Source organism: Nonomuraea sp. NPDC049646 (genome assembly GCF_044465525.1).
GTDB lineage: Bacteria > Actinomycetota > Actinomycetes > Streptosporangiales > Streptosporangiaceae > Nonomuraea.
The window spans coordinates 275,862-385,016 of record NZ_JBITLU010000008.1 but is presented as its reverse complement, the minus strand read 5'-3'; the positions used below and the strand labels follow the sequence as shown (position 1 = coordinate 385,016).

Annotated in this window: 116 protein-coding genes and 2 pseudogenes (2 of these 118 running past the window's edge); 32 read left to right on the top strand and 86 right to left on the bottom strand. The window is 70.6% G+C overall.

What is annotated here, in order from left to right; translation table 11 throughout:
* The 15 genes from ACIBQ8_RS25915 to ACIBQ8_RS25845 form a co-directional block, all read right to left on the bottom strand.
* On the bottom strand, positions 1 to 1,561 hold the start of the coding sequence (locus tag ACIBQ8_RS25915) for a LamG-like jellyroll fold domain-containing protein (RefSeq protein WP_397193167.1). 2,252 nt of this gene lie to the left of the window's left edge; 1,561 of the gene's 3,813 nt are visible here — the first part of the coding sequence; its start codon is at positions 1,559 to 1,561; its stop codon lies beyond the left edge, outside the window.
* Between the two features lie 69 nt (positions 1,562 to 1,630).
* Complete coding sequence (locus ACIBQ8_RS25910; RefSeq protein WP_397193166.1) at positions 1,631 to 2,746, bottom strand: hypothetical protein; 1,116 nt, start codon at positions 2,744 to 2,746, stop codon at positions 1,631 to 1,633.
* Positions 2,743 to 3,513 carry a WecB/TagA/CpsF family glycosyltransferase gene (locus ACIBQ8_RS25905; RefSeq protein WP_397193165.1) on the bottom strand — a complete coding sequence of 257 codons (771 nt, stop codon included), beginning with the start codon at positions 3,511 to 3,513 and terminating at the stop codon, positions 2,743 to 2,745. Before ACIBQ8_RS25905 ends, ACIBQ8_RS25910 begins: the two co-directional genes overlap by 4 nt.
* Before the next feature lie 52 nt (positions 3,514 to 3,565).
* The gene (locus ACIBQ8_RS25900) at positions 3,566 to 4,525 is read right to left on the bottom strand and encodes an endonuclease/exonuclease/phosphatase family protein (protein WP_397172985.1); all 960 of its coding nucleotides are present in this window, start codon (positions 4,523 to 4,525) and stop codon (positions 3,566 to 3,568) included.
* The gene (gene rfbD / locus ACIBQ8_RS25895) at positions 4,510 to 5,361 is read right to left on the bottom strand and encodes a dTDP-4-dehydrorhamnose reductase (protein ID WP_397172984.1); all 852 of its coding nucleotides are present in this window, start codon (positions 5,359 to 5,361) and stop codon (positions 4,510 to 4,512) included. Before rfbD ends, ACIBQ8_RS25900 begins: the two co-directional genes overlap by 16 nt.
* Positions 5,362 to 5,374: 13 nt before the next feature.
* A complete protein-coding gene (rfbB, locus tag ACIBQ8_RS25890) occupies positions 5,375 to 6,304 on the bottom strand; it encodes a dTDP-glucose 4,6-dehydratase (RefSeq protein ID WP_397172982.1) in 930 nt (309 codons plus the stop codon).
* Complete coding sequence (locus ACIBQ8_RS25885; RefSeq protein WP_397154511.1) at positions 6,301 to 7,368, bottom strand: glucose-1-phosphate thymidylyltransferase; 1,068 nt, start codon at positions 7,366 to 7,368, stop codon at positions 6,301 to 6,303. The genes rfbB and ACIBQ8_RS25885 overlap by 4 nt, the downstream gene beginning before the upstream one ends.
* 2 nt (positions 7,369 to 7,370) lie before the next feature.
* Complete coding sequence (locus ACIBQ8_RS25880; RefSeq protein WP_397193164.1) at positions 7,371 to 8,825, bottom strand: sugar transferase; 1,455 nt, start codon at positions 8,823 to 8,825, stop codon at positions 7,371 to 7,373.
* Positions 8,826 to 9,095: 270 nt separating this feature from the next.
* Entirely contained in the window at positions 9,096 to 9,446 is a 351-nt protein-coding gene (locus ACIBQ8_RS25875) for a hypothetical protein (protein ID WP_352364750.1), read from the bottom strand.
* 72 nt (positions 9,447 to 9,518) lie between these two features.
* Entirely contained in the window at positions 9,519 to 10,148 is a 630-nt protein-coding gene (locus tag ACIBQ8_RS25870) for a GntR family transcriptional regulator (RefSeq protein ID WP_397173531.1), read from the bottom strand.
* Entirely contained in the window at positions 10,148 to 11,062 is a 915-nt protein-coding gene (locus ACIBQ8_RS25865; protein WP_397193163.1) for a DMT family transporter, read from the bottom strand. Before ACIBQ8_RS25865 ends, ACIBQ8_RS25870 begins: the two co-directional genes overlap by 1 nt.
* 18 nt (positions 11,063 to 11,080) lie before the next feature.
* Positions 11,081 to 11,458, bottom strand: a complete 378-nt coding sequence (locus ACIBQ8_RS25860) for a hypothetical protein (protein WP_397193162.1) — start codon at positions 11,456 to 11,458, stop codon at positions 11,081 to 11,083.
* A 175-nt stretch (positions 11,459 to 11,633) separates the two neighbouring features.
* Positions 11,634 to 12,128, bottom strand: a complete 495-nt coding sequence (locus ACIBQ8_RS25855; protein ID WP_397172977.1) for a GNAT family N-acetyltransferase — start codon at positions 12,126 to 12,128, stop codon at positions 11,634 to 11,636.
* A gap of 22 nt (positions 12,129 to 12,150) precedes the next feature.
* Positions 12,151 to 12,510, bottom strand: a complete 360-nt coding sequence (locus ACIBQ8_RS25850) for an MmcQ/YjbR family DNA-binding protein (protein WP_397172975.1) — start codon at positions 12,508 to 12,510, stop codon at positions 12,151 to 12,153.
* Positions 12,511 to 12,550: 40 nt separating this feature from the next.
* The gene (locus ACIBQ8_RS25845) at positions 12,551 to 12,970 is read right to left on the bottom strand and encodes a VOC family protein (RefSeq protein ID WP_358290129.1); all 420 of its coding nucleotides are present in this window, start codon (positions 12,968 to 12,970) and stop codon (positions 12,551 to 12,553) included.
* 154 nt (positions 12,971 to 13,124) lie between these two features.
* On the opposite strand from ACIBQ8_RS25845, the gene ACIBQ8_RS25840 reads away from it, so the two are divergent.
* Genes ACIBQ8_RS25840 through ACIBQ8_RS25830 form a run of 3 tightly spaced genes read left to right on the top strand, consistent with a single transcriptional unit; the run spans position 13,125 to position 15,394 of the window.
* Complete coding sequence (locus tag ACIBQ8_RS25840) at positions 13,125 to 13,547, top strand: hypothetical protein (RefSeq protein WP_397193161.1); 423 nt, start codon at positions 13,125 to 13,127, stop codon at positions 13,545 to 13,547.
* A gap of 32 nt (positions 13,548 to 13,579) precedes the next feature.
* Positions 13,580 to 14,410, top strand: coding sequence for a hypothetical protein (locus ACIBQ8_RS25835; protein ID WP_397193160.1), 831 nt, complete (start codon positions 13,580 to 13,582; stop codon positions 14,408 to 14,410).
* Between the two features lie 30 nt (positions 14,411 to 14,440).
* Complete coding sequence (locus ACIBQ8_RS25830) at positions 14,441 to 15,394, top strand: helix-turn-helix domain-containing protein (protein WP_397172969.1); 954 nt, start codon at positions 14,441 to 14,443, stop codon at positions 15,392 to 15,394.
* 35 nt (positions 15,395 to 15,429) lie between these two features.
* Here the strand turns inward: ACIBQ8_RS25830 and ACIBQ8_RS25825 are convergent, their stop codons facing one another.
* From ACIBQ8_RS25825 to ACIBQ8_RS25805, 5 genes are all read right to left on the bottom strand, one after another.
* Entirely contained in the window at positions 15,430 to 19,173 is a 3,744-nt protein-coding gene (locus ACIBQ8_RS25825; RefSeq protein ID WP_397193159.1) for a S8 family serine peptidase, read from the bottom strand.
* Between the two features lie 144 nt (positions 19,174 to 19,317).
* Positions 19,318 to 20,235 carry an RNA polymerase sigma-70 factor gene (locus ACIBQ8_RS25820; RefSeq protein WP_397193158.1) on the bottom strand — a complete coding sequence of 306 codons (918 nt, stop codon included), beginning with the start codon at positions 20,233 to 20,235 and terminating at the stop codon, positions 19,318 to 19,320.
* The gene (locus tag ACIBQ8_RS25815; protein WP_397193157.1) at positions 20,232 to 21,443 is read right to left on the bottom strand and encodes an NAD(P)/FAD-dependent oxidoreductase; all 1,212 of its coding nucleotides are present in this window, start codon (positions 21,441 to 21,443) and stop codon (positions 20,232 to 20,234) included. Before ACIBQ8_RS25815 ends, ACIBQ8_RS25820 begins: the two co-directional genes overlap by 4 nt.
* Before the next feature lie 113 nt (positions 21,444 to 21,556).
* Positions 21,557 to 22,102, bottom strand: coding sequence for a DUF3368 domain-containing protein (locus ACIBQ8_RS25810; RefSeq protein WP_397193156.1), 546 nt, complete (start codon positions 22,100 to 22,102; stop codon positions 21,557 to 21,559).
* Positions 22,099 to 23,196 carry a helix-turn-helix domain-containing protein gene (locus tag ACIBQ8_RS25805; RefSeq protein WP_397193155.1) on the bottom strand — a complete coding sequence of 366 codons (1,098 nt, stop codon included), beginning with the start codon at positions 23,194 to 23,196 and terminating at the stop codon, positions 22,099 to 22,101. The genes ACIBQ8_RS25810 and ACIBQ8_RS25805 overlap by 4 nt, the downstream gene beginning before the upstream one ends.
* Positions 23,197 to 23,355: 159 nt before the next feature.
* Between ACIBQ8_RS25805 and ACIBQ8_RS25800 the strand changes: the two genes are divergently transcribed.
* Positions 23,356 to 23,958 (top strand): hypothetical protein, encoded by a 603-nt coding sequence (locus ACIBQ8_RS25800; protein WP_397193154.1) that lies wholly within the window; start codon positions 23,356 to 23,358, stop codon positions 23,956 to 23,958.
* Positions 23,959 to 23,970: 12 nt separating this feature from the next.
* Here ACIBQ8_RS25800 and ACIBQ8_RS25795 read toward each other — a convergent pair whose 3' ends face one another.
* The 3 genes from ACIBQ8_RS25795 to ACIBQ8_RS25785 are packed head-to-tail and all read right to left on the bottom strand — an operon-like array spanning position 23,971 to position 26,499.
* Complete coding sequence (locus ACIBQ8_RS25795) at positions 23,971 to 25,164, bottom strand: MFS transporter (protein WP_397193153.1); 1,194 nt, start codon at positions 25,162 to 25,164, stop codon at positions 23,971 to 23,973.
* Positions 25,161 to 25,520 carry a thioredoxin family protein gene (locus ACIBQ8_RS25790; protein WP_397193152.1) on the bottom strand — a complete coding sequence of 120 codons (360 nt, stop codon included), beginning with the start codon at positions 25,518 to 25,520 and terminating at the stop codon, positions 25,161 to 25,163. The genes ACIBQ8_RS25795 and ACIBQ8_RS25790 overlap by 4 nt, the downstream gene beginning before the upstream one ends.
* A 25-nt stretch (positions 25,521 to 25,545) precedes the next feature.
* Positions 25,546 to 26,499 carry an NAD(P)/FAD-dependent oxidoreductase gene (locus ACIBQ8_RS25785; protein WP_397193151.1) on the bottom strand — a complete coding sequence of 318 codons (954 nt, stop codon included), beginning with the start codon at positions 26,497 to 26,499 and terminating at the stop codon, positions 25,546 to 25,548.
* 93 nt (positions 26,500 to 26,592) lie between these two features.
* On the opposite strand from ACIBQ8_RS25785, the gene ACIBQ8_RS25780 reads away from it, so the two are divergent.
* Positions 26,593 to 27,186 carry a helix-turn-helix domain-containing protein gene (locus ACIBQ8_RS25780; RefSeq protein ID WP_397172950.1) on the top strand — a complete coding sequence of 198 codons (594 nt, stop codon included), beginning with the start codon at positions 26,593 to 26,595 and terminating at the stop codon, positions 27,184 to 27,186.
* Between the two features lie 10 nt (positions 27,187 to 27,196).
* Here ACIBQ8_RS25780 and ACIBQ8_RS25775 read toward each other — a convergent pair whose 3' ends face one another.
* On the bottom strand, positions 27,197 to 27,586 hold the full coding sequence (locus ACIBQ8_RS25775; RefSeq protein WP_397193150.1) for a PPOX class F420-dependent oxidoreductase: 390 nt from the start codon (positions 27,584 to 27,586) through the stop codon (positions 27,197 to 27,199).
* A 70-nt stretch (positions 27,587 to 27,656) separates the two neighbouring features.
* Here ACIBQ8_RS25775 and ACIBQ8_RS25770 point away from each other — a divergent pair, with 70 nt between their 5' ends.
* Entirely contained in the window at positions 27,657 to 28,079 is a 423-nt protein-coding gene (locus tag ACIBQ8_RS25770) for a MarR family winged helix-turn-helix transcriptional regulator (protein WP_397172946.1), read from the top strand.
* A 27-nt stretch (positions 28,080 to 28,106) separates the two neighbouring features.
* Here the strand turns inward: ACIBQ8_RS25770 and ACIBQ8_RS25765 are convergent, their stop codons facing one another.
* From ACIBQ8_RS25765 to ACIBQ8_RS25750, 4 genes are all read right to left on the bottom strand, one after another.
* Positions 28,107 to 28,313 carry a hypothetical protein gene (locus ACIBQ8_RS25765; protein ID WP_397172945.1) on the bottom strand — a complete coding sequence of 69 codons (207 nt, stop codon included), beginning with the start codon at positions 28,311 to 28,313 and terminating at the stop codon, positions 28,107 to 28,109.
* Between the two features lie 153 nt (positions 28,314 to 28,466).
* Positions 28,467 to 29,108 (bottom strand): GNAT family N-acetyltransferase, encoded by a 642-nt coding sequence (locus ACIBQ8_RS25760; RefSeq protein ID WP_397193149.1) that lies wholly within the window; start codon positions 29,106 to 29,108, stop codon positions 28,467 to 28,469.
* A 192-nt stretch (positions 29,109 to 29,300) separates the two neighbouring features.
* Entirely contained in the window at positions 29,301 to 29,555 is a 255-nt protein-coding gene (locus ACIBQ8_RS25755) for a hypothetical protein (RefSeq protein ID WP_397193148.1), read from the bottom strand.
* Positions 29,556 to 29,893: 338 nt separating this feature from the next.
* Positions 29,894 to 30,091: a hypothetical protein gene (locus ACIBQ8_RS25750; protein ID WP_397172939.1), complete on the bottom strand. Its 198-nt coding sequence runs from the start codon at positions 30,089 to 30,091 to the stop codon at positions 29,894 to 29,896.
* Between the two features lie 167 nt (positions 30,092 to 30,258).
* Between ACIBQ8_RS25750 and ACIBQ8_RS25745 the strand changes: the two genes are divergently transcribed.
* Positions 30,259 to 30,855 (top strand): hypothetical protein, encoded by a 597-nt coding sequence (locus tag ACIBQ8_RS25745; protein WP_397193147.1) that lies wholly within the window; start codon positions 30,259 to 30,261, stop codon positions 30,853 to 30,855.
* Between the two features lie 179 nt (positions 30,856 to 31,034).
* Here the strand turns inward: ACIBQ8_RS25745 and ACIBQ8_RS25740 are convergent, their stop codons facing one another.
* The 3 genes from ACIBQ8_RS25740 to ACIBQ8_RS25730 form a co-directional block, all read right to left on the bottom strand.
* Complete coding sequence (locus tag ACIBQ8_RS25740; RefSeq protein ID WP_397193146.1) at positions 31,035 to 32,123, bottom strand: hypothetical protein; 1,089 nt, start codon at positions 32,121 to 32,123, stop codon at positions 31,035 to 31,037.
* Between the two features lie 315 nt (positions 32,124 to 32,438).
* On the bottom strand, positions 32,439 to 32,948 hold the full coding sequence (locus ACIBQ8_RS25735; protein WP_397193144.1) for a hypothetical protein: 510 nt from the start codon (positions 32,946 to 32,948) through the stop codon (positions 32,439 to 32,441).
* 563 nt (positions 32,949 to 33,511) lie between these two features.
* On the bottom strand, positions 33,512 to 33,988 hold the full coding sequence (locus ACIBQ8_RS25730; RefSeq protein WP_397193143.1) for a hypothetical protein: 477 nt from the start codon (positions 33,986 to 33,988) through the stop codon (positions 33,512 to 33,514).
* Positions 33,989 to 34,112: 124 nt separating this feature from the next.
* On the opposite strand from ACIBQ8_RS25730, the gene ACIBQ8_RS25725 reads away from it, so the two are divergent.
* Complete coding sequence (locus ACIBQ8_RS25725; protein ID WP_397193142.1) at positions 34,113 to 34,436, top strand: hypothetical protein; 324 nt, start codon at positions 34,113 to 34,115, stop codon at positions 34,434 to 34,436.
* Between the two features lie 78 nt (positions 34,437 to 34,514).
* Here the strand turns inward: ACIBQ8_RS25725 and ACIBQ8_RS25720 are convergent, their stop codons facing one another.
* Positions 34,515 to 34,682: a hypothetical protein gene (locus ACIBQ8_RS25720; RefSeq protein WP_397193141.1), complete on the bottom strand. Its 168-nt coding sequence runs from the start codon at positions 34,680 to 34,682 to the stop codon at positions 34,515 to 34,517.
* 1,061 nt (positions 34,683 to 35,743) lie between these two features.
* Between ACIBQ8_RS25720 and ACIBQ8_RS25715 the strand changes: the two are divergent.
* A pseudogene (locus tag ACIBQ8_RS25715) lies at positions 35,744 to 36,781 on the top strand (ATP-binding protein); the annotation flags it as partial.
* A 249-nt stretch (positions 36,782 to 37,030) separates the two neighbouring features.
* Here the strand turns inward: ACIBQ8_RS25715 and msrA are convergent.
* Entirely contained in the window at positions 37,031 to 37,693 is a 663-nt protein-coding gene (gene msrA / locus ACIBQ8_RS25710) for a peptide-methionine (S)-S-oxide reductase MsrA (RefSeq protein WP_352357232.1), read from the bottom strand.
* A gap of 169 nt (positions 37,694 to 37,862) precedes the next feature.
* Between msrA and rarD the strand changes: the two genes are divergently transcribed.
* Positions 37,863 to 38,792: an EamA family transporter RarD gene (rarD, locus tag ACIBQ8_RS25705; protein ID WP_397193140.1), complete on the top strand. Its 930-nt coding sequence runs from the start codon at positions 37,863 to 37,865 to the stop codon at positions 38,790 to 38,792.
* On the opposite strand, the gene ACIBQ8_RS25700 is transcribed toward rarD, so the two are convergent.
* The 19 genes from ACIBQ8_RS25700 to ACIBQ8_RS25610 form a co-directional block, all read right to left on the bottom strand.
* On the bottom strand, positions 38,754 to 39,743 hold the full coding sequence (locus ACIBQ8_RS25700; protein ID WP_397172920.1) for a polyprenyl synthetase family protein: 990 nt from the start codon (positions 39,741 to 39,743) through the stop codon (positions 38,754 to 38,756). The genes rarD and ACIBQ8_RS25700 overlap by 39 nt on opposite strands.
* A gap of 11 nt (positions 39,744 to 39,754) precedes the next feature.
* Positions 39,755 to 41,344 (bottom strand): NADH-quinone oxidoreductase subunit NuoN, encoded by a 1,590-nt coding sequence (nuoN, locus tag ACIBQ8_RS25695; RefSeq protein ID WP_397172918.1) that lies wholly within the window; start codon positions 41,342 to 41,344, stop codon positions 39,755 to 39,757.
* A complete protein-coding gene (locus ACIBQ8_RS25690) occupies positions 41,341 to 42,900 on the bottom strand; it encodes an NADH-quinone oxidoreductase subunit M (protein ID WP_397193139.1) in 1,560 nt (519 codons plus the stop codon). Before ACIBQ8_RS25690 ends, nuoN begins: the two co-directional genes overlap by 4 nt.
* Positions 42,900 to 44,813 (bottom strand): NADH-quinone oxidoreductase subunit L, encoded by a 1,914-nt coding sequence (gene nuoL, locus ACIBQ8_RS25685; protein WP_397193138.1) that lies wholly within the window; start codon positions 44,811 to 44,813, stop codon positions 42,900 to 42,902. The genes ACIBQ8_RS25690 and nuoL overlap by 1 nt, the downstream gene beginning before the upstream one ends.
* Before the next feature lie 10 nt (positions 44,814 to 44,823).
* Positions 44,824 to 45,120 carry an NADH-quinone oxidoreductase subunit NuoK gene (nuoK, locus tag ACIBQ8_RS25680; protein WP_352322504.1) on the bottom strand — a complete coding sequence of 99 codons (297 nt, stop codon included), beginning with the start codon at positions 45,118 to 45,120 and terminating at the stop codon, positions 44,824 to 44,826.
* Positions 45,117 to 45,899: an NADH-quinone oxidoreductase subunit J gene (locus ACIBQ8_RS25675; protein WP_352357243.1), complete on the bottom strand. Its 783-nt coding sequence runs from the start codon at positions 45,897 to 45,899 to the stop codon at positions 45,117 to 45,119. The genes nuoK and ACIBQ8_RS25675 overlap by 4 nt, the downstream gene beginning before the upstream one ends.
* Complete coding sequence (gene nuoI, locus ACIBQ8_RS25670) at positions 45,892 to 46,407, bottom strand: NADH-quinone oxidoreductase subunit NuoI (protein ID WP_352357245.1); 516 nt, start codon at positions 46,405 to 46,407, stop codon at positions 45,892 to 45,894. Before nuoI ends, ACIBQ8_RS25675 begins: the two co-directional genes overlap by 8 nt.
* On the bottom strand, positions 46,394 to 47,698 hold the full coding sequence (nuoH, locus tag ACIBQ8_RS25665; RefSeq protein WP_397172914.1) for an NADH-quinone oxidoreductase subunit NuoH: 1,305 nt from the start codon (positions 47,696 to 47,698) through the stop codon (positions 46,394 to 46,396). The genes nuoI and nuoH overlap by 14 nt, the downstream gene beginning before the upstream one ends.
* Positions 47,695 to 50,082 carry an NADH-quinone oxidoreductase subunit G gene (locus tag ACIBQ8_RS25660; protein ID WP_397193137.1) on the bottom strand — a complete coding sequence of 796 codons (2,388 nt, stop codon included), beginning with the start codon at positions 50,080 to 50,082 and terminating at the stop codon, positions 47,695 to 47,697. The genes nuoH and ACIBQ8_RS25660 overlap by 4 nt, the downstream gene beginning before the upstream one ends.
* Positions 50,079 to 51,371 (bottom strand): NADH-quinone oxidoreductase subunit NuoF, encoded by a 1,293-nt coding sequence (gene nuoF, locus ACIBQ8_RS25655; protein WP_352322509.1) that lies wholly within the window; start codon positions 51,369 to 51,371, stop codon positions 50,079 to 50,081. The genes ACIBQ8_RS25660 and nuoF overlap by 4 nt, the downstream gene beginning before the upstream one ends.
* Positions 51,368 to 52,024 carry an NADH-quinone oxidoreductase subunit NuoE gene (nuoE, locus tag ACIBQ8_RS25650; protein WP_357692398.1) on the bottom strand — a complete coding sequence of 219 codons (657 nt, stop codon included), beginning with the start codon at positions 52,022 to 52,024 and terminating at the stop codon, positions 51,368 to 51,370. The genes nuoF and nuoE overlap by 4 nt, the downstream gene beginning before the upstream one ends.
* On the bottom strand, positions 52,021 to 53,346 hold the full coding sequence (locus tag ACIBQ8_RS25645) for an NADH-quinone oxidoreductase subunit D (RefSeq protein WP_397172909.1): 1,326 nt from the start codon (positions 53,344 to 53,346) through the stop codon (positions 52,021 to 52,023). The genes nuoE and ACIBQ8_RS25645 overlap by 4 nt, the downstream gene beginning before the upstream one ends.
* Complete coding sequence (locus ACIBQ8_RS25640; RefSeq protein WP_397173529.1) at positions 53,343 to 53,948, bottom strand: NADH-quinone oxidoreductase subunit C; 606 nt, start codon at positions 53,946 to 53,948, stop codon at positions 53,343 to 53,345. Before ACIBQ8_RS25640 ends, ACIBQ8_RS25645 begins: the two co-directional genes overlap by 4 nt.
* A gap of 98 nt (positions 53,949 to 54,046) precedes the next feature.
* Positions 54,047 to 54,598, bottom strand: a complete 552-nt coding sequence (locus ACIBQ8_RS25635) for an NADH-quinone oxidoreductase subunit B family protein (RefSeq protein WP_352322512.1) — start codon at positions 54,596 to 54,598, stop codon at positions 54,047 to 54,049.
* Between the two features lie 2 nt (positions 54,599 to 54,600).
* Positions 54,601 to 54,996, bottom strand: a complete 396-nt coding sequence (locus tag ACIBQ8_RS25630) for an NADH-quinone oxidoreductase subunit A (RefSeq protein WP_397172907.1) — start codon at positions 54,994 to 54,996, stop codon at positions 54,601 to 54,603.
* Between the two features lie 64 nt (positions 54,997 to 55,060).
* Positions 55,061 to 56,314, bottom strand: a complete 1,254-nt coding sequence (locus ACIBQ8_RS25625; RefSeq protein WP_352322514.1) for a geranylgeranyl reductase family protein — start codon at positions 56,312 to 56,314, stop codon at positions 55,061 to 55,063.
* A gap of 183 nt (positions 56,315 to 56,497) precedes the next feature.
* Positions 56,498 to 56,704: a DUF397 domain-containing protein gene (locus ACIBQ8_RS25620; protein ID WP_397193136.1), complete on the bottom strand. Its 207-nt coding sequence runs from the start codon at positions 56,702 to 56,704 to the stop codon at positions 56,498 to 56,500.
* A 98-nt stretch (positions 56,705 to 56,802) separates the two neighbouring features.
* Positions 56,803 to 57,072 (bottom strand): hypothetical protein, encoded by a 270-nt coding sequence (locus tag ACIBQ8_RS25615; RefSeq protein WP_397193135.1) that lies wholly within the window; start codon positions 57,070 to 57,072, stop codon positions 56,803 to 56,805.
* Between the two features lie 230 nt (positions 57,073 to 57,302).
* The gene (locus ACIBQ8_RS25610) at positions 57,303 to 58,019 is read right to left on the bottom strand and encodes a demethylmenaquinone methyltransferase (protein WP_397193134.1); all 717 of its coding nucleotides are present in this window, start codon (positions 58,017 to 58,019) and stop codon (positions 57,303 to 57,305) included.
* 150 nt (positions 58,020 to 58,169) lie between these two features.
* On the opposite strand from ACIBQ8_RS25610, the gene ACIBQ8_RS25605 reads away from it, so the two are divergent.
* Positions 58,170 to 59,375, top strand: a complete 1,206-nt coding sequence (locus ACIBQ8_RS25605; protein ID WP_397193133.1) for a hypothetical protein — start codon at positions 58,170 to 58,172, stop codon at positions 59,373 to 59,375.
* Here the strand turns inward: ACIBQ8_RS25605 and ACIBQ8_RS25600 are convergent.
* Positions 59,372 to 59,590, bottom strand: a complete 219-nt coding sequence (locus ACIBQ8_RS25600) for a DUF4229 domain-containing protein (RefSeq protein ID WP_397172899.1) — start codon at positions 59,588 to 59,590, stop codon at positions 59,372 to 59,374. The genes ACIBQ8_RS25605 and ACIBQ8_RS25600 overlap by 4 nt on opposite strands.
* 257 nt (positions 59,591 to 59,847) lie before the next feature.
* On the opposite strand from ACIBQ8_RS25600, the gene ACIBQ8_RS25595 reads away from it, so the two are divergent.
* Positions 59,848 to 60,069: a BldC family transcriptional regulator gene (locus ACIBQ8_RS25595; protein ID WP_026214226.1), complete on the top strand. Its 222-nt coding sequence runs from the start codon at positions 59,848 to 59,850 to the stop codon at positions 60,067 to 60,069.
* Positions 60,070 to 60,276: 207 nt separating this feature from the next.
* On the opposite strand, the gene ACIBQ8_RS25590 is transcribed toward ACIBQ8_RS25595, so the two are convergent.
* Complete coding sequence (locus ACIBQ8_RS25590; protein WP_397172897.1) at positions 60,277 to 60,519, bottom strand: hypothetical protein; 243 nt, start codon at positions 60,517 to 60,519, stop codon at positions 60,277 to 60,279.
* 10 nt (positions 60,520 to 60,529) lie between these two features.
* Positions 60,530 to 61,507 carry a hypothetical protein gene (locus ACIBQ8_RS25585; protein WP_397172895.1) on the bottom strand — a complete coding sequence of 326 codons (978 nt, stop codon included), beginning with the start codon at positions 61,505 to 61,507 and terminating at the stop codon, positions 60,530 to 60,532.
* A 123-nt stretch (positions 61,508 to 61,630) separates the two neighbouring features.
* Between ACIBQ8_RS25585 and ACIBQ8_RS25580 the strand changes: the two genes are divergently transcribed.
* Complete coding sequence (locus tag ACIBQ8_RS25580) at positions 61,631 to 61,918, top strand: PLDc N-terminal domain-containing protein (protein ID WP_352322521.1); 288 nt, start codon at positions 61,631 to 61,633, stop codon at positions 61,916 to 61,918.
* Here ACIBQ8_RS25580 and ccsA read toward each other — a convergent pair.
* From ccsA to ACIBQ8_RS25555, 5 genes are all read right to left on the bottom strand, one after another.
* Entirely contained in the window at positions 61,915 to 62,874 is a 960-nt protein-coding gene (gene ccsA, locus ACIBQ8_RS25575; RefSeq protein WP_397172893.1) for a cytochrome c biogenesis protein CcsA, read from the bottom strand. The two genes, ACIBQ8_RS25580 and ccsA, sit on opposite strands and share 4 nt — an antisense overlap.
* The gene (locus tag ACIBQ8_RS25570; protein WP_397172891.1) at positions 62,864 to 64,426 is read right to left on the bottom strand and encodes a cytochrome c biogenesis protein ResB; all 1,563 of its coding nucleotides are present in this window, start codon (positions 64,424 to 64,426) and stop codon (positions 62,864 to 62,866) included. Before ACIBQ8_RS25570 ends, ccsA begins: the two co-directional genes overlap by 11 nt.
* The gene (locus ACIBQ8_RS25565) at positions 64,426 to 65,148 is read right to left on the bottom strand and encodes a cytochrome c biogenesis CcdA family protein (protein ID WP_397172889.1); all 723 of its coding nucleotides are present in this window, start codon (positions 65,146 to 65,148) and stop codon (positions 64,426 to 64,428) included. The genes ACIBQ8_RS25570 and ACIBQ8_RS25565 overlap by 1 nt, the downstream gene beginning before the upstream one ends.
* A complete protein-coding gene (locus tag ACIBQ8_RS25560) occupies positions 65,141 to 65,704 on the bottom strand; it encodes a TlpA disulfide reductase family protein (RefSeq protein WP_352322525.1) in 564 nt (187 codons plus the stop codon). The genes ACIBQ8_RS25565 and ACIBQ8_RS25560 overlap by 8 nt, the downstream gene beginning before the upstream one ends.
* 71 nt (positions 65,705 to 65,775) lie before the next feature.
* Positions 65,776 to 66,414, bottom strand: a complete 639-nt coding sequence (locus ACIBQ8_RS25555) for a histidine phosphatase family protein (protein WP_397172888.1) — start codon at positions 66,412 to 66,414, stop codon at positions 65,776 to 65,778.
* Between the two features lie 243 nt (positions 66,415 to 66,657).
* Here ACIBQ8_RS25555 and ACIBQ8_RS25550 point away from each other — a divergent pair, with 243 nt between their 5' ends.
* On the top strand, positions 66,658 to 67,518 hold the full coding sequence (locus ACIBQ8_RS25550) for a DMT family transporter (RefSeq protein ID WP_358290276.1): 861 nt from the start codon (positions 66,658 to 66,660) through the stop codon (positions 67,516 to 67,518).
* Between the two features lie 19 nt (positions 67,519 to 67,537).
* Here the strand turns inward: ACIBQ8_RS25550 and ACIBQ8_RS25545 are convergent, their stop codons facing one another.
* Positions 67,538 to 68,458, bottom strand: a complete 921-nt coding sequence (locus ACIBQ8_RS25545; RefSeq protein ID WP_397172886.1) for a LysR family transcriptional regulator — start codon at positions 68,456 to 68,458, stop codon at positions 67,538 to 67,540.
* Between the two features lie 183 nt (positions 68,459 to 68,641).
* Between ACIBQ8_RS25545 and ACIBQ8_RS25540 the strand changes: the two genes are divergently transcribed.
* Positions 68,642 to 69,541: an EamA family transporter gene (locus tag ACIBQ8_RS25540; protein WP_397193132.1), complete on the top strand. Its 900-nt coding sequence runs from the start codon at positions 68,642 to 68,644 to the stop codon at positions 69,539 to 69,541.
* Here ACIBQ8_RS25540 and hemL read toward each other — a convergent pair.
* From hemL to ACIBQ8_RS25505, 7 genes are all read right to left on the bottom strand, one after another.
* The gene (gene hemL / locus ACIBQ8_RS25535; RefSeq protein WP_397172882.1) at positions 69,483 to 70,772 is read right to left on the bottom strand and encodes a glutamate-1-semialdehyde 2,1-aminomutase; all 1,290 of its coding nucleotides are present in this window, start codon (positions 70,770 to 70,772) and stop codon (positions 69,483 to 69,485) included. The genes ACIBQ8_RS25540 and hemL overlap by 59 nt on opposite strands.
* A gap of 48 nt (positions 70,773 to 70,820) precedes the next feature.
* Complete coding sequence (locus ACIBQ8_RS25530) at positions 70,821 to 71,450, bottom strand: bifunctional DNA primase/polymerase (protein ID WP_397172880.1); 630 nt, start codon at positions 71,448 to 71,450, stop codon at positions 70,821 to 70,823.
* Between the two features lie 128 nt (positions 71,451 to 71,578).
* Positions 71,579 to 72,562 carry a porphobilinogen synthase gene (gene hemB / locus ACIBQ8_RS25525; protein WP_397172878.1) on the bottom strand — a complete coding sequence of 328 codons (984 nt, stop codon included), beginning with the start codon at positions 72,560 to 72,562 and terminating at the stop codon, positions 71,579 to 71,581.
* Positions 72,559 to 74,064 (bottom strand): bifunctional uroporphyrinogen-III C-methyltransferase/uroporphyrinogen-III synthase, encoded by a 1,506-nt coding sequence (locus ACIBQ8_RS25520; protein ID WP_358007896.1) that lies wholly within the window; start codon positions 74,062 to 74,064, stop codon positions 72,559 to 72,561. The genes hemB and ACIBQ8_RS25520 overlap by 4 nt, the downstream gene beginning before the upstream one ends.
* A 35-nt stretch (positions 74,065 to 74,099) precedes the next feature.
* Positions 74,100 to 75,005, bottom strand: a complete 906-nt coding sequence (gene hemC / locus ACIBQ8_RS25515; RefSeq protein ID WP_397172876.1) for a hydroxymethylbilane synthase — start codon at positions 75,003 to 75,005, stop codon at positions 74,100 to 74,102.
* On the bottom strand, positions 75,002 to 76,258 hold the full coding sequence (locus ACIBQ8_RS25510; protein ID WP_397193131.1) for a glutamyl-tRNA reductase: 1,257 nt from the start codon (positions 76,256 to 76,258) through the stop codon (positions 75,002 to 75,004). Before ACIBQ8_RS25510 ends, hemC begins: the two co-directional genes overlap by 4 nt.
* A complete protein-coding gene (locus tag ACIBQ8_RS25505) occupies positions 76,255 to 76,932 on the bottom strand; it encodes a redox-sensing transcriptional repressor Rex (protein WP_352357297.1) in 678 nt (225 codons plus the stop codon). Before ACIBQ8_RS25505 ends, ACIBQ8_RS25510 begins: the two co-directional genes overlap by 4 nt.
* A gap of 113 nt (positions 76,933 to 77,045) precedes the next feature.
* Here ACIBQ8_RS25505 and ACIBQ8_RS25500 point away from each other — a divergent pair, with 113 nt between their 5' ends.
* A complete protein-coding gene (locus ACIBQ8_RS25500; RefSeq protein ID WP_397172873.1) occupies positions 77,046 to 77,291 on the top strand; it encodes a glutaredoxin family protein in 246 nt (81 codons plus the stop codon).
* On the opposite strand, the gene ACIBQ8_RS25495 is transcribed toward ACIBQ8_RS25500, so the two are convergent.
* Positions 77,288 to 78,688: a putative quinol monooxygenase gene (locus ACIBQ8_RS25495; RefSeq protein ID WP_397193130.1), complete on the bottom strand. Its 1,401-nt coding sequence runs from the start codon at positions 78,686 to 78,688 to the stop codon at positions 77,288 to 77,290. The two genes, ACIBQ8_RS25500 and ACIBQ8_RS25495, sit on opposite strands and share 4 nt — an antisense overlap.
* A gap of 288 nt (positions 78,689 to 78,976) precedes the next feature.
* Here ACIBQ8_RS25495 and ACIBQ8_RS25490 point away from each other — a divergent pair, with 288 nt between their 5' ends.
* The 3 genes from ACIBQ8_RS25490 to ACIBQ8_RS25480 are packed head-to-tail and all read left to right on the top strand — an operon-like array spanning position 78,977 to position 81,134.
* Positions 78,977 to 79,540, top strand: coding sequence for a sigma-70 family RNA polymerase sigma factor (locus tag ACIBQ8_RS25490; RefSeq protein WP_357966288.1), 564 nt, complete (start codon positions 78,977 to 78,979; stop codon positions 79,538 to 79,540).
* A 60-nt stretch (positions 79,541 to 79,600) separates the two neighbouring features.
* A complete protein-coding gene (locus ACIBQ8_RS25485) occupies positions 79,601 to 80,242 on the top strand; it encodes a DUF5667 domain-containing protein (protein ID WP_397193129.1) in 642 nt (213 codons plus the stop codon).
* Between the two features lie 22 nt (positions 80,243 to 80,264).
* Positions 80,265 to 81,134 carry an HAD family hydrolase gene (locus ACIBQ8_RS25480; RefSeq protein ID WP_397172869.1) on the top strand — a complete coding sequence of 290 codons (870 nt, stop codon included), beginning with the start codon at positions 80,265 to 80,267 and terminating at the stop codon, positions 81,132 to 81,134.
* Positions 81,135 to 81,147: 13 nt separating this feature from the next.
* Here the strand turns inward: ACIBQ8_RS25480 and ACIBQ8_RS25475 are convergent, their stop codons facing one another.
* The 9 genes from ACIBQ8_RS25475 to ACIBQ8_RS25435 form a co-directional block, all read right to left on the bottom strand.
* Positions 81,148 to 82,161: an LCP family protein gene (locus ACIBQ8_RS25475; RefSeq protein WP_397172867.1), complete on the bottom strand. Its 1,014-nt coding sequence runs from the start codon at positions 82,159 to 82,161 to the stop codon at positions 81,148 to 81,150.
* Positions 82,162 to 82,163: 2 nt separating this feature from the next.
* The gene (locus ACIBQ8_RS25470; RefSeq protein WP_397172865.1) at positions 82,164 to 82,745 is read right to left on the bottom strand and encodes an RNA polymerase sigma factor; all 582 of its coding nucleotides are present in this window, start codon (positions 82,743 to 82,745) and stop codon (positions 82,164 to 82,166) included.
* Between the two features lie 58 nt (positions 82,746 to 82,803).
* Positions 82,804 to 83,589 carry an SDR family NAD(P)-dependent oxidoreductase gene (locus ACIBQ8_RS25465; protein ID WP_397193128.1) on the bottom strand — a complete coding sequence of 262 codons (786 nt, stop codon included), beginning with the start codon at positions 83,587 to 83,589 and terminating at the stop codon, positions 82,804 to 82,806.
* Between the two features lie 71 nt (positions 83,590 to 83,660).
* On the bottom strand, positions 83,661 to 84,560 hold the full coding sequence (locus ACIBQ8_RS25460) for a lysophospholipid acyltransferase family protein (RefSeq protein ID WP_397172863.1): 900 nt from the start codon (positions 84,558 to 84,560) through the stop codon (positions 83,661 to 83,663).
* A complete protein-coding gene (locus ACIBQ8_RS25455; protein WP_352325265.1) occupies positions 84,557 to 85,552 on the bottom strand; it encodes an NAD-dependent epimerase/dehydratase family protein in 996 nt (331 codons plus the stop codon). The genes ACIBQ8_RS25460 and ACIBQ8_RS25455 overlap by 4 nt, the downstream gene beginning before the upstream one ends.
* 22 nt (positions 85,553 to 85,574) lie before the next feature.
* Positions 85,575 to 85,673 (bottom strand): 30S ribosomal protein bS22, encoded by a 99-nt coding sequence (locus ACIBQ8_RS25450; RefSeq protein WP_018654693.1) that lies wholly within the window; start codon positions 85,671 to 85,673, stop codon positions 85,575 to 85,577.
* Between the two features lie 175 nt (positions 85,674 to 85,848).
* On the bottom strand, positions 85,849 to 86,052 hold the full coding sequence (locus ACIBQ8_RS25445; RefSeq protein WP_026214222.1) for a helix-turn-helix domain-containing protein: 204 nt from the start codon (positions 86,050 to 86,052) through the stop codon (positions 85,849 to 85,851).
* 312 nt (positions 86,053 to 86,364) lie between these two features.
* The gene (locus ACIBQ8_RS25440; protein ID WP_397172862.1) at positions 86,365 to 87,147 is read right to left on the bottom strand and encodes a phosphatase; all 783 of its coding nucleotides are present in this window, start codon (positions 87,145 to 87,147) and stop codon (positions 86,365 to 86,367) included.
* 52 nt (positions 87,148 to 87,199) lie between these two features.
* A complete protein-coding gene (locus ACIBQ8_RS25435) occupies positions 87,200 to 88,363 on the bottom strand; it encodes an acetoin utilization protein AcuC (RefSeq protein ID WP_397193127.1) in 1,164 nt (387 codons plus the stop codon).
* A gap of 157 nt (positions 88,364 to 88,520) precedes the next feature.
* On the opposite strand from ACIBQ8_RS25435, the gene ACIBQ8_RS25430 reads away from it, so the two are divergent.
* The 4 genes from ACIBQ8_RS25430 to ACIBQ8_RS25415 all read left to right on the top strand — a co-directional run bounded on the left by ACIBQ8_RS25430 (position 88,521) and on the right by ACIBQ8_RS25415 (position 91,986).
* Positions 88,521 to 89,618 (top strand): sensor histidine kinase, encoded by a 1,098-nt coding sequence (locus ACIBQ8_RS25430; RefSeq protein WP_397193126.1) that lies wholly within the window; start codon positions 88,521 to 88,523, stop codon positions 89,616 to 89,618.
* On the top strand, positions 89,615 to 90,274 hold the full coding sequence (locus ACIBQ8_RS25425; RefSeq protein ID WP_397193125.1) for a response regulator: 660 nt from the start codon (positions 89,615 to 89,617) through the stop codon (positions 90,272 to 90,274). Before ACIBQ8_RS25430 ends, ACIBQ8_RS25425 begins: the two co-directional genes overlap by 4 nt.
* Positions 90,275 to 90,355: 81 nt before the next feature.
* Positions 90,356 to 91,246, top strand: a complete 891-nt coding sequence (locus tag ACIBQ8_RS25420; RefSeq protein WP_397172855.1) for an ABC transporter ATP-binding protein — start codon at positions 90,356 to 90,358, stop codon at positions 91,244 to 91,246.
* Positions 91,243 to 91,986, top strand: a complete 744-nt coding sequence (locus ACIBQ8_RS25415; protein ID WP_397193124.1) for an ABC transporter permease — start codon at positions 91,243 to 91,245, stop codon at positions 91,984 to 91,986. The genes ACIBQ8_RS25420 and ACIBQ8_RS25415 overlap by 4 nt, the downstream gene beginning before the upstream one ends.
* Before the next feature lie 70 nt (positions 91,987 to 92,056).
* On the opposite strand, the gene proC is transcribed toward ACIBQ8_RS25415, so the two are convergent.
* Both proC and ACIBQ8_RS25405 read right to left on the bottom strand, forming a co-directional pair.
* Entirely contained in the window at positions 92,057 to 92,851 is a 795-nt protein-coding gene (proC, locus tag ACIBQ8_RS25410; RefSeq protein ID WP_397172852.1) for a pyrroline-5-carboxylate reductase, read from the bottom strand.
* Between the two features lie 39 nt (positions 92,852 to 92,890).
* Positions 92,891 to 93,772, bottom strand: a complete 882-nt coding sequence (locus ACIBQ8_RS25405; protein ID WP_397193122.1) for a proline dehydrogenase family protein — start codon at positions 93,770 to 93,772, stop codon at positions 92,891 to 92,893.
* A gap of 81 nt (positions 93,773 to 93,853) precedes the next feature.
* Here ACIBQ8_RS25405 and ACIBQ8_RS25400 point away from each other — a divergent pair, with 81 nt between their 5' ends.
* The gene (locus ACIBQ8_RS25400; RefSeq protein ID WP_397193121.1) at positions 93,854 to 94,297 is read left to right on the top strand and encodes a hypothetical protein; all 444 of its coding nucleotides are present in this window, start codon (positions 93,854 to 93,856) and stop codon (positions 94,295 to 94,297) included.
* On the opposite strand, the gene ACIBQ8_RS25395 is transcribed toward ACIBQ8_RS25400, so the two are convergent.
* On the bottom strand, positions 94,294 to 95,274 hold the full coding sequence (locus ACIBQ8_RS25395; protein ID WP_397193120.1) for a hypothetical protein: 981 nt from the start codon (positions 95,272 to 95,274) through the stop codon (positions 94,294 to 94,296). The two genes, ACIBQ8_RS25400 and ACIBQ8_RS25395, sit on opposite strands and share 4 nt — an antisense overlap.
* Complete coding sequence (locus tag ACIBQ8_RS25390; protein WP_397193118.1) at positions 95,267 to 95,794, bottom strand: RNA polymerase sigma factor; 528 nt, start codon at positions 95,792 to 95,794, stop codon at positions 95,267 to 95,269. Before ACIBQ8_RS25390 ends, ACIBQ8_RS25395 begins: the two co-directional genes overlap by 8 nt.
* Positions 95,795 to 95,968: 174 nt before the next feature.
* Between ACIBQ8_RS25390 and dnaK the strand changes: the two genes are divergently transcribed.
* From dnaK to ACIBQ8_RS25360, 6 genes and pseudogenes are all read left to right on the top strand, one after another.
* Positions 95,969 to 97,840: a molecular chaperone DnaK gene (dnaK, locus tag ACIBQ8_RS25385; protein ID WP_397172843.1), complete on the top strand. Its 1,872-nt coding sequence runs from the start codon at positions 95,969 to 95,971 to the stop codon at positions 97,838 to 97,840.
* Positions 97,840 to 98,439 (top strand): nucleotide exchange factor GrpE, encoded by a 600-nt coding sequence (gene grpE, locus ACIBQ8_RS25380; RefSeq protein WP_357966251.1) that lies wholly within the window; start codon positions 97,840 to 97,842, stop codon positions 98,437 to 98,439. Before dnaK ends, grpE begins: the two co-directional genes overlap by 1 nt.
* A gap of 20 nt (positions 98,440 to 98,459) precedes the next feature.
* The gene (dnaJ, locus tag ACIBQ8_RS25375) at positions 98,460 to 99,641 is read left to right on the top strand and encodes a molecular chaperone DnaJ (protein WP_397172842.1); all 1,182 of its coding nucleotides are present in this window, start codon (positions 98,460 to 98,462) and stop codon (positions 99,639 to 99,641) included.
* Positions 99,642 to 99,644: 3 nt separating this feature from the next.
* A pseudogene (locus ACIBQ8_RS25370) lies at positions 99,645 to 99,968 on the top strand (heat shock protein transcriptional repressor HspR); the annotation flags it as partial.
* Between the two features lie 30 nt (positions 99,969 to 99,998).
* Complete coding sequence (clpB, locus tag ACIBQ8_RS25365; RefSeq protein ID WP_397172840.1) at positions 99,999 to 102,569, top strand: ATP-dependent chaperone ClpB; 2,571 nt, start codon at positions 99,999 to 100,001, stop codon at positions 102,567 to 102,569.
* Positions 102,570 to 102,787: 218 nt separating this feature from the next.
* Positions 102,788 to 103,441 carry a hypothetical protein gene (locus tag ACIBQ8_RS25360; RefSeq protein WP_397172839.1) on the top strand — a complete coding sequence of 218 codons (654 nt, stop codon included), beginning with the start codon at positions 102,788 to 102,790 and terminating at the stop codon, positions 103,439 to 103,441.
* A gap of 183 nt (positions 103,442 to 103,624) precedes the next feature.
* Here ACIBQ8_RS25360 and ACIBQ8_RS25355 read toward each other — a convergent pair whose 3' ends face one another.
* Positions 103,625 to 104,146 (bottom strand): tetratricopeptide repeat protein, encoded by a 522-nt coding sequence (locus ACIBQ8_RS25355; RefSeq protein WP_397172837.1) that lies wholly within the window; start codon positions 104,144 to 104,146, stop codon positions 103,625 to 103,627.
* 182 nt (positions 104,147 to 104,328) lie between these two features.
* Here ACIBQ8_RS25355 and ACIBQ8_RS25350 point away from each other — a divergent pair, with 182 nt between their 5' ends.
* Positions 104,329 to 104,688, top strand: a complete 360-nt coding sequence (locus ACIBQ8_RS25350) for a hypothetical protein (protein WP_397172835.1) — start codon at positions 104,329 to 104,331, stop codon at positions 104,686 to 104,688.
* Between the two features lie 200 nt (positions 104,689 to 104,888).
* On the opposite strand, the gene ACIBQ8_RS25345 is transcribed toward ACIBQ8_RS25350, so the two are convergent.
* The 3 genes from ACIBQ8_RS25345 to ACIBQ8_RS25335 form a co-directional block, all read right to left on the bottom strand.
* Entirely contained in the window at positions 104,889 to 105,479 is a 591-nt protein-coding gene (locus tag ACIBQ8_RS25345) for a TetR/AcrR family transcriptional regulator (RefSeq protein WP_397173527.1), read from the bottom strand.
* An 832-nt stretch (positions 105,480 to 106,311) separates the two neighbouring features.
* A complete protein-coding gene (locus ACIBQ8_RS25340; protein ID WP_397172831.1) occupies positions 106,312 to 107,385 on the bottom strand; it encodes a CapA family protein in 1,074 nt (357 codons plus the stop codon).
* A gap of 59 nt (positions 107,386 to 107,444) precedes the next feature.
* Entirely contained in the window at positions 107,445 to 108,281 is an 837-nt protein-coding gene (locus ACIBQ8_RS25335; RefSeq protein ID WP_397193117.1) for a helix-turn-helix transcriptional regulator, read from the bottom strand.
* Between the two features lie 109 nt (positions 108,282 to 108,390).
* Between ACIBQ8_RS25335 and ACIBQ8_RS25330 the strand changes: the two genes are divergently transcribed.
* Positions 108,391 to 109,155, top strand: the 5' portion of a protein-coding gene (locus ACIBQ8_RS25330) for an MFS transporter (RefSeq protein WP_397193115.1). It continues 645 nt past the right edge of the window; only the first 765 of its 1,410 coding nucleotides appear in the window; the start codon lies at positions 108,391 to 108,393; the stop codon falls past the right edge of the window.

Here is a 109,155-nt window from a genome sequence, read left to right as displayed (position 1 = left end):
CGCCGTCCAGGTCCCAGCGGAAGGTGAGCGGGTCGCCGTCGGCGTCGGCGGAGCCGGCGGAGGTGAAGTTCACCGTGAGCGGCGCGTTGCCCGAGGTCGCGCTCGCGCCGATGACGGCGGTCGGCGGGGTGTTGTTGTACAGGTACCGGATGATCTGCCCGTTGGTGTAGTCGACCGCGAACAGGTCGCCGCCGGGGCCGGTCTGCACCTCCACGGCGGGCATCCCCGAGTCGAACGTGGTCACCGTCGCCGGGTCGGGCAGGCCGTTCGCGCCCTTGGTCATGACCCAGACGCACGACCTGCTGAAGTCGGAGAAGAACAGAGCTCCGTCGTAGGCGGCCGGGTAGGAGCCGCCCTCGTAGAACGCGACGCCGCTGGAGGACGACCCGCCCGACGGGCACGGGTCGTTCGGCGCGGGCTTGGAGGCGTGGTTCCAGGCGAAGTACGGCTGCGTCACCGCCGCCGGGCCCGCCGCGTACAGGTTCTCGCAGAGGGTCAGGTTCAGGTTGTCGTAGCCGCCCTGCCGGGCCGGGCCCTCGTAGCAGGGCCAGCCGAAGTTGCTGACCGGGCCGGTGGGCGAGGTGATCCGGTTGATCTCCTCGTAGGTGTTCCAGCCGACCTCGCCCGCCCAGATCTCGTTCGTGCCGGGCCGTACGGTGATGCGGAACGGGTTGCGCTGGCCGTAGGCGATGATCCGGGCCGCGTTGGGGTCGCTGCTCCCCGCGTTCGGGTTGCCGGGGGCCGCCGCGCCGGTGTCCGGGTCGACCCGGATGATGCTGCCGTTCAGGCCCGCCGGGTCGCCGCCGGTGCGCAGGTCCTGCGAGCGCAGCGCGCCGCCCTCGGCGGCCGGCGGGGCGAGCGCGGTGCCCACGGGCGAGGGCGGGTCGCCGCAGGGGTTGTCCGGGGTGACGTCGGAGCTGGTCAGGTTGTCCTGGCCGTAGTCGGCGAAGTTGAAGCTGGCGCCGTCGCCGCCGCTGGCGTAGAGCATGCCGTCGGGGCCGAACGCCAGGTCGCCGACGGAGTGGCTGGGGTGCTGCTGGCACCAGCCGGTGATCAGCGGGGTCTCGGCGACCGAGCCGCCCGAGGGCGCCAGCACGGACAGCCGCCCGGTGATCAGGCAGCCGTCCCCGGTCGCGCCGGGCGGGGTCGGGCACGGGTCGGCGCTGACGCCCGCCGCGCCCCAGCGCGGCGCGCTGCCGCCGGGCACCGCGTCGTAGGAGTACAGCACGTAGATGCGCGGGTCGGCCGGGAAGTCCGGGTGCAGGGCCAGGCCGAGGAGCCCGCGGTCCCAGAAGTTGTGCACCTGCGTGCGCAGGTCGGCGTAGATCGCCGGCGTGGTGTCGGCGAGGGAGTCGAAGACCTTGATCAGGCCGCTCTTCTCGGCGACGAACACCCGGCCGTCCGAGGCGAACTCGATGTTGGTCGGATTGGTCAGGCCGCTGAAGACCACCTGTCTTTGAAAGCTGCCCGGCAGTGCCTGCGCGGGCGGCGGCGCGACGATCGCCAGCCCGGTCGTGATCAGCAGGACGGATAAAAGCGCATGGCGAAGCCGCCGTAACACGGGAACCCCCTTGAAACGGAAAAATCCCCCGAGCCCTGGATCGATCTATCGCACCGATTCAGGGCTAAGTCACGCGCTTTGTCCGCATCTGGCCAGCCACGCGTACAGCAGCCACCCCAGCTCGTACGGCCGGCACTCCCGGTCCACGGCGACCGGCGGGTAGACCCGGTCCAGGACGCCCAGCCGCATCTCCTTGTGCACGCCCGTCGCCATCGCCCGCAGCCCGCGCACCAGCTTGCGCGGATCGGCCCTGGCCTCCTTCCGCCAGGTCAGCGCCAGGTCGTCGAGCACGAACGAGGGCCGCCCGATCATCCAGTCGAGCCCCTTGGAGATCTCCGCCACGTACGCCGTGCCGCCCGCGTCGGCCAGGTCCAGCAGCGCCATCGGCCCCATGGACAGCTGGTGGACGCTGTAGACCGGATACCCCTCCACCACCGAGCCGGTACGGGCGTCGTAGTGCCACCACCACTCCCCCTCCGGCCCCTGGGCCCGGCAGATGCCCGCGGCCACCTGCTCGGCGGCCCGCAGCGCCTCGGCGTCCCCGGTGGCGGCGTGCAGCCGGGCCAGCGCCTGCAGCGGGTAGACCTGGTCGGCGAAGCACCCCACGTGGGCGCGGTAGCGCGGCACCAGCGGGCCCCGGCCGAGCGCGTGCGGGTAGAGCCGGTTGCCGGCCAGGCCGCCGAGCAGCCGCTCGCGGGCGCGTTCCGTCCGGCCGTCGCGCACCCCGGCCGCGACCAGGGCGGCCAGCGCCCACGCCGCCTCGACGGTGTGGATCTGCTCGCCCGCGTCCAGCTCGGCCAGGCGGCGCAGGGCCAGGTCGAGGTCGGCGTGCCCGGTCTCGGCCGCCGCCCAGCAGATCAGCGCCGCGTCGCCGGCGCCGGTCACCTCGGGAAGCCGCTTGACCAGGTTCCCCACCAGGTCGAGGACGTCGTCACCGGCCAGCGCCGCCCGCTGCCGGGCCTCCTCCAGGGTGGCCACGCCGAGCGCGACGATCGCGGAGTAGCGGATGCTGCGCCCCTCGGGCACCGCCGTCCACGTGCCGTCGGCCTGTCGGCGGCCCCGGCGGGTGAAGACGAAGCCGCCCTCGCCGTAGCCGGGGGGCAGGCCGCGTACCGACAGGTCCAGCATGCCCCGCACGAAGTCCTGGTGGCCGGAGCTCAGCAGAGCGATCCGGTGATCCGTCACGTCGTCTCCTCGATCCTGCGTCTGACACCGGCCCACTCCCTGACCACCAGGAGCAGGAAACTGCCGTTGGTGCGCACGTAGCGCGGCCCGAGCCGCAGCGGCTCCTGGAGCATGCGGTAGAGCCATTCCAGCCCTAATCGCTGCCAGCGCACCGGCGCCCTGCGGGTGCGTCCGGCCAGCACGTCGAACGAGCCGCCCACGCCGTGGATGATCCGCGCCCCGGTGCGCTCGCCCCACTCGCGGATGAAGATCTCCTTCTTCGGCGAGGTGATGCCCAGGAACAGCAGGTCGGCCCGCGAGGCGGCGATCTCGGCGGCGACCTCGGCCGACTCCTCCGTCGCGAAGTAGCCGTCGCGGGACCCGGCGACGGCCAGGCCCGGGTAGCGGGCGCGCACCTCGTCCAGCACCCCGGCCAGCACCTCGGCGGTCGCGCCGAGGAAGTAGGCCCGGTAGCCGCGCCGGGCGCCCTCGGCCATCAGCTCGGTGAACAGGTCGATGCCCGCCACCCGCTCGGGGATCCGGTGCCCGAGCGCCCGCGCCGCCCAGACCACCGCCTGTCCGTCGGCCAGCACGAGGTCGCTGTCCAGCACCGACTGACGCAGGGCGGCGTCCGCGCGCATGTTGACGACCTTGGCGGCGTTCACCACGCCGATGGTCAGCCTGCCGCCGTCCGCGACGGCCGCCACGCAGCGGGCGATCACCTGGTTCATGGTGAGGGCGTCCAGCACGGTGCCGAACACCGTCCTCCGCTCCGGCAACCTCGTCATCCGTCCCCCTGGGTGTCCATGACATATCGGTCTCAGCTCCGGAAACGTCACATCAAGGAAGGACCAGCTCGGTGAGCGTGGCCCGGTGGTCGGTCCGCGGCACCCGCAGGGTCTGGAAGCTCCGGACCGCGATCCGCCGGTCGGCCAGCACGTGGTCGATGGCCACCTTCGGGAACAGCCGCGGCTGCTCGTAGTAGGGCCAGGTCATGGAGAGACCCTTTCCGGTGACGTCGGCGGCGTCCCGGTAGCCGGTGGCGATCAGGTCGCGCAGCACCGCGTGGTCGAGCGTGGAGTTGAAGTCCCCGGCCAGGATCCGCAGGCGGCCGCCGGCGGGCGGCAGCGCCCGGATGCTCGACGCCCAGCAGGCCGTGCGCCAGCCCTCCGAGGGCGCGCACGCGTGCACGGCGACGATCTCGGCCTCCCGCCCGCCCGGCAGCGTGACGACGGCGGGCAGGTGGCGCGGGCTCTCCTCGAAGGGCGGCGCCGCGATCGGCGAGTCCGCGGCCCGCAACGGGTAGCGCGAGTAGATCGCCGCGCCCGACGAGTCCTCCCCCGGCAGCACGATCCGGTACGGCAGCAGCCGCGTCAGCCCCAGCTCCTCCACCCGCTCCCGCATCAGGCCGGTGAACTCCAGCAGGTGCAGCACGTCGGGCCGCTCGCGCTCGACCGTCTCCACCAGCACCGGCGGCAGCACGGAGGAGTGCAGCAGGTTGACCGCCAGCACCCGCAGCACCGGCCCGGCGGCCGGCGGGTTGCCCTCGGGCACCGCGCGCGGCACGACGGCCACCGCGAACGCGCACGTCACGGCGAGTGCAGCGGCGATCAGCGCCCCGGCGCGCAGGTAGAGCGCGAACGCCAGCGGCACCACCGACAGCGCCGCCGCGTACGGCGTGAACGACACGAGCTGCGACCACAGGAACTTCGGCTCCCACCCCAGCAGCCGCAGCCCCGCCCATCCCGCGAGGCCGCACACCATGAGCCACAGCACCGCGCCGCCTACGCGGCGCCGCACCGGCGCCCGCGCGTCAGCACCGGCCAGGCCGCGCGCAGCGCCTGGCGCCAGTGCCGGATCGGCTCTCCCTTCGTGTGCGCGAGCACGCTGTTGGCCGGACGCCGGGCCGGCCGGGGGAAGCCCGCCGAGCTCACCGGGCGCACCCGTTCGGGGTCCAGGCCGAGCAGCGTGAAGATCTCCTTGGCCAGGCCGCACCATGTCGTCTCCCCGGAGCTGGTGCCGTGGTAGACGCCCGGCGGCAGGTCGGAGCGCGCCAGCCGTACCAGGTAGTCGGCCAGGTCGGCGGTCCACGTCGGCTGGCCGTGCTGGTCGTCGACCACGTCCACGGTGTCGCGCTCGGCCGCCAGCCTGATCATGGTCCGGACGAAGTTGGGGCCGGCCGCGCCGTACAGCCAGGCGCTGCGCACCACGTGGTGCCCGTGCTCCAGCGCCGCCCGCTCGCCGGCGAGCTTGGTCCTGCCGTACGCGTTCACCGGCGCGGTCGGCGCGTCCTCCGGGTACGGGTCCGGCGCGGCGCCGTCGAAGACGTAGTCGGTGGAGACGTGCACGAGCCGCGCCCCGGCCCGCGCGCAGCTCTCGGCCAGCCAGCCCACCGCGTGCCCGTTGATCTCCAGCGCCTCGGTCTCGTGGGTCTCGGCGTCGTCCACGGCGGTCCAGGCGGCGCAGTTGACCACCACGCCCGGCCGGTAGGCGGCGACGAAGTCGCGGACCGCGCGCCGGTCGCACAGGTCGAGCTCGGACCGGCCGAGCGCGAGCACCGGCTCGCCGGTCAGCCCGGCCCGTTCCAGGACGTCGGCGGCCAGCATCCCGCCGCCGCCCGTGACGAGCCACCTCATGGCAGGCGCCCGGTCACGCGGGCCACCAGTCGCGGTGCTCGGCGTACCAGCGGATCGTGTCCTTCAGCCCCTGGTCGAACGGGATCTCCGGGCGGTAGCCGAGCTTGCGCAGCTTGCTGTCGTCCAGGGAGTACCTGCGGTCGTGGCCCTTGCGGTCCTCGACGTGGCGCACCGAGTCCCAGCCGCGGCCGCAGGCTTCGAGCAGGCGGGCGGTCAGCTCCTTGTTCGTCAGCTCGGCGGTGCCGGCGATGTGGTAGATCTCGCCGGGCTCGCCCTTCTCGGCGACCAGGCGGATGCCGGCGCAGTGGTCCTCGGCGTGGATCCAGTCGCGCACGTTCCCGCCGTCGCCGTACAGCGGCACCGGGCGGCCTCGCAGCAGGTTCGTGACGAACAGCGGGATCAGCTTCTCCGGGTACTGCCGGGGGCCGTAGTTGTTGCCGCAGCGGGTGATCGACACGTTCAGGCCGTAGGTGATGGCGTACGAGCGGGCGATCAGGTCGCCGCCCGCCTTGCTGGCCGCGTACGGCGACCGCGGGCGCACCGGCGCGGACTCGTCCCAGGAGCCGATGTCGATCGACCCGTAGACCTCGTCCGTCGAGACCTGGACGACCTTCGGCGTGCCCGCGTCCAGGCACGCCTGCAGCAGCGTCTGGGTGCCGAGCACGTTGGTCCGCATGAACTCGGCGGCGGCGCCCTCGATCGACCGGTCGACGTGCGACTCGGCGGCGAAGTTCACCACCAGGTCGTGGCCGGGGACGACCTCGCGCAGCAGCTCGGCGTCGCAGATGTCGCCGTGGACGAACTCGTGCCGCACCCCTTCGAGGTTGGCCCGGTTCCCCGCGTAGGTGAGCTTGTCGAGGACCGTGACGTACGCGTCGTGCAGCCCCCGGACGAAGTGGGAGCCGATGAATCCCGCGCCGCCCGTCACCAGAATTCTTGTCATGTAGTGATCTGTACCTTGCTGTGATCGCCCAGCACGAGGCGGTGGGCTCTGGGCGTGTTGGGCGCTCGGGTGACCTCGACGTCGTGGCCGATCAGTGACGCCTCGATCCGGCCGACGCCGTCGATGGACGCCCGGGGCAGCAGGATCGAGTATTCGATCTCGCTGCCGGTGACCACGCACGACGCGCCGACCGAGGTGAACGGCCCGACGTAGCTGTCCTGGACGCGCGCCCCCCGGCCGATGATCGCCGGGCCGACCACGCGGGAGCGCTCGACCACCGCGTCCGGCTCGACCACGACCCGGCCGATCAGCTCGCTGGCCTCGTCGACCCGCCCGCGCACGCCGGGCTCGACCGACTCCAGGACCAGCCGGTTGACCTCCAGCATGTCGGTGACGTTGCCGGTGTCCTTCCAGTATCCCGAGATCACCGACGACTCCACGCGCAGCCCGGCCTCGATCAGCCACTGGATGGCGTCGGTGATCTCCAGCTCCCCCCGCCACGACGGCTTGAGCTCGGCGACGGCGGCGTGGATCGCCGGGCTGAACAGGTAGACGCCGACCAGCGCCAGGTCGCTCTTGGGCCGGGCCGGCTTCTCCTCCAGGCCGACCACCCGGCCCTTCGCGTCCAGCTCGGCGACCCCGAACTGGCCGGGATCGCCGACCCTGGTCAGCATGATCTGCGCGGCGGGCCGCTCCCTGGCGAACCTGTCCACCAGGTCGTTGATGCCGCCGACGACGAAGTTGTCGCCCAGGTACATGACGAAGTCGTCGTCGCCCAGGAACTCGCGGGCGATCAGCACGCCGTGGGCCAGCCCGAGCGGCGCCTCCTGGCGGAGGTAGGTGACCTGCAGCCCGAACGCCGAGCCGTCCCCCACGGCCGTCTCGATCTCCGCCTGCGTGTCCCCGACCACCAGGCCGAGCTCCCGGATCCCGGCCGCCGCGATGGCCTCCAGCCCGTAGAACAGGACCGGCTTGTTGGCGACGGGGACCAGCTGCTTGGCCGAGGTGTGCGTGATGGGCCGGAGCCGTGTGCCCGACCCTCCGGCGAGCACGAGTGCCTTCACTGCTAGTAAGCCCCTTCTCCACGGGTGACGACGGACCAGGTCTTCCACAGGATCTGCAGGTCGAGCAGGAGCGACCAGTTCTCCACGTAGCGCAGGTCCAGCCGGACGGATTCCTCCCACGTCAGGTCGGATCGCCCGCTGACCTGCCAGAGGCCGGTCATGCCCGGCTTGACCACCAGACGGCGGCGCACGTCGGCGCCGTAGCTGGCGACCTCCTCCGGCAGCGGCGGCCGGGGGCCGACGAGGGACATCTCACCACGGATGACGTTGAGCAGCTGCGGCAGCTCGTCCAGCGAGTAGCGGCGCAGGAACGCGCCGACCCGGGTGATCCTTGGATCGTTCCTTATCTTGAACAGCACGCCGTCGAACTCGTTCGACGCGAGAAGCTGGTGCTTGAGCCGTTCGGCGTCGACCACCATCGTGCGGAACTTCACCACCCGGAACTCCCGGCCGCCCCTGCCCACCCTGGTCTGGTGGAACAGCGCGGGCCCCTGGCTGGTGAGCCTGATCACCAGGGCGAGCGTCAGCAGCGGCAGCGCGAGCACCAGCAGGGCCGCGCCGGCCACCAGCCGGTCGAAGGCCGCCTTCACGAGCTGCCGGGTGCCGTCGAACTCCGGGTGCTCGACGTGCAGCAGCGGCATCCCGGCCACCGGCCTGATGCTGATGCGCGGGCCGGCGACGTCCATGAGCGCGGGCGCGACGAACAGGTCGGTGCGCGCGGTCTCCAGGCTCCAGGCCAGCCGGCGCAGCGCAGCGCCGTCCAGCTCGGGACAGGCCAGGACGGCCACCGCGTCGGCCCGCGAATGGGCCACGACCTCGGCGACGTCGCCGAAGGAGCCCATCACCGGGATGCCGTCGAGGTCGACGTCGAGCGTGTCGTGCGGCAGGCAGGCTCCCACCACCTGCATGCCGTGGTGCGGCTGGCGGCGGAACTGCACGACGAGGTCGAGGATCGACTCCCGGTGCCCGACCGCGATCACCTGCCGCATGTACTCGCCGATCGCCCGCCTGCGATGAAGCCGCTTGCGCATGCGGTAACGGAAGTAGAGCGTGGCCAGCAGCACCAGCGGCAGCATCGCCATGACGAAGCTGCGCGCGATGGCCGTCTGTGTGGCGTAGGCCAGGATGGCCGTGGTGGCCATCAGCCCGATGCCGCCGGTGAAGACGGCCTTGAACTCCTCGGTGCCCTCGCCGTTGGCGCGTTGCCGGTACGCGCCCGCCATCCTGAGCGCGACCGGCCAGGCGACGAGCAGGCCGAGCCCGAGCACGTACTCGGCGATCGGCACGTACACGCCGGAGGCCAGGCGTATGCCCAGCACGCACGCGCACGCCAGCAGCGCGCACGCCGTGTCCCCGCCTAACAGGAGCCGCAGGTACGCCCGCGTCCAGATGTTGGACTCAAGGCGTGGCGCGGCCTCGAGGAGCACAGCAGTGGACTCCCCAGTCCCCACCCTCATAGCACCACCCTGTGATAACTGCTTTCACCGCGATAACAGGACGTTCCTTGTGCCGCATAGGTTGACAATGACCCATGCGTTATCAAGGGCGGCGGCCCCCACTAAAGAGTAAAGATCGATTCCAACCTGGGGAATAACGGGAAATGTCCACAATCGGACGTCGATCTAGGGGTTTCGGGGGTTGACGGAACGATCCAAAAGTGCAGCGTACGGGCGAGAAAATGTGAGGTTTATGGCGACATTTCGCCAGGTGACCGGGAAACTGAGCCGCTAGTCGTACTCCAGGTCCGGCAATGCGGACGGCGGATCAGGGCTGCGCCACACGACCACAACTCCGTCACGCGCGGAATCGGCCGCCAGGTTCAGCCGGTCGAGATCGAAATCGGGCAAGTAGCGTAGCCGGGCGACAAAGGTGGCATCGGTCGCGGAACGCGGCACCACGCAGCCTTCGCCGTCCCGGTCGAGCAGGATGTAGAGGACGTCTTCCCCGGATTCGGTGGCGACACGGACCTCCACCACGTCCTCCCACGCGAGGGCTTCGACGCTGCCGTCGGCGTAGTGGCGGGTGACGCCCTCTTCGGTGACATATACGTAGGAGTCCGGCATCGGGTTGCCGTGCATGGCCGCGATTCTTGCGAGTTCCGGGGCCGTCCCGCAAGGGTTCGCGCCCAATGACGCATCCGACCCACCCGTTCAGGGCAGTTCGGGATCGCCCCAGTTGTGGCTGAGATGCGCCGCGACGGCCGCCCGCGCCGCCTCCACCGGACCCGCCGCGATGGCGTCCAGCAGCTCGCGGTGCTCGCGGATCAGGACCTCCCGGTCGCGGTAGACCCGGCGCAGGCGCACCATGCCGAGCCTGGTCTCGGCGGCGAGCGTGGCGTAGAGGCGTTCGAGCCGCCGGCTGCCGGCCGCCTCGATCAGCGCCTCGTGCAGGGCCATGTGCTCGGCGACGGTCGCCGACCACGGCGCGTCGGCCGGCAGCGCCTCCCACCTGAGCAGCGCGGCCTCGGCGTCGGGCACCCGGCGGCCGGCCACGGCCTGGGCCATCAGGTCCTCCAGGGGGCGGCGCACGTACATGAGGTCCTGGAGGTCCGAGATCGTCACCTCGGGGACATAGGCGCTGCGGTTGCGCTCCCGCCTGAGCAGCCCCTCGTGCACCAGGCCCGCCAGCGCCTCGCGCACGGTCGGCCTGGCCACGCCGTACGACGCGGCGATCTCCTGCTCGGGCAGCGGCGTGCCCGGCGCGATCTCGCCGGAGAGCACCCGGGTGCGCAGGGCGTCGGCGAGCGCGCCGACCGTGGAGACGGGTTTGAGGGGCAGCATCACGGCTGTGATGCTAGTGCCGTTTCCCTGCCCGGCTCGCTGCCCGGCTCCCTGCCCTGTCCCCTGCCCCTGCCGCGTTCCGGCACGGCCACCGCCACCAGCCCGAGCACCAGCATCACCAGCCCGGCGATCGACAGCGGGGCCAGCCGCTCGCCCAGCACCAGCAGGCCCAGCAGCGCGGCGACGGCCGGCTCGGTCAGCGCCAGCGTCGAGGCCGTGGCGACCGGCGTGGTGCGCAGGCCGCGGCCGTACAGGATGTAGGACAGCGCGGTGGTGCCGAGGCCCAGGTAGAGCACGGCGAGCAGCCCGCGCGGCTCCCCCACCCAGCCGACGCCGTTGATCAGCAGCACCGGCAGCATGACCAGGGCGGCGCCGCCGAACAGCACCCCCATCACGGCGTCCGACTCGGCGCCCTGCTCGATGGCCCTGGCCGCGGAGACCGCGTAGAAGGCGTAGAGCAGGCCGCCGAGCAGCGCGAACAGCACGCCCGACACCATCTGCCCGCCCGCCTGCGCGCCGCCGCCGACGATCAGCGCCGCGCACCCGCAGACCGCCGCCGTGGTCGCCAGCGCCCACCGCCCGCTCGGCCGCCGGCCGTGCAGCGCCCAGGACAGCAGACCCGTGAAGACCGGCCCGCTGCCGATCGCGACCACCGTGCCGATGGCCACGCCCGTGCGCCCGACCGCCGCGAAGAAGCACAGTTGGTACGCCGCCACCGCCAGGGCCGCCGGCACCAGCCCCGGCCGGAACGACCGCCGGATGCCCGCCCGCGCGAGCAGGCCGAGCGCGGCGCCGCCGATGACCAGCCGGGCCGCGGCCAGGGCGACCGAGTCGGCCGAGACCAGCAGCCCTGCGGTGCCCGCGGTGCCCCAGAGCGCGGAGGCGCCCACGACGGCGAGAGGTCCGTTCTTCATGGCTACATTGTCAGACAATTAGACAATTTCGTCCAGCAGGCCGTCCAGCATGCGGTCAGCGGGGGCGGCGACGTCGCCCGCGTAGTCGTCCAGGACGGCGAGCGCGTCGTGCACGTCCGGCAGGCTCCGGCGCGGCAGCTCCAGCAGCGGCTCGCCCTCCGCGGTGATCCCGCCCTCCACGTGGAAGGCGTCCCCGGAGACGGTGAGGGACACCTCGAAACGCACCTCGCGGCCGTCGGGCAGGACGAACTCGGCACCGGTGCGCACTCCCGAGGGCGGGACGAAGCAGGAGAAGGGACGCCCGCGCACGAACGGGTGGCGTAAGCCGGCGAGGATCTCGGCCGCCCTGCTCAGGGCCGCCAGCAGCCCGGCCGCGGCCCGGCTCTCGCTGTCCACCCGAAAAAGGGTAGTTCACCCCGCCACCACGTGACCAGCGCCCCGATCACCCCACCCTCCCGCACCGGGGCCTGCGACCACCGAGCCCTCCCCCGGCGCGACCGCCGATCGCCCCGAGGCCCCCTGCGGCGGGTCAGACCGGGCGGGTCAGGCCGGGCGGGTCAGGCCGGGCGGGTCAGTCGATGGCGAGGCGGGCGTGGCGTTCGACGTCGAGGCGCACGCCCTCGTGACAGAGCTTGCCGCGCTCGATGCCCTCCGCCCGGAACCCCGCCTTGGTCGCCACCCGGCACGACGCCGGGTTGTCCGTGCGGTGCCCCAGCTCCAGCCGGAACAGCCCGCGCTCGCCGAACGCCCACCGGGCCAGCTCCTCGGTGGCCGCCGTCGCGATCCCGAGCCCCCGGTACGCGGGCAGCACCCAGTAGGACACCCACCCGTTGTCGTGGGCGTCGATCCCGGCCACGGCCACGTTGCCGACCACCGCACCCCCCTCGACGGTCACCGCGAACGCGTGCCCGACGCCCGTCCAGGACGTGATCCAGCCCACCGCGTCCTTGAGCGTGACGACGGGGAAGGACGACTGGCGGCGCAGATCGGGCGTACGGAACGCGCTCAGCACGGCCGGGGCGTCGTCCTCGCGCCACTCGCGAAGGCGGATGTCGATGGGGGCCACGCTGCCCGAGACTACCGCCGGCTCACGACGGCGCGATCTGGTGCTCCGCCTCGAACGCGCTGACCAGCGGCCGGGGCGCGGTCAGGCACCACGCCTCGGCCATCAGCTCGAACAGCTCGTCGGCGTCGATCTTGTCGAGGTGCACCACGACCCACCCGAAGCGCCCGGCGGTGAACTGCACCTCGAACACCTCGGGCCGCTCGGCCACCAGCGCGAGCTGCTCGTCGATCGTGGACTTGACCCCGACGGTCTCGGTCTTCTCCCACAGGTAGCCGAAGCCCTTGCCGTGGACCTTGAAACCGACCCACTCGGGGCCGGGATGCTCGGTGACCTCCGGCAGCCCGCGGACCAGATCGAGGAACTCGTCGACGCTCACACCCATGCCGACCTGTCTACCAAACCCGACCGACAACTCCGCCGGCTCAGCGGTAGTAGCGGACCTCGATGACGTTGCGGTCCGGGTCGGGGAAGAAGATGGTCTCGGGGGCGATGCCCTGGGCGCCGAAGGAGTTGGAGCCGGTGCCGGTGACCTCGACCCCGTGGTCCTTCAGCCGCACCTTGAGCGCCTCGAAGTCCTCCCTGCTCACCGACAGGCAGAAGTGGTTGATCTGGTGCCCGGCGCTGCCCGTCACCCCCGTGCCCTCCTCCACGCCCTTCGACACGTCGTGCGCCATCAGGTCGATGATCGTCCCCTCGGCGATCCGTACGCTCGGGAACCCCGCTTCGCCTTCGCGGAATTCCTCCCCCCGGACCCCCGGCAGGCCCACCACCTGCTCGTAGAAACGCAGGGCGGCAAGCTGGTCGGAGACCCAGAGAACGAGATGGTCCAGACGCGCATCCATGTAATAGATCCTCCATTCCCGTCCAATATCCGTTGCGCGCATGCCGCTGTCCAATTGAGGGCCCCCCGGACGGGCGATCGTCCCCTGATCGAAAGGCGGGATTCACGCGGGGTTCCCCTGTTCCGGCGGGGGCCGATCCGTCATCATCTGTCCTGTGACGGCGACCGTGCGGACCGAGCCGATGCCCTGGGTCGTACGGGCCGCCCGGTTCGTCATGACGCTCCAGGTGGCGTTCGGCATGGTGGGGCTGGTCTTCCTGGGCGGCGCGGCGTTGTCTAGCTTCGCGCCCGCCCTGCTCCTCCTGATCGCGTGGGAAGTGGCGTTCCTCTGGTCGGCCGGCTGGCTGATGGGGCGCTTCGGCGGCCGCCGCACGTGGGTGCTCTGGGCGGTCGTCGCCCTGGAACTGCTGGAGGTCCTCGCGTCCGTCGTGATCGACGTGGCCGACTCCGGCCGCCTCGATCTGCTGGGGCTGCTCCCCCAGAACGCCACCGGGCCGCTGCCCGTCGTCGTCCTGCTGCTGCTGCCGCCGTCCTGGCGCTGGTTCTCGCGGCGGAAGCGGACGGATGCCGCCTCTTGACAGGAATGGGCGAAGATCGTCCATGATCGGGCATGAACGCGTTGATCCGGGCGGCCCTCGTGGGGGCCGTCGTGGGCCTGGCACAGGCCGTCATCGCCTTTCACGGCCCTGAGGACGCCGCGGGCAACCTGCTGTTGATGTTGTTCGCGACCCTTCCGGCCGGGATGTTGCTGTCCTGGTACGCCATGCTGCGGAACTGGTGGCTCGTGGCGCTGCTGGGGCAGTTCGCCCTCATCGCGCTGTACGTCGGCCTGACCATGACCGCCCCCGTCTCCGACCTCCTCGCCTTCGGCGCCTGGCGCGTCGGCCTGATCAGCATGGCCGCCGGGGCGTGCGGCTACGCGCTGGGAGGAGGGATGGCTCTGCCCCTGGCCACGCCCGTGCGCCTGTCGGCGGTCGGCGTGGCCGCGTCCGTGTTCCTGGCGGCCTGGTCGAACCACGACGTGACCGTGCTCGCCGCCCAGGCCCAGGCCATGGCCGCCCGGAACGCCACGAACGTCGCGCCTGACCTGCCCGGGTTCCGGCTGACCGAGGTGGAGATCCGCCACCCGGACCTCAGCCTCACGTACAAGCGCGCCGACGCCGCCACCCTCGTGGTCGACGTCCTGCCGGAGACCATGTCCCCGGAGCATGCCTGCGACGACGCAGTGGATCTCCAGGAGGACATGACCTGCGTGGAGGCGGCGCCGGACCTCTGGATCCTGAGGTACGACTACGGCAGCACCGTGTTCACCGCCCGCGGGAACACCCTGGTGCGGCTCGACGGCGGGAACATGCCCGAGAAGCAGTTGCTCGCCGCTGCACGCGCCCTGCGTCCCATCGGCCTCTGGGAGCTGGCCGCGCCCGCGTACGAGCGACCGTGATGCTGCCAGGCAGCCGGAAAGTGATGAGAGATGCTGGATAGGCTCGGGTTCAGCGACGAGGAGGAGGTCGTCTACCTGGAGCTCCTGCGCCGCCGCCGGGTGACGATCCCCGACGTGGGCGAGGCGCTCGACCTACCGGTGACGGCCGTGACGGCGGCCGTGACGCGGCTCGTCGCGCTCGGCCTGGCCAGCCGCGACAACACCGGGTTGTACATGGCCGTGCCCCCCGACGTGGGCCTCGGCACGCTGATCGCCGAGCGCCAGGCCGCGTTGCAGCAGATGCAGGGCAGGCTGGCCGAGCTGGTGGAGGTGTACCGCACGGGCGCGGCCTCGCCCGCGGGCGAGATCGAGGCGCTCACGACGCCGGAACAGCTCGCGACCTGGCTGGGCAACCTGGAACGCGGCGCCCGGCGGGAGGTGCTGGCCTTCTTCCGGCCTCCGTACGTGCTCGACGTCAACCTCGACGACTCCACCAACGCCCTGGCCACCTACCGCTACGTGTACGAACGCGCCGCGCTGGACGACCCCAGGGCCCCGGCCGAGATCGCCAGGTTCCTGAAGGGCGGCTACGAGATCAGGATCGCCGTCGAGCTGCCCAGCAAGATGATCATCGTGGACCGGGAGGTCGTGCTCCTGCCCGTCCTGCCCGACCAGACGAGCGTGGAGCCGGGCTTCCTCCTGGTCAGGGGGCAGTCCCTGGTTCACCTTCTGGTGGAGTTGTTCGAGCGGGTGTGGCAGGCGGCGACCCCGCTGCGGCTCACCGCCACGAGCGTGACCGAAGGGGTCGCGGCCTGGGACGACACCGACGTCACGCTGATGACGTACCTGCTGGCCGGGATGCCGGACAAGACGGTCGCCAGCCGGCTCGGCACCAGCGAGCGCACCGTCCAGCGCCGGATCCGGCGGCTGATGAAGCTGGCCGGGACCGACAGCCGCATGCAGCTCGCCTGGTACGCGGCCCGGTCCGGCATGATCCCGCTGTGAGGGGCGCCCCCGCCGGGGACGCCCCTCGCCTGGAACTACCGGCGCAGCTGGTACGCGCGGGTCACGGTCTGCTCGACGGTGGCGCCGTCGGCGTCGGTGGCCTGCACGCGCAGCGAGACGAATCCGCCTGGCTTGGCGGGGTTCCTGATCGTGCCGGTGAAGGCCCGCTCACCGGCCCCGGCGAGCCGTACCGGCTGCCAGGTGGCGCCGTCGTCGGTGGAGGTCCACAGGGCGGCCCGGGTGATGCGCGGCCCCGCCAGGCCCTTGGGGTAGCGCAGGCCGAGGCCGACGCGGGTGACGGCGTTCGCGCGGGCGCTGTTGGCCTCGTCCACGTCGAGGTCGTAGTCGATCGACAGGACCGGCAGCAGGGCCGGGGCGGCGGCCTGCTCCGAGCGGAACGTCCAGTCGGTGCGCACCTTGGTGGAGGTGGTCCAGAAGGGCAGGTCCCGCTGCACGTCGGTCACCACGCGGTACTGGGCGCGTTCCGGCACCATCGGGAAGGCGACCGCCGCCGACGACACGGAGCCCAGCAGCTCGCCGTCGCGGTAGACCGTCGCCAGCTCCTTGTCGGCGGCGGCGCGGAACAGGTACACCTGGCCGGGCGCGGTGTCGAACAGGCCGCCCGCGAAGACCACGCCGACCGCGCCGTCGCGGACCGCGGACTTGTCCACCGCGGCCGGCAGCGCCGTGCGGACCACCGCCTTGTTCCAGTCGCGCGACACCCGCTGACCGGCCCTGAGCACGGACGGCGCGGTCTGCTGCCACGCCTGACCGCCCTCCCAGACCGTGCCCACCTGCATCGACTCCACGGTCGGCAGGTCGGGCGTGACGTACTCGGTGAGCGGCCGCGGGATGATCATCCGGCTGAAGACCTGGTAGCCCGCGGTCTGCATCGGCGAGTAGAGCAGCCGGGCGTACCCGGCCTCCGTGGCCGGCGCCGAGGCGTGGAACGACGACTGCACCGTGGCCAGCTCGGCCTCGCGCACCTTGTACCGCTGGTCGGCCGGGACGCCGCCATTGCGGTATTTGACCAGCTCGTAGGCGTACGGGCTCGCCGCCGTGCCCGTGAAGCGGACCTGCAGCCCGCCCCGGGCCGCCGCCGCGACCAGCCGGGCGCCCTGCTCGCCCGACAGCGTCATCGCCGGGATCCTGGTCGGCGTCGTGCTCCAGTTTTCCGTGCCCCAGTTGTCGGGCTTGTCGTTGTAGATGATGACCGCGCCCGCGCCCGCGGCGGCGGCGTTGTCGACCTGCTGCTGCGGCGTGAGCCCTGCGCTGCGCTTGACCAGCGCGAGCCGTCCCCGGACCGACCGGCCCGCGTAGTCCTCGGTACGCCCGGTCCCGGCGTCCGTGGCCCGCATGACGTGGGTGCCGTCGATGCGCGCGGACCCGGCCCGGCCCCGGAAGTACGCCGGCTCGATCGGCCCGGCACCGGCGCCGAGGGCCTGCGCCGTCAGCTCCGGCGCGGCGAGCGACCACTGGACACGGGACTCGAAGCCGCTGCTCGTGCCCTGGGACGGGACGGAGTACACCTTCGTCTCGCCGTTCATCCACTGTTCGAGGCCGAGCCTGCCGGGTCCGGCCGAGCTCTGCATCACCAGGCCGACCCGGAGCCTGTTCGTCTGGTTCGGCTTCGGGGTGTCCATGGTGACCGGACCGGCCTTGGCGCCGTCGAACGTGATGGTCCGGCCGGAGTCGATGACCGTGCCCGGCTCGGCGCCGTAGGTGTACTCCCAGATCCGGTTGCCCTCGGCGGCCATGTGGAAGATCTCCGCCATGAACGCGTGCTCGCCCCGGGGCAGCCGGGCCTTGACGGTGCCGTCCGCGCCGACCGGATAGCTGTCCGGAAGAGCCAGCTTGTCCAGGTTGAAGTCGTGCACGACGGCGATGCCGGTGGTCGGCTTGCCGTCCCGGTCGAGCACCTTGAGGGTGACGTCGAAGCGCTCGACGTCCCGGACGAAGCCGACGGCCGTGGTCACGACCGTCTGGCCGTCGGCGGTGGCCGCGGTGACGTGCGCGCCGTGCGCCCCCGCCGGCACCGCCGAGGTGTCCACGGTGACGGCCGCCGACGCGGTGCCGTGCGCCGGCACGGTCACCGTCTGCGCGCCCAGGGCCAGCGCCGCGACCGGCAGGTCCTCGCCCGCGCCCTTGGCGGCGAGCGTCAGGGTGACGGGCTGGTCGCCGTCGTTGACGTACTCGATCTGCTTGGTGGCCGGCCCTCCGGCGTCCCAGTCGGCGAGCCTGAAGTCGAGCACGCCGGAGCCCGAGACGGGCTGGCGCACGGCGCGGCTCACGTCCACGCGGCCGGCGCCCTGGCTGTGCACGGGGGTGCCGGCCGTCGTCCGCGCCGTGCTGACGAGCTGGCTCTTCAGCCTCGCGGCGGTCCAGTCGGGGTGCCGCTGGGCGAGGATCGCGGCGGCGCCCGCCACGTGCGGCGTGGCCATCGACGTGCCGCTCGCCGTGGTGTAGGTGTCGTCCACCGGCGTGCCCATCGAGGTGCCAGCGGCGCGGGCGGCCACGATCTTGAAACCGGGAGCGGTGATCTCCGGCTTGAGCGCCCCGTCGCCGCCGCGGGGACCGCGGCTGGAGAAGTCGGTGACCGCGTCCGCCGAGTCGACCGCGCCGACGGTGAGCGCCGCCTCGGCCACGCCCGGCGAGCCGACCGTGGTCGCCCCCGGTCCGCTGTTGCCCGCGGCGATGGTGAACAGCACGCCCGTCTCGGCGGTCAGCTCGTTGACCGCCACGGCCAAGGGGTCGGTGCCGTCGGCGCCCTCCTGGCCGCCCAGGCTCATCGAGACGACCTTCGCGCCCGAGTGGGCCGCCCAGCTCATCCCGTCGAGGATCCACGACTCCATGCCGACGCCCTCGTCGGCCAGCACCTTGCCCACGATCAGCCGGGCGCCGGGCGCCACGCCCTTGTACCTGCCGCCCGAGCCCGCGCCGCTGCCCGCGATCGTGGAGGCGACGTGCGTGCCGTGCCCGTGGCCGTCCTGCGTCGTCTGGTCGGGGACGAAGCTGCGGCTGTCGGCGATCCGGTCGGCCAGGTCGGGGTGCTTGGCGTCCACGCCGGTGTCCAGGACGGCGACCTTGACCCCGGTCCCGTCGTAACCGGCGGCCCATGCCTCGGGGGCGCCGATCTGCGGCACGCTCTTGTCGAGCAGCGCCTTGACCTTGCCGTCCAGCCAGAGCTTCTCGATGCCGCCGGAGAGCCGGGCCTTGGGCGTCCCCGCCTTGGCGGTGTCGTCGTCCACGGCCTCCCAGAACGCGCCGCCGCGCTTCTTGTCCGCGGCGACGGCCGCTCCCCGGATGCCGGGCAGCGACCGGGTGACCCGGCCGCCGTCGGGCGGAGCGGCCTTCGCCAGGCCCTTGCCGGAGTACCGCACGATGGTCGGGATCGACTCGCTGCGGGCGTCGTCGTAACCCTGGGCGATGAGCTGGGTGACGTTGAACAGCCGCTTGTCCACCTGGCCCGAGGCGACCAGCGGCGCGGCCTCGCGGGGCAGCACGTACACGTCGGAGCCGATCGTGTAGGTGCGCAGGTCGCCGGCCGACCGTTCGCCGGGGGTGACGCTGACCGAGACGGGACGGCCGGCCTGGCTGGCCACGGTGACCTCGTCCCCGGTGATGAGGGTGACCCGCGCGGTGGTGACCGGCGACGCCGGGACGCCGGTGACACCGGCGACGGGGGCCGTCGCGTCACCGTGCGCGCTTCCGGTGCCGGCCGCGACGAGCGTGGCGGCGAGGGCGGCGCTGAGCAGCGCCGCTCTACGACTGAATGGCATGGGGTGGCTCTCCTTCTACCGGTTGGGGGGTTGCGCAACCGGCAGAAGAAAGTTTTGCCAGAAAGGGACGTACACACCATGACTAGGGCATGGCGGACAACCGACATGTCAGGTCGTCGCCACCCGCCGGGTCAGCGACCCTTGTCAAGGCTGGACGTCGTGCGCGGTCCCGGCCGCGACCGCGCCCAGCTTGTCGGGGTTGGCGACGTTGTGGACGGCGGTGATGTGCCCGTCGGCGTCGAAGTCGAAGGTCACGGTGGCGACGACCCGGCCCTGGCCGCTGAACACCACGCCGGGGCCGCCGTTGAGCTCGGCGAGCTCGGCCCGCATGTCGCCCGGCTCGACGCCCTGGTAGGCGACCGTGCCGATCGCGGCGAACCACGCGGCCACCGTCTTCGCGCCCACGACCGGACGCAGCGCCTGGCGCACCTTCCCGCCCCCGTCGGTCCAGAGGGTGACGTCAGGGGACAGCAGTTCCATGAGCGTGTTGATGTCGCCGCCGGTCGCGGCGGCCAGGAAGCGCCGCGTGACGTCCCGCTGCCGCGTCCGGTCCGCCGTGAAGCGCGGCCGCCGGGCCTGGACGTGCTCCCGCGCCCGATGCGCGACCTGGCGCACCGCCGCCTCGGAACGCTCCACCGCCTCGGCGATCTCGACGTGGCTGAACCCGAAGACCTCCTTGAGCACGAACACCGCGCGTTCGAGCGGGCTCAGGGTCTCCAGGACCACCAGCATCGCCGTCGAGACCGAATCGGCGCCCGCGACGTCGTCGGCGGTGTCGCCGCTGGTCAGGATCGGCTCCGGCAACCACGGCCCCACGTACGTCTCGCGCTGGTACTGCGTGGACCGCAGCCGCTGCAGGGCCACGTTCGACACGATCCGCGCCAGGTACGCCTTCGGATCGGCCACCTGCGAACGGTCGTCGGCCGACCACCTGATCCAGGCGTCCTGGACGGCGTCCTCGGCGTCGGCCGCCGAGCCGAGCACCCGGTAGGCCACCGAGAACAGCAGCTTGCGATGCTCGTCGAAGACCTGCTGGTCCTGCTCCGAGTACGCCCGGCTCATCGCCCGGCGCCGATCCGGGTGAACCGGCCGCCACGCGGCCAGAGCGCGCCGGAGACCGGCATCTTCTTCATGCGGAGGTACGTCGGCCAGGGCGCTGCGGTCACCGTCTCCTTATACCGCGCGGCCGTGCGGCCGGTGAGATACACCCTGCGCGGGCTGTCGTCGGGGTGGGTGAACTGCACGACCCCGTCGTTGCGGCCGAGGCTCACGGGGGTGTGGTAGTAGCCGAAGCGGAACGGCCTGAGCCGCCGGCCGTCCAGGGCGCGCAGGATCGACACCGCGGCGTGCACGCCGGTCGGCATGCCGCTCTGGCAGGTGCCGTGCATGACGCCGTAACCCTGGCGGATCGCGGCGGCGTCGCCGAGGGCGTACACGTCCGGGTGCGACACCGAGCGCAGGAAGGCGTCGGTGACGATCCGGCCGCGGTCGTCCACGGTCAGCCCGGCTGACGCCGCCAGCGGCGAGACCCGCGTGCCGCTCGTCCACAGGACGACGTCGGCCGGGACGCTCTCCCCGCCCGCCACCTCGACCGAGTCCGGCAGCACCTTCGTGACCTCGACGCCGCCGCGCACCCGGACGCCCAGCCGGGCCAGCGCCTTCCGCACGTACTCCCTGGGCCCGGCCGCCATGGCCGCGCCTGGCTCCTGCCTGCCGAGCAGCACGACGTCCAGCCCGGGGTGGCGCTCGGCGATCTCGGCGGCCGACTCGACGCCGGTCAGCCCGCTGCCGCAGACGACCACCGTGCCACCCCCCACGCTGCCCAGCCGAGCCAGCCGGACGGCCAGCGCCTCGGCGTCCGGCACGCTGTCCAGCGTGTACGCGTGCTCCTCCACCCCCGGCACCGTCACCGTGTCGGCCACGCTGCCCAGCCCGTACACGAGGGTGTCGTAGTGCAGGACCTGGTCGTCGTCGATCCGCACGCTCCTGGCCTCCACGTCCACGGCCGTCACCCAGCCGCGCACGAACCGGGCCCCGGTGCCCTCCAGCAGGTCCGGGATGCGCATCTCGGCGACCTGCTGCCCGCTCGCCACGACGTGCATCCGCAACCGCTCGGTGAACCGCTCCTGCGCATTGACCAGGGTCACCCGGACGTCCGCCCGATCCTTGGTCCGCGCCGCGAGCTGAACCGCCGCCGCCATCCCCGCATACCCCGCCCCCAGCACCAGGACGTGGTGCGGGGCCTTACCGTTCTCACGCTGCGTGGTCATCGCCGTTCCCTTTCCTCCAGTGCGTCCGACCACGTGATGCAAGTCCCCGCCCGTTCCGTGACACGGCCCCACTGTGATCCGCGCCACAGCCCGACGCCCCGACGGCAGGCCTGTCAGGCCCGGCCGTTACGCCGGATGCAGGACCCGAAGGTCGAGCCGCTGCAGGGCAGGCGCATGCCCGTCGCGATCAGAGCGTCCACGAGGTTCCCCGCGGCGACTTCGTTGAGCTTGCCGTCCTGGGTGGCGCGGGCGAGCAGCCACAAGGTGCCGTGCACGTCCAGGCCGTGCGCCCTCCCCACCGTCACCGCCTCGCGATCGTCCGTGACGGCGATGCCCCGGACCAGCTCCGCAGCGGAGAAGACGCTGGCCTCGCCGAGGTTGCGCTCAGCAGACCCGATGCGCTGCGCCCACTTCATGAAGCACCTGAGCTCCTCCAGCGAGTCGAGCCGCGCCAGGCCCAGCCAGTCGGCGTCCAGCACCGTCCGAAGGAGAGGATGCTCCTCCATCCCCGCGCGGATCTCTTCCCGGACGACATGGGTGGTCAGGCACGCGGTGCCGGCCAGGAGATCGCGCAAGACGTCGAGGCGCTCGGCGCGGGCGAAATGGTTCAGGCACATCGCGTCGAACACCAGGACGGGCTCCGGGCCCGGGTCGCTCACAGCTCGCAATCCGTGTCCTCGCGCACCGGCAGGTCGCCTGCCACGATCTGGCCGCGCATGAGCTCGACCGCACGGGACTCCGTTATGAGCGATCTCTTGAACGCTTCCAGCACGGCATGCGCGAAGCTCGGGGGCACTCGCACCGCTTCCAGGTCGGGCTGGGGCGCCCAGCCGACCGCTTCCATGAGCTCCGCCCGGGTGGGGTTCCTCCTGCGCATCTCTTTGGCGACACCTCTGGTGACGGCTCCCGCCTCCACCGCCTGCCGTACGGTCAAAGACCAGGACGCCCTGAACCGGGCCGCGAGAACCACCAGATCCTCACGCCTCGCCGCCCCGTCCGTACGGGCCGCTGCGCGGAACGCCTCGACCGGAAGCAGAAGTTCGGCTGCGAACGCGTCGATGATCGCTTCCCTGTCGTCACGGGAGGCGTGGACGCCGATGTCGGTCGAGTATTCGTCTCCGACGATCAGATGCCCCAGCTCATGGGCCGCGGTCGCGCGCCGGCGGCCGGGATCGCCGTGCTTGCTGACGACTGCCACGGCCATGTCGCCCTCTACCAGTGACGCGCCTTCGCCCGGCACTTCGACGACCGCGACCAACTGCCCGAGCCGTTCGCACACGCTCATGAGCGAATCGATGGGTTCGGCCCTGTGCCCCAGGCGCTCTCGCACCCAAAGGGCCGCACGGCGGGCACCCGCAATGTCCTGAACCGGCCCCGGGCAGCGCCTTGTTTCGGGAGGACTGAACACTCCCAGGTCCACAAGCTGCCGAATGTCGGCCAGCCACGCGGAGAGCGCCACCTCCAAGCGGTGGGACTGCCGTGACGCGTCGGTCACCGTGTCGTCGGCCAACTCCGCGCGCCGGGACACCACCAGGGGCGCCGGATCGAGGAAATAGCTAAGAGGAACCCGGAGAACCGCCGACAATCTGGCCAGTTCGAGCGCGTCGACCCGGCGGACGCCTCTCTCGATCTTCGCGATCATCGTCCGGTCGAGCTTCAGCTCCGAGGCCAGCTCCTCCTGGGACATGTCGGCGGCCATGCGGCACTCGCGTACGCGCTCGCCGATGTCCAGCCACTCTCCCGGCTCCTTCATAGTGCGATAATCGCACACCTACAGATGAAGGCGCGAGACCGGAAAGTCGAATCCCGGCAATCATCGCTCCAATAAACATTCATCCGCCTATTCGCACTTTCGCCCGTTTGCCTGACCTTTTCGGCGAACGAAGTCGCCTACGGCGGCATCCAACTGTTCATGATCGGCGTGACGCTCTCCCTGCTGCTGGCCCTGTCACCGGCGGCCGTGGCCGAGATTCCGAAGAACTTCCTGTTGACCGAGCGCGAGGCGCGCGTGCCGCTGAGCCCGGACGACGCCGCCGAGCAGGGATACCAGATCAGCGACAAGCTCGCCGCGCCCTTCGAGCTGAACCCGTGCGGGCATCGGCGGGCCGTCGACCGCGGCCGGACGGCCGCCCGCACGATCAGCCACTGGACCACCGGGCCCAGCAAGTCGGCCGAGCAGCTCGTCCTCTACAGGAGCCCGCGGGCCGCCCATGCCGCGCTCGCCGGCCTGCGGGCCGAGGCCGCTCGGTGCGCGCGCAAGGGCGACCCGTCCGCGCCCACGCTCAAGATCCAGTGGCGGACGACCAGGGTCAAGGCGGGGGACGAGGCCGTGGGCATGGGCTACCGGACCCGGCAGGACGGCAACGTGAACCAGACGATCACCGGGGTCGTCGCGCGCAGGGGCAGCGCGCTGATCATCTACCGGACCGACGAGGGCGACTACGACCCCGGCCGGCTCACCAGGAACGCCAGGAAGATGGCCGTCAAGGTCTGCGGCCTGCCCGGCGTCTGCTAGCCCGTCCGGCTGCTAGCCCGTCCTGCGCGACGACAACCGGTCCAGCAGGACGGGGACGACCGTGAGCGCGGCCAGCCCCGCGCCGATCCACGGGACGGCGGTGACCCCCGCCTCCGCGTCCAGCGCCGCGGCGGCCAGCACCGGCACGAGGCTGATGCCCAGTTGGAAGGCCGAGACGGTGGTGGCCCCGGCGAGCGTCGGCGCCCCCGACGCGATGGCGAACACCCGCCCGTAAATGGCCGGGTTCAGCACGAACCCGGCGACGCCCAGCAGCAGCACCAGCGGCACGACGGCCGCGACGTGCCGCCCGAGCACGGCCAGCAGCACCGAGCAGACCGCGATCCCGAGCGCCCCCGCCAGGAGCGCGTGGGTGGGCAGCCGGTCGGCGATGCGGCCCCCGACCGACAATCCGGCGAAGGCCCCCACGCCGAACAGCGTCAGGATGACCGGCACCCAGACCCCGGGCACGCCCGTGACCTCCGTCAGGAACGCCGCCAGGTAGTTGTAGGTGATCATGTAGGCCGCGGTGCTCAGCAGGGTGACGGCGTACACGATCCACAGCTGCGGCCGGCGCATCGTGCGCAGCTCGCCGCGGACGCTCGCCTGCCCGTGCCCGCCCGTGGCGGGCAGCGCCACGAGCGTCAGGACGGCGCCGGCGACGGTGAGGGCGGTCACCGCCCAGAACCCGCCACGCCACCCGGTGAAGTAGCTGATCAACGCCCCGGCCGGCCCGCCCGCGATCATCGCCAGGCTCAGCCCGCTGACGACCACCCCGGACGCGCGGGCGGTGCGGTCCGCCGGGACCAGCCCGATCGCGGTGACCGCCGCCACCGCCCAGAACCCCGCGTACGCCAGACCGGACAGAAAGCGCGTGACCAGCAGCACCGGATAGCTGTCGGTGAGGATGCCGATCGCCACGCAGGCGGCGAAGACCGCCTGGGCGACCACCAGCGTCGTCCGGCGCGGCCAGCGGAGGGTCATGATGGCCAGCGGCGGCCCGCCGATCACGACCCCCGCCGCGAACGCCGAGATCAGCCCGCCGGCGGAGGCCAGCGTGATCCGCAGGTCCGCGGCGACCGCCGGCAGGACGCCGGCGAGCAGGAACTCCGCGCTGCCCATCGAGAACAGGCTGAAGGACAGCAGGTAGACCCCCAGCGGCAGCCTGCCGCGGGCGACCGCCGGCCGCCCGGTGGCCGTGGCGCTCATCGGTCCGCCCCCGCCTCGCGCAGGGCCGAGGTGAGGTATTGGTCCAGTACGTGCCGGGGAGCGGCTCCCGTCCAGGAACCGGCGGGCCGTCCGCCGGCGTACACCACGAAGGCGGGGACGGCGGTGATGCCGTGCCGGGCGGCCAGGCCGGGCTGGTCGTCCAGGTCGGCCCGGACGACGTCCACCTCGCCCGCGCGGTCGGCCGCCAGGCTCTCCACGATCGGGGTGACGAGCCGGCACGGACGGCACCAGGCCGCCCAGAACTGGATCAGGACCGGACGTTCCGCCTCAAGGACGCGTTCGGTGAAGTTCTGCTCGGTGACGCTGCGCACCGAGCCGGGAGCATGCGCGGGCATGACGAGGTCTCCTTGCGTGTGAGGGCTAGCGAGCCGGGACGGAGGTCGCGCGGCGCCGGGCGACGGCGTCCCGCACCTCTTCGTCCACCAGGTCGGCGTTGACGGCGGACGCGGCGGCCGAGCCCATCCCCGCCGCCGTGACGACCTGCGCGCGCGGGTCGACGACGTTGCCCGCCGCCCAGACGCCGGGGACGCTGGTCCGTCCCGTCCGGTCGGTGACGACCCAGCCGGCGTCGTCCTTGGCGCAGCCCAGGGCGGTGAGCACCTGGTCCTGCGGCACCATGCGCGGGAACAGGAACACGGCGGCGCGCGGCAGGACCTGCCCGTCGGCGAGCTCGACGCCGCGCAGCCGTCCGTCCTCGACGACGAGGTGGTCGATCGGGCCTTCGACGACGCGCACGCCGCGGGCCTCCAGGCGGTCGCGGTCCTCCGGCGTCAGGTCGAGAGTGTGGGCCAGCAGGACGACGTCGTCGCTCCACTGGCGCAGGAGCAGGGCCTGGTGGACCGCTCCCGGATGCGTGCCGAGCACCGCCAGCGCCTGGCCGCCGACCTCGTGGCCGTGGCAGTAGGGGCAGTGCAGGACGTCCTTGCCCCACCGCTCGCGCACGCCGGGGATGGCGGGCAGCTCGTCGTACAGGCCGGTGGCGACCAGGAGGCGGCGGGCGCCGAGCACCGGGCCGCCCTCCAGCCGCACCGCGAAGCCCGGTTCGACCTCCTCCACGCGCCCCCGCACGAGCCGCACGCCGTACCGGTCGATCTCGGCCCGGCCGAGCTCCAGCAGGGTCGCGGGCGGCAGGCCGTCGCGGGACAGGAAGCCGTGCATGTGCGCGGCCGGGGCGTTGCGCGGCGCGCCCGCGTCGACCACGACCACCTTGCGGCGCGCGCGCCCGAGGAGCAGGGCCGCGCTCAGTCCGGCCGCCCCCGCCCCGACCACCACCACGTCGTGATCGGTGTCCTTGCTGTTCATCGCCGTAGTCATGGCGATCACCTCCGGCCCCGATGGTGCGATCCGGCACGCGGAGATGACAACTTCTGTTGCCATTTCTGGGAAAGCGGCGGTGGAATGGGCCTCATGGAGCAGCAATCCCGGATCGACGCCACGCTGGCCCAGGTCGGCGCCCGGCTCAGACACCTGCGCACGCAGCGCGGCGTGACCCTGTCGGCCCTGGCCGAGGCCACCGGCATCTCCAAGAGCACGCTCTCGCGGCTGGAGGCGGGGCAGCGCCGGCCCAGCCTGGAGCTGCTGCTGCCGATCGCGGAGGCGCACCAGGTGCCGCTGGACGAGCTGGTCGGCGCGCCGGAGGTCGGCGACCCGCGGGTCCGACTCAAGCCGGTGGTCCGCAACGGCCGGACCGTGCTGCCCCTGACCGCCCAGCCCGGCCCGCTCCAGGCGTGGAAGTCGGTCATCCCCGCCGACCAGAACCAGCCGCAGCCTGTCACGCACGAGGGATATGAATGGATGTACGTGCTCTCGGGACGCGTCCGCCTGATCGTGGGCGACCACGACCTGGTGATGGGGCCCGGCGAGGCCGCCGAGTTCGACACCCACCTGCCCCACTGGTTCGGCCCCGCGGGCGATCATCCGGTGGAGGTGCTCAACCTGTTCGGACGGCAGGGCGAACGCATGCACATGCGCGCCCAGCCGCGCCCCCGGCAGCCGTCCTAGAGGGGTCCGGTCACTGGCTGGTGCAGCGGGTGGGCCGCACCACGATGACCACCCTGCGCTCGGCGTCGCCGACCGGCCGCGCGTAGTCGAGGCCGTACCGCCTGGCCAGCACGTCGAAGAAGTCACCCTGGGGGTCGGGTTCGACCCGCTCGACCGTCCCCCGCACCTCCAGGTAGCGGTACGGCTGCTCGGGATCGTTGACCGAGACGGCCACGTGCGGGCGGGCGCTGGCGTTGCGCCCCTTCTGCCGGTCGCTCGTGGTGGTGAAGCGCAGGAACTCGCCGTCCCAGATGGTCCACACGGGCGTCACCTGCGGGGTGCCGTCGGGCATCAACGTCGCAAGATGGACATACAGGGGACGGGTCAGCAGGTCGAGATGGCTCTCCGGAATCACAGACATGCCCGGAACACTATCAAAGCTTTTATGACCATAAGAGCTTTGAGCCTCTGCCGACTTGTAGGCTCCATGCATGGACATGCCCCCGGAGGAGCGGCTCGGCCTCGACGTCAAGCGCGCCGAGCAGCGACTCATGGCGGCCAAGCACGCCGCGGTCAGGACCGCAGGGCTGACCGTGCCCCAGTACGCCGCCCTGCTCGCCCTCGACGCCAACCCGGGCATCTCCGCCGCCGCCCTGGCCAGGGCGTGCCTGGTCACGCCGCAGGCCATGAACGTCGTACTGAAGAACCTGCTCGAACACGGCCTGATCGAGCGTTCACCCCATCAGTGGCACCGCACCATGCTCGAAACCCACCTCACGGACGCCGGACGCGAAGCCCTGCGGGTGGCGGACGAGGCAGCCGTGATCATCGAACGCCGCATCTCCACCGCGTTCACCCCCGAGGAACGCGCCACCCTCCGCGCCCTCCTCGCCCGTTTCACCGAAGCGATCTGACCAGGCACCCGGCGCCGGGCAAGCTGCTCATCCGGCCGGGGGCGCGTGGCGCTCGTCCGCAGCGGCCCTGCCGAGGACCAGGTCGGCCATCCGCAGCAGCCGGTCCACGTACGCCCTCGCCTCCCGGCCGCGCGCCCGCCGCCGGATCCAGCGCAGGTCGCGGGCGCTCCTGATGAGCCGTTCCCGGAACTGGCCGTCGAGCGCCCTGCCCTCATTGCGGATGTACCAGAACATGACACCCGCGACTCCGTCGTCCGCCAGGACCAGGTCCGCGAACAGATCCCGATCAGCCAGCCCGGGAAACGGAACGTGCCGATGCTCTTCCCAAAGCACCGACACTTCTTCGAACACCTCAGGCGACACTTTGCCCACGCGCCAACGATACGGTCACCACTCCACGCGAAGGCTCACCTGAGACCCCAGCTCGCGGAACCCGAGAGCCCGCGCCACCCGCCGCGACGCCTCCGGACGCGCCCTCCACTGCGGCAGCAACCCCGCACCGAGCGCGTCGGCCACCGCCGCCGACGCCACCGCCCGAGCCAGCCCCCGCCCCCGAAACCCCTCTGCAGTCAGTACGGACAGATGCGCCGCCGTGTCCAGCCACGTCCGATACCCGGCGGCGGCGACCACCTCCCCACCCGCACGAACCACCCAGACCGCCGAACCGACCTCCGCCAGCCCGCTCTCGTCGGCATCCTGCTCACTCACCGCCGCCAGCAGCGCGCCGACCTCCGGGTCCCCCGGCGTCAGCGATTCGACCTCCGCCCCGGCATGGCAGGGGACGAACGCGTCGGCATCGACGTACGCGAGCGTCGCCGGCCCCAGAACCTCGCGAACCACCAGCCCCTCTGAAAGCCGCTCGGACAGCCGCGCCAGATCATCGCCGTCGTCGCTGACAGCGGCGCGCAGGGCCTGACGCAACGGCTCGCCCAACCCGGCGTCAGGCACCGTGACCAGCGCCCCGCCGTCCAGCACGACGATCCCCGTCCATCCGGGCGGACACATCCCCGACCCGGCGGAGACCACCACCGCGACCTCTCCCCGCCCGGGAAACACGACAGGAACCCGAGCCAGGTCCGCCCACAACCGCCCCGCCAAATCTCGCTGCACACTCAATGATCCCAAACAGCGCCACGAGCACCTCCGGACACGAGCCCTCCTGTCGTGACGACGACGCCGTCTCCCCCACAACAGGAGGTCTTCTCGACCGGCACCGGCCCGCTAGTTGCTCTCCGGCCGCTGCCGAACGTCCGGACGGCGCAGGAGACTGCAGCCCTGGCCGTTCATCTGGTGCCGCAGGACGGCGAGCTCGTCGACCAGGGCCTCGTAGTCCTGTTTCAGCTCGGCCTGGAAGGCGGCGAGTTCGGTCATCATCAGAACGATGCTGATCATGGTGAGGTCGTCCGCGGTGCGGGTGCTCCTCTCGAGCGCCTTGACGCGTAGCATCACCTCAAGGATCTGCGCCTCTAGGTTCACGGCTCCTGCCTGTTCCACGCAGGGAAGAAGATGCCGCACCGGTGGCCCGGCACGTGCGCTGACGTCAGCACAGTGACAGGTGGAAGGCAAAGAACCGAGCCGCGGTCCGACGCAAGGTGTAGTTCCTTTCTCCTGCCGCCAGGCGTCTTTCCTCCCGGGGATGCGGTTTCTCACCAGCCCCCCGACCACAAACGCAGCCGAACTACCCGAAAACCCGCAACCGCGCCGAGCCCCGTCGGGCCAGATCACCCTCACGCAGCAGTCGCACACCTGCCGGACTCCACGAACCCCGGCCGGCGAGCCCGGCCCGGCAGCTCGCCGTACGCGGCACGGCACTCTTACAGGTGGAACCAGTGAATCCGCCGACAGGTGGTGCAGACGAAGCAGGTCGCGTCTCGGTTGGCCCAGTCCAGGCCCATGAAGGTCATTCCGGTCGTCTGCAGCTTCCACTGGCGGGACTCGAAGATCTCGCCCTGGCACGTGTCGCACCTGAGGTTCTGCCCGTGCGGGAGCCTTACGGTGGTGGCCTCGTCCATGTTCACGATGCTAGGCGATCACCGATCGACCCCTCCTTCTCGACGACCTGTGGTCGGCCGCTCGTCCCCGCGTCCTGATCCCCACGCGAGCCCGACCGCCTGGGCCGCGGCAGTCGACAGAGGGGTGGCACAGTGGACATCAGTGATCGAGGAGGAGTTGAAGAACCATGGGTGACTACTTCGAGCGGATCGTCGACGTCGAGGTGACCGGCCAAGAGGCTGAGCCGCTCGCAGAGCGCGTGGTCGACTGGATGGTTGCCGAAGGGCTGATCACGCGCGAAAGATCCAGCGACGGCATGTACAGCCTGCAAGTGGACGACGGATACGAGCCCGGCCCCAACTGGCAACGGGCAGTGGCCGATTCCTCGGATCCGTCCTGGATCCCGGGCCCGGTGGCGGTCATCGTCGGACGCGACTCCCACGTCGGCGGCCAGGGAATGAGCGAGGCGGACTCCGCGACCTGCCCGCGCTGTGACACCACCACCGTGATCATCGACTACCCGAACGCCTGGGAGGCGGACCAGGCGGCCTGGCAGCCGTTCAGCGACGGCATCGACACCTGGAAGGAGACCGGCGAAGGAAGTGTCACCTGCTCCTCGTGCGGAGCCTCCGTCCCGGTCACCGAGTGGCAGTTCGGCTCGGGTTTCGACCTCGGAGCGCTCGCACTCGACTTCTGGGGCTGGCCGCCTCTGAGCGTCAGCTTCCACACGGAGCTGAGCAAGCAACTGGGCCACCACATCGAAATACAGACAGGCAAGTTCTGACCCCCCGCCCGTCCCGGCACTGTCGGAGTCGAGAAGTCCGACCTGTTCACCCTGCACGCTTCGCGCTGTACCTGGCCTTCCACGCACCACGAGCAGAAGTGACCGTACGCGCGGAGCAGCGCAGAGAACCCACCACGGGCTACCTGTACTCCACCTTCACGGGGCAACCATGATGATGATCAGTCCAGACCGGACCGGTCGTGCATCTCCTCAAGTTGCGCCTGACGTTGCGAGTCGCCAAGCGTGATCCGGACTTGGACAAGGTGTCCATCGGCGTCATGGTCGGCAGAGACGGGGAAGAACCCGTCTCCCCAACTGGTCATGAAGCACATCGTCCGAGTGCCATCGACCTCGATCGTTCCGGCCTCGTGCTTCGCAGCTCTGACCTGGGCCATGATCTGCCAGTGGTGGGAGTGCGGCCGGAAATCCACCGCGATCATCCGTCCGGCACCAGCCTGTTTCCACTCCTGCAGAGCGATGGCACGGTCGGCTGCCTCTCTGACAGGCAGATCCGCCCATCCGTACACTCCGTCCTCCCCTGGGTGGGTGAGAAGCGAGGCGCCGAAGCCGGCAACGGCCTCCTGTACCGATCGTCCCCAGAACGCGACGTCGGCCATGCCGTCGATCGGCTCCTCATGTCGCCACGATGCCAAGCCATCGGCATCGATGAGGCTGAGCCGTGCCGCGTCCACCCCGACATGGCCCAGGAGTCTGGTCGATGTGGGCTGCGTGGAGCGCATCGTCAGGATGACCGACTCCCATTGCACACCGATGCTCCCGTAATCCCGGGAGGTTGCTGTCACGGCGATTTCCTGATCGGTGGGTACATCGCCGATCGCCACAATGGGAACGCCGTTCATGATGAACTCCGAACCGCCGGCCCGCACCGCGTGTTCGACCCGTTCACGATGCGCCACCCGAGGTTCTTGACGTTCCAGCCAGGCATCGAATTCATGCGCCTGGCAGTGCTGGGCGAAAACGGCAACCAGTTGCTCGACCGCATGTCCGGGGACGTCATAGAGCCACGTACCCCGCTGGCGATCGAAGGAGCGAGCGGCAGTCTCGGCGTCAGGGCCTACCACGGCCAGGTCAGCCGACGCGCGGATACTCTCACGCAACGCGGGATCGTCTATCGCGGAGAGCATGACCTCGTCCACTGCCGGAGGCGCGTCCGCTGACCACAAGTTCAGGTAACCGGTATCGGCGACCACCAGCCGTCCGGACGGGCACGTGATGGACCCCAGCGATGTCGGGGCATCGATCCTCATCGAGGAAGTATGCCCCAACCTTCTCCGAGTTCGATCAACAGCGCTGCATGTCCGCTGTCCACATACACGCCGCCCATGGCGGAGGCAGGCTTCAAGCAGCGCTACATGCGTGGCGGAGGCCACGCATGAAGTGATCGAAGGAGCCGATCTGGAAAGGCTGGCCCGTCTGCGTCAGACACGGTCGTGGCCTACGCGCGGAGCTGGCACATGGGATCGCCCTTCGGCGGTGCACAGGCAACGGAGCACATACCGCCGGCCCCATCGGCAAGCTATTTTGCCCGCGTCGCGGCATCCAGCATCTGCGCAGGATCATGACTAGCCGGGAATCCACCAGCAGTAGAGCAGTTCATCGCTCTCCTTGGCCCTTCGCGCCAGCGCGACGAATTCCTTCACCAGATCAAGCACGTAGTCGCCATCGTGGAAGCTATAGACATCCTCCTTCATCCATCGCCGGGCAATTTCGGGCAGGCGGTCGTCATCGACCTCGGCCAGTGCATCGCGCACGCTCACCGAGAGTTCATCGATCTCCGGCCCCTCGCGATAGGGCGAATCCTCCGGCAGCGCCAGCCATTCGTCTTCGGTCTTCGGCGCCCCTTCGGGCGGCGGGAACAAGGTGACGGTCTCGACCAGATCGTTCGAGTAGGGGACGCCCTTGATGACGGCCACGAGTTCGCCGAGGGACCCGGTGGGATCGATCCACTTGGTTTCCACGACGTCGAACGCCGGAGCGTCGGAGAGGGGTTTGGCCGGTGCCCGTAACTCGCTCGGCCGCCAAGTTGCGGTGGCGCGATTGGGAGCCCGGTAGTAGTCGTGCATGGCGCTCATGTGTGCGCTCCTGTCGATGAGGTCGCGAGTGAAACGACGCTATGGGATTACGGGATACGGCTGGAAGTACGGACAGGTGGTCGATATTGGGTGAGCCGGCGCTGAGAAACTGAGCACCGGATCGTCGAACGCCCCCCGTCATTTGCGACGGCCGGCAATGCAGTGGCGATCGTAGGGCTGCATTTGCGCGGCGGCGTGATCCCCTGGCCGGAGCGCGGTCAGTTGTTCTGCGCCGCCTGATCTACACCTGTCATCAGACTCGGAGACATTCGGCAGGCCCTGGCCGACCTCACGCCGAGCAAGGCGGGCTGATCACCGGCACCCCGCCTCCCGCCCCGGAGAAGACCGTGACGATGAGCAAACGACACCATGCCAGAAGCGGCCACCGCCACGGAGAGGCATTCTGGGCCGAGGTAGCCCGCCAACAAATCGCCACCGCTCACAGGAGCGCACCTCGGCAAGCAGGCGAGAACCGATGGGGCCCTGTGCCTCTGGGCCTAGAAAGATCATGTCTAGGTCCAGGAGCTCGCCTGGAGACGCGTCAAGCGCCCATCCAGGAACTCCTACTCTCGTCGAGCTCCATCGGGCCAGATCACCCGTACGGGCACCTCCCGTCGCCGTGCCTCGGCCACGACGTCAGCAGTGCCGCCGTAGCCTCGGGCCGGCTGCCCGTCCCAGATGGCGAACAACGCCTCGGCGTCGTCCAGCATCCTCGCGCTGGCCGTCATGTGCGACTCCGCGGTGGACTCCACAAAGTCCAGCCGGTGAGTCCGGACCGCCCGGCCCAGCAACTCGTCGTACGCAGCATGGCACTCCCCCGGCAGCCCGTCCCGATACTCCTTGGCCGGGATCACAACCTCCAGCACACCACCGAGATCGAGCACCGCACGAGCGAAAATCTGATCAGCCCCATCCGCCAGACAGGACAACCCGGCGACTCCAGGACCGTACTCAGCAAGCGCCTCACGTACCGCCCCGTCAACCAGAACGGCGGTCTCCTCCGGCAAGCCTCGATGACCGGACACAGCGATGCGAACCATGATCCCCTCACTTTCCCGGACACGCGCGCTCCGCCCGCCTCCTCCCCGAGCCACCCACGACCTTCGGCAAGGCACTGGTGATCGCCCAGAGCCGGAGACGTCTCTCCGGATCTAAGGTGGCACCGTGGCGAAACGGAAGGGCGGCAACCACAATCGCCGTCTCAATGACCGGCTGTGGGACGACACGGGCCAGGAGTGGACGCGGGTCGTCGGGCGTACCTATGGCACCAGCGCCCAACGCGCAGCCGAGTTGTTCGCTGACCGCTCGGTACGCATGGGCTCCTGGCGGATGTCGGGGCCGGTTACGTGGGCGGACTCTCCTGCGGAGCGAGAGCGCCAGCGGCACCGATACAGCCACTCCGGGAGTGAACCCGGTGTGGCCATCGAGGTGACGGAGTGGGCACGGCCGAGCGGTGAGCGCCTGTTGCTCGTCGAGGAGCACTGCTGAGCTTCAGGATTTGGCGGCGTGCCCGTTAGGAACTTGTACAGGTACCGCCGGTGACACTCCGCTTCGGGCGACAAGACCTTAGGGCTGGTGGTCGTTGGAGAGGTTGATCCGGATTTCCGTGTTGCGGTAACCGGCACGCAGGAACGCGGCCGCCACCGGCGCGTTGCCCATGTCGGTGGTGGCGGTGATGCGCGGCGCTCCGTTGGCCGCGCGTATGCGGGTGATCTCGCCGAGTATCTCGTCCACGTATCCGCGCCCGCGGATACGTGGACCACCCCGAGATACCCCACGTTCACGCTGTACGGTGTCGCCGACGGGATCGCCATGCCTGCCACCTCGCCCTCGGGCGTACAGGCGATCCGCCACCACTCCCGCTTGCCCGGCGCACCGAGATAGAAGTCCATCTCTTCGCGCGCAGACGCGTCCACGCCCTTGGCCGCCACGCTCGTACGGGTCTGGAAGTCCAGGCTGCCCTCGGCGATCCTCGCGAACACCGCCAGGAACTCCTCATCGGACGCCTCGACGAAACGCAGCGCCCCGCCCACCGTGGGTACCCCGTCGGCCGGCGTCCACTTGAACTGCAGCCGTTCCACCTCCTGGGTGAGGCCGGCCGCGCGCCGCCGCCCGCCGCCACTCCACAGCCGCCGAGGTGGCCGGATCCGCACGCCAACCGCCGACCACCTTGATCGCATACTGCACGGGCCGTGGGAACACGGCCAGCGCGGCCCTGATCAGTTCGGCGGCGACGGGGGTACGCTCACCCACCGCGGGATCCACATCGAGGCAGTCAAGCGCCACCGGGTGCGCGCTGTCCCTCGGCCCCCGCCACAACGCTCCACGACTCGCTCGCCGACCTCGGCGATCCACGTCCACTCCGGCCGGTACATGTTCTCGGCCAGCTCTGCGAGGTAGCGGTCGGCGGGAATCCAGCCGACGGGCTCGGTCACGCCCCATGCGGTGACACGGTCGAGGTCAGCAGGCATCAAATGCCGCCCACCCGGGCACTCACAACGGGGTCCGCCCTCTGGACGGCTTCCGCGCGTCCTGTGGCGTAAGGCTGAAGTGGACGGCACCCTTGACAGAGCCTCTCCGAGGTCGGGGCGAACATCTCGCAATCTTGTTCGGCGTCCCCTCCCACACTTCCCACCGGAAAACCGGGCCGCTGCTCGGCAGACCCGCCATTAGAGCTGCGGCAGATCCGCCAAGGACCGTACGGCAAATCTGCCATCATCAGCTGTCGGTGCGGGAGTATTCTCCGCACCGTCGACACGGATGAACTCGCGCTCTTCTCGCGTCGCGCGGGGGCCATGGCGATGGCAGCCCTCACCGACACCCGTGTGGTGGTGATCAATGGCGCCCGGCAGGTCGGCAAGAGCACTCTGGCCCAGGCGATCGTGCGTCAGACGGCAGGACCCGGCGAGATCTACCTGGATCAGGCAGCCGTACGCGCGGCGGCGCGACAGGACCCCGATGGGGTCGTGCATCATGACGGACTCCTTCTCATCGATGAGATCCAGCGCGTACCGGATCTCCTTCTCTCCATCAAGCGGGAAGTAGACGCCGATCCACGGCCAGGGCGCTTCTTGCTGACGGGATCCGCCCCGCTTCTGGGCCTCCGGGACTTGCCGGACGCGCTGCCTGGCAGATCCGAGACAATCGAACTCTGGCCGCTCTCCCAGGGGGAGATCGAACGGAGCGACGACAGCTTCGTGGACGAGGCATTCCGGCAAGGTCCTGATCTCAAGGTCGCGGTTACCGGACTGCGTCGTCCCGACTACCTGCATCGCGCGCTACGCGGGGGCTATCCGGAGGCCGTCCACCGCCCGTCCCATCGCAGAAGAGCCCGTTTCTTCGAGTCCTACATCTCCGATCTGATCAACCGAGACGTCAAGCAGATGTCCGATATCGAGCGACCCGCCGATATGCGGCATCTGCTCAACATCCTCGCTGGACGGATGGGCGGCTTGACTGTGATCGACAACATCAGCCGCGATCTCGGGCTGCCTCGAAACACCGTGAAGCGCTATATCGACCTGCTCGACCTGGTGTACGTCATCAGACGGATTCCGGCCTGGTCATCCAACGTGACCACACACGCGATCGCGACACCCAAACTGCTGCTGGTCGACTCTGGACTTGGCGCCCATCTGGCAGGCCTGACCCCGTCCCGCGTGTCCGACATAACGGCACCCGTGGGCCCGCTGATCGAGAACTTCGCCCTCGGCGAGCTGGCCCGCCAGCTCACGTGGTCCGAGGAGCCTGTACAGCTCTATCACTACCGAGATAGAGATGGGGTCGAAGTCGACGGCATACTCGAACGAGCCTCTGGCGAGATAATCGGCATCGAAGTCAAGGCGACCGAAACCGTACGTGCCGATGACTTCAGAGGCTTGCAGCATCTGGCCCGCAAACTGGGCGACCGGCTCATGGCCGGGTACGTCCTGTACGCGGGCCAGGAAACGCTCCCCTTCGGGAACCGCATGCGCGCTCTTCCACTATCCGCATTGTGGACCGCGTCTTCCACGTCCTGATGGACCGGGTTCATGTGTCCCCGAAGGCGGGCCGTCCTGGCGGCACGGCCCGCGTTCGGCAGGTCAGGCTTCGCCGGAGGTCAGACCGACGGGGCAGGCGACGCCCGTTCCACCGATGCCGCAGTACCCGTTGGGGACTTTGTACAGGTATTGCTGGTGATAGTCCTCGGCGTAGTAGAAGGGCTTGGCCTGAGCTATTTCGGTGGTTATGGTGCCGTAGCCGGCCTGGGTGAGGACCTGCTGGTAGGCGGCGCGGGACGTCTCCGCCGCCTTCTCCTGCTCCGGCGAGTGGTAGTAGATCGCCGACCGGTACTGCGTGCCGGTGTCGTTGCCCTGCCGCATGCCCTGGGTCGGGTCGTGGGCCTCCCAGAAGACCTTCAGGAGCTCCTCGTACGACACCTGCGCCGGGTCGAACACCACCCGGACGGCCTCGGTGTGCCCGGTGAGGCCGCTGCAGACCTCCTCGTACGTGGGGTTGGGCGTGTAGCCGCCCTGGTACCCGACGGCGGTCGTCACCACCCCTGGCGTCTGCCAGAACTTGCGCTCGGCCCCCCAGAAGCAGCCCAGCCCGAAGTCGGCCACCTCCAGGCCCGAGGGGTACGGCGGGGCGAGCGGGGCGTCGAGGACCGCGTGCCGCGCGGGCACGGGCATCGCCTCCGAGCGGCCCGGCAGAGCGTCCTCGGGACGGACCATCGATGTCTTGTTGCCGCCGAACAGCCAGCCCATCGTGCCACCTCCATCAGGTGTCTCCACCCTACGCAACGTCGCGGGCGGCGGCGTGACGTGGGTGGCGGGATTGCGCCTACACAACGCCCGAACAGTTAAGGATGCCTAAACATTCCCGTATAGTGACACACATTTGTATTTAAGCTGGTAAGGCCCGAAAATGGGTTACATGCCTGACCTTCGGCGCGGTGTACTGTTCGGGATCGCCGCCTACACCATGTGGGGGCTGTTCCCCCTGTACTGGCCGCTGCTCAAACCGTCCGGAGCCGTGGAGATCCTGGCTCATCGGATGGTCTGGTCCCTGGTCGCCGTCGCCGTCGTGCTGGCCGTGCGCCGGCACTGGAGCTGGTTCAGGGAGCTGGCCCGGCAGCCGCGCAAGCTCATCCTGCTGACGATCGCCGCCTTCGTCATCACCGTCAACTGGGGCACCTACATCTACGCGGTCAACACCGGTCACGTGGTCGAGAGCGCCCTCGGGTACTTCATCAACCCGCTGGTCAGCGTGCTGTTCGGGGTGCTGGTGCTGCGGGAGCGGCTGCGTCCGCTGCAGTGGACGGCGGTCGGGTTCGCGGCACTGGCGGTGGTCGTGCTGACCCTCGACTACGGCAGGCTCCCCTGGATCGCGCTCACGCTCGCCGTCAGCTTCGGCGTGTACGGGTTGGCCAAGAAGCAGGCGAACGTGGCCGCCACCGAGAGCCTGGCCGTCGAGACGCTGGTGCTGCTGCTGCCGGCGCTCGGATACCTGATCTATCTGGAGTTCGCGGGGCAGGCCACGTTCGGGCAGGAGGGCCTCGGGCACGCGCTGCTGCTGGTGGGGGCCGGCATCATCACGGCCGTGCCGCTGATCTTCTTCGGCGCGGCGGCGATCCGGGTGCCGTTGAGCACCGTCGGGGTGCTGCAGTACATCGCGCCGATCCTGCAGTTCGTGGTGGGGGTGACGATCGCCGGCGAGGTCATGCCGCCCAGCCGGTGGATCGGGTTCTCGATCGTGTGGCTGGCCCTGGCCATCTTCACCTACGACAGCCTCCGGGCGGCACGGACGGCCGCCCGGGTCAGGCGGTCAGCCCGAACGCTCGACCACGTAGTCGCAGAGAGCTAGGAACGCCGCCCTGGCCGGGATGTCGGGCAGGGCGGACAGGTCGACGCGGGCCCGGTCGACCCACGCGGTCAGCTCGGCGCGGGCCCGCTCCATTGCCGGGTGGGCCCGCAGCAGGGTGAGCGCCTCCTCCACGTGCTCCTCCGGCACCGGGCCGGACAGCAGCTCGGTCAGCCGCGACTGCTCGCCGCTGGTGAGCGCGTAGAGGACCGGCAGGGTACGGACGCCCTCCCGCAGGTCGGTGCCGGGCGTCTTGCCCGACTGGGCGCCCGAGGAGGCCACGTCGAGCAGGTCGTCGCCGAGCTGCCAGGCCACGCCGACGGCCTCGCAGGCGCGGCTCAGCCGCTCCTCGACGTCGGCGGGGGCGCCGGACAGCAGCGCGCCGAACCGGCCGGAAGCGGCGATGAGCGAGCCCGTCTTGTCGGCCAGGACGCTCAGGTAGTGGCCGACGGGGTCCTCGCCGTCGCGCGGGCCGATCGTCTCGCGGATCTGCCCCTGGACGAGGCGTGAGAACGTCTGGGCCTGGATGCGGATCAGCTCGGGGCCGAGGTCGGCCAGGAGGTCCGAGGCCTGGGCGAACAGGTAGTCGCCGGTGAGGATCGCCACGGTGTTGTCCCACCGGGCGTTGGCCGAGGGCGAACCTCGGCGCACCGGGGCCTCGTCCATGACGTCGTCGTGGTAGAGGGAGCCCAGGTGGGTCAGTTCGATGACCACCGCGCCGGGCACGACACCCGGCGCGGACGGGTCGCCGAACTGGGCCGCGAGCAGCACCATCAGGGTGCGGAACCGCTTGCCGCCCGCCTCGATGAGGTGCTTGGACGCCTCCGTGACGAAGGCGTCCTCGCTCTCCACCGACGAGCGCAGGAGCTTCTCGACCGCGGCCAATCCGGTGGCCACGTCCTGCGCCAACCGTTCGTCCTCAATGGGAAGGTCAACCACGGGCGGCGCAGACATACGAGATCCCCTTATCTAATGAACAGAGCCGAAGCGGCGTCGTTGGCGACACCGAGGAGGGTCTCCGGGTAGAGGCCCACTCCTACGGTAACCAGCAGGGAAACGGCGATGACGGCCACGGTCCCCATACTGGGCACCGCGATCGCCGGGCCGTCGGCCGCGGGCTCGCTGAAGAACATCAGCACGATCACCCGGACGTAGAAGAACGCGGCGATGGCCGAGGCCACCACGCCCACCACGACCAGGCCGGCCATCCAGCCGCCCATCGAGTCGCCGGGCTGCGTGCCGCTGTTCAGCGCGGCCGCGAACACGGCGTACTTGCCGAAGAAGCCGCTGGTCAGCGGGATTCCGGCGAAGGCGAGCAGGAAGAAGGCGAACACCCCGGCGAGCATCGGCGAACGCTTGCCGAGCCCGGCCCAGCGCGACAGGTGTCCCGCCTCGCCGCCCGGGTCGCGCACCAGCGTGACCACCGCGAACGCGCCGACCGTGGTGATGCCGTAGACCGCCAGGTAGAACAGGATCGACTTGAGCGACTGGGCGTTCTGCCCGGCCGAGCCGAACGTCGCCATCACGCCGACGAGCAGGAAGCCCGCGTGCGCGATGGAGGAGTAGGCCAGCATGCGCTTGATGTCGGTCTGCGTGATCGCCAGGATCGAGCCGACGATCATCGTCAGGGCCGCGACGGCCCAGATGACCGGCCGCCAGTTCCAGTCCAGGTTGCCCAGACCGACCCAGAACACCCGCAGCAGGGCGCCGACGGCAGCGACGAGCGTGCCGGAGGCCATGAGAGCGGTGATGGGGGTCGGGGCGCCCTGGTAGACGTCGGGCTTCCACGCCTGGAAGGGCGCGGCGCCGATCTTGAACAGCAGGCCGACGCCGAGCAGCGCGAGCCCGGCCATGAGCAGCGGGTCGAGCAGCGCGCCCTTGGCCAGGGCGGCGTTGATCCCGGGCAGCGAGACGGTGCCCGCGTAGCCGTAGATCATGGCGGTGCCGTACAGGAAGAACGCCGAGGAGAACGCGCCCAGCAGGAAGTACTTCATCGACGCCTCCTGCGAGAGCAGGCGGCGCCGGCGGGCCAGGCCGCACAGCAGGTACAGCGGGAGCGACATGACCTCAAGGGCCACGAACATCGTCAGCAGGTCGTGCGAGGCCGGGAAGAGCAGCATGCCGCCGACCGCGAACAGCACCAGCGGGTAGACCTCGGTCTGCCCGGCGCCGTTGTCGGCCGCCTCGGCCTCCTCCTCGTCCGCGCTGCCCGGCACGGCCGCCGCCGAGGCCACGAAGTGGCCCTCGTCGTTGATCAGCAGCACCGACACGAACGACAGGACGATGATCACGCCCCAGATGAACAGCGCGGGACCGTCCACGGCGACCGCGCCCATGGCGGCGGCCTGGGTGGGCACGCCGCGCATGACCTGGAGGATGACCAGGGCGAACGCGCCGATCAGGCTGAGCAGCGTGAGCGGGACGTGGATGGACTTGCGCAGGTAGCGGGGCGCGAACGCCTCGACGAGCACGCCGATGCAGGCAGCGCCGAAGATGATCAGCAACGGCGCCAGCGTGCCGTACTCGATCGTCGGCGCTTGGATGACGTCGTTCACTGACCTGTCCCCTTCTCAGCGATGGTGGCAGTGGGTACGTGCACGTTGGTCAGCGTCTGCTGCACGGACGGGTTGATCACGTCGAGCAGCGGCTTGGGGAAGAAGCCGAACCCGACGATCAGCGCGACCAGCGGCGCCAGCACCCAGATCTCCCGGGCGTTGAGGTCCTTGAACGCCTTGACCGGCTCGGCGGTCGGGCCGTTCAGCGTCCGCTGGACCATCCACAGGATGTAGACGGCGGCCAGGATGACGGCCACCGCGGAGATGATCGCGGCCACCGTCAGCGCGCCGGAGCCGTGCGCCTCGCTGGAGTACGTGCCGATCATCACCATGAACTCGCTGACGAAGGACGACAGTCCGGGCAGCGAGAGACCGGCCAGACCGGCGACCAGGAAGAAGCCGGCGAGCACCGGGGCGACCTTCTGGACGCCTCCGTAGTCGGCGATGAACGGCGAGCCGCGCCGCGCGATGAGGAACCCGGCGGCGAGGAACAGCGCGCCCGTGGCGAAGCCGTGGTTGACCATGTAGAGGGCCGCGCCGGACTGGGCGACCGACGACATGGCGAAGACGCCGAGCACGATGAAGCCGAAGTGCGAGATCGACGTGTAGGCGATGAGCCGCTTCATGTCGGTCTGGCCGATGGCCACGATCGCGCCGTAGATGATGCTGATGACCGCCAGGACGACGATCGGCATCGTGAACGCCTTGGCCGCGTCGGGGAACAGCTCCAGGCAGAAGCGGAGCATGCCGAACGTGCCGACCTTGTCCAGCACGCCCACGAGCAGCACGGCGGCGCCGGCCGGGGCCTGGGCGGCCGCGTCGGGCAGCCAGGTGTGCACCGGCCAGAGCGGCGCCTTGATGGCGAAGGCGATGAAGAAGCCGCCGAACAGCCACTTCTGCGTCGTCGGGTCCTTGATGGCCCCGACGAGCGGCTCGAACATGAACGTGCCCTTGTTCGCCAGCACGTACAGGCCGATGACCGCGACCAGCATGAGCAGGCCGCCGAAGAGCGAGTACAGCAGGAACTTGACGGCCGCGTACGACCGCTGGGCGCCGCCGTACGACCCGATCATGAAGTACATCGGGATCAGCATGGCTTCGAAGAACACGTAGAAGAGGAAGACGTCGGTCGCCGCGAAGACGCCGATCATCATCGTCTCCAGCACGAGCAGCAGCGAGAAGTACGTCTTGACCGACCGCTTGGGCGTGATCAGCGTGCCGTCGGCGGTCCTGACGCCGTCGGCGTCGTGCCAGGAGGCCAGGACGACGATCGGCACCAGCACGACCGACAGGGCGATCAGCACCAGCGCGACGCCGTCGACGCCGACCCCGAACTTCACGCCGAAGCTCGGGATCCAGTCGTACTCCGCCTTGAACTGGAAGCGCTCGCCACCGGGCTTGAACCCGGCGGCCATGACGCCCGTCAGCACCATCGTCAGCAGCGAGACCGCCAGCGTGACCTGCTTGGCCAGCTTGTCGCCGCCCTTGGGAAGCAGGGCCACCACGATGGCGCCCACAACGGGCACCGCCATGAGTATCGGGAGCCAGGGTGACATCAGATGTTCCCAACGAGGAGCAGGGCGCCGGTCAGCAGGGCGGCACCGATCAGGATGGACAGCGCGTACGTTCGCGCGAAGCCCGTCTGGAGCCTGCGCAGGCGACCCGAGCTCCCGCCGATGCCTGCCGCCAGACCGTTGACCAGCCCGTCGACGCCGCGGTTGTCGAAGAACACCGCGATGCGGGTCAGCCACTGGCCGGGACGCATGAACAGGGACTCGTTGAGGGCGTCGCCGTACAGGTCACGGCGGGCGAACGTGGTGAGGAAGGAGCCGCGCGGCTGCACCGAGGGCACCTCTGCCCGGCCGTACCTCATCCAGGCGAAGACCACGCCGACGGCGACGAGCGCGAGGGTGGCCAGACCGGGCGTGCTGGCGAACTGGAAGCTCGGGGCCTCCGCCTCGCCGCCCACGGCGGGCCGCAGGAAGTCGTACAGCCTGCCGCCCAGCACCAGGTAGGCGCCCAGGCCGAGCGCGCCCAGCGAAAGGATCATCAGCGGCACCGTCATGACGAGCGGCGACTCGTGCGGGTGGGCGTCGTCGGCCCAGCGCTTCTGGCCGAAGAAGGTCATGAAGACCATCCGCGACATGTAGAAGCCGGTGATGCCCGCGCCGAGCACGGCCAGCCAGCCCAGGATCGGCTGGTGGTGGACCGCGGTCTCGATGATGCCGTCCTTGGTGAAGTAGCCGGACAGCAGCGGGAACCCGATGATCGCCAGGTAGCCGATGAAGAACGTGACGAACGTGATCGGCATGAACTTGCGCAGGCCGCCGTACTTCCTCATGTTCACCTCGTCGTTCATGCCGTGCATGACCGATCCGGCGCCGAGGAACATGTCGGCCTTGAAGAAGCCGTGGGTGATCAGGTGGCCGATCGCGAAGGCGTAGCCCGCCGGGCCGAGGCCCGCGCCGAGCATCATGTAGCCGATCTGCGACATCGTCGAGCCGGCCAGGCCCTTCTTGATGTCGTCCTTCGCACAACCGATGATCGCACCGGCGAGCAGCGTGGCCGCGCCGACGATGGCGACGGCGAGCGCCGCGCCCGAGCCCTCGGGGAAGAAGAACGCGCCCGAGCGCACGACGAGGTAGACGCCGGCGGTGACCATGGTCGCCGCGTGGATCAGGGCCGACACGGGCGTCGGACCCTCCATGGCGTCGAGGAGCCAGGACTGCAGCGGGAGCTGCGCCGACTTGCCGCACGCGCCGAGGAGCAGCAGCAGGCCGATGGCGAGCATGGTGCCGTCGGAGGCGGCGCCGGAGCCGATCTTCGCGCCGAGGTCCTTGAAGGCCAGGGTGCCGAACGACGTCCAGATGATGAACATGCCGACCAGCAGGCCGAAGTCACCGACGCGGTTGACGACGAACGCCTTCTTCGCCGCGACCGCCGCCGAGGGCTTGAACTGCCAGAACCCGATCAGCAGGTACGAGGCCAGGCCCACGCCCTCCCAGCCGATGAACAGGCCCACGTAGTTGTCGGCCAGCACCAGCAGGAGCATCGCGGCGACGAACAGGTTCAGGTACGCGAAGAACCTGCGCCGGTGCTCGTCGTGCGACATGTACCCGATGGAGTAGATGTGGATCAGCGATCCGACACCCGTGATGAGCAGCGCGAAGCTGATCGACAGCGGGTCGATGAGCAGACCCATGTCGACCATGCCGGGGATGAACTCGTACAGGTGCACCGCCCGGCGGCGCTCCTCCGCACCGAACCCGATCAGCTCGAAGAACGCGAGCACCGCCACCACGAACGAGGCCAGCGACATGACCACGCCCAGCAGATGGCCCCAGCGGTTGGTGAACTTGTTGAACACCAGCAGGATGAACGCCCCCACGAGCGGAAGAGCGATCATCAGCCAGGCGTTCCCGATCACACCGCCGACGTGAGGGGTGATCTGAGCGATTTCAGATTGCATCAGTCACCTCTTAGTACTTCAGCAGGTTGGCGTCGTCGACGGACGCGGACCTGCGGGTTCGGAAGATCGTCACGATGATGGCCAGGCCGACGACGACCTCGGCCGCGGCCACCACCATCACGAAGAACGCGATGATCTGGCCCTCCAGGTTGCCGTTCTGCCTGGCGAAGGTGACGAACGCGAGGTTGCAGGCGTTGAGCATGAGCTCGACGCACATGAACACCACGATCGCGTTGCGCCTGATCAGCACGCCGAGCGCGCCGATCGCGAACAGCACACCCGACAGGATCAGGTAGTGGGTCGTCACTTGGTCACCTCGTTGGTCGTCTCCTCGGCGTCATCCTCGGCCGTGTGCTTGATGGCCTCGGCGAGCTTCGGGTCCTCGGGGAGGTGGCCGTGCTCGACGTCGTAGCGGGCGATGTAGCGGTTGACCGACGACTCCGCGACCGAGCCGTCGGGCAGCAGCGCCGGCATGTCGATGGCGTTGTTCCTGGCGTAGGTGCCGGGGCCGGGCAGCGGCGAGGGACGCTCGCCGAGGAACCGGGCGCGCGAGAGGTCCTTCTGCGTGGCCTTCTCGGTGAACTTCTCCCGGTGCGCCAGGACCATCGCGCCCAGGGCGGCGGTGATCAGCAGGGCCGAGGTGACCTCGAACGCGAAGACGTACTTGGTGAACAGCAGCAGCGCGATCGAGCGGACGTAGCCGCCCTGCGCCGTGGCCTGCGCGAGGCCCGCCTCACCGGAGAAGATCGCGTTGCCCACCGCCAGGATGATCAGGACGGCGAAGCCGAGGGCCGCCAGGGCGCCCCAGAAGCGCTGACCCCTCAGCGTCTCCACGAAGGAGTCGGAGGAGTCCACGCCCACCAGCATGAGCACGAACAGGAACAGCATCATGATGGCGCCGGTGTAGACGATGATCTGCACCGCGGCGAGGAAGGGCGCGTCCTGGACGGCGTAGAGCACCGCGAGGCAGAGCATCACGGTGCCGAGCATCAGCGCCGAGTAGACGGCCTTCCTGTTGAAGACCATGCCGAGCGCCGCGCCGACCGATACGACGGCGAGAACCCAGAATGTGATGGTCTCACCCATTGGTTCGTCCCAGCCGGTAGTAGTCCTCTTCGGTCTCGCCGAGCCGCATCGGGTGGGGCGGCTGCTCCATGCCCGGCGTCAGGTCCGCGAGGAGCATCTCCTTGGTGTAGATGAGGCTCTCGCGGCTGCTGTCGGCGAGCTCGTACTCGTTGGTCATGGTGAGCGCGCGGGTCGGGCAGGCCTCGATGCACAGGCCGCACAGGATGCACCGCAGATAGTTGATCTGGTAGGTGCGCCCGTAACGCTCACCCGGCGAGAAGCGCTCCTCGTCGGTGTTGTCCGCGCCCTCGACGTAGATCGCGTCCGCCGGGCACGCCCACGCGCACAGCTCGCACCCGACGCACTTCTCCAGCCCGTCCGGCCAGCGGTTGAGCTGGTGACGACCGTGGAAGCGAGGAGCCGTCGGCTTCTTGACCTCCGGGTAGTTGGTCGTGACGGGCTTCTTGAACATCGTGTGGAAGGTGACCCCGAAGCCCTTGACGGGGTTCAGCCAATCAGTTAGTCCCACTGGGAATCTCCTTGTGCTGCACCCCGTGGTAGTGCGGCAGATCGAGCGGCGGCACAGGGAAGCCGCCGGCCGTCGGCTCGTCGGACAGTTGCTCGAACTCGGCCTCCACCTCGGCCTTGCGCGCCTCCTTGCGCCGCTGGTTGACGGTGTCGAACCGCATCCAGATGGCCAGCGCGCCGACCACGATGACCGCGCCGATCACGATGCCGACCGTCTTGTTGCCCTCGTTGACGACCACGTTGCGAGCCGCGGCGACGAGCAGGATCCAGGCCAGGTTCACCGGGATCAGCACCTTCCAGCCCAGGGACATGAGCTGGTCGTAGCGCACGCGCGGCAGCGAGGCACGCACCCACACGATGAAGCTGAAGGTCAGCACGAACTTGATGAAGAACCACAGCACCGGCCACCAGCCCGTGTTGGCGCCGTCCCACATGGAGATCGGCCACGGGGCCCGCCAGCCGCCCAGGAACAGGGTGACCGCGATGCCCGAGGCGGTGAAGGTGTGCAGGTACTCGCCCATCATGATGAGGGCGAACTTCAGGGACGAGGAGTACTCGGTCTGGAAGCCGCCGACCAGCTCGCCCTCGCCCTCGGGGAGGTCGAACGGGATTCGGGCGGCCTCGCCGAACATGCAGATCACGTAGATCACGAACGACGGGATCAGCAGGAAGACGAACCAGCCCTGCTCGCCCTGCGCCTTGACGATCTCGGAGGTGGACAGCGTCCCGGCGAACAGGAAGATCGCCACGAACGACAGACCCATCGCGATCTCGTACGAGACCACCTGCGCCGCCGACCGCAGACCGCCCAGCAGCGCGTACGGCGAGCGCGACGACCAGCCGGCCAGCACCACGCCGTAGACCGAGATGGCGCCCATGGCCAGCATGAACAGCACCGCCACCGGCAGGTCGACGAGCTGCAGCGGCGTCTGGACGCCGAACAGGTTGACCATCGGCGCGAACGGCACGATCGAGAAGGCCAGGAACGCCGGCACGACCATGATCACGGGGGCCAGCAGGTAGAGCACCTTGTCCACGGTCCGCGGGAAGATGTCCTCCTTCAGACCCATCTTGATGCCGTCGGCCACCGACTGGAGCAGACCGAACTTGCCGGCCCGGTTGGGGCCGTAGCGGTGCTGCATCCGCGAGATCAGCTTGCGCTCGTACCAGACGCCGAACAGGATGCCCAGCATCAGGAAGGCGAACAGCATCACGGCCTTGATGATGGTGATCCACAGCGGGTCCTTGCCGAAGTCGGCAAGGGTGGGATCGGCCGCGAGAACGTGGGTCATGATGCGCTCCCGATGGTGACGATGTCGCCGGCCAGCGCGCGCAGGTCGCGCGTGACCGAGCAGCCGCCGGAGTTCGCCGGCACCCAGACCACCCGGTCGGGCAGGTCGGCGACGCGGACCGGCAGCGTGACCGCGTTGGGGCCGGGGCCGCCGACGACGAGCTTGTCGCCGTCGATGACGCCGATCTCGGCCGCCGTGGCCGCCGACACCAGCGCCTCGGTGGCGCGGGCGGTGCCGGCCAGGTACGGCTCGCCGTCCTGGAGCCTGCCCTCGTCGAGCAGCAGGTGCCAGGTCGCCAGCAGCGCCTGGCCGGCCGCCGGGGCGGCCTGGGCGCGGGTGGCGGTGCTCGGCGCGGCGACGCGGGCCCCGCGCCAGGCGCCGAGGCTGGCCAGCTCGCGCCGGACGGCCTTGGCGTCCGGCAGGCCGAGGTGCACGTCCATGCGGTCGGCGAGGTTGCCGATGACGGCCAGGTCGCTCTGGATGCCGGGCACGCGCAGCGGCGCATCGAACGAGCGGCCCCTGCCCTCCCAGTTGACGAACGTGCCGCCCTTCTCCTGCACCGCCGCGACCGGCAGCACCACGTCGGCGCGGTCGGTGACGGCGCTGGCGCGGATCTCCAGGCTGACGATGAACGGCGTGTTCTCCAGCGCCTCCAGCGCGGCGGCCGGGTCGGCCAGGTCGTGCGGGTCGACGCCGGCCACGACCAGCGCGTCGATCTCACCGGCGCGGGCCGCGGCGATGATGCCGTCGGTGTCGCGGCCGGGCACGGCGGGCAGCGAGCCCACGTTCCAGACCCTGGCGACCTCGGTCCTGGCGGCCTCGTCGTCCACGGGACGGCCGATCGGCAGCAGGTTGGGCAGCGCGCCGGCTTCGAGCGCGCCGCGCTCACCGGCCCTGCGCGGCACCCAGGCCAGCCGGACGCCGGAGCCGGCGCCGAGGCGGACGAGCGCCGACAGCGCGCCCGGCACGGTGGCCAGCCGCTCGCCGGCCAGCACGATCGTGCCCTCGGCCAGCGTGCCGACCAGGTCGCCGATCGCGTCGGCCTCGGCGCCCGGGGCGGTGGCGATGAGCGTGCCGCCCATCTTGGCCAGCCCGGCGGAGGCGAACGGCGCGATCGCGGTGACCTTCAGGCCCTTCTTCTGCCACGCCTTGCGCAGGCGCAGGAAGACGATCGGCGACTCCTCCTCGGGCTCGAACCCGACGAGCAGCACGGCCGGAGCCTTCTCAAGGTCGGTGTAGCTGATCTCGATGCCCTTGCCGGCGACCGCGTGCGCCAGGAACTGCGCCTCCTCGGCGGAGTGCGGACGGGCGCGGAAGTCGATGTCGTTGCTGCCGAGCGCGACCCGGGCGAACTTGCTGTAGGCGTAGGCGTCCTCGACCGTGACCCGGCCGCCGACCAGCACGCCGGCCCTGCCGCGGGCGGCGGCCAGCCCCTCGGCGGCGACCGCCAGCGCCTCCGGCCACGAGGCGGGCACGAGCACGCCTTCCTCGTTGCGCACCAGAGGCGTCTTGAGCCGGTCGGGCTGGGTGGCGTAGGAGAAGGCCCAGCGGCCCTTGTCGCAGTTCCACTCCTCGTTCACCTGCGGGTCGTTGCCCGCCAGGCGGCGGGTGACCCGGCCGCGCCGGTGGTCGGTGCGCAGGGAGCAGCCCGACGCGCAGTGCTCGCACGCGCTCGGCGTGGAGACCAGGTCGAACGGCCGCGCCCGGAACCGGTAGGCCGCGCCGGTGAGCGCGCCGACCGGGCAGATCTGCACCGTGTTGCCGGAGAAGTAGGAGTTGAACGGCTTGCCGTCGGCGACCCGGACCTGCTCCTTGGCGCCGCGCTCGAAGAACTCGATGAGCGGGTCGCCGGCGATCTGGTCGGAGAAGCGGATGCAGCGGGCGCACTGGACGCAGCGCTCACGGTCGAGCAGCACCTGCGTGGACAGCGGCAGCGGCTTGGGGAACGTGCGCTTCTGCTCCTGGAAGCGCGACTCGCCCTGGCCGTTCGACATGGCCTGGTTCTGCAGGGGGCACTCGCCGCCCTTGTCGCAGACCGGGCAGTCGAGCGGGTGGTTCATCAGCAGCAGCTCCATGGCCCCGCGCTGCGCCTTCTCGGCGACCGGCGAGGTGAGCTGGGTCTGCACGACCATGCCCTCGGCGACCTCGATCGCGCAGGACGGCTGCGGCTTGGGGAAGCCGCGGCCGTTGCCCGCGTCGGGGATGTCGACGAGGCACTGGCGGCAGTTGGCCGCCGGGTCGAGCAGCGGGTGGTCGCAGAACCGGGGGATCTGGATGCCCAGCAGCTCGGCGGCCCTGATGATCAGGGTGCCCTTGGGGACACTGACCTGGAACCCGTCGATGGTGAGGGTCACCAGGGTGGTTTCTGTTTCTACGACGGTCACTGCTCACCCCAGAGAGTGGACTTCTTCGGGTCGAACGGGCAGCCGCCGATCTCGAAGTGCTTGAGGTACTCCTCGCGGAAGTACTTCACCGAGGAGTGGATCGGGCTGGTCGCGCCGTCGCCGAGGGCGCAGAACGAGCGGCCGAGGATGTTGTCCGCGATGTCGGTGATCGTGGACAGGTCCTCCTCGGTGCCCTGGCCCTTCTCCAGGCGCTTGAGCACCTGCTTGAGCCAGTACGTGCCCTCGCGGCACGGCGTGCACTTGCCGCAGGACTCGTGGGCGTAGAACTCGGTCCAGCGCAGCACCGTGCGGACCACGCAGGTGGTCTCGTCGAAGATCTGCAGCGCGCGGGTGCCGAGCATCGAGCCCTTGGCGCCGACGGCCTCGAAGTCGAGCGGCACGTCGAGGTGCTCGTCGGTGAAGATCGGCGTGGACGAGCCGCCCGGGGTCCAGAACTTGATCTGGTGCCCCTCGCGGATGCCGCCGGCCATGTCGAGCAGCTCGCGCAGCGTGATGCCGAGCGGGGCCTCGTACTGGCCGGGCCTGGTGACGTGGCCGCTGAGGGAGAAGATGCCGAAGCCCTTGGACTTCTCGGTGCCCATCGAGGCGAACCAGTCGGCGCCGTTGCTGATGATCGAGGGAACACTGGCGATCGACTCGACGTTGTTCACGACAGTCGGCGAGGCGTACAGGCCCGCCACGGCCGGGAACGGGGGCTTGAGTCGCGGTTGACCTCTGAAGCCCTCCAGCGAGTCGAGCAGCGCCGTCTCCTCGCCGCAGATGTACGCGCCGGCGCCGCTGTGCACGACGAGCTCCAGGTTGTACCCGGAGCCGAAGATGTCCTCGCCCAGGAAGCCCTTCTCGTACGCCTCGCGCACGGCCGCGTGCAGCCGGCGGATGACGTGCAGCACCTCGCCGCGCACGTAGATGAAGGCGTAGTTGGCCCTGATCGCGAACGCGGTGATGATGACGCCCTCGACCAGCGAGTGCGGGTTGGCCATCATCAGCGGGATGTCCTTGCAGGTGCCCGGCTCCGACTCGTCGGCGTTGACGACGAGGTAGTGGGGCTTGCCGTCGCCCTGCGGGATGAATCCCCACTTCATGCCGGTGGGGAAGCCAGCGCCGCCGCGGCCGCGCAGGCCAGAGTCCTTGACCGCCTGGATGACGGCGTCGGGGTCCATGCCCAGCGCCTTCTTGGCCGCCTTGTAGTCACCGCCGTAGCCGTCGAGGGTGAAGGAGTCGGCCTGGTCCCAGTTGGCGGTCAGGACCGGGGTCAGTGTGGTGCTCATGCCTCGGGGGCCTTCCATCCGTTGGCCTTGGCCACCTTCAGGCCCTCCAGCGAGGGGCCGGCGGCCGACGGGCCGTCGCCCGCCTGGTCGTCGGGCAGGCCCGCGAGCACGCGCGAGGCCTCCTTGAAGGTGCAGAGCTTCTTCGGTCCGCGGGTCGGCCGCACGTCCTTGCCGTCACGCAGGTCGTCGACGAGCTGCTTGGCCGAGGCGGGGGTCTGGTTGTCGAAGAACTCCCAGTTGACCATCATGACCGGGGCGAAGTCGCAGGCCGCGTTGCACTCCAGGCGCTCCAGCGAGATCTTGCCGTCGCCGGTGGTCTCCTCGTGGCCGACGCCGACGTGCTCGGACAGCTCGTCCCAGATCTGGTCGCCGCCCATGACGGCGCACAGCGCGTTGATGCAGACGCCGACGTGGTAGTCGCCGGCCGGCTTGCGCTTGTACATCGTGTAGAAGGTGGCCACGCCGGTGACCTCGGCCTTGCTCAGGCCCAGCATCTCGGCGCAGAACTCCTTGCCGTCGTCGGAGACGTAGCCGTCGGCCGACTGCACGAGGTGGAGCAGCGGCAGCAGGGCGGACCGCGTCTTGGGGTAGCGGCCGATGATCTCCTTGGCGTCCTGTTCGAGACGCTCGCGGACTTCCGGTGAATAAGTCACCGGTCCACACCTCCCATGACGGGGTCGATAGAAGCCACCGCGGCGATCACGTCGGCGACCTGGCCGCCCTCCGCCATGGCGGGGAAGCCCTGCAGGTTGCAGAAGGAAGGCTCGCGGAAGTGCACGCGGTACGGGCGGGTGCCGCCGTCGCTGACGACGTGCGCCCCGAGCTCGCCCTTGGGCGACTCGATGCTCGCGTACGCCTGGCCGGCCGGGACCCGGAAGCCCTCGGTCACCAGCTTGAAGTGGTGGATCAGGGCCTCCATCGAGCTGCCCATGATGTGCGCGATGTGGTCGGGCGAGTTGCCGAAGCCGTCGGGGCCGAGCGCGAGCTGCGCGGGCCAGCCGATCTTCTTGTCCTCGATCATGACCGGGTCGCCCTTGAGCGGGCCGGCGATGCGGTCGAGAGCCTGCTCGATGATCTTGAGCGACTCCTCCATCTCCCGCATGCGCACGAGGTAGCGCGAGTAGACGTCGCAGCCGCGCTCGGTGGCGACCTCGAACTCGTACGTCTCGTAGCCGGAGTAGGGCTGCGACTTGCGCAGGTCCCAGGGCAGCCCGGCGGCGCGCAGGATCGGGCCGGTGATGCCGAGCGCCATGCAGCCGGTCAGGTCGAGGTAGCCCACGTCCCTGGTGCGGCGCACGTAGACGGGGTTCTCGTCGAGGAGCTTGCGGATGTCCTTGATCCGCTTGGGCATCTCCTTGAGGAACTCGCCCACCTTGTCGACCGCGCCCGCGGGCAGGTCGACGCTGACGCCGCCCGGCCTGACGTAGGCGTGGTTCATGCGCAGACCCGTGATGTACTCGAACAGGTCCATGATCATTTCACGGTCGCGGTAGCCGAACAGGAACGGCGTGGTCGCGCCCAGCTCCATGCCGAACGTGCCCATCGCGACCAGGTGCGAGGCGATGCGGTTGAGCTCCATCATCATCACGCGGATGGCCTGCGCCCGCTCGGGCACGCGGTCGGTGATGCCGAGCAGCTTCTCCACGCCCAGGCAGTACGCGGTCTCGTTGAAGATCGGCGAGAGGTAGTCCATGCGGGTCACGAACGTGGTCCCCTGGGTCCACGTCCGGTACTCCATGTTCTTCTCGATGCCGGTGTGCAGGTAGCCGATGACACTGCGCGCCTCGGTGACCGTCTCACCGTCGAGCGTCAGGACCAGGCGGAGCACGCCGTGCGTGGACGGGTGCTGCGGGCCCATGTTGACGACCAGGCGCTCTTCCTCGGTGTCGCGCGCGCCGCCGACGACCTCGTCCCAGTCTCCGCCGGTGACCGAGTAGACCTTGCCCTCTGTCGCCTCGTCATAAGCGGTGCTCATGAGTAAGACCTCCTCTGGTCCGGCGAGGGGATGGTGGCGCCCCGGTACTCGACCGGGATGCCGCCGAGCGGGTAGTCCTTGCGCTGCGGGTGACCGTCCCAGTCATCCGGCATCATGATCCGGGTGAGTGACGGATGGCCGTCGAAGACGATTCCGAAGAAGTCGTACGTCTCCCGCTCATGCCAGTCATGACCAGGGTAAACGCCCACGGTCGATGGAATGTGCGGGTCGGCGTCCGGTGCGCTGACCTCCAGGCGCACGCGCCTGTTGTGGGTGATCGAGCACAGGTGGTAGACGGCGTGCAGCTCCTCGCCCTTCAGGTGCGGGTAGTGCACCCCGGAGACGCCGAGCGACAGCTCGAAACGCAGGGCCGGGTCGTCGCGCAGCTTCTGGCAGACCTCCACCAGGCGCTCGCGGCGGACGTGCAGGGTCAGCTCGCCGCGGTCGACCACGACGCGCTCGATGGCGTCGTCGAGGGCGAGGGCGTCGACCAGCTCGTCGAAGTAGCCGCCGTACGGGCGGGGGGTCGAGAGCTGCGGCGCCCGGCGCACGACGAGACCGCCGTAGCCGGAGGTGTCGCCGGAGTCGTGCGCGCCGAACATGCCGTGCCGGGCGACGGGCGCCTCGGGGACGGCCGGGACCGAGGCGGCCTCGGGGGCCTCCCCGCTCTCCGGGCTCCCGGGAAGGTGGTCGGGCGAGGTCACTTTCCGGCCCCCTGGTCGATCAGCGGCAGCGTGCGCAGCGCCCGCAGTTCGAGGTCCTCGATCTGCTTGGCGCGGTGGGCGCCGAACTTCATGTTCTGGATCTTGTCGTGCAGCTTCACGATCGCGTCGATCAGCATCTCCGGCCGCGGCGGGCAGCCGGGCAGGTAGATGTCGACCGGCACGACGTGGTCGACGCCCTGCACGATGGCGTAGTTGTTGAACATGCCGCCGCTGGAGGCGCACACGCCCATGGCGATGACCCACTTGGGCTCGGCCATCTGGTCGTAGATCTGCCGCAGGACGGGCGCCATCTTCTGCGACACGCGCCCGGCGACGATCATGAGGTCGGCCTGGCGGGGAGACGCCGAAGCGCGCTCCATGCCGAAGCGCGCCAGGTCGTAGTGGGGGCCACCGGTGGCCATCAGCTCGATGGCGCAACATGCGAGGCCGAACGTGGCCGGCCACACCGAGCTCTTCCGCGCCCATCCTGCGGCGGCTTCGACCGTGCTGAGGATGAACCCGCTGGGGAGTTTCTCTTCAAGTCCCATTTTCAGTCCCAGTCCAGACCCTTGCGGCGCCACACGTACGCGTAGGCGACGAGCACGGTGACGATGAACAGCAGCATCTCGACCAGCGCGAACAGTCCGAGGCCGGACGAGATGACGGCGCCGGCGTCGTTCTTCAGCGGCGCGAAGGAGACCGCCCACGGGTAGAGGAAGATGATCTCGATGTCGAACACGATGAAGAGCATCGCGGTGATCATGTATTTGAGCGGGAACCGTCCGCCACCGACCGGCTGGGGCGTCGGCTCGATGCCGCATTCATAGGCGTCAAGCTTGGCGCGGTTCCAGCGCTTGGGACCGGTGAAGGGGGCGATGGCGACCGAGAAGATCGCGAAGCCCCCCGCGAGAACGGCGAGCACCAGGATGGGCACGTAAAGGTCCATCGCTACGCCTCCTCCGGAGTCGCCGCGCGCGCGGGCGCGCAGCTTGATGTGTCTGTCGTGGGAATCATGCTGGTGGGGCGACCTTCGAGAGAGCGTTGATGATCATGTCGGACGCATCGCCTCGCCGGTCGGTGAGATTACCAAGGAGCTTGAGCGCGAAGCGCATCAGCCTCGGGTGAGGCAGGCCGTGCCTGGTCCCGAAGCTCATCACACCCGGCTTCCCAATCGCCTCGACGAACAACCTCCCTAGTGTGAAGTAGCCGCCGTAGGCGTCCTTCATCACCTGGGGGTAGGTCCTCAGGATCCGCTCGCGCTGTGCGGGAGTGGTGTCCTTGAGTGCCTTCGCGATGATCTCGGCGGCGATCTCGCCGGTCTCCATGGCGTAGGCGATGCCCTCGCCGTTGAACGGGTTGATGGACCCGCCGGAGTCACCCACGAGGATAAGACCCCGCGTGTAGTGCGGCTGCCTGTTGAAGGCCATCGGGAGAGCGGCGCCGCGGATGGGGGCCGTCATGTTCTCCTCGGTGAAGCCCCAGTCGGCCGGCATGGCCCTGCACCAGCGCTTCAACAGGTCGCGGTAGTCGATGTTGCCGAACTGGGCGCTGGTGTTGAGCAGCCCGAGCCCGACGTTGGCGGTGCCGTCGCCGACCCCGAACACCCAGCCGTAGCCGGGCAGCAGGGTGTCGCCGTCCCACAGCTCCAGCCAGGTCTCCAGGTAGTCGTCGTCGTGGCGGGGGCTCTCGAAGTAGGTGCGGACGGCCACGCCCATGGGCCGGTCCTCCCGCTTGTGCAGGCCCATGCCGATCGCCAGGCGGGTGCTGTTGCCGTCGGCCGCCACGACCACCCGGCTGCGGTACGTCGCGCCGTCCTTGGTGCGCACGCCGACGATGTGCCCGCTGCGGTCGTCGAGCACCGGCCCGGTCACGGTGACGCCCTCCATGAGGCGCACGCCGTTCTTGACCGCGTTGGCCGCGACGATCTGGTCGAAGTCCTTGCGGGTGCGGACCAGGCCGAAGTCGGGGAAGCGCTCCAGCTGCGGCCAGTCGAGCTCGAAGCGGAGGCCGCCGCCGACGACGCGCAGGCCCTTGTTCCTGATCCAGCCGGGCGCGTCGATGTCGACGCCCATGTTGAGCAACTGCTTGACGGCACGTGGCGTCAGGCCGTCGCCGCAGACCTTCTCGCGGGGGAACCTGGTCTTCTCCAGGAGCAGCACGTCGAGACCGGCCTGAGCGAGGTAAAAGGCGGTTGCGGAACCGGCGGGACCGGCGCCGACGACGATGACGTCGGCGTCAGCCTGTATGGCTGGTGGCACGGTCACTGGACTGTCCTGTCCTACACGCTCGAAGGCCTCGGGGTCTTGCGCCTTCGTTCCTTTGTGAACCCCTTCACAAACTTGTCGGCCCGCAGTCTACTGCTTTTCCTGTACATAGTGGCAGTCGGGGTACGGATCCTGGACACAAGAAGGCCCTCCGTCGTCAACGAAGGGCCGGGCACGGGAACGTCAGACTTCGAACTCGGCGTTGCGCACTCCGCCGACGAACGCCCGCCACTCTCCGGGCGTGCAGGTCAGGACCGGACCCGAGGGGTCTTTCGAGTCACGCGACAGCACCTCGCCGGTCGTGTGTCGGGCGAACTCGACGCACCCGCCGGCGACCGCGCTGAGACTGCTCCTGCGCCATCCGCCCGGCGAGACAGTAAGGCCGCTCATCGGACGGACCACCTCCCGAGTCTCATTGGTCTGGACCAATGACGGTAGCCAACAGAAGATCGGCCGAGCCTGCAAGACACGCCGCGATAACCATGTCGTTACAATTGATCTGCCAACGACGCCATGAATTCGCGCGATTCCTCCTCGTCCATGGCGGCGTCCTCCAGAAGGCCGAAGACCAGCGAAGATCCGAAGGCTCTCCTCGTCCTCGGGGATGTCGGCGGGGTGCGGCTGGGCCGGTCGCCGCGCTCGCCGCCGACCCCGTAGTGCCGCAGCAGCTTGGCGACGTCCTGCTCGGACGGCTGCGGCCTGGCGTGAGCGGCAGTGAGCTTCCGGCGGCGGGGGGTCGGATCGATTTCTCCGATCACCCGGGGCTCCTTCCGAGAAATCGAGAGATATGCCCACAAAGTGCGATGGCAATCCTCCTGGCTTCATCCCGGAAAGATGCCCTGTCGCCATCCCAGCGGGAATTGCACAGGGCTTCCCTCCGACACATCCTCAGAGCAGCCCGCAAAGCCGGAAACGGGCGGAAAGGCGGAAGACGATTCCCGGCACTTTCGCCATGGCGGGCGCGACCGCCTGACCCTCGCCCCGCCGGTCAGGCGGGCTTGAACGCCCGGTGGACGGCGACGATGCCCATCGTCAGGTTGCGCCAGGCCACCCGCTCCCAGCCGGCCTCGCCGATCGTCCGGGCCAGCGTCCGCTGGTCGGGCCAGTCCCTGATGGACTCGGCCAGGTAGTCGTAGGAGTCGTCGTTGGAGCCGAACACCCTGGCCACCTTGGGCAGGAACCTCATCAGGTATTCGCGGTAGACCAGGTCGAACGGCCCGAACGTGACGTGCGAGAACTCCAGGATCACCAGCCGGCCGCCCGGCCTGGTCACGCGGAGCATCTCGCGCAGCGCCTGCGAGGTGTCGTGCACGTTGCGCAGCGCCACCGAGATCGTCACCGCGTCGAAGACGTCGTCGGCGAACGGCAGCCGCATCGCGTCACCGGCCACGAACGGGATGCCGGGCCCGCTCAGCGCGTTGCCGCCGTGCCGCTGCACGCCCGTGCGCAACATGCCGAGGGAGAAGTCGGAGGCCACCGCGCGGGCGCCGAGACCGGTGAAGCTGTCGGTGGAGGTGCCGGTGCCCGCTCCCAGGTCGAGCACGACCTCGCCGGGCCCCGCGTCGACGGCGGCGGCCACTGCCTTGCGCCAGAGCCTGACCTGCCACAGCGAGGCCACGTCGTTGACCAGGTCGTAGCGCCGGGCGGTGCGATCGAACATCGCGGCGACCTCGTCCGGCTGCTTGTCCAACTGAGCGCGCGTCATGCGGACAAGAGTACTCACGCGGCCAGCGGGGCATTCGCCGGGCGTTACGGCCTTTGACCAGCCACCACCGGGCCGCCGGCGAGCCCGGCTCTTGTGGCAATTAACGCAAAGTAGCGGCACCACTACTGAACGTCTGCTAGTTGTTGGTGAATGCTTGCCCGTGTCGCCCTTGCGGCGATCATCGCTTCGGCCCCCGCCGCGCACTCCCGCGTGGTCTCGGCCGACCCGGTCGACAACACCCCCCATGTCCTCGACGGCATCGTCAACGCCATCGCGCTGGTCGGTGGCACCGTCGTCGTCGGCGGCTCGTTCAGCGAGGTCAGCGACGCCGGGCGCACGTACACGCTGCGCCGGGCCAACCTGTTCGCCTACGACCTGGCGAGCGGCCGCATCCTGCGCGACTTCGCGCCGTCCGTCGCCGGGCCGGTCTACGGGCTGGCCGCCGGCGACCACGGCACGGTCTACGTGGGCGGCGCCTTCCCCGGCGTCAACAACGTCGGCGCCCGCGCGCTCGCCCGGATCAACGTCGCCGACGGGCAGCTCGTCGACGGCTTCATGCCCCGGATCGAGGGGGGCATGGTCACCACCCTGGTCAGGAGTGGCTCCAGGCTCTACGTCGGCGGCGACTTCGTCCGGCCGCGCATCGCCCTGGCCGGGCTCGACGCCGCGACCGGCGTGGCCGACCCCGGCTTCGCCGTCACGCCGGGCGAGCCGCTGACGCCCAGGGTGAAGGTCCAGGCCCTCGCCCTGTCGGGCGACCGGCTGGCGGTCGACGGCTCGTTCACCACGCTCGGCGGGCGGTCCCGGCCGCAGCTCGGGCTGATCGACGTCAGCGGGCCCGTGGCCAGGGTCGCCGACTGGCGCACCGAGGTCTACGCGCAGCGCTGCGCGGAGGCGTTCCCCTCCTACGTGCGCGGCCTCGACTTCGCCCCCGACGGCCGCTCCTTCGTGGTGGTCACGACCGGCGGCCCGAGAGGCCGCATGTGCGACACGGCCGCCCGGTTCGAGACGTACGCCGCGGGCCCGGCCGTCAGGCCGACCTGGACCAACGCCACCGGCGGCGACTCGCTCTACGCGGTGGCGGTCACCGGCTCAGCCGTCTATGTCGGGGGTCACCAGCGCTGGCTGGACAACCCGCAGGGCCGCGACTCGGCCGGCCCGGGAGCGGTGCCCCGCGAGGGCATCGGCGCCATTCATCCGCGTACCGGAAAGGCGCTCGCCTGGAATCCCGGCCGCGAGCGGGGCATCGGCGTGAAGGCATTTCTGGCGCACAAGACCGGCCTACTAGTCGGTAGTGACACAACGCGACTCGGACGGGAGTACCATGCCCGGATTGGCATGTTCCCCCTGCCCTAGTCGTCCTGCGGCTCAGGCCGGTCGATCCGGCCGCTGAGGCGTGCGCTGACTGCGTCACGCTGCCCCGACAGCAGCACGTAGCTGGCAATGCCGCTGATCACGAAAGCGGCTGCGAGCAGGAACAGCGGGTTTTGCAGGCCGACGAGGTACAGAACACCCAGGGTCACGACAAACAGGCCGATCCGCGACGCGGTGTAAACGAGAACGGGATGCACAGGTTCGAGGTTACTCGTCCCTGCGTAGCGGTCGCTCTTCGCATCGGACGCGAGCGCTGCTACTGTTCCCAGTAAGGGTGTTTCGTAAAGAAACACCCACGAGAGCCCCAAAGAGGCTCTATCATATAACAATCGGGCAGTCAGCTGATAACAACCCGTGATCTTTGTCGAAAACCACGGATAAATCAGGCTTCGCTCGACACACTGGTTACCTGTCCGCCCGCTGGCAGGAAGCGGGATGCGAGGGGGAGAGATTGGTGGAGAGTAGCAGCGAGCGTCTGCTGACCCCAGGAGAGGTTGCCGCCCTCTTCCGGGTAGACCCAAAGACGGTTACGCGCTGGGCTGCGGCAGGCCGCATCAGCAGTATCCGCACCCCCGGAGGGCACCGGCGCTTCCGCGAGTCGGAAGTGCACGCCCTTCTTCGAGGCGAGGACGTTCTCACGGCCGACAGGCCAGCAGGTGAGTCCCCGCGCGTCTGACGTTCCGTCTAGTCGGTGATCCTGAGATCCGCCAGGATCACCGCTGGCGGGACCTCAATCCGCCTCACGTCGTGAGGCCGTGGTCGAGCGTGCCTGCGGGCCACACTTCCCGACGGCAGGCACGGGGCGGCGCCAACCGCCGACCGCGGCTGGCGCCTGTCCTTCTCGAAGGCGCTCAGGCGTCCTCGTGGCCGGCCCTGAAAGCGCTCAGGCGTCCTCCTGACTGGCTTTGAAGGCCAGGAACTCGCGTTCGAGGTCGTCGTTCTCCTCTTCCCAGCGACTGCGGCGCTCGGCCGCCTCCTCCTCGGTCAGCGACTCGGGCAGCCACTTGTCGTATTCGGGATCGCCGGGCTGCACGTCCACGTACGCGTTGCCGATCAGACGCCCGTCTTCGCTGGTCAGGCTCTGCGGCACGCGCAGGGTCCCGTCAGCGAGCCGGATGACGTACATGGCTGATCACCTAGATTCCGTAGCGCCGGTTGAAGAAGAGCATGACGTCGAGCGCCATCCGCGTGTCGCCGCCGAGCATGTCGACCAGGGCCGGGCGCTGGCGGGCGGCGATGGCGGCGAAGGCGTCGGCGAAGAACTCCTTGCGGCCCAGGCCGTTGCCCTGGCGGTGGAAGGTCGAGGCCAGCTTGGGGAAGGCGTTCTCGTAGAGCCGGACGAACTCCGGCGAGTCCGACACCCATTCGCCGTGGAAGGAGTCCAGGTCGTCGATGGCGTGGCCGACCTCGTGCATCATCACGTCCGGCGTGGGTGAGGGGCGGTCGCCCACCACGATCTTGCGGTCGCCGTACGCGCCGGCGCAGATGTCCCAGGTGGCCCGGCCGGACGGGAGCGGCGCGCCGCGTAAGTAGCCCATGTCGTCGAGGTCGGGGACGCCGCCGGGGCCGACGTAGATGCCTTCCAGGCCGGCGGCCAGCAGCTCCTTCAGCCGCTCGGGCAGCCGGGCCAGGCTCTCGACGGCGCGTACGGCGTCCTTGGAGGGCGGGCCGTGCCGGGCGTCCCACTGGCGGTGGAGGATCTTCTCCAGCTTGCCGCAGTGGCGCAGGCCGTCGCCGATGGAGGGGGCCTCCGGCCTGTTGGGCTGGGCCCTCGGCGGCGTGTCGTCGAGCTCGAAGTCGTACCAGGTGTAGCGGGGGCGTTCGGCGACGGCGGCGGGCAGGCGTGCCCCGCGCTCGCGCAGCGAGAGGCCGTCCCAGGTCACCTCGCGCCGCTGGGGGGCGCCGGGGCGGGCGAACCGCTCCGGCTGCTGCTCCCTGCGCCGCTCGGCGCCCTTGAGCTGCTCTCTCGGGGGCTCCGGGCGGCTCTCCTTCCGCCGGGACCAGAAGGAACGGTCCGCGTCCGGAGGAGCCTCGTCACGCCGCGAGAACAGGTACGACCCGCGGCGCCACCAACGGCCGCGCCGATGTCGGCCCTTGTCGTGAGAAAAGGCCATCGCACCCCTTCACGCCGCGTCCATGGCGAACCGGGTTCCACGGTACGACGCCGATCTTCCCGAGTCATCCGAAACGGGACATCGTCCGACACGATCACGTCGCGGATGGCTTACAGTTCGGGCATGGCAGGTGTTCTGATCGGCCTGGCGTTGCTGGCCTTCTGGCTCTTCTCGCTCTTCGACGTCATCACCGCACCCGAGGAAGAGGTCCGGAACGTACCAAAGGCGCTGTGGGTCCTCATCGTCGTGCTGGTCCCGCTGCTCGGCGGTGTGATCTGGATGCTGCGCGGGCGGCCCAGGGCCGAGCGCGACCCGTGGCCGGTGCCGCCGGGCCCGGGCGCGCCGAAGGGCCCGGACGACGACCCCGACTTCCTGAGAGATCTCGACCGGCGGATGCGCGGCGAGGACTAACCGCTGACGTCGGCGTAGCTGTGCAGGCCGGAGATGAAGATGTTGACGCCGACCAGGTTGAAGATCAGGCACCCGAACGCCAGCAGCTGCACGATCATGGCGGCCCTGCCCCGCCAGCCGGCCGTCACCCTGGCGTGCAGGTAGGCCGCGTACGCCACCCAGGTGATGAACGACCAGACCTCCTTGGGGTCCCAGCCCCAGTAGCGGCCCCAGGCGCGGTCGGCCCACAGCGCGCCGGCGATGACGGCGAACGTCCACAGCGGGAAGGCCAGCACGATCGCGCGGTGGGCCACCCGCTCCAGGTCGTCGCGGCTGGGCAGGCGCGAGAGCCCCTCGCCGCGCACCAGGAACAGCACGCCCGACACGCCGGCCAGCGTGAACAGCCCGCTGGCCAGGATCGCCGCAGTGACGTGGATCGCGATCCAGTACGAGTTCAGCGCCGGCACCACGGGCCCGGCCGCCGTGTAGAGCACCTTGACCGCGAACCCGAGCCCGAGCGTGGCGGCGATCATCACGAACGCGCCCAGGAACCGCACGTTCTGGCGGACCTGGGTGAACAGGAACGCGGTCACGGCGGCGAAGCAGATGGCCACCACGAACTCGTACATGTTGCCCCACGGCCACCGGCCGACCGCCAGGCCGCGGGTGACGATGGCGCCGAGGTTGGCGGCCCAGCCGATCCAGGCCAGCACGAGCGCGACCCGCCCGGCCCTGGCCCCGCCCGCCATGACGGGCTCGGGCTCGGCGACGGGCGCCTCGGCCTCGGGCGCGGCCTCGCCGTCCGAGGGGGCGCCGACCGTGACGGGCTGCCGGGCGGCCCGCTTCACGGCCGCCTTGCCCATGACGGCCCTTCCGAAGGCCAGCTCCATCGCGAAGCCCACCATGGCGATGATGTAGAGCAGGACGGCGCCGACGACGAAGTTGTCGCTCAGCCCGGCCAATTGCTCAGCGGACATGCTGTTCTCCTGCTGATAGAGCCTTGACGATCTCGGCGAACTCCTCGGCGAAGCCCGCCGCGGAGCCCTCGGTACGGGTCAGGCCGCCGACGTCGACCCGCCCTTCCCTGACCCGCACCCAGACGCGCCGGCGGCGGATCATCAACGACAGCGCGATGGCGACCACCGCGACGGCGGCGGCGATCAGCGCCGGCACGCGCCCGGGGTCGTAGGCGGTCTGGAGCGTGATCCACTCCTTGACGCCGGTGAACTCCAGCTTGCCCGCCCCGCCGGGCAGCTCGGTCGACTCCCCCACCGACAGCGGCTTGGTCGCGAACGATCCCCGCACCACGGGGACGACCTTGCCGTCGAGCTCGTCGGGCAGGATCTTGTAGACCGACTGCGGCTTGCCCGACCGCATGCCGAGGTCGCCCACGTACCCGCCGAGGAGCTGCACCTGCGGCTGGAGCTCGCCGGGGAAGGCCGAGGCGTAGTTTCCGTCGGTCAGCGGCACGCTGGTGGGCAGGAACCGCAGCAGGAACCCGAGCTGGGACGGCTGCGCGTCGGGCGCCTTGACGACGCACGACGAGGTCAGCGTGGACTTCTGGTCGATCAGGCAGGCCACGGGCCCTTCGTAGGCGACCTGGCCCTTGCCGTCGGTGACCTTGAAGACGGGCGCGTAGCCATGGCCGATCAGGTACGTCTGCGTCCCGTCGACCTCCAGCGGGTCGTTGACCTTGAGCTCGTAGTCGCGGGCGGGCGCGCCGGGCTCGTCGTGCACCTTCAGGTAGGCGGAGTAGTCGAGCTCCTGGCCCTTCTTGTCGCCCTCGACCTGGTAGGTGGCCTTGAAGTCGGTCAGCTCGAACGAGAACGGCTGGAGCGACTCGGCCGAGACCCGGCTGCCGGGGATGAACCGGTCGTAGGCGGCCACGGTGTTGGCGAAGCCGTCGCCCTCGACGACCAGGACGTTGCCGCGGTAGCCGTACAGGGAGCCGAAGCCGACCGCGAGCAGGATGCCGATGAGCGCGACGTGGAAGAACAGGTTGCCGGTCTCGCGCAGGTAGCCCTTCTCGGCGGCCACCCAGCCGTCGCCGGTGACGACGCGGAAGCGCATCTTGCGCAGCCGCCCCGCGGCCTCCTCCACCGTGAGGTCGCCCTCGAAGGAGTCGGAGTGGGGCAGCCGGGACAGGTTCTTGGGCGCGGCGGGCGGCTTGCGGCGCAGCTCGCGCAGGTAGGTGGCGGTGCGCGGGATGATGCAGCCGACGAGCGAGGTGAACAGCAGCAGGTAGACGGCGGCGAACCAGACCGAGGTGAACACCTCGAAGAGCTGGAACCGGTCGTACCACTCGGCCAGGGTGGGGTTCTGCTGGTAGAGCTGGGCCACCTTGTCGGGTTCGACGCTGCGCTGGGGCACCAGCGAGCCCGGGATCGAGCCGAGCGCCAGCAGGAAGAGCAGGATCAGCGCGGTCTTCATCGAGGTGAGGGTGCGCCAGCCCCACCGGAGCCAGCCGACCGGCCCCATCCCGGCCTGCCGCGGCTCGCGCTCCTCGCGCACCAGCTCGTCGACGCTCATCAGATCACCGGCTCGAACGCGCCGATGAGCCCCTGCATGGCCGCGATCATCGCACCCCACAGTCCGGTGACGAGCAGCAGCCCGACGGCCACCATCATGCCCCCGCCGATCCTGGTGATCAGCCGGGTGTGCCTGCGCACGACCTGGAACGTGCGCAGGGCCTTGCTGTAGGCCAGGGCGGCGGCCACGAACGGCAGCCCGAGGCCCAGGGCGTAGGCCACGGCCAGCAGCGCGCCGCGCGAGGCGCTGCCCTCGTTGAGCCCGAGCGTGAGCACGACGGCCAGCGTGGGGCCGATGCACGGCGTCCAGCCGAGGCCGAACACCACGCCGAGCAGCGGCGCGCCGGCCAGGCCCGCGGCCGGCAGCTTGTGGATGCGCACGTCGCGCATCAGGCCGGGCAGCACGCCGAGGAAGGCCAGCCCGAGCAGGATCGTCAGGACGCCGAGCACCCGCGTGATGACCTCGGCGTTGCCCAGCATGATCGAGCCGAGCCCGCCGAACAGCGCGCCGCTGAGCACGAACACCAGCGCGAACCCGGCCACGAACAGCACCGTGCCGAGCACCAGCCGCCCCCGCTTGGGGTCGGCGCTCATGCCCGTCACGTACGACAGATAGCCCGGCACCAGCGGCAGCACGCACGGCGACAGGAACGACACCACCCCGGCCAGCAGCGCGATCGGCACCGCGAGCAGCAGCGAGCCGGAGGCGACGACGTCACTCATCGCGCACCTTGGTCACCGTGTTCATCAGGTCGGTGTACTTGACCGCCCCGAGCGCCCTGGCCGCGATGCGGCCCTGCTTGTCGATGACCAGCGTGGACGGGATCGCCGCGGGCGGCACGGTGCCCTGGAAGGACAGCGCGACCTTGCCCGGCTGGTCGAAGATGTGGGAGTAGCCGGTCTGCTCGGTGCGCTCGAAGGCGAGGGCGTCGGCCTGGCGGTCCTTGAAGTCGATGCCGAGGAACTGCACGTCGCCCTTGGTCTTGGCGGCGACCTCCTTGAGCACCGGCGCCTCGGCCCGGCACGGGCCGCACCACGAGGCCCAGAAGTTGATCACCACGACCTTGCCCTTGTGGGCGGCCAGCGAGGCCGTGCCGCCGTCGAGCGTGGGGCCCTCGACCGGCGGGGCCGCCTTGCGGTCGGCGGCGTCGAAGACCTGCATCTTGCCGTCGCCCGCGACGAACCGGGTGTCGCCCACCTGGGGCTGCCCGCTCTGGTTTGCCGCGCAGCCCGCGGCCAGCGCGGCCAGGAGAACGAGGGAGATGGACGTCGCGCGCACGGAGGATGATCTCCTTGTACTACAACCGGTAGAGCTTGCAACTCTACCGGCGGGGACACATGGCCCGGACATCAGGCCCCTGGTATCGACGGCCCCGAACTCAGCGACCCGGCCGGCTCGCTGTAGCCGACGCTGACCAGGCGGTCGCCCTCGAAGGTGAAGGTGGTGAGGCTGGCCAGCGCGCACTGCCTGCGGCGCGGGTCGTGCCAGAGCCGGCGGCCCTCGGCGGCCATCCTGATCGTCCAGATCGGGAGCTGGTGGCTGACCAGCACGGCCTCGTGCCCGCGCGCGGCCGCCCTGGCGTCGTCGACGGCCGCCTTCATGCGCGCCACGATCGCCGGGTACGCCTCGCCCCACGACGGGCGCAGCGGGTTCCAGAAATAGCGGTAGTTGCGCGGGTTGCGAAGGATGGCCAGCCCCTGGCCGACCGGCCGGCCCTGCAGCATGTTCGCCGCTTCGAGCAGGCGGTCGTCCTTGGTCACGTCGAGGCCGAGCTTGTCGGCGAGCGGGGCCGCGGTCTCCAGCGCGCGTTCGAGCGGCGAGCTGTGGATCGCGACGATGTCGCGGCCGCCGACGGCCTTGGCGACCGTCTCGGCCATGAGCCTGCCGGTGTCGGACAGGTGGTAGCCGGGCAGCCTGCCGTACAGGATGCCGCCGGGATTGTGCACCTCACCGTGGCGCAAAAGGTGGACGACGGTGGTTTCAGCCATGGTGTGCCACAGCCTATCCGTTTCGATGCCGGTCATAGTCAGGGGCTGCCTGGTCCGGCATTTCGCGCGGAGGTAGGGTCGGGACGACTGCGCCTAGGGTTCCGCGTCCGGTCCGCCTCCCCCGTCACACAACCAGGGCCGGAAGACAGGTCCGAGCGGCGCCGCGGCCCGCGCCGGGCCGTACAGCTGACGGGACAAAAGCCTGGAGGCTCCTCTCCGTCACCCCTGGAAGGAGTCGCCCGGATGAGCCCTTGGGCGCTGGTCCTCATTCTCGTCGCCGCCGTCGCGCACGCCACCTGGAACCTGCTGAGCAAGAAGGCGTCCCAGGCGGACGGCATCGTCTTCCTCTGGCTGGTCGGGGTCGTGGCCACGGTGGTGTGGAGCCCGCTGTTCGCCGGGTTCCTGCTGGTCACGGGCGCCCGGCTGTCGTGGGGCGACCTCGCGGTGATCTGCGGCAGCACGGCCCTGCACCTGGGCTACTTCGTGCTGCTCCAGCGCGGCTACGGCGCGGGCGACCTGTCGCTGGTCTACCCCGTCGCCCGCGGGACGGGGCCGATGCTGGCCAGCCTGGTCGCCGTGCTGTTCCTGGACGAGCACCCGGCGCCGGCCGGCGTGGCCGGGATCGTGCTCGTCGGGGTCGGGGTGTTCATGATGAGCGGCGGCGCGGCCGGGCGTGGCGACCTGCGGGGGCTGGTGTCGGGGCTGGTCGTGGGGCTGTTCATCGCCGGGTACACGGTGTGGGACTCGCAGGTGGTCAGCGCGTTCGCGGTGGCGCCGATCATGCTCAACTACCTCGGCGAGGTCGGGCGGGCGCTGGCGCTCACGCCGTTCGTCGCGGGGGCCAGGCGGCGGCTGGTCGGGTCCGTGTGGCGGGAGCACCGGTCGCGGATCGTGGGGGCGGCGTTCCTGATCTTTCTGTCGTACCTGCTGGTCCTGATCGCGTTCACGATGGCGCCGGTGAGCGTGGTGGCGCCGGCGCGCGAGGTGAGCGTGCTGATCGCGGTGCTGCTCGGCGGGCGGCTGCTGGCCGAGGGCGACCTGCGGCGGCGGCTGCTGGCGGCGGGCGTGATCCTCGGCGGCGTGGTGGCGATCGCGCTCAGCTGAGCGCGGCCCGGCCGGGTGCTCAGCTGACCGCCCAGGCGTTCTCCTGCTCGCGGCTGACGCCGATCAGGGCCTCGACCGTGGCCCTGATCGCCGGACGGCGGGCCGCGTCGGTGCGCCACACGGCGTAGATGCGGCGCGTCTGCCGCGGCATGATCGGGACCAGCCGCACGCCGTCGGGCACGCAGTCGCGGCCCAGGCGCGGCACGATCGCGCAGCCGAGCCCGGCGGCGACCAGCGCGAGCTGGGTGGGGTACTCGTCGGCCATGCACGCGATCTCCGGCTCCAGCGAGGCGTTGCGCAGCGTGAAGACCAGCCAGTCGTGGCAGACCGTGCCGGGCGAGGAGCTGATCCACCGCTCGCCGTGCAGCTCGGCCAGCCCCACCTCCCTGCGCCCGGCCAGCGGGTGGTCGGCGGGGATCGCGACGTCGGCCACGTCGTCGAGCAGCGTGGCCCTGGACAGGCCCTCGGGCATGGCGATGGGCCGGTTGAGCCAGTCCTGCATCACGCCCAGGTCCAGCTCGCCCCTGGCCACCTCGCGCAGCACCCGCTCGGGCTCGCGCTCGTAGAGCTGCACGTGCAGGTCGGGGTGGCGCCTCCTGAGCTGGACGACCGCGCCCGGCATCAGGCCGCGGGTCGCGGTGGCGAAGGCGGCGATGCTGAGCCGGCCGACGACCTCGCCGCGCAGCGCCTCGAAGTCCGCCTCCGCGGTCTCGACCAGGGCCAGGATGCGCTCGGCGTGCTCGGCCAGCAGCCCGGCGGCGTCGGTCAGCCGGACGCCCCGGCCGCTGCGCTCCATGAGCCGCGCGCCGGTCTCCCGCTCCAGCTTGGCGATCTGCTGGCTGACGGCCGACGGCGTGACCATGAGCGCGTCGGCCGCCGCGCCGACCGACCCGTACACGTGCACGGCGTGAAGTGCCTTGAGCCGGTTCAGGTCCAACATGTAAGCCAGACTAAAGGGTTTAGCGTAGAAAGTCTCGCTTGTCCTTGTATCTGAAGCAGATGAAAATATATGCATGCGAATCATTAAGAGCAGGAAGCCCGAGATCCGTTCCACCTCGTACCTGAAGGTCCTCGCCGAGCAGGCTCGCGAGCAGCGCAACCGGTACCAGAAGACCCGCTCTGCGTGAGCCCCCGCCACCTCACCCTCGCCGTCGGCCTCGCGGCCGTGTGGGGCTTCAACTTCGTCGTCATGCAGGTCGGCCTGAAGCACTTCCCTCCCCTGCTGTACGCGGGGATCAGGTTCACCCTGGCGGCGTTCCCCGCCCTGCTGCTCGCGGGCCGGCCGGGAGTCCCGTGGCGCTGGGTCGCCGGGGTGGCGGCCACTCTCGGAGTGGGTCAGTTCGGCCTGTTGCTGGTGGGCATGCGAGCGGGCATGCCGGCCGGACTGACCTCTCTCGTCCTGCAGATGCAGGCGTTGTTCACCGTGCTGTTCGCGGTGACGCTGCTCGGCGAGCGGCTCACCGCCCGCCGCGTCCTCGGCCTGGCGGTCGCCTTCGGCGGCCTGGCCCTGGTCGCGTTCGACTTCGGGGTGTCCGGCCCGCTGGGCGCCTTCGCCCTGTGCGTGGCCGCCGCCGCGGCCTGGGGGCTCGGCAACGTGGTGCAGCGCAGGGCCGCGCCGCCGGACTCGCTGCGGTTCATGGTCTGGGTGAGCGCCTTCTCGGCGCCGCCCCTGCTGCTGCTGTCGCTGCTGGTCGAGGGGCCGCCCGTGCTGACGGTCCCCGCCGAGGGCTGGCTGTCGCTGGCCTACGTGGCCTTCGTCTCGACGCTCGGCGGGTTCGGCGTGTGGGGCTGGCTGCTGCGCCGGTACGACGCCTCGACCGTGGCGCCGTACACGCTGCTGGTGCCGGTGTTCGGCATGTCGTCGGCCGCGCTGGTGGCCGGCGAGCCCCTCTCCTGGATCGAGCTCGTGGCCGCGGCCCTCATCGTCACCGGCGTGCTGTACGCCGGCACCAGGCCGCGCCGGGCTACAGAACCGCCGCGGCCGCCTTCGCCGCTGCCGGCAGGGCCTCGGCGATCCGGTTGAGCGCCTCGTCGTCGTGCGAGGCCGACAGGAACCACGCCTCGTACGCCGACGGCGGCAGGTAGACGCCCTGGTCGAGCATCGCGTGGAAGAACGCGGTGAAGGCCGCGGTGTTCTGGGCCTTGGCCTGGTCGAAGTTGCCGACCTCGCCCTCGGCGAAGAAGATCGAGAACAGGCTGCCGGCACGCTGCAACCGGTGGGGCACGCCCGCCTTCGCCAGCGCCTCGGCCGCCGCGTCGCCCACCGCGAGCGCCGCGGCGTCGATGCGCGCGTAGGCGTCGGCGTCGAGGGCGCGCAGGGTCGCCAGGCCCGCGGCGCACGCCAGCGGATTGCCGGACAGCGTGCCCGCCTGGTAGACCGGGCCCTCCGGGGCCAGGAAGGCCATCACGTCGGCCCGGCCGCCGAACGCCGCCGCGGGCAGGCCGCCGCCCATGACCTTGCCGAACGTCATCAGGTCGGCGTCGACCGGGTCGAGGCCGTACCAGCCGGCGGAGGAGACGCGGAAGCCGGTCAGCACCTCGTCGACGATGAGCAGCGCGCCGTTGGCCGTGCACAGCTCGCGCAGCCGGGCGTTGAACCCGTCGCGCGGCGGGACGACGCCCATGTTCGCCGGGCACGCCTCGGTGATCACGCAGGCGATCTCGGCGGCCGCGAACGCCTCCTCCACCGCCTGCACGTCGTTGTACGGCAGCACGATCGTGTCGGCCGCCGACGCCCCGGTGACGCCGGGGGTGTCCGGCAGCCCGAACGTCACCACTCCCGACCCGGCCGAGGCCAGCAGGGCGTCGACGTGCCCGTGGTAGCAGCCGGCGAACTTGATCACCTTGGACCGCCCGGTGAAGCCGCGCGCCAGGCGCACCGCGCTCATCGTCGCCTCGGTGCCGGAGCTGACCAGGCGCACCTTCTCGACCGGCGCCATCCTGGAGACGATCTCCTCGGCCAGCTCGACCTCGCCCGGCGTGGCGGTGCCGTAGGAGAAGCCGTGGGCGACCGCGCCGGAGACGGCCTCGACGACCGCGGGATGCCGGTGGCCGAGGATCATCGGGCCCCAGGAGCAGACCAGGTCGACGTAGCGGTTGCCGTCGACGTCGGTGATGTACGGCCCCTGGCCCGAGGCCATGAAACGCGGCGTGCCGCCCACCGCGCCGAACGCGCGCACGGGCGAGTTGACGCCGCCGGGCACCACTTCCCTGGCGCGGGTGAAAAGACCTTCGGAGTTCTGTGTACGGCTCACCCGACCCAGGTTAGTCCCGCAGGTCCGTGCCCCCGCCGCGGGGCGTGCTCAGTCGGCGAGCCAGTCCAGGATGCGCAGCGGGTCGGGCAGCGGACGGCCGTCGGGGGGCCGCAGCCAGGACACCGGCTGGCCCGAGGGCAGCATGGAGGGCGGCGCGAGCACGTAGCTGTCGCGGCAGTGCCAGCGCAGGCCCGGCGTGTCGTCGATGGTGGCCGGGTCGCAGTCGAGCTGGCAGGACCACCACTCGTCCTCGTCCTCGGGGTTGCCGCGGGTGGCCACATAAAACAAGACCCGGTCGCCTTGAGCGGCGACCGGGCCTGGGTGGGCTCCGGCGGCGTCGATCCTGGTGAGGGCCGACAGGCCGGAGGCGAGCGGTACGTCGAACACGTCGAACACGCGCCCCGTGGGCAGGATCACGTTGGCCTCCGGCTCGCTCTCCCACCAGCGGGTCAGCAGCGTCGTGTCCGTCGTGGCCTGCATGTGCCAGGCGGGCGAGAGCGGATGGGCGCCGGGGTCGGGACAGCCGACGCGGTCGCACGAACACGCGCGCGGTCCCTGACGCAGCGGAAAGGCACCCGGCACGACGGGCCAGCCCAGGGACGCGTACTCCAGCACGGAATCGATGCGTGTCGGCCGCGACCGCTTTCTGGTACGCCGAGCCAGTGGTACCCCCACCATGGTGTCTCCCGTCGAGTCAGCGCCTGAGGAGGTCCCGGCTCCGGGCCGTTCGCACACCGCGGGACACACCAGCACTTGTCATCGCACTCTAACGCACACGCCTCAGGAGTTGACGGGAAACCCCTTGGTTAGAGCTGTCGCGCCACTTCCGTCGCCCAGTACGTGAGGATCATGTCGGCGCCGGCGCGCTTGATGGCGACCAGCGACTCCATGATCGTCCGGTCGCGGTCGATCCAGCCGTTGGCCGCCGCCGCCTCGACCATCGCGTACTCGCCGCTCACCTGGTAGGCCGCCACCGGCACGTCGACCGCGTCGCGCACCCGGGTGATGACGTCGAGGTAGGCCAGCGCCGGCTTGACCATGACGGCGTCGGCGCCCTCCGCCAGGTCGAGCCTGACCTCGCGCAGCGCCTCCTCCAGCGGACCGGCCGGGTCCTGCTGGTGGGTGCTGCGGTCGCCGAACTGCGGCGCGCACTCGGCGGCCTCGCGGAACGGGCCGAAGAAGGCGGAGGCGTACTTGACGGAGTAGGACAGGATCGGGACGTCGGCGTGGCCGGCCCCGTCGAGCGCGGCGCGGATGGCGCCGACCTGGCCGTCCATCATGCCGCTCGGCGCGATCATCTGGGAGCCGGCGGCGGCCTGGGCCAGCGCGATGGAGGCGTAACGTTCAAGCGTGGCGTCGTTGTCCACCTCGCCGGACGGGGTCAGGATCCCGCAGTGGCCGTGGTCGGTGAACTCGTCGAGGCAGGTGTCGGCCATGACCACGAGGGCGTCGCCGACCTCGGCGCTCACCTCGCGCAGCGCGACCTGGAGGATGCCGTCGGGGTCGTCGGCCGCCGAGCCGGTCGCGTCCTTGACCGCGGGGATGCCGAACAGGATCAGGCCGCCCACGCCCGCCTCGGCCGCGTCGTGCGCGGCCTTGCGCAGCGAGTCGCGGGTGTGCTGGAACACGCCCGGCATGGACGCCACCGGCTGCGGCGCGTCGATGCCCTCCTTGACGAACATCGGCAGGATCAGGTCCGCGGCGTGCAGCCGCGTGCCCGACACCATCCGGCGCAGCGCCTGGCTGCGACGCAGGCGCCGGGGACGGGCGACGGGGTACTGGGCGGTCACTTGGCTCTCCTCCTGGCGCCACGGCGGTTCTGGGAGGGCCTGCGCGGGCTGTCACCCGCGGCCACGGCCGCCTGGCGCTGCTTGGCACCGAACTCGGCCAGCGCTGCGGCCAGGGCTGATGCGGATGGCTTGTCGGACATGACGTCGACCCGGAGCCCGAACTCCTCGGCCGTCTTGGCCGTCTGCGGCCCGATCACCGCGATCACGGTGACGTTGTGCGGCTTGCCCGCGATGCCGACCAGGTTGCGCACGGTGGAGGACGAGGTGAACAGCACGGCGTCGAAGCCGCCGCCCTTGATCGCCTCGCGGATGGGCGCGGGCGGCGGCGCGGCGCGCACCGTCCGGTACGCCGTCACGTCGTCGCACTCCCAGCCCAGCTCGGTGAGCCCGGCCACCAGCGTGTCGGTCGAGATGTCGGCCCTGGGCAGCAGCACCCGGTTGATCGGGTCGAGCATCGAGTCGTAGGGCGGCCACTCGGCCACGAGCCCTTCTGAGGACTGCTCGCCCGAGGGCAGCAGGTCGGGCTTGACGCCGAACTCGACCAGGGCCCGCGAGGTGGCCTCGCCCACGGCGGCCACCTTGAGCCCGGCGAAGGCGCGCGCGTCGAGCCCGTACTCCTCGAACTTCTCGCGCACCGCCTTGACGGCGTTGGCGCTGGTGAAGGCCACCCACTCGTAGCGGCCGGTGACCAGGCCCTTGATGGCGCGGTCCATCTGCTGCGGCGTGCGCGGCGGCTCGACCGAGATGGTCGGCACCTCCTCGGGCACCGCGCCGTAGGCCACGAGCTGCTCGGACAGGCTGCGGGACTGCTCCTTCGTCCGCGGCACCAGCACCCGCCAGCCGAACAGCGGCTTGGTCTCGAACCACGACAGCCGCTCGCGCTGCCCGACGGCCTCGCCGACCACGATCAGCGCGGGCTCGGTGAACCCGGCGTGCTTCAGGTCGGCCTGCAGCCGGCCGAGCGAGGACACGACGGTGTACTGCTCGGTGGTGGTGCCGCCGCTGCTGACGGCGACCGGCGTGGTGTCGGGCTTGCCGCCGGCGATCAGCGCCTTGCCGATGGCGACGGCCTCGGTGATGCCGTTGTAGATCACCAGCGTGCCGCGGGTGGCGGCGTGGGACGACCAGTCCTGCTCCTGAGCGGCGTCGACGACGCGGAACTCGGGCACGGCCGTGGCCGCCGGGATGCCGGCGTAGGTGAGCACCGCGGTCGCGGGCGGCACGCCGGGCACGATCTCGAAGTCCACCTCCGCCGCCACGCAGGCCGCGACCTCGTCGTCGATCGAGGAGAACAACATGGGGTCGCCCGCGCACAGGCGCACCACGAGCTGCCCGGCCTTGGCCCGCTGGACGTAGTCGCCCTCGGCGACCTCGACGCCCTCGCGGCAGTGCTTGAGCAGCGGGCCGAACTGCTCGTCGTCGAGCACGACGGCGTCCGCCTTGCCGAGAAGTTCGGCGGCGCGGAGCGTCAGCAGGTTGGGGTCACCGGGACCCGCCCCCACGAAGGCGACGAAACCGGAGGTTGGACTATCGGAGCTCAATGGGAATGCTCCCCCATCAATCTGTCGGCCCCTTCGGCGATCATCTCGGCCGCCAGGAGGCGGCCCAGCTGTGCAGCCTCCGAAGGAGAACCGGCGGCGGACTTGCGGACCGCTTCGCGGCCGTCGATGGAGACGACCACGGCGGTCAGGTTCAGAGTGTGCCCGTGATCGGCCGCGAAAGCACCCACGGGGGCGGCGCAGCCTGCTTCCAGGGCGGACAGCACGGCGCGCTCGGCGGTCACCGCGCTGCGCGTGCGCGGGTCGTCGAGCACGGACAGGGTCTCGATCAGGTCGGCGCGCGCGGCCAGGCACTCCACGGCGAGCGCGCCCTGGCCGGGGGCCGGCAGCAGCTCCTCGACCTCGAAGATCTGCGCGATCTCGCCGCCGCGGCCGAGCCTGGTGAGCCCGGCGCTGGCCAGCACGACGGCGTCGAGCTCGCCCGCGGCGATCTTGCCGATGCGCGTGTCGGCGTTGCCGCGGATCGGGACGTACTCCAGGTCGGGGCGGAGCGCGCTCAGCATGGCGACGCGGCGCGGCGAGCCCGTGCCGACCCGGGCCCCGGCGGGCAGGTCGGCGAACTTGTGCGAGCCGACCAGCGCGTCGCGGTGGTCGTGGCGCTCGGGGAGCGCGGCCAGCGTGAAGCGCGGGTCCTGCTTGGTCGGCAGGTCCTTGAGCGAGTGGACGGCGAAGTCGATCTCGCCCTCGACCAGCTTGTCGCGCAACGCGCTGACGAACACGCCGGTGCCGCCGAGCTGCGCCAGGTGCGCCTTGGTCACGTCGCCGAAGGTCGTCACGCCCACCAGCTCGACCGGACGCCCGGTGCGCGCGGTGAGAGCGTCGGCCACCATCTGGGACTGCGTGGTCGCCAGCATGCTGCGGCGGGTACCCAACCGCAGGTTCACAGCTCCACCTCCCTCACGGCCGCGGGCATCTTCGGATCGAGATCGAACAATTCACGCAGGGCTTCCGCATAATGATCGCCCCCTGGACCGGCGGCGAGCTGCTTGACACGCACAGTCGGCTCGTGAAGCAGTTTGTCAACGACCCGCTGCACGGTCATGGCGATCTCGTCCCTGGCCTTGTCGTCGAGATCGGGCATGCGCATCATCAGGCGGCCCAGCTCGGACTCCACCACGCCCGCCGCCTTGCTGCGCAGCGCCACCACGGTCGGGGTGACGCGGGCGGCGCGGGCGGCGTCGAGGTAGGCGTTCAGCTCCTCGGCCACGAGCGCGCGCACGGACTCGACGGCGTCGCCGCCGCGCGCGCCGACGCCGGACTCCTGGATCGTCTCCAGGTCTACCAGCGTGACGCCGGGCACCTGGCGCACGGCCGGGTCGATGTCGTGCGGCAGCGCCAGGTCGAGCAGGAACACGCCCCTGGTCAGCATGTCGGGGGTGATGACGTGCCGCCCGGCGCCGGTGCAGGTGATGACGACGTCGGCGCCCGCCAGCTCCTCGCGCACGGCGGCGAACGCGACGGCCCGCCCGCCGACCGATTCGGCCAGCCGCGCGCCCCGCTCGTACGTGCGGTTGGCCACGACGATGTCGGTGACCCCGGCGCGCTGGAGCGTGACGGCGGCCAGCGAGCTCATCGAGCCCGCGCCCACCACCAGCGCCCGCCGCCCGGCCAGGTCGCCGGCCAGCGCGAGGCCCGCCGAGACCAGCGAGGGGCCGGCCTGGTCGATGCCGGTGTCGGTGTGGGCGCGCTTGCCGACGCGCAGCGCCTGCTGCGTCAGCTCGTTGAGGGTCGCGCCGACCGTGCCGTGCTTCTGGGCGAGCTTGAGCGCCTGGCGGACCTGGCCCAGGATCTGGCCCTCGCCGACGGCCATGGAGTCGAGGCCGCACACCATCGAGAACAGGTGCTCGACGGCCCGCTCCTCGTAGTGCACGAAGAGATGCGGGGTCAGCTCGTCGACCGGCACGCCGGAGTGAACGGCCAGCAGCCCGCTGATCGAGGTGACCGCGGCGTGGAAGCGGTCGACCGTGACGTAGATCTCGACCCTGTTGCAGGTCGAGATCACCATGGCCTCCGCGACGCTGGTGTCCTGCTGCACGTCGTGCAGCAGCTTGACCAGCGCGTCACCGGTCACCGAGACGCGTTCGAGAAGCGCCACCGGAGCGGTCCGGTGGCTGAGTCCGATCGCCAGAACACTCATTGACCGTCCACCGCCATGAGTGGCCCCCCAGCCTTGCGTTGCTCGTGGAACGCGAGAATCTGCAGTTCGATTGACAAGTCGACCTTCCGGACGTCGACGGTGTCCGGAACGGTGAGAACGACTGGGGCGAAGTTCAGGATGCTGGTCACGCCCACGGCGACAACACGATCGCACACTTCCTGCGCCGCTGCCGCCGGTGTCGCCAGTACCACGATCGAGACTCCACGCCGCTTGATGACGGCTTCCAGTTCGTCGATGTGCTCCACATTCAACCCCGCGATGGTGTCGCCCACGACTTCGGGGTCGGCGTCGAAGAGCGCGGCCACGCGGAAGCCCCTGGAGACGAAGCCGCCGTAGTTCGCCAGAGCGCGGCCGAGGTTGCCGACTCCGACGATCGCCACCGCCCAGTCCTGCGTCAGGCCGAGCTCGCGGGAGATCTGGTAGACGAGGTACTCCACCTCATAGCCTACGCCGCGGGTGCCGTACGAGCCGAGGTGCGAAAGGTCCTTGCGGAGCTTGGCCGAGTTCACGCCCGCGGCCACGGCCAGGTCCTCCGAGCTCACGGTCGCGACGCCGCGCTCCGCCATCCCGTGCAGCGCCCGGAGGTACAACGGAAGCCTGGCGACCGTCGCCTCGGGGATGCCGCGGTCACGGGACTGGGACGGGCTCTTCACGTGCCGGAGCTCCAGGGAACGGGCGGTGGGGACCGCTGAACGGATTAGAACCGTCTTTCAGGTTAATCCCTTTGTGAACCGATGCACAAAGTAGGGGCGCTACGGTTGGGGACATGCATCGCATCACCTTGCTCGGCAAACCCGGCTGCCACCTCTGTGACGACGCCCGCGCGGTCATCGCCAGGGTGGCCGGAGAGCTGGGCGTGCCGTGGGAGGAGGTCAGCATCGACTCCTCCGAGGAGCTCAGGGAGAAGTACTGGGAGATGATCCCGGTGACGCTGATCGACGGCGTGCAGCACGACTTCTGGCGGGTCGACGAGGCTCGCCTGCGCGCCGCGCTCGCCTGGGACACGGCCTAGAACATGACGGTGGGCAGCGGCACCACCTTCGCGGCGTTGACGTTGAGCTCGATGACGTTGGTGGCCAGCACCATCGCCTGACGCTCGTTGAGGAACCGCTCGACGTGCGGCTGGCGCTGGTGGTCGCGGTAGGCGACCTCGTCGCGGTAGAGCTCGTAGACGATGCGCTGCAAGGGGGCCGACTTGACGGCGTGGCAGGCGTAGACGAGCGTGTCGGGCTCGCCGCGGCGCACGGCCTCGACAGTGGCCTCGGCCAGGCGGTCGAACGCCTCGCCGGCGCCGTCCATGATCGTGAAGACGGTGAGCAGGCCGTAGATGCTGGGCGAGGGCCTGCCGCCCGCCTGCTGGGGCTGCGACGGGGTGAACAGCTCGGCGCCCGGGTAGACCACGCCGGTGCCGGGCATCGCGTAGTCGGGCCGGGGGGGCTGGGCGTCCATGCGCGGGGAGGTGTCCATGCGCGGGGGCGGGGAGCCGTTCATGATGTAGCCGGTCGCGGGGCCCGAGTCGGGCGCGGCCCCCATCCGGGCGGCGTAGTCGACCTGCTGGTCTCCCGCCCGGTACTCGGCCACCAGGTCGCCCAGGCCGGGCGAGCGGCGCGGGGGCGCCACGGGAGGCGGCTCGGCGGCCGGCGCCGGCATCGGCACGTGCTCGGGCGCGGGCGCGACCCTGCGGCCAGGCCGGCGCTCCACGTCGTCGTGCGGCGTCTCCAGGTCGTCCTCGTCGTCCTCGTACGGCGCCAGCGGGCGCAGCATGGCGTACCAGATCGCCGCCGCGCCCACCGCGAGCAGCGCGGTGGTGAACAGCGGCGGCACCGCGAACCGCATGGCCCCCACCAGGGCGATGCTCGACGGCGCGATGACCAGGACCGCATGGAGGTTGTCGGTGTCGTACTCGTCGCCGCCGCGCCACTTGAGCCCGGCCACCACCACGCACGCCAGCAGGACGAGCACGTCGATCGCGTGCACGCCGATGAGCAGCTTGTCCGGGATGAGCCCCCACATGGCCGAGCCGGACGGCAGCGCCTTGCCCAGGTCGGTGGACCTGAGCGGGTCGAAGGTCAGGATCGCGACGGAGACGACGGTGAGCGCGATGCCGAACAGCCAGGCCAGGAACCTCGGCGGCACCTTGTCGGACAGCAGCTGGATCAGGCCCACGGCCAGCCAGAGCGGCGCGAGCAGCGACCCGGTCACCTGGTAGAGGCGGAACGTGACCGGCCCGAACCCCAGGACGTAACCGACGCCGATCGCGGCCAGCGACAGGCACAGGGCTCCAGCTGCAACGGTCCAGGCGATCAACCACCCCTCGGGCTCGTCGCGCAGCCGGCGGATCAGGGCTCCGGTCGCGACGGCGGCGAGGAGCGCACCGGCAAGGGCTATGACAGCAACGAGGATCTCCATGGTGACTCCAATGCTGCCGGACGATGCCTCCCGGCCGGTAGCCGAAGAGGAAACAGGCGCTCCATGAGGGGCTTCGCCGCAGGCTGTGGGGTAGGCGCCTATACGGTATAGGGCGATTACTCGTAGCCAGGCCAGCAGGCGCGGATTGTGGAATTTCCAGTTGATTTCTAGAGTATTCGAGCACGCCGCACCCCTTACCCCTAGGGATACCGGATGCCTGATTCGTGGCCGTTCGCCGGGCTGCTTGCTCCAGCGGTCGCTGGACCTGCCCGGACGGGCGAGCTTGGCGTGCGCGAAGAAGTGCCCGACGACATCCGCACCCTGGTGCTGCACGCCAAGAACGGATGCACGGACTCCTTTGGCACGCTCTACGACCGCTACGTCGACCTGGTCTACCGGTACATCTACTTCCGGGTCGGCTCCCACCAGCTCGCCGAGGACCTGACCAGCGAGACCTTCCTGCGCGCGCTGCGCAGGATCGGCGACTTCACCTGGCAGGGCCGCGACTTCGGCGCCTGGCTCGTCACCATCGCCAGGAACCTGGTGGCCGACCACTTCAAATCCGGCCGCTACCGACTGGAGATCCCGACGGGAGAGCTGATCGACGTGCCGCTCGAAGGCGCGCACATCCCGGAGAACGCGGTGGTCACGGCCATCATGAACGACCGGGTGCTGCGCGCCGTCCGCGATCTCAATCCCGACCAGCAGGAATGCGTGGTGCTGCGCTTCCTGCACGGCCTCTCGCTCGCGGAAACCGCGTTGATCATGGGGAAGAAGAGTGGAGCGATCAAAGCGCTGCAGTTTCGGGCCATCCGAACGCTCGCCAGGGCACTCAAGCACGACCTGGCGTAACCTCTCCCACCCGCACCTCGTTAGGCCAGTTGTCACGGCTGGATCCCTCAGGGAGCTGTCATGAGTAGGGCGCGCAGGCGGCGGGAGCTCGTCATCGAGCGTCTCACGGAGCTGCACGGCCCGTCTCTGGGCGGCGGGCCCGAGCCGGCCTTCCGCGAGCGCCTGCGCGAGGACCTGGTCTCCGGCCGCCTGCTGCTGACGGCCCCCGACGAGGAGCGCGCGCCGGTCGCGTCCGTACGCCGGCGGCGTCGTCCGCTGCTGTCCCAGGTCGCCACGCTGGGGCTGGCGGGGGCCATGATGGTGGCCTCCTTCGCCACGTACCAGGCGGTCCCGGGCGACACGCTCTACCCGCTCAAGAGGGCCGCGGAGAGCACCCTCGTGCACCTGAGCACCGACGACGCCCAGCGCGGCGAGCGCGAGCTGGCCTCTGCCGAGACGCGCGCCAAGGAGGTCGCGAGCCTGCTCGGCTCGTCCACCGACAGCCCGCTGGTCGGCCAGACGCTCAAGGACATGGAGGACTCCACCCGCTCCGGGATCAGCCGGCTGACGCGTACGCAGCCCCGCTCGTCCAAGATCAAGAAGTTCGCCCAGAAGCAGCGGGAGACGGTCGAGCCGATGCTGGACCACCTCAACGAGGCACAGAAGGGACAGGCCGCCGGCTACCTCGACTACATCGAGGGGCTCGTCGCACCGGCTAGGTAAGCTGAACCGCATGTGGCGGCTAATGCGACGACGACACGAGGTTGGGGCCGAGGCCGCCGGCGAGGCCGCGGCGCGGGCGGCGGTCACCGTCGCGCCTGCCGAGCCGGTCGAACCCGACCTGGAGGCGGCGGCCTTCTTCGACGTCGACAACACCATGATGCGCGGCGCGTCCATCTACCACTTCGCCCGCGGGCTGGCCACGCGCGGCATGTTCACCACGTCCGATCTGCTGAAGTTCGCCGTCGGCCAGGCCGTGTTCCGGCTGCGCGGCAACGAGAACCCGGAGCACATCGCGGTCGCCCGGGAGACCGCGCTCGCCTTCGTCGCGGGCGCCAAGGTCGACGACGTCGTCCGCCTCGGCGAGGAGATCTACGACGAGGTCATGGCCGACCGCATCTGGGGCGGCACCCGCGCGCTCGCGCAGAGCCACCTCGACGCCGGCCAGCGGGTCTGGCTCGTCACGGCCACGCCCGTCGAGCTGGCCCGGGTCATCGCCCAGCGGCTCGGCCTCACCGGCGCGCTCGGCACGGTCGCCGAGACGGCCGGCGGCGTCTACACCGGCCATCTGGTGGGCGACCTGCTGCACGGCCCGGCCAAGGCCGAGGCGGTGCGCGCGCTGGCCCGCCGCGAAGGGCTCGACCTGACCCGCTGCACGGCCTACAGCGACTCGGCCAACGACCTGCCGATGCTGTCGCTGGTCGGCAGCGCGGTGGCGATCAACCCCGACAGCGAGCTGCGCGAGCACGCCAGGAAGCACGACTGGCCGGTCAAGGACTTCCGTACCGGCCGCAAGGCCACCATGACCGCTCTGCCGATCGCGGCCGGGGTGGGCGCGATCGCGGGCGGCGTGGCAGCGGGCATCGCCCTGCGCAGGCACTACCGCTCCCACTAGCCGCCCGCGCCGGTCATCGCAGGCGGTCGAACAGCTTCTGGGCGTCCGGCTGCTGCCACTCGACCCGGTTGGGGTCGTCCTGGGCCGGTTTCCAGGGCACGGTGGCGAACGCCACCTGCGTGGCGGGCATGCTCTTGGCCAGCTCGACCATGGCCTCCAGGCTCAGGTCCGTCCTGACCGACTTGCGCACTTCGCCGAGGAAGCCGCGCAGCCGGGCCGGGTCGGCGACCGTGCTCCTCGCCTTCTTCAGCATCGCCAGCAGCAAAATCTGCTGCCGCTTGATCCGCTGGACGTCCGAGCCGTCGCCGTAGCGGCGCAGGCGGGCGTAGCCGAGGGCGCTCTCGCCGTCGAGCATGACCTTGCCCGCGGGCAGTCTCAGCTTCGACGCCTTGTCGTCCACGGGGGATCTGAGCGTGATCTGCACGCCGCCGAGCGCGTCCACCATGCCCTTGAAGCCGGCGAAGTCGACCTCGACGGTGTGGTCCACCCGTACGCCGGTCAGCTTCTCCAGCGTCTTCCTCAGGCAGCCCGCTCCCCCGCTGTCGTACGCCGAGTTGATCATGTCCTTGCGCGCCGGGTCCGACCCGCACGACGGGATCTGCACGATCGAGTCGCGCGGCACGCTGATCCCGACGGCCTGGCCGCGGTCGGCGGGCACGTGCACGAGCAGGATGGTGTCGGAGCGCCTGCCGCCCTTGTCGGGCGTCCTGGCCAGGGCGGGGCCGTACTTGGCGTTGCCCGGTCCGCCGCGCGTGTCGGAGCCGATCACCAGGATGTTGCGGGCGCCGGTCATGTCGACCGGCCGGGCGCCCGTCGACGGACCGGCCACGGTGTTGCCGTTGACCAGCATGGTCGGCACCGCGACGGCCGCGGCCGTGCCCACGGCGACCAGGCCGGCCGTCCAGTAGGCGGTCCATCTGCGGCGCGGGCGCTCCCGCAGCAGGCGGTCGCGCTGGCGGGCGAGCGTCGGGGGCGGCTCGTGCTCCAGTTCCCCGCCGAGGTCGCGGAGCATCCGCAGATCGTCCATGGTCACTCCTCCTCCAGCATGGGGTTGGTGTCGCCGAGCGCGGCCCGTACCTTCCGCCTGCCCCTGTTGAGGCGGGAGCGCACGGTTCCGATCGGGATGCCGAGCGCCCGGGCGACCTCTTCGTAGGTGAGGTCGCCCCAGGCGATCAGCAGCAGGACGTCCCGGTCCTTGGCGGGCAGCGCGGCCAGCGCGCCCGCCAGGCGGGGACGGCTGGCCTGCGCCGTGACCCCCGCGGCGACGCGGTCGGCGGGCGACTCCACGTCCTGGTCGGGCGGGGTCCGCAGGAACGCCCGGTAACGCGCCGCCTCCTTGCGGTGGTGGCGGGAGATGAGCTTGGTGAGGATGCCGAAGAGCCACGGCCTGGCGTCGGGGCAGGACAGGTCGTAGCTCTTGCGGCGGGAGAAGGCGACGAGGAACGTCTCGCCGACGAGGTCCTCGGCGGGCTCAGGGCCGAGGCGTTTGGAGACGTACCGGTAGAGCATGGCGGAGTAGCGGTCGAACAGCGCGGCGAACGCCTCCGGCTCGGTCAGGGAGGCGCTCACGAGCTCCGAGTCCGCCCCCCTGGTGGCGGGTTGCGTGATCATCTCCGCCCTTCTGTGGAGAATCGGTCACGGATGTCTTGCCACAACCCGCCGGGAGGGTTCAGATCTCCTTGAGGAACCCGCCGTCCACGGCGATGTCGGCGCCGGTCGTGCTGCCCGAGCGCGGCGAGACCAGCAGGGCGACCATGTCGGCGATCTCCTGCGGGCTCACCAGGCGTCCGGTGGCCAGCTTCATCATGCCGGGGGCGACCTGGGCGATGACGTCCTCCTTCGAGGCGCCTGCCATCCCGGCGATGACGTCGGCGGCGCCGCCGTCCTTGGTCCACCAGTCGGTCAGCACCGGGCCGGGCGAGATCGTGTTCACCCGGACGCCCTGCGGGCCGTACTCCTCCGAGACGGCCTTGCTCACGTGGTTCATGGCGGCCTTGGCCGCGCCGTAGTCCACGTTCATGGCACCGGGCTGGCGGGCCGAGCCGGAGGAGATGTTCACGATGGAGCCGCCGCCGCGCTCCACCATGAGGGGCACGGCCGCGCGGATCATCCGTACGGCCGCGAACAGGTTGAACTCGAACATGGCCTGCCAGTCGTCGTCGCCCGGCGCCATGAACCCGACCCGGGGCAGCGTCACGCCGGGGGGCGGGCCGCCGGCGTTGTTGACCAGGATGTCCACCCCGCCGAACTCCTCGACGGCTCGGGCGATCACCCGGGCGGGCGCCTGCGGGTCCATCAGGTCCACCGCGACGTGCGTCACCTTGGCGTCGGGCGCGGTCCGCGAGGCCGCCACGACGTGCGCGCCCTCCTCCGTCAGGGTGCGCGCGACGGCCAGGCCGATGCCCTTGGACGCGCCGGTGACCACGGCCACGCGGCCGGAAAGCTGGAGATCCATCGAAGAGGTTCCTCTCGGGTGTCAGTGACTACACCCGCAGAACACCGGCCCGGCGCGACCGGTTGCACCCTTCACAGGAACGGCGGGAAGGCCGGCCCCCTGCGCAGCCGCAACTCGTTGAGCATCTGCTGGATGACCTCGCGCACGTGGTCGGTCAGGTTGAACACCAGCATCGGGTCGTCGGCCGCGGCGGGCTCGTACTCGTCGGTGCGGATCGGCTCGCCGAACTCGATCATCCACTTGGACGGCAGCGGCACCAGCCCGAGCGGCCCGAGCAGCGGGAAGAACGGCGTGATCGGCAGATAGGGGACGCCGAGGATGCGGGCCAGGAACTTCAGGTCGCCGATCTTCGGATAGATCTCCTCGGCCCCCACGATGGCCGTGGGCACGATCGGCACGCCCGCGCGGATCGCCGAGGCCACGAACCCGCCCCGGCCGAACCGCTGGAGCCTGTAGCGCTCGGAGAACGGCTTGCCGACGCCCTTGAAGCCCTCGGGGAACACGCCGACCAGCTCGCCCTTGCGCAGCAGCCGGTCGGCGTCCTCGGGGCAGGCCAGCGTGTGGCCGGTCTTGCGGGACAGGTGGCCGAGCAGCGGGAGCTGGTAGACCAGGTCGGCCCCGAGCAGGCGGACGGCCCGGCCCGCCTCGTCGTGCAGGGCGACCTGCATCATGAGCGCGTCGATCGGCAGCGTGCCGGAGTGGTTGGCCACCACCAGCGCGCCGCCCTCGGCGGGCACGTTCTTCAGCTCGGCCGTCTCGACCCTGAACCAGCGGTGGTAGAGCGGCCTGATCAGCTCAAGGAGCACCTTGTCGGTCAGCTCGGGGTCGTAGCCGAACTCGTCGACCTCGTACTCGCCGGTGATGCGCCGGCGGACGAACGCCAGCAGCCGGGCCAGCGGATCGGGCTCCTCGAAGGACGGCGCGGCGCTGATCGGGATCACCCGGCCCTCCTGCTCGTGCGGCACGCTCACGGACGCACACCTCCGAACGGATGCATACCCCGCGAACGCACGAAGTCGTCGAAGGCCGCCGCGGTGGTGTACTTGGGCCGCCAGCCCAGCTCGGCCTCCAGCCTGGCGGTGTCGACCGCCCGGCCGTAGCTCATCAGCCGCAGCTGCTCGGGCGAGTACTCGACGAGGCCGAGCCTGCGCACGGTGTTGCCGAGCGTGCGGAAGACGGGCGCGAACAGCGGCAGCGACGCCCGCCCGGCCCGGCGCGCGCACTGCGACAGCAGCAACACGCCTGCCCCGGCCACGTTGAACGTGCCGGGGTGGTCTTCGTTCGCCATCCTGCGCAGCACCTCGACCGCGTCGTCCTCATGGACGAACTGCAACCGCGGATCGAAGCCGAACACCGTCGGCAGGACGGGCTGGGTGAAGTAACGGGTGAGCGGCGAGTCGACGCCCGGCCCCATGAAGTTGGCGAAGCGCAGCAGCGACACCGTCACGTCGGGGCGGCGGCGCGCGAAACCGCGCACGTAGCCCTCGACCTCCGCCGCGTCCTTGGCGTAGCCGTGGACCGGACCGACATGCGGTTCCAGGTCCTCGGTGAACACCGCCGGATCGCGTGGGGACGAGCCGTAGACGGCGGTGGTGGAGCGCACCACCACGCGCCGCACGGTCGACGACCGCTGGCAGGCACCGAGCAGTTGCATGGTGCCTATGACGTTGTGCTCCTTCATGGCAGCCCTGCCGTCGCCCTTGGACGGGGCGCTGACCAGGCTCATGTGCACAACGGTGTCGATGTCCGCGGCCGCGATCACCTCAGCGATGTCGGGGCTGCGCAGATCGACCCGGACGAACTCCGTCCGGCCCAGAGTGATGCCGCCGTCCCGCGTCAGCGAGGGGGGCGGCACGGTGTCCACTCCGATGACGCGGCTGATCTCCGGGTCTGCCGCGAGGACGCTCGCCACCCGGGCGCCTATGTGGCGCGAGACCCCGGTGACAAGCACGGTGTGGGTCATCAGCGCCTCGCAGCTGCGTCGGTTACTTCTTGTTACGCCGCTGGATGCGCGTCTTCTTGAGCAGCTTGCGGTGCTTCTTCTTGGCCATCCGCTTGCGGCGCTTCTTGATCACAGAGCCCACGGGACCCCCAGGTACTGATAGCAAGTCTGAATCGATGTGCGAGCGCACACCGGGTCACAGACTACCGGCGATCCGAGGTAGATCGCCCCTTGGGGGGTGAGAGCCCGGCCTCGTGGTGCGCAGGCCGGGCCTCTCCCGCGACCGAATTCACGGCGCGTTCGGGCGCGCCGCTACTTCAACCTGCCTCGATGTAGGCCTCCCGCAGATAGTCGTGGACCGCCTGCTCGGGCACTCTGAAGGACCGGCCAACTCGGATGGCCGGCAGCTCCCCTGAGTGGACGAGCCGGTACACCGTCATCTTGGACACCCTCATGACCGTCGCGACTTCAGCCACGGTCAGGAACTTCACCTCGCTGAGAGGTCTTTCGCCTGCACCCATCGGACGCCTCTTCCGCACGTGTTTCCGGGTTATCCCCACTGGTGCCATTGCTCACGCACGTGTACTGCCGTCAGCGTAAGTCGGGACTCCGGGTGCGCAAACCCCCTATTTTCTCAGTCCGCGGAGCCACCTGTCAGCCGGACCAGTAAAGTCGCTGGTTAGCAGCCAGGCCGAGCACCTCGCCTGGACCTTGGAACTGTCCAAGTTGCCACACATAAGAGTCGCCCAAGCCCCGTCAAAAGTTGGCAAAGGGACAGCGAGCCCCTTGGAATGCAGGCGCGAAAAGACGGTATGCGGAGGGCCGTTTTCGACTCAAAGGGCTCGTGAGACCAGAGTGACCAACCGCTCGGTCAGCGGAGTGTAATAGCGGGGTAGCACATTGTCGTCGAGTGGCACGACGACGTCGATCTTTCCCTCGGCCTCGCCGAGGAACAGGCCGGGGTCGTTGCTGTCGGCGAAGGCCACCGTCGGCACGCCCGCCTCGCCCGCCGCCCCCGCCCAGCCGTGGTCGGCGATCACCAGGTCGGGCAGCTCGCCTTCGAGCTCGTCGAGCATGTGCCGCATCGGGGCCGAGTCGTGGGTGTGCACGAAGCCGCCGCGGTCGTCGAGCATGGCGACGTCCTGGAGGTAGCGGATGCGGCGCGGGCGGCCGAAGCCGGAGCCGGCGTACGTCCAGCCCTCGGCCGGGGTGAGCAGGGTCGCGCCGCGCTCGACGGCGAACCTGGCCAGCGGCAGGTGGACGGCGAGCAGCCCGGTCGGGTGGCCGGTGGCGAACAGCACCCGCGGGGACGGCCGCGACAGCACCGACGCGATGCGCGCCGCCATGGCGTCGATCGCGTCGATCGTCAGGTCGGCGTCGATGGTGTCCTGGCCCCGGCGGTGGCCCGGGTCGGCGACCACGCCGGCCGACTTGGCCATCAGGTCGAGGACGTCCCGGAAGGTCCACGGCTGCTCGAACGTCAGGCCGAGCATGTAGTACGGGTCGCGGTTGGCCAGCGAGCTGTAGTGGTCGAGGTTGTTCTCGCGCGACGTCGCGACGTCACCGGCGATGCGGCTGTGGATCAGGTGTCGGCGGAGTTCGTCGCGGCTCAGCACAGGTCTTCCTCATCAGGGGCATCGAGGACGTCAGGCGTCGTGAGGGCAGTCGTCAGGGCATCGGGTCGAGGCCGTGCAGGGGGAACACCGCCTGCCGGGTCGCCATGACCGCACGGTCGATGGGGTCCGCTGGGTCATAACCGCCGGAGATGTCGCGAAATTCCGGATTGCGCCCGTCGGTCATGGTCAGCGGGGGCGTCTCGCCGGTGCGCTCCCTGACGTACTGGCGCCAGGCTTCGGGGGTGGGCGTGGCCGGATCGACGGGATGGCCGGCCGCCTCGGCTATGAGGTGCGTCCAGATGCGCGGCACGACCTGGACCAGCTCGTAACCGCCGCCGCCCACCGCGATCCACCGGCCGCCCGCCGTCTCGTGCGCCAGGTCGTGCAGGGCGGCGTAGGCGGCGCGCTGGCCGTCGATGCTGAGCATGAGGTTGGCGAGGGGGTCGAGCGCGTGGCTGTCGCAGCCGTGCTGGGTGACCAGGATCTGCGGGCCGAACTCGCGCAGCAGCGGCGGCACGACCGCGTGGAAGGCGCGCAGCCAGCCGGAGTCGCCGCAGCCGGCCGGGAGCGCCACGTTGACGGCCGTGCCATCCGCGCCGGTCTCGTGCGGGAAGCCGGTGCCCGGGAACAGCGTGCGCGGGCTCTCGTGCAGGCTGATCGTCAGCACCCGGGGGTCGTCGTAGAAGACGGCCTGCACGCCGTCGCCGTGGTGCACGTCGACGTCGACGTAGGCCACCCGCGTGGCCCCCTGCTCCAGCAGCCAGGCGATGGCCAGGGCCGGGTCGTTGTAGACGCAGAAGCCGCTGGCCGCGGCCGGCATGGCGTGGTGGAGCCCGCCCGCGACGTTGACCGCGTGCTCGGCCCGGCCCTCCCAGACCGCGCGCGCCGCCGCCAGGGACGCCCCCGCGATCAGCGCGGACGCCTCGTGCACGCCCTTGAAGGCAGGATTGTCGGTGGTGCCGAGCCCCGCCCGCAGGTCGGGCACGCCGGCCACGGAGACGCCCTTGACCGCCTCGATGTAGCCGCGGTCGTGCACCAGCGCCAGCTCGTCGTCGCCGGCGGGCGCGCAGCCGGCCATCTCGACCTTGTCGAGGACGCCGAGCGAGCGGGCGAGCGCGATCGTCAGCTCGACCCTGATGGGCGCCAGCGGGTGGCTCGGGCCGAAGTTGTAGGAGGTGAGAGCGTCGTCCCAGATGACTCGTGCCGTTCGGCTCATGCCCCGCCCTCCGCGCGTCCCTCACCTTGCGCCGACGTTACCGCAGCGCCCTGTTCCGGTTGTAGCCCGGGTGATCGTCGGGGACGGCCTGGGTCGCATCAGAAATTTCGTGACTTAGTGTTTTATGGTGCGCTGGGCGCGACCTTTCCTGAGAATCTTGAATTTCTTCCGACGTCCCCGGGTTTTCGACACCACGATCGTGGTCGTGCTCGCCCTGTTCGCGGGCCTCGGGCTGATCCTGTCGTCCGTCCAGACGGGGGTCGACGGGGCGCTGGGGTCGGCGCACTTCCTGCTGACCAGCGTGCTGCTGCTCGTCCGCCGGAGCAGGCCGGTGCTGGTGGCCGGGGCCGTCACGGCGTTCGACGTGATCGGCATCGCGGCCGGACTGGTGACCTCGGCCACCGTCCCGGAGGCGATCGCCTTCTACAGCCTGGCGCGCCACTCCTCCGGCCGCCCGTCGCTGGTCATGACGGCCGTGGGGATGGCCGCCTACGGCACGGTGATGGAGATCAAGGGACCGGGCATCGGGCAGTTCCTGGCCGGCGCCTTCGTCGTCGCGATCCCGGCCGGCATCGGCGCGCTGGTCAAGACCAGGGCCGAGCTGCACGAGCGGGGCAGGCGGGCGGCCGCCGACGCCGCCGTGCAGGCCGAGCGTCGGCGCATCGCGAGGGAGCTGCACGACGTCGTCGCGCACCACATCACGGTGATCAACGCCCTGGTCGGCGGCGCGCGGGCGACGCTCGCGCCCGAGCAGGAGGTCACCCGGGAGGCGCTGGAGAGCGCCCAGGAGACCGCCCGCCAGGCGATGTCGGAGATGCGCCGGCTGCTGCACGTGCTGCGGGCCGACGGCAACGACGGCCCGGACGCCGCGACCGGCGTGGGGGCCGACCGGCTGCCCGCGCTCATCGGCGAGGCCAGGAGCGCCGGGCTGCCCGCCAGCCTGACCGTCACGGGCGAGCCGGTGACGCTGCCCACGGCCGTGGACCACGCCGTCTACCGGATCGTGCAGGAGGCCCTGACCAACACCCGCAAGCACGCGTCCGGCGCCAGGGCCAGCGTGCGCCTGGCCTACGGGGCCGAGGCGGTGGAGGTCGAGGTGCTCGACGACGGCGTGCCGCAGCAGGGCGGCACGCCGGGGTTCGGGCTGGGCGGCATGGCCGAGCGGGTCGCGTTGTGCGGCGGCCGGCTCACGACCGGCCCGCGCCCCGGGGGAGGATTCCGGGTGCACGCCCGCATCCCCCTGGAGGCAACATGATCACGGTGCTGCTGGTCGACGACCACGAGCTGGTCCGCAAGGGGTTCCGGCTGATGCTCGACGCGCAGCCCGACCTGTCCGTGGTGGGCGAGGCCGGCGACGGCGAGCTGGCCGTCGAGCTGAGCCGGCGGCTGCGTCCCGACGTGGTGCTGATGGACCTGCACATGCCGGGGCTCGACGGCGTGCGGGCGACCGAGCTGATCACCTCGGAGCTGCCGGGCGTGCGGGTGCTCGCGCTGAGCACGTTCGACCTGGACGAGAACGTGGTCGCGGCGCTGCGGGCGGGCGCCGACGGCTTCCTGCCCAAGGACGTCTCCCCCGAGGAGCTGATCGAGGGCGTCCGCGTGGTGCACCGGGGCGAGTCGGCGGTCGCGCCGCGGCTGCTGACCCGGCTGATCGGCACGTTCGTCCGGGCGTCGAGGCCGCCGGCCGCGCCCGCGCCGCCCGTGCTGGACGCGCTGACCGAGCGCGAGCGGGAGATCCTCGTACTGATCGCCAGAGGCCGGTCGAACACCGAGATCGCCGGGCAGCTCGCCGTCTCCCCCTCGACCGTCAAGAACCACGTGACCAGCCTGTTCGCCAAGATCGGGGTCAGGGACCGGGCGCAGGCCGTGATCGTCGCGTACGAGGCGGCGCTGATCAAACCTGGAGACTAGGACCAGGCTCCCAGGCCGTCACCGGCAAGAACGTCCTCACGGCCGAAGAGAACGGCGGGCCCCGGCGGCACGCTTGGTGGCATGACGGCGATTCGCGCAACCAACCTGAGCAAACGCTACGGCGCCACCCACGCCGTCGCGGACCTGTCGTTCGACGTCGAGCCCGGCCAGGTGACCGGGTTCCTCGGGCCCAACGGCGCCGGCAAGTCCACGACCATGCGGATGATCCTCGGCCTCGACCGGCCGTCGAGCGGGTCCGTGCTGGTGGACGGACGGCCGTACCAGGAGCACCGGCACCCGCTGCGCAAGGTGGGCGCGCTGCTGGACGCCAAGGCCGTGCACGGCGGCCGCAGCGCCCGCAACCACCTGCTGGCCATCGCCCAGAGCAACGGCATCCCGGCGGGCCGGGTGACCGAGGTGCTGGAGGCCGTCGGCCTGCGCGAGGTGGCGCGGCGGCGGATCGGCGGCTTCTCGCTCGGCATGTCGCAGCGCCTGGGCATCGCGGCCGCGCTGCTCGGCGACCCCGAGATCCTGCTCTTCGACGAGCCGGTCAACGGGCTCGACCCCGAGGGCATCCTGTGGATCCGCACGTTCATGCGCAAGCTGGCCGCCGAAGGGCGGACGGTGTTCGTCTCCAGCCACCTCATGAGCGAGATGGCCCAGACGGCCGACCACCTGATCGTGATCGGCCGGGGCCGGCTGATCGCCGACACGAGCGTGCAGGAGTTCATCGGGCGCAGCTCGCAGGGCTACGTACGGGTGCGCTCGCCGCGCCTGGCCGAGGTCGCCGAGCTGGTCAAGGTGGGCGACCTGTACCCCGACCACCTGCGCGTCACCGCGATGAGCACGCTGGAGATCGGCACCCTGACCGCTCGGGCCGGGATCCCCCTGGAGGAGCTGACATTCGTGCAGCCCTCGCTCGAAGCGGCGTACATGGAGCTCACCAAGGACAGTGTGGAGTACTCGTCATGACCGACATCCTGAGGTCCGAATGGACCAAGATCCGTTCGGTGCGTTCGACGGTGTGGACGCTCGCCGTCACCGCCCTGCTCATGATCGGCCTGGGCGGGCTGCTGTCGGTGGCGTCCAGGGCCACGGCCGGCGGGCAGCCCATCACCGGCGACCAGGCCGTCATGACGAGCCTGACCGGTCTGATGTTCGCCTCGCTGTCCATGGCCACGCTGGGCGTGCTGGTGATCTCCAGCGAGTACCGGACCGGCGGCATCCGCACGTCGCTGCTGGCCGTGCCGAGGCGGATGAGGCTGCTCACCGGCAAGATCGTGGTGTTCACCGTGACGGCGCTGGTCGTCTCCACGGTCGCGGCGGCCGCCGCGGTGGCCGTCGGCCTGGCGATCCTCCGGCCGGGCTCGGTCGACCCGGGGACCGTGGCGCAGTCGGTGTTCGGGGCCGGGCTCTACCTCACCGCCTGCGGCCTGTTCGGGCTGGGGCTCGGCACGCTGATCCGGCACACGCCGGGCGCGATCGTCTCGGCCATCGCGCTGATGCTGGTGCTGCCGCAGCTCACCAGCGCGCTGCCCGGCGAGTGGGGCAAGGCCGTCGCCGACCACTTCACCACCAACGCCGGCCTGGAGATCGTGCTGGACCAGCCCGGGAACCCGCTGGGACCGTGGAGCGGGCTCGGCGTCTACGCGCTGTGGGTGGCCGCCGCGGTGGTGGCGGGGGCCGTGCTCATGCAGCGGCGGGACGCCTGAGCCGCACCCTGCGGCCGGGCTCCCCCGCCGCCGGTCAGCTTTCGAGGCGACCGCGCTCCCCCGCCGCCGGTCAGCCCGAGGCGAGCTGGCGGCCCCGGTCGCGGGCGGCCTCGATGGCGGCCAGGAAGGCGGCGCGCACGCTGTGGCGCTCCAGCTCGGCGATGGCCGCGATGGTGGTGCCGCCCGGCGAGGTGACGGCCTCCCGCAGGATCACCGGGTGCTCCCCGGAGTCGCGCAGCATCACGGCCGCGCCGACGATCGACTGCGTGACCATGTCGAGCGCGGCGGCCCGCGGCATGCCGAGCAGGATGCCCGCGTCGACCATGGCCTCGACCAGGTAGAAGAAGTAGGCGGGGCCGCTGCCGGACAGCGCGGTCGCGGCGTCCTGCTGGGACTCGGGGATGCGCAGCACCTTGCCGACCGGCTTGAGCAGGCCCTCGGTGAGCTTGAGGTGCTCCTCGCCGGCGTGCGCGCCCGCCGAGATCACGCTCATCGCCTCGTCGAACTTGATCGGCGTGTTGGACATGACCCGGACCACCGGCACCTCGACGCCGAGCCGCTGCTCCACGAAGGCGGTGGTGATGCCGGCCGCCGCCGTGATGACCAGGCGGTCGGCCGGGACGTAGGGGGCGATCTCCGCCAGCAGGGTCGCCATGTCCTGGGGCTTGACGGCCAGGATCAGGGTGTCGGCCGACTTGGCCGCCTCGGCGTTGCCGACCGTGCGCACGCCGTAGGTCTCGCGCAGCGCCTGCGCCCGCTCCGGACGGCGGCTGGTCGCCATGATGTCGCCCGGCTTGAACCCGGCGCGCAGCAGCCCGGACAGCAGGGCCTCGCCCATCTTGCCGGTGCCCAGAATCGCGATCATCTCGACCTCTCGAAGGGGAACGGACGCCGGCCCAGCCTACTAGCCCCGCGACAGCAGCGACCTGAGGAAGAACGCCAGGTTACGGGGGCGTTCGGCCAGGCGGCGCATGAGGTAGGCGTACCAGTCGGCGCCGTACGGGACGTACACGCGCACCTGGCCGCCGAGCCCGGCCAGACGGCGCTGCTCGCCGGGGCGCACGCCGTACAGCATCTGGTACTCGAAGCCGTTGACGTCGCGGCCGTCGAGCACGGCCAGGGTGGAGGCGATCTGGATCATCCTGGGGTCGTGCGTGGCGATCATGGGGTAGCCGGTGCCCGCCATGAGGATCTTGAGGCAGCGCACGAACGATCGGTCGATGTCGGCCGGCCTGCTGTAGGCGCCGGGGGCGGTGTAGGCGCCCTTGCAGAGCCGTACGCGGGCGCCGGCCAGCTTCTCGCAGCGTTCGAGCGCGTCGGGCAGGTACGCCTGGACCACGATCCCGACGTCGGGGTGCTCCTTGCGCAGGGTGGCGTGCACGAAGTGCAGGCCGCCGATCGTGTCGTGCTCCTCGGCGTCGAGCGTGATCGTGATGCCGCGGGCGGCCGCCGCCTCGCAGATGGTGGCCGCGTTGTCGAGCGCGACCTGCTCCGACAGCCGGAGCCCGAGCGCGGTCAGCTTGACCGAGGCGTCGCCGCCCGGCGGCAGCCGGTCGAGCAGCGACAGGTACTCGCGCACGGCCGCCTCGGCCTGTCTCCGGTCGGTCACCTCTTCGCCCAGGTGGTCGACGGTCACGAGCAGGCCCTCGTGCGACAGCCCGCGGATGACCGCGCCGACGTCGTCGGCGACGTATCGCTTGACCACGTCCCTGGTCAGCGGCGATGTGGTGATGACGCGTTCGGCGCGTTCGCTCTTGGAGACGGCGAGCATTGCCTGACGGAGCACGTGACCCACACTAACCGCCCACTTCCCGGGTATATCGCTGAACCGCGGACCTGCCCTTTTCGTCTTAGGGATATGCGCACAATGACGAAAGCGACTCTTCTCGCCGGTTCTCTGGTGCTCGCGACGGGTTGTGCCACATCGCCGCCGGCCGCCCGTCCGCTGACGCAGACGCCCGCCGAGCACGTCGTGACGCCGGTCACCACCGCCCCCAGCAAGGCCCCCGAGCCGGTCAGGCCCACCGGCGACGCCATCAACGTGCACAAGGTCCGCTGGACCAAGGCCACGGCCGTCGCACGCGGCAAGCAGGTCAGGCTCACCTGGTGGTCGGGGGTGGAGCCGTGCACCGTGCTGGACAGGGTCAAGGTCAAGGAGACCGCCAAGAAGGTCACCGTCACCCTGTACGAGGGCACGTCCCCCAAGGCCAGGAACGTCTCCTGCATCATGCTGGCCGTGGAGAAGACCACCACCGTCAAGCTCAAGCACGCCCTCGGCAAGCGCAAGCTCGTGGACGGCGCGAAGCCCTAGGAGAGCCGCCGGCAGCCCTCGGGGACGGCCGGGTACGCGTCGGTCCAGCCGTTCCCCGGCAGGTACGTGACGGCGACCGGCACGTCCCCCGCGGCCCTGGCCTTGCGGGCGGACGTGGCGAGCGGCTCGCCGCTGCTCTGGTCGAGGACCAGCACGTCGGATGCCAGGTCGGCGAAGAAGCGCCACGACTCCGACTCGGTGCGCACCTCCAGCCCCGGCCTGCCTTCGGGATCCCGGACGACGCCGCGCACGTCGGTGGTGGGCAGGGCGGCCAAGAGCCGGAGCACCGCGGCCCGCTGGCCGGGCCGCAGCGGCAGGGTCAGCAACTGGCCGAGGCCGTAGGGCAGGAACTGCTCGAACGACCGCCCGGAGCCCAGCTCGCGGTTCCGGGCGTGCAGCGCGCGCAGCCTCTTCCGCAGTTCCTCCTCCCCGGCGGGCAGGGCCGCGACGTCCTTCAGCGTCATCGTGGCGACCATGAGCGGGACGACTCCGGGGACGCCCCGGTCCCGGCTGTACCGGCAGTCCGGCTTCCCCTCCGTCCGCGACCACCGGAGCACGGGGTCCGCGGAGTGGTCCCGCGGGAACCACTGCTCCCGCCGGCCGACCTCCATGCGGCCGTTCTTCCTGCGCGTGGTGACGGTCACGGAGTAGTGCCAGTACCGGCCGGTCGCGACGGGCAGCCGCGCCACCCTGTCGGCCAGGTCGAGCAGCGCCTGGTTGCGCGGCGGGGCCAGCACCGGCGCGGCATCCGGGCGCAGGGTGGCGGCCAGCGAGAAGACCAGCGCCACGACCGCCGCCGTGGCGAGCCCGGCCACCGTCCAGGCCCGGGACCGGCGCGGGGGCCGGTGCGAGGGCCGGTGTGGGGGCCGGTGCGGCGCGCGGGCGGCCTCGGCGCGGGCGCGGGCGCGCGCCACGACCTCGGGGGACGGCGGCCGGGCGGCGGGCAGCGCGCGGCCGAGCAGGTCCAGCTCATCCATCGAGGTCCTCCTTGAACGGGTTGGCGGCGCCGAGCGCCTTGCGAAGCTGCCTGCGCGCCCTGTTGAGCCGGGACGCGACGGTTCCGTACGGGATGTCCAGGGCGGCGGCGACCTCGGCGTGGGACAGGCCGCCCAGCGCGACCAGCAGGACCACGTCGCGGTCGCGCTGCTTGAGCGCGGCCAGGGCGCTGGCGAGCGGCCGGGTGAAGCGGGCGGCGTCCACGCGATCGAGGACGTCCTCCTCGTGGCCCGCGTCCTGGCGGCCGGCCGCCCTGCCGATGGCCCGCCACCGTCTGACCTCGCTGCGGCGGTGGCGGGCGGCGAGGTTGGTGGCGATCCCGTACAGCCAGGGCCTGGGCTCGCCCAGGGACGGGTCGTGCCCGCCGCCCAGGGCGATGACGAACACCTCGGCGGCCAGATCGTCGGCCACGTCCTCGGGGAGGCGGCGGGCGAGGCACCGGTGGATCTCGGCGAAGTGCAGGTCGAACAGGTCCGCCCCGCGATCGGGTGGAACTGCCAAGCGCCCGCCCCCGTTACGCGTGTTGTGTGGAATCACGGTGGTTGTTGCCCGATCGCCGGGAATGGTGTCACGCTCAGAGGGGTTGAGTCGGGTAGGCTCAAGTCGTTTGACAAAGACGACACGAATCCGTAGCTTGAGTCCAACCGACTCAACTTTGACTACAAGGACGTACTCATGGCACGTGCGGTAGGTATCGACCTTGGGACGACCAACTCCGTCGTCTCGATCCTCGAGGGCGGTGAGCCCACCGTCATCGCCAACGCGCAGGGCTCGCGGACCACGCCGTCCGTGGTCGCCTTCGCGAAGAACGGCGAGGTCCTGGTGGGCGAGGTCGCCAAGCGGCAGGCCGTCACCAACGTTGACCGGACGATCCGCTCGGTCAAGCGCGAGATGGGCACCAACTGGTCCCAGGAGATCGACGGCAAGAAGTTCTCCCCCCAGCAGATCAGCGCCTTCGTGCTGCAGAAGCTGAAGCAGGACGCCGAGGCGTACCTGGGCGAGAAGATCACCGACGCGGTGGTCACCGTCCCGGCCTACTTCAACGACGCCCAGCGCCAGGCCACCAAGGAGGCCGGCACGGTCGCGGGCCTCAACGTCCTGCGCATCATCAACGAGCCGACCGCCGCGGCCCTCGCCTACGGGCTCGACAAGGAGCAGGACCAGACGATCCTGGTCTTCGACCTCGGCGGCGGCACCTTCGACGTCTCGCTGCTCGACGTCGGCCAGGAGGACGGCCACGGCTTCGTCGAGGTCAAGGCCACCTCCGGCGACAACCACCTCGGTGGCGACGACTGGGACCAGCGCGTCGTCGACGAGCTGGTCAAGCGCTTCCAGAACGCCCACGGCGTCGACCTCGCCAAGGACAAGATGGCTCTCCAGCGCCTGCGTGAGGCCGCGGAGAAGGCCAAGATCGAGCTGTCCAGCCAGGCCGAGACCAACATCAACCTGCCCTACATCACCGCCTCCTCCGAGGGCCCGCTGCACCTCGACGAGAAGCTGACCAGGGCCGAGTTCCAGCGCCTGACGGCCGACCTGCTCGAGCGGACCAAGGGCCCGTTCCACCAGGTCATCAAGGACGCCGGCATCAAGGTCTCCGACATCGCGCACGTGGTGCTCGTCGGCGGCTCGACCCGCATGCCCGCCGTCACCGAGCTCGTCCGCGAGCTGACCGGCGGCAAGGAGCCCAACAAGGGCGTCAACCCCGACGAGGTCGTCGCCATCGGCGCCGCTCTCCAGGCCGGCGTGCTCAAGGGTGAGGTCAAGGACGTCCTCCTGCTCGACGTGACCCCGCTGTCGCTGGGCATCGAGACCAAGGGCGGCATCTTCACCAAGATCATCGAGCGCAACACGACGATCCCGACCAAGCGCTCGGAGGTCTTCACCACGGCCGAGGACAACCAGCCGTCGGTGCAGATCCAGGTCTACCAGGGCGAGCGCGAGATCGCCTCGTACAACAAGAAGCTGGCCACCTTCGAGCTGACCGGCATCGCCCCGGCGCCGCGCGGCATCCCGCAGATCGAGGTCACCTTCGACATCGACGCCAACGGCATCGTCAACGTCTCCGCCAAGGACCTCGGCACCGGCAAGGAGCAGACGATGACCATCACCGGCGGCTCCGCGCTGCCGAAGGACGACATCGAGCGCATGATGCGCGAGGCCGAGTCGTACGCCGAGGAGGACAAGAAGCGCCGCGAGGAGGCCGAGGTCCGCAACAACGCGGACGGTCTGGCCTACCAGACGGAGAAGTTCCTCCGCGAGAACGACGAGAAGGTCCCCGGCGACATCAAGACCGAGGTCAACGACGCCCTGTCGGAGCTGAAGAAGGCTCTTGAGGGCACCGACACCGACGTCATCCGCACCTCCGCGGAGAAGCTCGCCACGGTCAGCCAGAAGATGGGCTCGGCCATCTACGCCGCCAGCCAGGGCCAGCAGGCCGGCCCCGAGGGCGCTCCGCAGGACGCCTCGGCCGGTCAGGGCGCCAAGGCCGACGACGACGTGGTCGAGGCCGAGATCGTCGACGAAGACCAGCCGAAGAAGGACCAGTGATGCCGGCGCGCGACAACGGGCACGAGGAGCCGGTGATCCGCGACAAGCGCAAGATCGACCCGGAGACGGGCGAGGTTCGGGAGACCTCGGGCGAGCAGCCCGAGGCGCCCGCCGAGCAGGCGCCGGCGGCGGCCCACGACGGTGAGCTGGCGGCCCAGCTCGCCGAGCGGACCGCCGACCTCCAGCGCCTCCAGGCGGAGTACACGAACTACCGCAGAAGGGTCGAGCGCGACAGGGTCGCGGTCCGCGAGCAGGCCGTCGCCGGCGCGCTGACCGAGCTGCTCCCTGTGCTCGACGACATCGGACGGGCCCGTGACCACGGCGAGCTGACCGGTGGCTTCGCGAAGGTGGCGGAGTCGCTGGAGTCGGTGCTCACCAAGCTGGGCCTCAGCGCCTACGGCCAGAAGGGCGACCCGTTCGACCCGACGGTCCACGAGGCGCTGATGCACAGCTACTCGCCCGACGTGACCGAGCCCACCGCGATCGAGGTGCTCCAGCCCGGTTACCGGATGGGTGAGCGGGTGCTGCGCCCGGCGCGGGTGGCGGTGGCCGAGCCCGAGGACGCTCCTCCCGCGTCCAATGACGACGAAGCAAACTGACAAAGGACGAAGGGCCGTAGATGAGCACCAAGGACTACCTGGAAAAGGACTACTACGCCGTCCTTGGTGTGCCCAAGACCGCCACCGCCGACGAGATCAAGAAGGCGTACCGGAAGCTGGCCAGGCAGTACCACCCGGACACCAACCAGGGCGACGCCGCCAAGGAGACCAAGTTCAAGGAGGTCTCCGAGGCGTACGACATCCTGTCCGACGGCAAGCGCCGCAAGGAGTACGACGAGGCGCGCACGCTGTTCGGGTCCGGGGTGGGCGGTCAGCGCCCCGGCGGTGGCGGTTTCCCGTTCGACTTCGGCGACCTGTTCGGCGGCACCGCCGGCCAGCAGGGCGGGGGCGCCGGTGAGCGGCTCGGCGACCTGTTCGGCGGGCTGTTCAACCGCGGTGGGGCGGGGGGCTCCACCCGCACGACCAGCGCCACCAGACCGCGCCGCGGCCAGGACGTCGAGTCCGAGGTCACGCTCTCGTTCACCGAGGCCGTCGAGGGCACCACGGTGTCGCTCAGGCTGACCAGCTCGGCCGCCTGCACCGCGTGCAGCGGCACCGGCGCCAAGGCGGGCACGACCCCCCGGGTCTGTCCCACCTGCGAGGGCACCGGCGCGGCCAGCCGCAACCTGGGCAACTTCGCCTTCTCCGAGCCCTGCCGCGACTGCAAGGGCCGCGGGCTGCTCGTGGACGACCCCTGCCCCGTGTGCGAGGGCAGCGGCCGGGCCAAGAGCACCCGCACGATCCAGGCCAGGATCCCCGCCGGCGTGGCCGACGGGCAGCGGGTCAAGCTCAAGGGCAAGGGCGCGCCGGGCGAGAACGGCGGCCCGGCCGGCGACCTCTACATCCTGACGCACGTCAAGCCGCACCCCGTGTTCGGCCGGATGGGCGACAACCTGACGATCACGGTTCCCGTGACGTTCTCGGAGGCCGCGCTGGGCGCCGAGATCAAGGTGCCGATCCTCAAGGGCATGCCGGTGACCCTGCGCGTCCCGGCGGGCACGCCCAACGGCCGCACGTTCCGCGTGCGGGGCAGGGGCGTCACCCGCAAGGACGGCACCAAGGGTGACCTGCTCGCCAGCGTCGAGGTGCTCGTGCCGAAGACGCTCGACGACAAGTCGCGCGAGCTCCTCACCGAGTTCAACACCGCGACCGCGGGCGACGACCCGCGCGCCGATCTCATTCAGCGAGCCAGAAGCGAGTAGCCGATGGACGCCAACTATTTCGACCTGTCCGACGACACGCCTGTTTATGTGATTTCGGTGGCCGCGCAGCTCTCCGGGCTCCACCCGCAGACGCTGCGCCAGTACGACCGGCTCGGCCTGGTCAGCCCGGGCCGCACCGCCGGGCGCGGCCGCCTCTACTCCACAAGAGACATCATCCAGCTCCGCGAGGTCCAGCGGCTCTCCCAGGAGGAGGGCATCAACCTCGCGGGCATCAAGCGGATACTCGAGCTCGAGAACGAAGCTCTGCGGCTGCGTGAGGAGGTTCACCGCCTGCGCGCCGAGATGCGGATGGTCAGGGCGCTGATCCGCTACGAGCTGCCACCGGGGGCCTAGGTTATGGACTACAAGCTCACCCAGAAGAGCCAGGAAGCGCTCTCGGGCGCCATGCGGCGCGCCGCCGCCGAGGGCAACCCGGAGATCTCTCCGGCCCATCTGCTCTCCACGCTGCTCTCCCAGACGGGCGGCACGGCCGTGCCGCTGCTCGAAGCGGTCGGCGCCGACTGGCGCACGCTGCGGGCGCGCGTCGAGGAGCAGCTCGCGGCGCTGCCGAAGGCTCAGGGCGCGACAGTGGGCGCGCCGTCGAGTTCGCGGCAGCTCCTCACCGTCATGAACACCGCCGCCCAGCACGCCAACCGCCTCGAAGACCTCTATGTCTCCACCGAGCACCTGCTCGTCGGCCTGGCGGCCGACGGCGGCGCGATGGCCGAGCTGCTCAAGGCGCAGGGCGCGACCCCGCAGGCGCTGCTCGACGCCTTCGAGAAGGTACGCGGCCACGCCCGCGTCACCAGCGAGACGCCCGAGGACACCTACCAGGCGCTGGAGAAGTACGGCGTCGACCTGACCGAGCGGGCCCGCGGCGGCGGCCTCGACCCGGTGATCGGCCGCGATTCGGAGATCCGCCGCGTGGTCCAGGTGCTCAGCCGCCGTACCAAGAACAACCCGGTGCTGATCGGCGAGCCCGGCGTCGGCAAGACGGCCGTCGTCGAGGGCCTGGCCCAGCGCATCGTGGCCGGCGACGTGCCCGAGTCGCTGCGCAACAAGCGGCTGATCTCGCTCGACCTGGGCGCGATGGTGGCCGGCGCGAAGTACCGCGGCGAGTTCGAGGAGCGTCTCAAGGCCGTCCTCTCCGAGATCAAGGAGAGCAACGGGCAGATCGTGACGTTCATCGACGAGCTGCACACCGTCGTCGGCGCGGGGGCCGCCGAGGGCGCCATGGACGCCGGCAACATGCTCAAGCCCATGCTGGCCCGCGGCGAGCTGCGCATGATCGGCGCCACCACGCTCGACGAATACCGCGAGCGCATCGAGAAGGACCCCGCGCTGGAGCGCCGCTTCCAGCAGGTCTACGTGGGCGAGCCCACGGTCGAGGACACGATCGCGATCCTGCGCGGGCTCAAGGGCCGCTACGAGGCGCACCACCAGGTGCAGATCGCCGACAGCGCGCTGGTCGCCGCCGCCGCCCTGTCCGACCGCTACATCACCAACCGCTTCCTCCCCGACAAGGCCATCGACCTGGTCGACGAGGCCGCCTCGCGGCTGCGCATGGAGATCGACTCCCGTCCGGTGGAGATCGACCAGCTCCAGCGGAGCGTCGACCGCATGAAGATGGAGGAGCTGGCCCTGACGAAGGAGACCGACGAGGCGTCGGTCCAGAGGCTCGAACGCCTGCGTCAGGAGCTGGCCGACCGCCAGGAGGAGCTCAACGCCCTCGTCGGCCGCTGGGAGCACGAGAAGGCCGGGCTCAACAAGGTCGGCGAGCTGAAGAAGCAGCTCGACGAGGCCAGGGGCGCGGCCGAGCGGGCCCAGCGCGACGGCGACTTCGAGGCCGCCTCCCGGCTCATGTACGCCGAGGTGCCCCGGCTGGAGCAGGCCCTCCAGGCCGCCTCCGACGCCGCGCCGCCGGACAACGCCATGGTCAAGGAGGAGGTCGGCGCCGACGACATCGCCGAGGTCATCTCCTCCTGGACGGGCATCCCCGCCGGCCGCCTGCTGGAGGCCGAGACGGCCAAACTGCTGCGGATGGAGGAGGAGCTGGGCCGGCGGCTCATCGGCCAGCAGCAGGCCGTACAGGCCGTCTCCGACGCCGTACGCCGCAGCCGGGCCGGCATCGCCGACCCCGACCGTCCCACGGGCTCGTTCCTGTTCCTCGGGCCCACCGGCGTGGGCAAGACCGAGCTGGCCAAGGCGCTGGCGGAGTTCCTGTTCGACGACGAGCGGGCGATGACCCGCATCGACATGAGCGAGTACTCCGAGAAGCACAGCGTGGCCCGGCTCGTCGGCGCGCCTCCCGGCTACGTCGGCTACGAGGAGGGCGGCCAGCTCACCGAGGCCGTCCGGCGGCGGCCGTACACGGTGGTGCTGCTGGACGAGGTGGAGAAGGCGCACCCGGAGGTGTTCGACATCCTCCTCCAGGTGCTCGACGACGGACGGCTGACCGACGGCCAGGGCCGCACGGTCGACTTCCGCAACACGATCCTGATCCTGACCTCCAACATCGGCTCGCAGTTCCTGGTCGATCCGAAGCTGGAGAACGACGCCAAGCGCGAGGCCGTCATGGGGGCGGTGCGCGGCTCGTTCAAGCCGGAGTTCCTCAACCGGCTCGACGACGTCATCCTCTTCGACGCGCTCGGCTCCGAGGAGCTGGCCCAGATCGTCGACCTCCAGGTCGACCGCCTGGCCCGGCGCCTGTCCGACCGCCGGCTGACGCTGGAGGTCAGCCCGGCCGCCCGCGAATGGCTCTCGCTGACCGGCTACGACCCCATGTACGGCGCCCGCCCGCTGCGCCGCCTGGTCCAGTCGGCCATCGGCGACAAGCTGGCCAAGGCCGTGCTGTCCGGCGAGATCGCCGACGGCGACAAGGTCAGGGTGGAGCTCGGCGACGACGAGCTGGTCATCCAGCGCGGCTGAGACGGTCCCGGCGAGCCCGGAGATCCCCGCGGATCTCCGGGCTCCGGCATGTCATGCCAGGGTCATATCCCGTCGCCGCGGGGTAAGGTTCCCGCCACCCTTCGGACAAGCCGCACGCGACCGGCCGGACACGTGGCTAGCTTCGGCGTTCGTCAGATCACCGATTCCGATCAGAGGGACGTGCGGTGTCATCTCGTAAGATCCGAAGCATCCTCACGGTGGCCGCTCTGACCGCGGGCGTCACCTGGCCGGTCGCCGGTCCTTCGGTGGCCGACACCTGCCGGCCGTACTCCGAGGCGATCGCCTCCTACTGCGACGGCCACGCCAAGCTCCAGCTCAACGAGGGCAGGACGAACGGCCGCCGGGTGGTCACCGAGGAGGTGGGCAAGCTGGCCATGGCGGCCGGCGACATGGCCAGGCGGCTCGGCCTGACGGGTCTGGCGGCGGCCAGGTCCGCCATGGGCCCGCTGGCCGATCTCGGCGGCGTCGGGGCGACGTGGGGCATGCCCTCGCTGAACAGCACCTCGCCCGCGTTGTTCCCCGCGTCCGCCGGCGACAGCGGGATGCGTGACCTGGCCACGACGTTGCAGGTGCCCGCGCTGCCCGCCCTCCCCGCGCTGCCGCAGACGCCCGTCGCGGCCCGGGTGCCGGCCGAGATGACGCTCGGCGAGCGGCCCACCGCCCCCGCCTCGGCCCGCGCCGCGAAGTCGCCGCGTCAGGCGCGGCAGCCGGTGCGGGAGGTCGACGGCAATCTGATCTCGAACCTGCTGCCCAGGGCCGTGCAGAGCATCGAGGGCGCGTCGGCGCTGCCCGGCGGCTACCCGGCGATCGACGGCTTCAGCCGCCTGCTGCCCGGTCTCGACCTGCACTGAGCCAATGTGTCCGGGCGCGGGTCGTGCCTGCCGCGCCCGGCTTCCTCAACCGGAGGGGCCGCGACCGCGCACTGTCGCGGCCCCTCCGGCCCGGCCTCAGCGTGTTGCGGCCCGTCCGGTGCCTGTTTCGCGGGCGCGCGAGAAGACGGGCCCCGCGCGGGGCCCGGTGGCCGGCCTCCGCGACTAGGAGACGAGCTCGTCGAGCTCGTCCTCCGGAAGGCCGAGGTCGACCCTGATCCGGTAGCGCGTCCGCAGCAGCGCCACCTGCTCGGGGTCGCCCTCGTCGCAGCCCAGCACGGCCTGGGTGGCCCATTCGAGGCCGCCCCGCAGATCGCCGTAGGCGACCAGGGTCTCCGCGATGGTGTGGGCGGTCGCCGTGGAGACGTCGCCCTCCGCGCGGATGGTCTCGATGAGCTCCCGGGCCTCGTCGGGCCGTTCGAGCTCGAAGAGGGTGTCGGCGATGCCCGCGCGCGGGTCGAAGCCCGCGTCGCCGCCGTCCTCCACGGCGCGCTGGAAACACTCCATCGCGCGTGCGGGCTGTCCCGCCGCTCGCCACTCCTCGGCGGCGAGGACGAGGATGGACGCCCTGGAGACGTCGCCGGACGAATAACCGAGCGCGACGTCGTAAAGCCGACTGGCCAAGGAACTGTGGTCGTCGGCCAGCAGGGCCTGCTCCAGCAGACGATCAAGGTGCTCTCGGGTCACATGCGCCACACCTGCGAGACTACCGAGCCGTCAGGCGCTTTGCCCGGTCAATGCGCATCGCCGGTCACATGCAAATTCGGCAACGTCTCGTCCAAGCCTGGTCACGCTGTGCGTGTATACGCAGGTCAACGGGCATATACGGCATGCTTTGCGGTACGCGGGCGGAAGGGGCTGTAATGGGCATGTCTCGACAGATGACCTTCACGCTGGCTTGCGTCGTCGTTCTCTCGGCTCTCGGGCCCGGCGTGGCCGGGTATCTGTCGGCCCGCCTGGAGGCGATCCGGACGGCCGAACGCAACCTGCACGCGCTGCAGGCCAGGCTCGACATCCGGCAGGCCCGGGATGTCCGGCCGGTGTCGTTCCCCCTGCCCTGCCTGCGCACGCCGGTGACGCCGCGCATCCAGCAGGTGCCCGCCACCGCGCTGGGCGACCGGCAGCTCACCCGGCGCCGGCACCGGGAGCCGGCGCCCCTGGCGCCCGAGCCGCGGCAGCGGGCCGCGCCCGGCGCCCAGCGACCGGTCATCGCCGGTACGGCCCGGTGATCCGGCCGGCGACCACGGACCGCACGGCCCGGGCGAGCCCGAGCGCGACGCGGACCGGCCCACGCCTGTGGCGGGGGTGGCGGGGGTCGAAGGGGGCACTGCGCTTGAAGGCGGACGGCGGAAGATCGTACATCTTCACCTCCGAAGAGACCCGTGACGGACAGTGACGATCGCTCGTCGCTGTCATGCCCAGATCCCGGTCAGCGTCCCACCTCGCCCTCGGTCAGCACGTGCGGCGACCACGACTTGAGCTGCCGCGACAGGAACCCCCGCATCAGGTGCTTGGCGGCGTCGATGATGTCGGGCGCGCCGGCCGGGTCGCGCCGGAAGGCCAGCTTGAGCACCGCGTCGCCGGCCTCGACCGCGACCAGCACGGCCAGGTCGAGCATCTCGCTGTCGGCCAGCCCGAACTCCTTGAGCAGCAGGCCGCGCAGCCTGCCCGCGATGACCGTGTTGTTCTCGGAGTCGGAGTCGAGCAGGTTGAGGTCGACGACGTCGCCGAAGTGCAGGCTCCGGAAGCCGGGGACCGTGCGGTGCATGTCGACGTACTCGTCGATGATCGCGTCGACGGCCTCCCACCAGCCGCGGTACTCCTCCTCCATGAACCGCAGGCCCACCCGCGCCACGAACTGCTCGACGTTGCGCCGGGTGAGCTCCTGGGTGATGGCCCGCTTGTCGGGAAAGAACTGGTAGACCGAACCGATCGCGACGCCTGCCCGCTCGGCTATGCGGGTGGTGGACAGGGCCTCGTAGCCGGTCTCGTCGAGGAGTTCGGCGCAGGCGTCGAGCATGCGCTCGACGCGCCGGGCGCTGCGGCGTTGGGCCGGCTGCCGCCGGAGAGCTTTGGGGTGGACGCAGTCATCATCCATTTGCGGCGAAGACACGGATTCATCTTCTCTCGTCTGCACGATCGTTACCTACTCATTTGCGGGATTTCTCGGATGACTGCCCGCCGCGTCGTCCATGGCGAAATCCATGGGGCGGCGTAACCGAATTTCCGTACTGGTCGGCGCGCCGAATCCGGACCGGCTCGCGGCCCGCGGCCCAGCGCGGACGCCTGGTGGCCCGGCGCGGCTCCCACGAGACGAGGCCCCGGATAACATCCCGCCGATGATATGTTCGATAAAAGTTCCCCGACGGTGGCCGCCATATTGTTCAGCACAATGCCCGGGACACTATATTGCGAGACGATATTTCGCGAATAATCTTCAATTCGAGCGATATCGGCGACCACGAGCCGGCCCGGAGGCACCGTCCTCGCGCGACGGCGCCCGCCGCGGAGCGGCTGCGCTGCGCCCAGCGGGCCACTGCGGTGCGGCTGCGCGCTGCCCGGTGGCCCGCTGCGGGGTGGCTGCGCTGCGCCCAGTGGCCAGCCTCGTTCGTGCGGTGCCACGGCCGGGCGGTCGCCGCCGGCAGCGCCGGGGTGACGAACGGGTCCCTGCGCGCCGCGACGAGCCGCACCGGCACCGGCAGCCGGAACGCGCCGACGGCGGGTGTCCGGGGAGTCGTGCGGCATGGTGGCGGCGGGGTCACCCGCCTCGGAGACCGCCGGACGCACCCCGCCGGACTCGACCCGCCGCATGGCGACCTCCTATTGGACGAACTGTCCGGAGGATAGATCGATCATGGCCGCGCGGCCAGCCCCGAGCACGTGCGCAGCGCCTTCCAGTCGCTCACGGCCTGGGTCCTGGCCGCGCCCGTCATGGGGATCGGGATGCCGCCCTGGATCGTGGCCGGGGTCCACTGGTCCTTGAGCACCTTGCGGCCGTTGATCGTCAACGTCAGCACGCCGGTCCTGCCCGTGGTGCCCGGGGTGGAGTTGTAGAAGACGAAGTTGCCCATGCCGTAGCTGACGTAGGCGTTGTCCAGGTACCCGGCGCCGAGCAGGATGTGCGCGTGCCCGCCGACCACGACGTCGGCGCCCGCCGCGACCAGCTTGGGGGCGAGCGAGCGCTGGGCCTCGTTGGGGCATTTCTGCATCTCGGTGCCCCAGTGCAGGTGCACGATGACGGTGTCGGAGTTCTTGCGCGCCTGGCGTACGGCCCTCAGCAGGCTCGCCTCGTCCTTGGCCGAGGCCAGTCCGCCCTTGTCGGCCGTGGCCGTCCACGACTGGATGAACTCGGCGTCGAGCACCTGCGTCGCGCCGATGATCGACACCCGGTTGCCGTTCACCGTCCTGCGGAAGGGTTTGTAGGCCTGCGCGGCGTTCGCCCCGATGCCCACGATCGGGAACTTGCTGCGCTTGATGGCCGCCAGCGAGTCGGCCAGGCCGCTCTCCATGTAGTCCATGCCGTGGTTGTTGGCCATGGAGGCGACGTCCACCCCGGCCGCCTTGAGCGCGTTGAACGCGGTCGCCGGCGCGCGGAAGGTGAACTGCTTGCCGGGCGCGGGCGTCCCGGCCGTGGTGATGGCGGTCTCCAGGTTGACCATCGTCAGGTCGGCCTTGCGCAGCACGTTCGCGATGGGCCCGAGCGCGGTGCCCGGGTTGGCGAGCCGGCCGCGCAGCACGCCCTCGAAGTGCACGTCGCCGCCGAAGGAGATGGTGAACGGCCGCCGCGTGGGCTTCGGCTTCGAGCTCGGCGACCCGGCCGCCTGCTGCTCGACCTGCTTGCTCTGCGGCTCTTTGTCAGGCGCCGACGAGCACGCCGCGAGGGAGGCGGCGACGACCAGCACCGGTAGAACACGGGGGAGTCTCATCTACCGCCATTTCCGCTCGATCCAGACTTTTACGGATCGAGCATTCTATGGGCGGCAGATTAGGACTTGGTATCACCAGTTCCCATCAACCAGGCCAAAGCGGACCTGGTGGCGTCGTCCTTGGGGCTGTAGACGATCAGCCGCGTCTCGGGCGTGGCGGAGACGTTCAGGCTGGTCGTGCTGAAGCGGAGGTCGCCGGCGACCTCGTGCTTGAAGACCTTCACGCGGGGGCCCGGCTCGGCCACGTCCTGCCTGGCCCACATGCGGGCGAACTCGGCGCTCTCCGCGCTCAGCCGCCGCACGAAGTCCTGCCAGCAGGGGTCGTCGGCGTGCCGGCTGTAGGCGCCCCTGAAGACCGCGACCGCGCGCGGCAGCTCCGACTCGCGGTTGACGAGGGTGGTCGTGGCCCGCGTGTTGACGAACGTCTGCCACAACGAGTTCCGCTCGCCGTCCGGGGCCTCGACGACGTGCGGGAACAGGGTGGCGTAGGCGGCGTTCCAGGCCAGCAGGTCGGAACGGCTGTTGGTGACGGAGGCGGGCATGTCGCCGAGCTGGTCGAGGATGCCCTGCATCTCGGGCGGCATGCGGCTGGCGTCGGCGACGGCGGGGGCCTCGGCCTGGCCGGTGAGCCGGTAGAGGTGCTGACGCTCGGCGTTGTCCAGCATGAGCGTACGGGCGACGGCGTCGATCACCTGGCCGCTGACGTTGATCGGCCGGCCCTGCTCCAGCCACGTGTACCAGGTGACGCCCACCCCGGCGAGCTGGGCGACCTCCTCGCGGCGCAGCCCCGGCGTACGCCTGCGGGGGCCCGGCGCGAGGTTCACCATCTCGGGGGTGATGCGCTCCCGGCGGGTCCGGAGGAACGCCGCCAGATCCGTACGTCTTGCCTCGGTCACGGTCACACCTCCACTATGGGGGCATCCGCGCACACTTATCCAGGTGCCGCCAATACCAGTATAAAGGGACTCTCGTTACTGGTATCGGGTTCGCAGAATAATGAAACACATGACCGAATCCGCCACAGTAGTCTCTCCTGTCCAGGTCACCCCACCGGACAGGGCCAAGGCCAGCGGTCTGCTCCTCGCAGTGATCCTCGTCGGGCAGTTCCTGGCCATCCTCAACGTCAACATCGTCAACGTGGCCACCCCGACCATCGAGGCGGACCTGCACTCCTCCGGCGCGGGGCTGCAGATGATCGTCGCCGGCTACACCATCGTCTATGCCGTCCTTCTGATCACCGGCGCCCGGATCGGCGACCTCTTCGGTTACCGCAACGCCTTCCTCGGCGGCCTGGCCGTGTTCACCGTCACCACGCTCGGCGCCGGCCTCGCGCCCTCGACGGGCTGGCTGATCGGCTTCCGCCTCGCCCAAGGCGCCGGCGCGGCCATGATGATGCCGCAGGTGCTGACCCTGATCCAGCGCAACTACCAGGGCGCGGCCCGCGGACGGGCGATCGGGCTCTGGTCACTGGTGATCAGCGGCGGCATCGTCGTGGGCCAGGCGCTCGGCGGCATCCTGCTCGGGTTCGGAGCCGGCTGGCGGGTGGTGTTCCTGGTGCTCGTGCCGGTCGGGGCGGTGCTGCTCGGCATCGGGTTCCGCGCCCTGCCCGCCGACGAGGGCGGCGGCAGGACCGGGCTCGACCCGTGGGGCCTGGTGACCCTGTCCGCGGCCGTGCTGCTGTTCGTGGTGCCGCTGGTGCTCGGACGTGACCTGGGCTGGCCCGTCTGGGGCTGGGTGTCGATGGGGCTCAGTGTCGTGATGTTCGTGGCG

Bases quoted from the DNA above. Each gene is read 5' to 3' on its own strand.
- ACIBQ8_RS25785 (WP_397193151.1), bottom strand. From the start codon at position 26,499: ATGACTACGGCGATGAACAGCAAGGACACCGATCACGACGTGGTGGTG.
- ACIBQ8_RS25880 (WP_397193164.1), bottom strand. From the start codon at position 8,825: ATGAGGGTGGGGACTGGGGAGTCCACTGCTGTGCTCCTCGAGGCCGCG.
- ACIBQ8_RS25465 (WP_397193128.1), bottom strand. From the start codon at position 83,589: ATGGATCTCCAGCTTTCCGGCCGCGTGGCCGTGGTCACCGGCGCGTCC.
- ACIBQ8_RS25740 (WP_397193146.1), bottom strand. From the start codon at position 32,123: ATGAGGATCGATGCCCCGACATCGCTGGGGTCCATCACGTGCCCGTCC.
- ACIBQ8_RS25500 (WP_397172873.1), top strand. From the start codon at position 77,046: ATGCATCGCATCACCTTGCTCGGCAAACCCGGCTGCCACCTCTGTGAC.
- ACIBQ8_RS25830 (WP_397172969.1), top strand. From the start codon at position 14,441: ATGCTGGATAGGCTCGGGTTCAGCGACGAGGAGGAGGTCGTCTACCTG.
- ACIBQ8_RS25350 (WP_397172835.1), top strand. From the start codon at position 104,329: ATGTCTCGACAGATGACCTTCACGCTGGCTTGCGTCGTCGTTCTCTCG.
- ACIBQ8_RS25565 (WP_397172889.1), bottom strand. From the start codon at position 65,148: ATGAGTGACGTCGTCGCCTCCGGCTCGCTGCTGCTCGCGGTGCCGATC.
- clpB (WP_397172840.1), top strand. From the start codon at position 99,999: ATGGACTACAAGCTCACCCAGAAGAGCCAGGAAGCGCTCTCGGGCGCC.
- rarD (WP_397193140.1), top strand. From the start codon at position 37,863: ATGCCTGACCTTCGGCGCGGTGTACTGTTCGGGATCGCCGCCTACACC.
- ACIBQ8_RS25790 (WP_397193152.1), bottom strand. From the start codon at position 25,520: ATGCCCGCGCATGCTCCCGGCTCGGTGCGCAGCGTCACCGAGCAGAAC.
- ACIBQ8_RS25630 (WP_397172907.1), bottom strand. From the start codon at position 54,996: ATGGACCTTTACGTGCCCATCCTGGTGCTCGCCGTTCTCGCGGGGGGC.
- ACIBQ8_RS25875 (WP_352364750.1), bottom strand. From the start codon at position 9,446: ATGCACGGCAACCCGATGCCGGACTCCTACGTATATGTCACCGAAGAG.
- ccsA (WP_397172893.1), bottom strand. From the start codon at position 62,874: ATGTCCGCTGAGCAATTGGCCGGGCTGAGCGACAACTTCGTCGTCGGC.
- ACIBQ8_RS25800 (WP_397193154.1), top strand. From the start codon at position 23,356: ATGATCGGCGTGACGCTCTCCCTGCTGCTGGCCCTGTCACCGGCGGCC.
- ACIBQ8_RS25730 (WP_397193143.1), bottom strand. From the start codon at position 33,988: ATGGTTCGCATCGCTGTGTCCGGTCATCGAGGCTTGCCGGAGGAGACC.
- ACIBQ8_RS25550 (WP_358290276.1), top strand. From the start codon at position 66,658: ATGAGCCCTTGGGCGCTGGTCCTCATTCTCGTCGCCGCCGTCGCGCAC.
- ACIBQ8_RS25815 (WP_397193157.1), bottom strand. From the start codon at position 21,443: ATGACCACGCAGCGTGAGAACGGTAAGGCCCCGCACCACGTCCTGGTG.
- ACIBQ8_RS25620 (WP_397193136.1), bottom strand. From the start codon at position 56,704: ATGAGCGGCCTTACTGTCTCGCCGGGCGGATGGCGCAGGAGCAGTCTC.
- ACIBQ8_RS25750 (WP_397172939.1), bottom strand. From the start codon at position 30,091: ATGGACGAGGCCACCACCGTAAGGCTCCCGCACGGGCAGAACCTCAGG.
- ACIBQ8_RS25435 (WP_397193127.1), bottom strand. From the start codon at position 88,363: ATGAGCCGAACGGCACGAGTCATCTGGGACGACGCTCTCACCTCCTAC.
- ACIBQ8_RS25340 (WP_397172831.1), bottom strand. From the start codon at position 107,385: ATGAGACTCCCCCGTGTTCTACCGGTGCTGGTCGTCGCCGCCTCCCTC.
- ACIBQ8_RS25475 (WP_397172867.1), bottom strand. From the start codon at position 82,161: ATGGACGATCTGCGGATGCTCCGCGACCTCGGCGGGGAACTGGAGCAC.
- ACIBQ8_RS25345 (WP_397173527.1), bottom strand. From the start codon at position 105,479: ATGCTCGACGCCTGCGCCGAACTCCTCGACGAGACCGGCTACGAGGCC.
- ACIBQ8_RS25495 (WP_397193130.1), bottom strand. From the start codon at position 78,688: ATGGAGATCCTCGTTGCTGTCATAGCCCTTGCCGGTGCGCTCCTCGCC.
- ACIBQ8_RS25585 (WP_397172895.1), bottom strand. From the start codon at position 61,507: ATGGCCTTTTCTCACGACAAGGGCCGACATCGGCGCGGCCGTTGGTGG.
- ACIBQ8_RS25765 (WP_397172945.1), bottom strand. From the start codon at position 28,313: ATGTTCTGGTACATCCGCAATGAGGGCAGGGCGCTCGACGGCCAGTTC.
- dnaK (WP_397172843.1), top strand. From the start codon at position 95,969: ATGGCACGTGCGGTAGGTATCGACCTTGGGACGACCAACTCCGTCGTC.
- ACIBQ8_RS25445 (WP_026214222.1), bottom strand. From the start codon at position 86,052: ATGGGTGCAGGCGAAAGACCTCTCAGCGAGGTGAAGTTCCTGACCGTG.
- ACIBQ8_RS25485 (WP_397193129.1), top strand. From the start codon at position 79,601: ATGAGTAGGGCGCGCAGGCGGCGGGAGCTCGTCATCGAGCGTCTCACG.
- ACIBQ8_RS25850 (WP_397172975.1), bottom strand. From the start codon at position 12,510: ATGGGTGTGAGCGTCGACGAGTTCCTCGATCTGGTCCGCGGGCTGCCG.
- ACIBQ8_RS25605 (WP_397193133.1), top strand. From the start codon at position 58,170: ATGCTTGCCCGTGTCGCCCTTGCGGCGATCATCGCTTCGGCCCCCGCC.
- ACIBQ8_RS25530 (WP_397172880.1), bottom strand. From the start codon at position 71,450: ATGGTGGGGGTACCACTGGCTCGGCGTACCAGAAAGCGGTCGCGGCCG.
- nuoL (WP_397193138.1), bottom strand. From the start codon at position 44,813: ATGCAATCTGAAATCGCTCAGATCACCCCTCACGTCGGCGGTGTGATC.
- ACIBQ8_RS25415 (WP_397193124.1), top strand. From the start codon at position 91,243: ATGACCGACATCCTGAGGTCCGAATGGACCAAGATCCGTTCGGTGCGT.
- ACIBQ8_RS25645 (WP_397172909.1), bottom strand. From the start codon at position 53,346: ATGAGCACCGCTTATGACGAGGCGACAGAGGGCAAGGTCTACTCGGTC.
- ACIBQ8_RS25905 (WP_397193165.1), bottom strand. From the start codon at position 3,513: ATGACGAGGTTGCCGGAGCGGAGGACGGTGTTCGGCACCGTGCTGGAC.
- ACIBQ8_RS25835 (WP_397193160.1), top strand. From the start codon at position 13,580: ATGAACGCGTTGATCCGGGCGGCCCTCGTGGGGGCCGTCGTGGGCCTG.
- ACIBQ8_RS25480 (WP_397172869.1), top strand. From the start codon at position 80,265: ATGCGACGACGACACGAGGTTGGGGCCGAGGCCGCCGGCGAGGCCGCG.
- ACIBQ8_RS25805 (WP_397193155.1), bottom strand. From the start codon at position 23,196: ATGAAGGAGCCGGGAGAGTGGCTGGACATCGGCGAGCGCGTACGCGAG.
- ACIBQ8_RS25700 (WP_397172920.1), bottom strand. From the start codon at position 39,743: ATGTCTGCGCCGCCCGTGGTTGACCTTCCCATTGAGGACGAACGGTTG.
- ACIBQ8_RS25610 (WP_397193134.1), bottom strand. From the start codon at position 58,019: ATGACGCGCGCTCAGTTGGACAAGCAGCCGGACGAGGTCGCCGCGATG.
- ACIBQ8_RS25735 (WP_397193144.1), bottom strand. From the start codon at position 32,948: ATGAGCGCCATGCACGACTACTACCGGGCTCCCAATCGCGCCACCGCA.
- ACIBQ8_RS25770 (WP_397172946.1), top strand. From the start codon at position 27,657: ATGGACATGCCCCCGGAGGAGCGGCTCGGCCTCGACGTCAAGCGCGCC.
- ACIBQ8_RS25425 (WP_397193125.1), top strand. From the start codon at position 89,615: ATGATCACGGTGCTGCTGGTCGACGACCACGAGCTGGTCCGCAAGGGG.
- rfbD (WP_397172984.1), bottom strand. From the start codon at position 5,361: ATGAGGTGGCTCGTCACGGGCGGCGGCGGGATGCTGGCCGCCGACGTC.
- proC (WP_397172852.1), bottom strand. From the start codon at position 92,851: ATGATCGCGATTCTGGGCACCGGCAAGATGGGCGAGGCCCTGCTGTCC.
- ACIBQ8_RS25590 (WP_397172897.1), bottom strand. From the start codon at position 60,519: ATGTACGTCATCCGGCTCGCTGACGGGACCCTGCGCGTGCCGCAGAGC.
- ACIBQ8_RS25690 (WP_397193139.1), bottom strand. From the start codon at position 42,900: ATGTCACCCTGGCTCCCGATACTCATGGCGGTGCCCGTTGTGGGCGCC.
- ACIBQ8_RS25745 (WP_397193147.1), top strand. From the start codon at position 30,259: ATGGGTGACTACTTCGAGCGGATCGTCGACGTCGAGGTGACCGGCCAA.
- ACIBQ8_RS25635 (WP_352322512.1), bottom strand. From the start codon at position 54,598: ATGGGACTTGAAGAGAAACTCCCCAGCGGGTTCATCCTCAGCACGGTC.
- ACIBQ8_RS25555 (WP_397172888.1), bottom strand. From the start codon at position 66,414: ATGGCTGAAACCACCGTCGTCCACCTTTTGCGCCACGGTGAGGTGCAC.
- ACIBQ8_RS25420 (WP_397172855.1), top strand. From the start codon at position 90,356: ATGACGGCGATTCGCGCAACCAACCTGAGCAAACGCTACGGCGCCACC.
- msrA (WP_352357232.1), bottom strand. From the start codon at position 37,693: ATGGGCTGGCTGTTCGGCGGCAACAAGACATCGATGGTCCGTCCCGAG.
- ACIBQ8_RS25640 (WP_397173529.1), bottom strand. From the start codon at position 53,948: ATGTTCGGCGCGCACGACTCCGGCGACACCTCCGGCTACGGCGGTCTC.
- dnaJ (WP_397172842.1), top strand. From the start codon at position 98,460: ATGAGCACCAAGGACTACCTGGAAAAGGACTACTACGCCGTCCTTGGT.
- nuoF (WP_352322509.1), bottom strand. From the start codon at position 51,371: ATGAGCACCACACTGACCCCGGTCCTGACCGCCAACTGGGACCAGGCC.
- grpE (WP_357966251.1), top strand. From the start codon at position 97,840: ATGCCGGCGCGCGACAACGGGCACGAGGAGCCGGTGATCCGCGACAAG.
- ACIBQ8_RS25400 (WP_397193121.1), top strand. From the start codon at position 93,854: ATGACGAAAGCGACTCTTCTCGCCGGTTCTCTGGTGCTCGCGACGGGT.
- ACIBQ8_RS25570 (WP_397172891.1), bottom strand. From the start codon at position 64,426: ATGAGCGTCGACGAGCTGGTGCGCGAGGAGCGCGAGCCGCGGCAGGCC.
- ACIBQ8_RS25545 (WP_397172886.1), bottom strand. From the start codon at position 68,458: ATGTTGGACCTGAACCGGCTCAAGGCACTTCACGCCGTGCACGTGTAC.
- ACIBQ8_RS25870 (WP_397173531.1), bottom strand. From the start codon at position 10,148: ATGCTGCCCCTCAAACCCGTCTCCACGGTCGGCGCGCTCGCCGACGCC.
- ACIBQ8_RS25580 (WP_352322521.1), top strand. From the start codon at position 61,631: ATGGCAGGTGTTCTGATCGGCCTGGCGTTGCTGGCCTTCTGGCTCTTC.
- ACIBQ8_RS25865 (WP_397193163.1), bottom strand. From the start codon at position 11,062: ATGAAGAACGGACCTCTCGCCGTCGTGGGCGCCTCCGCGCTCTGGGGC.
- ACIBQ8_RS25455 (WP_352325265.1), bottom strand. From the start codon at position 85,552: ATGACCCACACCGTGCTTGTCACCGGGGTCTCGCGCCACATAGGCGCC.
- ACIBQ8_RS25825 (WP_397193159.1), bottom strand. From the start codon at position 19,173: ATGCCATTCAGTCGTAGAGCGGCGCTGCTCAGCGCCGCCCTCGCCGCC.
- ACIBQ8_RS25395 (WP_397193120.1), bottom strand. From the start codon at position 95,274: ATGGATGAGCTGGACCTGCTCGGCCGCGCGCTGCCCGCCGCCCGGCCG.
- ACIBQ8_RS25675 (WP_352357243.1), bottom strand. From the start codon at position 45,899: ATGGGTGAGACCATCACATTCTGGGTTCTCGCCGTCGTATCGGTCGGC.
- ACIBQ8_RS25845 (WP_358290129.1), bottom strand. From the start codon at position 12,970: ATGGATGCGCGTCTGGACCATCTCGTTCTCTGGGTCTCCGACCAGCTT.
- ACIBQ8_RS25775 (WP_397193150.1), bottom strand. From the start codon at position 27,586: ATGTCTGTGATTCCGGAGAGCCATCTCGACCTGCTGACCCGTCCCCTG.
- nuoH (WP_397172914.1), bottom strand. From the start codon at position 47,698: ATGACCCACGTTCTCGCGGCCGATCCCACCCTTGCCGACTTCGGCAAG.
- rfbB (WP_397172982.1), bottom strand. From the start codon at position 6,304: ATGACAAGAATTCTGGTGACGGGCGGCGCGGGATTCATCGGCTCCCAC.
- ACIBQ8_RS25820 (WP_397193158.1), bottom strand. From the start codon at position 20,235: ATGAGCCGGGCGTACTCGGAGCAGGACCAGCAGGTCTTCGACGAGCAT.
- ACIBQ8_RS25470 (WP_397172865.1), bottom strand. From the start codon at position 82,745: ATGATCACGCAACCCGCCACCAGGGGGGCGGACTCGGAGCTCGTGAGC.
- ACIBQ8_RS25780 (WP_397172950.1), top strand. From the start codon at position 26,593: ATGGAGCAGCAATCCCGGATCGACGCCACGCTGGCCCAGGTCGGCGCC.
- ACIBQ8_RS25510 (WP_397193131.1), bottom strand. From the start codon at position 76,258: ATGAGTGTTCTGGCGATCGGACTCAGCCACCGGACCGCTCCGGTGGCG.
- ACIBQ8_RS25795 (WP_397193153.1), bottom strand. From the start codon at position 25,164: ATGAGCGCCACGGCCACCGGGCGGCCGGCGGTCGCCCGCGGCAGGCTG.